96 protein-coding genes and 1 pseudogene (2 of these 97 cut by a window edge) are annotated in these 112965 nt (G+C 68.0%); 51 read left to right on the plus strand and 46 right to left on the minus strand.

Going from position 1 to position 112965, the window contains the following annotated elements; translation table 11 throughout:
- Window positions 1-680: the final stretch of a glycosyl hydrolase family 57 gene (locus tag H8F25_RS13360; RefSeq protein ID WP_197213868.1), read on the plus strand. It extends 811 nt beyond the left edge of the window; 680 of the gene's 1491 nt are visible here — the last part of the coding sequence; its start codon lies off the left edge, out of view; the stop codon is at window positions 678-680.
- Window positions 681-766: 86 nt separating this feature from the next.
- On the opposite strand, the gene H8F25_RS13365 is transcribed toward H8F25_RS13360, so the two are convergent.
- On the minus strand, window positions 767-943 hold the full coding sequence (locus H8F25_RS13365; protein ID WP_197210829.1) for a hypothetical protein: 177 nt from the start codon (window positions 941-943) through the stop codon (window positions 767-769).
- A gap of 238 nt (window positions 944-1181) precedes the next feature.
- On the opposite strand from H8F25_RS13365, the gene H8F25_RS13370 reads away from it, so the two are divergent.
- The gene (locus H8F25_RS13370; RefSeq protein WP_197210830.1) at window positions 1182-1514 is read left to right on the plus strand and encodes a hypothetical protein; all 333 of its coding nucleotides are present in this window, start codon (window positions 1182-1184) and stop codon (window positions 1512-1514) included.
- Window positions 1515-1625: 111 nt separating this feature from the next.
- On the plus strand, window positions 1626-2093 hold the full coding sequence (locus tag H8F25_RS13375) for a hypothetical protein (RefSeq protein ID WP_197210831.1): 468 nt from the start codon (window positions 1626-1628) through the stop codon (window positions 2091-2093).
- A 249-nt stretch (window positions 2094-2342) separates the two neighbouring features.
- On the opposite strand, the gene H8F25_RS13380 is transcribed toward H8F25_RS13375, so the two are convergent.
- Window positions 2343-4916, minus strand: coding sequence for a glycogen/starch/alpha-glucan phosphorylase (locus H8F25_RS13380; RefSeq protein WP_197210832.1), 2574 nt, complete (start codon window positions 4914-4916; stop codon window positions 2343-2345).
- 140 nt (window positions 4917-5056) lie between these two features.
- On the opposite strand from H8F25_RS13380, the gene H8F25_RS13385 reads away from it, so the two are divergent.
- Window positions 5057-6409, plus strand: coding sequence for a cation:proton antiporter (locus H8F25_RS13385; protein ID WP_197210833.1), 1353 nt, complete (start codon window positions 5057-5059; stop codon window positions 6407-6409).
- A gap of 97 nt (window positions 6410-6506) precedes the next feature.
- Here H8F25_RS13385 and H8F25_RS13390 read toward each other — a convergent pair whose 3' ends face one another.
- The gene (locus H8F25_RS13390) at window positions 6507-6827 is read right to left on the minus strand and encodes a hypothetical protein (RefSeq protein WP_197210834.1); all 321 of its coding nucleotides are present in this window, start codon (window positions 6825-6827) and stop codon (window positions 6507-6509) included.
- Between the two features lie 78 nt (window positions 6828-6905).
- Here H8F25_RS13390 and H8F25_RS13395 point away from each other — a divergent pair, with 78 nt between their 5' ends.
- Window positions 6906-7847, plus strand: a complete 942-nt coding sequence (locus tag H8F25_RS13395) for an alpha/beta fold hydrolase (protein WP_197210835.1) — start codon at window positions 6906-6908, stop codon at window positions 7845-7847.
- 25 nt (window positions 7848-7872) lie between these two features.
- Window positions 7873-10077 (plus strand): acyltransferase family protein, encoded by a 2205-nt coding sequence (locus H8F25_RS13400; protein ID WP_231596845.1) that lies wholly within the window; start codon window positions 7873-7875, stop codon window positions 10075-10077.
- Between the two features lie 72 nt (window positions 10078-10149).
- On the opposite strand, the gene H8F25_RS13405 is transcribed toward H8F25_RS13400, so the two are convergent.
- Window positions 10150-11346 (minus strand): FAD-binding oxidoreductase, encoded by a 1197-nt coding sequence (locus H8F25_RS13405; RefSeq protein WP_197210837.1) that lies wholly within the window; start codon window positions 11344-11346, stop codon window positions 10150-10152.
- 17 nt (window positions 11347-11363) lie between these two features.
- On the opposite strand from H8F25_RS13405, the gene H8F25_RS13410 reads away from it, so the two are divergent.
- Window positions 11364-12869: a four-carbon acid sugar kinase family protein gene (locus H8F25_RS13410; RefSeq protein ID WP_197210838.1), complete on the plus strand. Its 1506-nt coding sequence runs from the start codon at window positions 11364-11366 to the stop codon at window positions 12867-12869.
- Window positions 12870-12894: 25 nt separating this feature from the next.
- Window positions 12895-13209, plus strand: a complete 315-nt coding sequence (locus tag H8F25_RS13415) for a multidrug efflux SMR transporter (RefSeq protein ID WP_370525893.1) — start codon at window positions 12895-12897, stop codon at window positions 13207-13209.
- A gap of 28 nt (window positions 13210-13237) precedes the next feature.
- On the opposite strand, the gene H8F25_RS13420 is transcribed toward H8F25_RS13415, so the two are convergent.
- From H8F25_RS13420 to H8F25_RS13435, 4 genes are all read right to left on the minus strand, one after another.
- Window positions 13238-14650: a (Fe-S)-binding protein gene (locus H8F25_RS13420; protein ID WP_197210840.1), complete on the minus strand. Its 1413-nt coding sequence runs from the start codon at window positions 14648-14650 to the stop codon at window positions 13238-13240.
- Between the two features lie 19 nt (window positions 14651-14669).
- Complete coding sequence (locus tag H8F25_RS13425; protein WP_197210841.1) at window positions 14670-15869, minus strand: hypothetical protein; 1200 nt, start codon at window positions 15867-15869, stop codon at window positions 14670-14672.
- Between the two features lie 3 nt (window positions 15870-15872).
- A complete protein-coding gene (locus H8F25_RS13430) occupies window positions 15873-16631 on the minus strand; it encodes an ATP-grasp fold amidoligase family protein (protein WP_231596847.1) in 759 nt (252 codons plus the stop codon).
- A 140-nt stretch (window positions 16632-16771) separates the two neighbouring features.
- On the minus strand, window positions 16772-18202 hold the full coding sequence (locus H8F25_RS13435) for an NADP-dependent isocitrate dehydrogenase (RefSeq protein ID WP_197210843.1): 1431 nt from the start codon (window positions 18200-18202) through the stop codon (window positions 16772-16774).
- A gap of 272 nt (window positions 18203-18474) precedes the next feature.
- On the opposite strand from H8F25_RS13435, the gene H8F25_RS13440 reads away from it, so the two are divergent.
- From H8F25_RS13440 to H8F25_RS13470, 7 genes are all read left to right on the plus strand, one after another.
- Window positions 18475-18939: a hypothetical protein gene (locus H8F25_RS13440; RefSeq protein WP_197210844.1), complete on the plus strand. Its 465-nt coding sequence runs from the start codon at window positions 18475-18477 to the stop codon at window positions 18937-18939.
- A gap of 233 nt (window positions 18940-19172) precedes the next feature.
- Window positions 19173-20768 (plus strand): hypothetical protein, encoded by a 1596-nt coding sequence (locus tag H8F25_RS13445; RefSeq protein ID WP_197210845.1) that lies wholly within the window; start codon window positions 19173-19175, stop codon window positions 20766-20768.
- A 99-nt stretch (window positions 20769-20867) separates the two neighbouring features.
- Complete coding sequence (locus H8F25_RS13450) at window positions 20868-21581, plus strand: heme oxygenase (biliverdin-producing) (RefSeq protein ID WP_197210846.1); 714 nt, start codon at window positions 20868-20870, stop codon at window positions 21579-21581.
- An 85-nt stretch (window positions 21582-21666) separates the two neighbouring features.
- Window positions 21667-22779 carry a glycosyltransferase gene (locus tag H8F25_RS13455; RefSeq protein WP_197210847.1) on the plus strand — a complete coding sequence of 371 codons (1113 nt, stop codon included), beginning with the start codon at window positions 21667-21669 and terminating at the stop codon, window positions 22777-22779.
- Between the two features lie 80 nt (window positions 22780-22859).
- Window positions 22860-23957, plus strand: coding sequence for a hypothetical protein (locus tag H8F25_RS13460; protein ID WP_197210848.1), 1098 nt, complete (start codon window positions 22860-22862; stop codon window positions 23955-23957).
- On the plus strand, window positions 23958-25004 hold the full coding sequence (locus H8F25_RS13465; RefSeq protein ID WP_197210849.1) for a glycosyltransferase family 2 protein: 1047 nt from the start codon (window positions 23958-23960) through the stop codon (window positions 25002-25004).
- 166 nt (window positions 25005-25170) lie between these two features.
- On the plus strand, window positions 25171-26952 hold the full coding sequence (locus H8F25_RS13470) for an ABC transporter ATP-binding protein (protein ID WP_231596848.1): 1782 nt from the start codon (window positions 25171-25173) through the stop codon (window positions 26950-26952).
- Here the strand turns inward: H8F25_RS13470 and H8F25_RS13475 are convergent.
- From H8F25_RS13475 to H8F25_RS13490, 4 genes are all read right to left on the minus strand, one after another.
- Window positions 26894-28135, minus strand: coding sequence for a hypothetical protein (locus H8F25_RS13475; RefSeq protein WP_231596849.1), 1242 nt, complete (start codon window positions 28133-28135; stop codon window positions 26894-26896). The two genes, H8F25_RS13470 and H8F25_RS13475, sit on opposite strands and share 59 nt — an antisense overlap.
- Window positions 28136-28212: 77 nt before the next feature.
- Entirely contained in the window at window positions 28213-29400 is a 1188-nt protein-coding gene (locus H8F25_RS13480; protein ID WP_197210852.1) for a hypothetical protein, read from the minus strand.
- A 13-nt stretch (window positions 29401-29413) separates the two neighbouring features.
- A complete protein-coding gene (locus tag H8F25_RS13485; protein ID WP_197210853.1) occupies window positions 29414-30892 on the minus strand; it encodes a glycosyltransferase family 2 protein in 1479 nt (492 codons plus the stop codon).
- The gene (locus H8F25_RS13490; protein WP_197210854.1) at window positions 30889-32805 is read right to left on the minus strand and encodes a hypothetical protein; all 1917 of its coding nucleotides are present in this window, start codon (window positions 32803-32805) and stop codon (window positions 30889-30891) included. Before H8F25_RS13490 ends, H8F25_RS13485 begins: the two co-directional genes overlap by 4 nt.
- Before the next feature lie 394 nt (window positions 32806-33199).
- Here H8F25_RS13490 and H8F25_RS13495 point away from each other — a divergent pair, with 394 nt between their 5' ends.
- Together H8F25_RS13495 and H8F25_RS13500 are read left to right on the plus strand one after the other, a co-directional pair.
- Window positions 33200-35368 carry an acyltransferase family protein gene (locus H8F25_RS13495; protein WP_197210855.1) on the plus strand — a complete coding sequence of 723 codons (2169 nt, stop codon included), beginning with the start codon at window positions 33200-33202 and terminating at the stop codon, window positions 35366-35368.
- A 75-nt stretch (window positions 35369-35443) separates the two neighbouring features.
- Entirely contained in the window at window positions 35444-36013 is a 570-nt protein-coding gene (locus tag H8F25_RS13500) for an HAD family hydrolase (protein WP_197210856.1), read from the plus strand.
- A 220-nt stretch (window positions 36014-36233) separates the two neighbouring features.
- On the opposite strand, the gene H8F25_RS13505 is transcribed toward H8F25_RS13500, so the two are convergent.
- Complete coding sequence (locus tag H8F25_RS13505; protein WP_197210857.1) at window positions 36234-36944, minus strand: glycosyltransferase; 711 nt, start codon at window positions 36942-36944, stop codon at window positions 36234-36236.
- Between the two features lie 47 nt (window positions 36945-36991).
- Between H8F25_RS13505 and kdsA the strand changes: the two genes are divergently transcribed.
- Both kdsA and H8F25_RS13515 read left to right on the plus strand, forming a co-directional pair.
- The gene (kdsA, locus tag H8F25_RS13510; RefSeq protein WP_370525750.1) at window positions 36992-37822 is read left to right on the plus strand and encodes a 3-deoxy-8-phosphooctulonate synthase; all 831 of its coding nucleotides are present in this window, start codon (window positions 36992-36994) and stop codon (window positions 37820-37822) included.
- Window positions 37823-37844: 22 nt separating this feature from the next.
- The gene (locus tag H8F25_RS13515) at window positions 37845-38357 is read left to right on the plus strand and encodes a hypothetical protein (RefSeq protein WP_197210859.1); all 513 of its coding nucleotides are present in this window, start codon (window positions 37845-37847) and stop codon (window positions 38355-38357) included.
- Here the strand turns inward: H8F25_RS13515 and H8F25_RS13520 are convergent.
- The 4 genes from H8F25_RS13520 to H8F25_RS13535 all read right to left on the minus strand — a co-directional run bounded on the left by H8F25_RS13520 (window position 38344) and on the right by H8F25_RS13535 (window position 44446).
- Window positions 38344-39654 (minus strand): O-antigen ligase, encoded by a 1311-nt coding sequence (locus H8F25_RS13520; RefSeq protein WP_197210860.1) that lies wholly within the window; start codon window positions 39652-39654, stop codon window positions 38344-38346. The two genes, H8F25_RS13515 and H8F25_RS13520, sit on opposite strands and share 14 nt — an antisense overlap.
- 20 nt (window positions 39655-39674) lie before the next feature.
- A complete protein-coding gene (locus tag H8F25_RS13525; RefSeq protein ID WP_197210861.1) occupies window positions 39675-42083 on the minus strand; it encodes a UvrD-helicase domain-containing protein in 2409 nt (802 codons plus the stop codon).
- A gap of 189 nt (window positions 42084-42272) precedes the next feature.
- Window positions 42273-43352 (minus strand): glycosyltransferase family 1 protein, encoded by a 1080-nt coding sequence (locus H8F25_RS13530; protein WP_231596850.1) that lies wholly within the window; start codon window positions 43350-43352, stop codon window positions 42273-42275.
- 26 nt (window positions 43353-43378) lie between these two features.
- Window positions 43379-44446, minus strand: coding sequence for a glycosyltransferase family 2 protein (locus tag H8F25_RS13535; protein ID WP_231596851.1), 1068 nt, complete (start codon window positions 44444-44446; stop codon window positions 43379-43381).
- A gap of 3 nt (window positions 44447-44449) precedes the next feature.
- On the opposite strand from H8F25_RS13535, the gene H8F25_RS13540 reads away from it, so the two are divergent.
- The 3 genes from H8F25_RS13540 (at window position 44450) to H8F25_RS13550 (ending at window position 46722) form a co-directional block, all read left to right on the plus strand.
- Window positions 44450-44917 carry an HIT family protein gene (locus H8F25_RS13540; protein WP_197210863.1) on the plus strand — a complete coding sequence of 156 codons (468 nt, stop codon included), beginning with the start codon at window positions 44450-44452 and terminating at the stop codon, window positions 44915-44917.
- A gap of 51 nt (window positions 44918-44968) precedes the next feature.
- Entirely contained in the window at window positions 44969-45787 is an 819-nt protein-coding gene (kdsB, locus tag H8F25_RS13545; RefSeq protein ID WP_197210864.1) for a 3-deoxy-manno-octulosonate cytidylyltransferase, read from the plus strand.
- Between the two features lie 227 nt (window positions 45788-46014).
- Window positions 46015-46722 carry a glycosyltransferase gene (locus tag H8F25_RS13550; protein ID WP_197210865.1) on the plus strand — a complete coding sequence of 236 codons (708 nt, stop codon included), beginning with the start codon at window positions 46015-46017 and terminating at the stop codon, window positions 46720-46722.
- Here H8F25_RS13550 and H8F25_RS13555 read toward each other — a convergent pair.
- Window positions 46719-47711 carry an SIS domain-containing protein gene (locus tag H8F25_RS13555; RefSeq protein WP_197210866.1) on the minus strand — a complete coding sequence of 331 codons (993 nt, stop codon included), beginning with the start codon at window positions 47709-47711 and terminating at the stop codon, window positions 46719-46721. The genes H8F25_RS13550 and H8F25_RS13555 overlap by 4 nt on opposite strands.
- Window positions 47712-47775: 64 nt before the next feature.
- Between H8F25_RS13555 and H8F25_RS13565 the strand changes: the two genes are divergently transcribed.
- The 5 genes from H8F25_RS13565 to hisS all read left to right on the plus strand — a co-directional run bounded on the left by H8F25_RS13565 (window position 47776) and on the right by hisS (window position 53480).
- Complete coding sequence (locus H8F25_RS13565; protein ID WP_370525894.1) at window positions 47776-49203, plus strand: CCA tRNA nucleotidyltransferase; 1428 nt, start codon at window positions 47776-47778, stop codon at window positions 49201-49203.
- 65 nt (window positions 49204-49268) lie between these two features.
- Window positions 49269-49586 carry a thioredoxin family protein gene (locus tag H8F25_RS13570; RefSeq protein ID WP_197213874.1) on the plus strand — a complete coding sequence of 106 codons (318 nt, stop codon included), beginning with the start codon at window positions 49269-49271 and terminating at the stop codon, window positions 49584-49586.
- Window positions 49587-49858: 272 nt separating this feature from the next.
- Window positions 49859-51199 (plus strand): nucleotide sugar dehydrogenase, encoded by a 1341-nt coding sequence (locus tag H8F25_RS13575; RefSeq protein ID WP_197213881.1) that lies wholly within the window; start codon window positions 49859-49861, stop codon window positions 51197-51199.
- Entirely contained in the window at window positions 51199-52140 is a 942-nt protein-coding gene (locus tag H8F25_RS13580; RefSeq protein WP_197210867.1) for a UDP-glucuronic acid decarboxylase family protein, read from the plus strand. Before H8F25_RS13575 ends, H8F25_RS13580 begins: the two co-directional genes overlap by 1 nt.
- A 74-nt stretch (window positions 52141-52214) precedes the next feature.
- On the plus strand, window positions 52215-53480 hold the full coding sequence (hisS, locus tag H8F25_RS13585) for a histidine--tRNA ligase (RefSeq protein ID WP_197210868.1): 1266 nt from the start codon (window positions 52215-52217) through the stop codon (window positions 53478-53480).
- Between the two features lie 772 nt (window positions 53481-54252).
- Here the strand turns inward: hisS and H8F25_RS13590 are convergent.
- From H8F25_RS13590 to H8F25_RS13615, 6 genes are all read right to left on the minus strand, one after another.
- Window positions 54253-54453: a photosystem II reaction center protein J gene (locus tag H8F25_RS13590; RefSeq protein WP_197210869.1), complete on the minus strand. Its 201-nt coding sequence runs from the start codon at window positions 54451-54453 to the stop codon at window positions 54253-54255.
- A gap of 15 nt (window positions 54454-54468) precedes the next feature.
- The gene (locus tag H8F25_RS13595; protein WP_197213883.1) at window positions 54469-54588 is read right to left on the minus strand and encodes a photosystem II reaction center protein L; all 120 of its coding nucleotides are present in this window, start codon (window positions 54586-54588) and stop codon (window positions 54469-54471) included.
- Between the two features lie 22 nt (window positions 54589-54610).
- A complete protein-coding gene (gene psbF / locus H8F25_RS13600) occupies window positions 54611-54748 on the minus strand; it encodes a cytochrome b559 subunit beta (protein ID WP_197210870.1) in 138 nt (45 codons plus the stop codon).
- Between the two features lie 4 nt (window positions 54749-54752).
- Window positions 54753-55001 (minus strand): cytochrome b559 subunit alpha, encoded by a 249-nt coding sequence (gene psbE / locus H8F25_RS13605; protein WP_197210871.1) that lies wholly within the window; start codon window positions 54999-55001, stop codon window positions 54753-54755.
- 92 nt (window positions 55002-55093) lie between these two features.
- On the minus strand, window positions 55094-56089 hold the full coding sequence (locus H8F25_RS13610; RefSeq protein ID WP_197210872.1) for a photosynthesis system II assembly factor Ycf48: 996 nt from the start codon (window positions 56087-56089) through the stop codon (window positions 55094-55096).
- Window positions 56090-56096: 7 nt separating this feature from the next.
- Window positions 56097-56561 (minus strand): rubredoxin, encoded by a 465-nt coding sequence (locus H8F25_RS13615; RefSeq protein WP_197210873.1) that lies wholly within the window; start codon window positions 56559-56561, stop codon window positions 56097-56099.
- 171 nt (window positions 56562-56732) lie between these two features.
- Between H8F25_RS13615 and ndhC the strand changes: the two genes are divergently transcribed.
- From ndhC to H8F25_RS13630, 3 genes are read left to right on the plus strand one after another with little or no spacing between them, the layout of a single operon-like run.
- Complete coding sequence (gene ndhC / locus H8F25_RS13620; protein ID WP_197210874.1) at window positions 56733-57095, plus strand: photosynthetic/respiratory NAD(P)H-quinone oxidoreductase subunit C; 363 nt, start codon at window positions 56733-56735, stop codon at window positions 57093-57095.
- Window positions 57096-57123: 28 nt separating this feature from the next.
- Complete coding sequence (nuoB, locus tag H8F25_RS13625) at window positions 57124-57900, plus strand: NADH-quinone oxidoreductase subunit NuoB (RefSeq protein WP_197210875.1); 777 nt, start codon at window positions 57124-57126, stop codon at window positions 57898-57900.
- Window positions 57893-58456 (plus strand): NAD(P)H-quinone oxidoreductase subunit J, encoded by a 564-nt coding sequence (locus tag H8F25_RS13630; protein WP_197210876.1) that lies wholly within the window; start codon window positions 57893-57895, stop codon window positions 58454-58456. Before nuoB ends, H8F25_RS13630 begins: the two co-directional genes overlap by 8 nt.
- A gap of 117 nt (window positions 58457-58573) precedes the next feature.
- On the opposite strand, the gene yvcK is transcribed toward H8F25_RS13630, so the two are convergent.
- The gene (gene yvcK / locus H8F25_RS13635) at window positions 58574-59992 is read right to left on the minus strand and encodes a uridine diphosphate-N-acetylglucosamine-binding protein YvcK (protein ID WP_370525751.1); all 1419 of its coding nucleotides are present in this window, start codon (window positions 59990-59992) and stop codon (window positions 58574-58576) included.
- Window positions 59993-60183: 191 nt separating this feature from the next.
- Between yvcK and H8F25_RS13640 the strand changes: the two genes are divergently transcribed.
- The gene (locus H8F25_RS13640) at window positions 60184-60945 is read left to right on the plus strand and encodes an ABC transporter ATP-binding protein (RefSeq protein WP_197213885.1); all 762 of its coding nucleotides are present in this window, start codon (window positions 60184-60186) and stop codon (window positions 60943-60945) included.
- A 6-nt stretch (window positions 60946-60951) separates the two neighbouring features.
- The gene (locus H8F25_RS13645; protein ID WP_197210878.1) at window positions 60952-61971 is read left to right on the plus strand and encodes an MlaD family protein; all 1020 of its coding nucleotides are present in this window, start codon (window positions 60952-60954) and stop codon (window positions 61969-61971) included.
- Window positions 61972-62100: 129 nt separating this feature from the next.
- Here the strand turns inward: H8F25_RS13645 and H8F25_RS13650 are convergent, their stop codons facing one another.
- Entirely contained in the window at window positions 62101-62619 is a 519-nt protein-coding gene (locus H8F25_RS13650) for a hypothetical protein (protein ID WP_197210879.1), read from the minus strand.
- 145 nt (window positions 62620-62764) lie between these two features.
- Window positions 62765-64888 (minus strand): magnesium chelatase ATPase subunit D, encoded by a 2124-nt coding sequence (gene bchD, locus H8F25_RS13655; RefSeq protein WP_197210880.1) that lies wholly within the window; start codon window positions 64886-64888, stop codon window positions 62765-62767.
- 306 nt (window positions 64889-65194) lie between these two features.
- Between bchD and H8F25_RS13660 the strand changes: the two genes are divergently transcribed.
- Window positions 65195-66031 carry a fumarylacetoacetate hydrolase family protein gene (locus H8F25_RS13660; RefSeq protein ID WP_197210881.1) on the plus strand — a complete coding sequence of 279 codons (837 nt, stop codon included), beginning with the start codon at window positions 65195-65197 and terminating at the stop codon, window positions 66029-66031.
- 58 nt (window positions 66032-66089) lie between these two features.
- On the opposite strand, the gene H8F25_RS13665 is transcribed toward H8F25_RS13660, so the two are convergent.
- Window positions 66090-66476, minus strand: coding sequence for a hypothetical protein (locus H8F25_RS13665; RefSeq protein ID WP_231596852.1), 387 nt, complete (start codon window positions 66474-66476; stop codon window positions 66090-66092).
- Window positions 66477-66809: 333 nt separating this feature from the next.
- On the opposite strand from H8F25_RS13665, the gene folK reads away from it, so the two are divergent.
- Genes folK through H8F25_RS13680 form a run of 3 tightly spaced genes read left to right on the plus strand, consistent with a single transcriptional unit; the run spans window position 66810 to window position 69524 of the window.
- Window positions 66810-67406, plus strand: a complete 597-nt coding sequence (folK, locus tag H8F25_RS13670; RefSeq protein ID WP_197210883.1) for a 2-amino-4-hydroxy-6-hydroxymethyldihydropteridine diphosphokinase — start codon at window positions 66810-66812, stop codon at window positions 67404-67406.
- Window positions 67407-67461: 55 nt separating this feature from the next.
- Window positions 67462-68022 carry an NUDIX hydrolase gene (locus tag H8F25_RS13675; protein ID WP_197210884.1) on the plus strand — a complete coding sequence of 187 codons (561 nt, stop codon included), beginning with the start codon at window positions 67462-67464 and terminating at the stop codon, window positions 68020-68022.
- Window positions 68019-69524: an FAD-binding domain-containing protein gene (locus H8F25_RS13680; protein WP_197210885.1), complete on the plus strand. Its 1506-nt coding sequence runs from the start codon at window positions 68019-68021 to the stop codon at window positions 69522-69524. Before H8F25_RS13675 ends, H8F25_RS13680 begins: the two co-directional genes overlap by 4 nt.
- 25 nt (window positions 69525-69549) lie before the next feature.
- Here the strand turns inward: H8F25_RS13680 and H8F25_RS13685 are convergent, their stop codons facing one another.
- Both H8F25_RS13685 and H8F25_RS13690 read right to left on the minus strand, forming a co-directional pair.
- Window positions 69550-70785: a DegT/DnrJ/EryC1/StrS aminotransferase family protein gene (locus H8F25_RS13685; RefSeq protein ID WP_197210886.1), complete on the minus strand. Its 1236-nt coding sequence runs from the start codon at window positions 70783-70785 to the stop codon at window positions 69550-69552.
- Window positions 70786-70863: 78 nt separating this feature from the next.
- Entirely contained in the window at window positions 70864-71448 is a 585-nt protein-coding gene (locus H8F25_RS13690; RefSeq protein ID WP_197210887.1) for a thioredoxin family protein, read from the minus strand.
- A gap of 271 nt (window positions 71449-71719) precedes the next feature.
- Here H8F25_RS13690 and H8F25_RS13695 point away from each other — a divergent pair, with 271 nt between their 5' ends.
- Window positions 71720-72307 (plus strand): hypothetical protein, encoded by a 588-nt coding sequence (locus H8F25_RS13695; protein WP_231596853.1) that lies wholly within the window; start codon window positions 71720-71722, stop codon window positions 72305-72307.
- Between the two features lie 17 nt (window positions 72308-72324).
- Here the strand turns inward: H8F25_RS13695 and H8F25_RS13700 are convergent, their stop codons facing one another.
- The 3 genes and pseudogenes from H8F25_RS13700 to H8F25_RS17805 form a co-directional block, all read right to left on the minus strand.
- On the minus strand, window positions 72325-74124 hold the full coding sequence (locus H8F25_RS13700) for a methyltransferase domain-containing protein (protein WP_197210888.1): 1800 nt from the start codon (window positions 74122-74124) through the stop codon (window positions 72325-72327).
- Window positions 74125-74324: 200 nt separating this feature from the next.
- Window positions 74325-75596, minus strand: a complete 1272-nt coding sequence (locus tag H8F25_RS13705) for a glycosyltransferase (protein WP_197210889.1) — start codon at window positions 75594-75596, stop codon at window positions 74325-74327.
- 723 nt (window positions 75597-76319) lie between these two features.
- Window positions 76320-77249 (minus strand): annotated as a pseudogene (locus H8F25_RS17805) (FAD-binding domain-containing protein); the annotation flags it as partial.
- A 41-nt stretch (window positions 77250-77290) separates the two neighbouring features.
- On the opposite strand from H8F25_RS17805, the gene H8F25_RS13715 reads away from it, so the two are divergent.
- From H8F25_RS13715 to fabI, 3 genes are all read left to right on the plus strand, one after another.
- Window positions 77291-77680, plus strand: a complete 390-nt coding sequence (locus H8F25_RS13715) for a nucleotidyltransferase family protein (RefSeq protein WP_197210891.1) — start codon at window positions 77291-77293, stop codon at window positions 77678-77680.
- 30 nt (window positions 77681-77710) lie between these two features.
- Window positions 77711-78190, plus strand: a complete 480-nt coding sequence (locus tag H8F25_RS13720) for a hypothetical protein (RefSeq protein ID WP_197210892.1) — start codon at window positions 77711-77713, stop codon at window positions 78188-78190.
- A gap of 85 nt (window positions 78191-78275) precedes the next feature.
- Complete coding sequence (gene fabI, locus H8F25_RS13725) at window positions 78276-79058, plus strand: enoyl-ACP reductase FabI (protein WP_197210893.1); 783 nt, start codon at window positions 78276-78278, stop codon at window positions 79056-79058.
- Here the strand turns inward: fabI and H8F25_RS13730 are convergent.
- Complete coding sequence (locus H8F25_RS13730) at window positions 79037-86491, minus strand: amino acid adenylation domain-containing protein (protein ID WP_370525752.1); 7455 nt, start codon at window positions 86489-86491, stop codon at window positions 79037-79039. The genes fabI and H8F25_RS13730 overlap by 22 nt on opposite strands.
- A gap of 608 nt (window positions 86492-87099) precedes the next feature.
- Between H8F25_RS13730 and H8F25_RS13735 the strand changes: the two genes are divergently transcribed.
- Entirely contained in the window at window positions 87100-87942 is an 843-nt protein-coding gene (locus H8F25_RS13735; protein ID WP_231596854.1) for a class I SAM-dependent methyltransferase, read from the plus strand.
- A 14-nt stretch (window positions 87943-87956) separates the two neighbouring features.
- Here H8F25_RS13735 and H8F25_RS13740 read toward each other — a convergent pair whose 3' ends face one another.
- The 4 genes from H8F25_RS13740 to H8F25_RS13755 form a co-directional block, all read right to left on the minus strand.
- Window positions 87957-89468, minus strand: a complete 1512-nt coding sequence (locus tag H8F25_RS13740) for an NAD(P)/FAD-dependent oxidoreductase (protein ID WP_231596855.1) — start codon at window positions 89466-89468, stop codon at window positions 87957-87959.
- 112 nt (window positions 89469-89580) lie between these two features.
- Entirely contained in the window at window positions 89581-96231 is a 6651-nt protein-coding gene (locus H8F25_RS13745; protein ID WP_197210897.1) for a non-ribosomal peptide synthetase, read from the minus strand.
- Window positions 96228-97091 carry an oxaloacetate decarboxylase gene (locus tag H8F25_RS13750; RefSeq protein WP_197210898.1) on the minus strand — a complete coding sequence of 288 codons (864 nt, stop codon included), beginning with the start codon at window positions 97089-97091 and terminating at the stop codon, window positions 96228-96230. Before H8F25_RS13750 ends, H8F25_RS13745 begins: the two co-directional genes overlap by 4 nt.
- Entirely contained in the window at window positions 97088-98770 is a 1683-nt protein-coding gene (locus tag H8F25_RS13755) for an AMP-binding protein (RefSeq protein ID WP_231597381.1), read from the minus strand. Before H8F25_RS13755 ends, H8F25_RS13750 begins: the two co-directional genes overlap by 4 nt.
- Here H8F25_RS13755 and H8F25_RS17810 point away from each other — a divergent pair.
- Window positions 98753-98905 carry a hypothetical protein gene (locus H8F25_RS17810; RefSeq protein WP_231597411.1) on the plus strand — a complete coding sequence of 51 codons (153 nt, stop codon included), beginning with the start codon at window positions 98753-98755 and terminating at the stop codon, window positions 98903-98905. The genes H8F25_RS13755 and H8F25_RS17810 overlap by 18 nt on opposite strands.
- Before the next feature lie 90 nt (window positions 98906-98995).
- Here H8F25_RS17810 and H8F25_RS13760 read toward each other — a convergent pair whose 3' ends face one another.
- From H8F25_RS13760 to H8F25_RS13770, 3 genes are all read right to left on the minus strand, one after another.
- On the minus strand, window positions 98996-99244 hold the full coding sequence (locus H8F25_RS13760) for a phosphopantetheine-binding protein (protein WP_231596856.1): 249 nt from the start codon (window positions 99242-99244) through the stop codon (window positions 98996-98998).
- A 196-nt stretch (window positions 99245-99440) separates the two neighbouring features.
- Window positions 99441-99869, minus strand: coding sequence for a type II toxin-antitoxin system VapC family toxin (locus H8F25_RS13765; protein ID WP_197210901.1), 429 nt, complete (start codon window positions 99867-99869; stop codon window positions 99441-99443).
- Window positions 99866-100132 carry a hypothetical protein gene (locus H8F25_RS13770; RefSeq protein ID WP_197210902.1) on the minus strand — a complete coding sequence of 89 codons (267 nt, stop codon included), beginning with the start codon at window positions 100130-100132 and terminating at the stop codon, window positions 99866-99868. The genes H8F25_RS13765 and H8F25_RS13770 overlap by 4 nt, the downstream gene beginning before the upstream one ends.
- 212 nt (window positions 100133-100344) lie before the next feature.
- Here H8F25_RS13770 and hisB point away from each other — a divergent pair, with 212 nt between their 5' ends.
- The gene (gene hisB / locus H8F25_RS13775; RefSeq protein WP_370525753.1) at window positions 100345-101010 is read left to right on the plus strand and encodes an imidazoleglycerol-phosphate dehydratase HisB; all 666 of its coding nucleotides are present in this window, start codon (window positions 100345-100347) and stop codon (window positions 101008-101010) included.
- A gap of 22 nt (window positions 101011-101032) precedes the next feature.
- On the opposite strand, the gene H8F25_RS13780 is transcribed toward hisB, so the two are convergent.
- Window positions 101033-101197 (minus strand): Nif11-like leader peptide family natural product precursor, encoded by a 165-nt coding sequence (locus tag H8F25_RS13780; protein ID WP_197210903.1) that lies wholly within the window; start codon window positions 101195-101197, stop codon window positions 101033-101035.
- Between the two features lie 123 nt (window positions 101198-101320).
- Between H8F25_RS13780 and H8F25_RS13785 the strand changes: the two genes are divergently transcribed.
- Together H8F25_RS13785 and H8F25_RS13790 are read left to right on the plus strand one after the other, a co-directional pair.
- Entirely contained in the window at window positions 101321-102778 is a 1458-nt protein-coding gene (locus H8F25_RS13785; RefSeq protein WP_197210904.1) for a peptidoglycan-binding protein, read from the plus strand.
- Between the two features lie 244 nt (window positions 102779-103022).
- The gene (locus H8F25_RS13790; RefSeq protein ID WP_197210905.1) at window positions 103023-104555 is read left to right on the plus strand and encodes a carotenoid oxygenase family protein; all 1533 of its coding nucleotides are present in this window, start codon (window positions 103023-103025) and stop codon (window positions 104553-104555) included.
- 42 nt (window positions 104556-104597) lie between these two features.
- Here H8F25_RS13790 and H8F25_RS13795 read toward each other — a convergent pair whose 3' ends face one another.
- Together H8F25_RS13795 and H8F25_RS13800 are read right to left on the minus strand one after the other, a co-directional pair.
- Window positions 104598-105026, minus strand: coding sequence for a type II toxin-antitoxin system VapC family toxin (locus tag H8F25_RS13795; protein WP_231596857.1), 429 nt, complete (start codon window positions 105024-105026; stop codon window positions 104598-104600).
- Window positions 105026-105319 (minus strand): type II toxin-antitoxin system Phd/YefM family antitoxin, encoded by a 294-nt coding sequence (locus H8F25_RS13800; RefSeq protein ID WP_197210907.1) that lies wholly within the window; start codon window positions 105317-105319, stop codon window positions 105026-105028. The genes H8F25_RS13795 and H8F25_RS13800 overlap by 1 nt, the downstream gene beginning before the upstream one ends.
- A gap of 145 nt (window positions 105320-105464) precedes the next feature.
- Between H8F25_RS13800 and H8F25_RS13805 the strand changes: the two genes are divergently transcribed.
- From H8F25_RS13805 to H8F25_RS13815, 3 genes are all read left to right on the plus strand, one after another.
- Window positions 105465-105761, plus strand: a complete 297-nt coding sequence (locus H8F25_RS13805; protein WP_197210908.1) for a YciI family protein — start codon at window positions 105465-105467, stop codon at window positions 105759-105761.
- Between the two features lie 112 nt (window positions 105762-105873).
- Window positions 105874-106113 (plus strand): type II toxin-antitoxin system prevent-host-death family antitoxin, encoded by a 240-nt coding sequence (locus H8F25_RS13810; protein ID WP_197210909.1) that lies wholly within the window; start codon window positions 105874-105876, stop codon window positions 106111-106113.
- Window positions 106114-106536, plus strand: coding sequence for a type II toxin-antitoxin system VapC family toxin (locus H8F25_RS13815; protein ID WP_197210910.1), 423 nt, complete (start codon window positions 106114-106116; stop codon window positions 106534-106536).
- Window positions 106537-106824: 288 nt separating this feature from the next.
- Here the strand turns inward: H8F25_RS13815 and H8F25_RS17815 are convergent, their stop codons facing one another.
- Both H8F25_RS17815 and H8F25_RS13825 read right to left on the minus strand, forming a co-directional pair.
- A complete protein-coding gene (locus H8F25_RS17815) occupies window positions 106825-108585 on the minus strand; it encodes a sodium:solute symporter (protein ID WP_370525754.1) in 1761 nt (586 codons plus the stop codon).
- Window positions 108586-108851: 266 nt separating this feature from the next.
- Complete coding sequence (locus H8F25_RS13825) at window positions 108852-111194, minus strand: prolyl oligopeptidase family serine peptidase (protein WP_231596858.1); 2343 nt, start codon at window positions 111192-111194, stop codon at window positions 108852-108854.
- Window positions 111195-111236: 42 nt separating this feature from the next.
- On the opposite strand from H8F25_RS13825, the gene def reads away from it, so the two are divergent.
- The 3 genes from def to H8F25_RS13840 all read left to right on the plus strand — a co-directional run.
- Window positions 111237-111842: a peptide deformylase gene (gene def / locus H8F25_RS13830; RefSeq protein ID WP_197210911.1), complete on the plus strand. Its 606-nt coding sequence runs from the start codon at window positions 111237-111239 to the stop codon at window positions 111840-111842.
- A 25-nt stretch (window positions 111843-111867) separates the two neighbouring features.
- Window positions 111868-112065: a hypothetical protein gene (locus H8F25_RS13835; protein ID WP_197210912.1), complete on the plus strand. Its 198-nt coding sequence runs from the start codon at window positions 111868-111870 to the stop codon at window positions 112063-112065.
- Between the two features lie 637 nt (window positions 112066-112702).
- On the plus strand, window positions 112703-112965 hold the 5' portion of the coding sequence (locus tag H8F25_RS13840; protein ID WP_231596859.1) for a DUF3747 domain-containing protein. 568 nt of this gene lie beyond the right edge of the window; the window shows 263 of its 831 coding nt (coding positions 1-263); its start codon is at window positions 112703-112705; its stop codon lies beyond the right edge, outside the window.

Consider the following 112965-nt stretch of genomic DNA (forward strand, 5'->3'; position numbering starts at 1 on the left):
ACACCAAGCTGGTGGGGCAGATGCAGCCCTGTTACGAGGCCCTGGGGCTCGGCCCGGTGCCGCTCGGCGACACCACCATCCCGCCCCTGGTGAGCCAGATCGCCGACGGTGAGAACGGTGGCGTGATGATGAATGAGTTCCCGGCTGCCTTCCTGCAGGCCCACCAGCGCCTTGCTGCCCGTGCGGCTGCCTCCGGCGCGACGGCCGCCGGGACCGTGGCGCTCAACGGCACGGAATACCTCGAGCTGCTGCGGGCCGCCGGTGTCTCCAGCGAGGCGTTTCCGCCGATTCAGGCCGTCGGGCAGCACCGCCTCTGGCGGCAGGTGGGGGGGACACCCACGCTGGAAGCCACGGAGGCGGCCCTCGCCGAGCTGCAGGCCACCGATCCGGGTTTCTCGATGGATGGTGCTTCCTGGACCAACAACCTCAGCTGGGTGGAGGGCTACGAGAATGTGCTCGAGCCGATGCAGCGGCTCAGCGCCCGCTTCCACCGCGTCTTCGATCCGCAGGTGGAGCGCGATCCGGCTCTCACCCGCTCGCCCGCCTATCAGGAGGCTCTGCTCCACCTGCTGCTGCTGCAGACCAGCTGCTTCCGGTACTGGGGGCAGGGTGCCTGGACCGACCACGCCCGTGAGATCCACCGCCGCGGCGAGGCACTGCTGGCCCAGGCGGAAGCCTGAGGGCGGATCCCCATCCCGCTGAGGGGGGCCAGGCTGTCCGGTCGTGCTTCAGCCCGCCGCCGCCTGCCATCGGCGCAGTCTCTGCCTCAGTCCGTCCCGCTGTCCGCCTCCGGCTCGATCCGGTAGTACGCGCGATCATCCGAGCAGCACAGGTCGGCGTAGTAGCGCTCCAGCACCACGTGGGCGTCGTCGTAGCGCTCGAAGCGGCGACCGGCGATGGCGTCCTCGAGGCCGTCATCCCGGCGGATCACATAGCCACTCATGGTCGCGACGCTGTCTGGATACGGGCCAGGATCGGCCGGAGCTGCGCGTGCGACACGGGCCGATCTCAGGGGCCCAGACCCTAGGTCCGCCGGGGAAGGCCGGCGTTCGATCCCGGCAGCCGATCGCAGGGACACTGCGGATGGTGTTCGGCGTCACTGGCCACACCATCGCTGGTACCGCTCCCCTGGAGCGCCCCTTGTCACCCCGGTTAGCCTGGGCTCAGCCGTCAGCATCCGGATGACCCAGCTCCACGACCTGCGGCTGCGGCTCCTGGTGCAGCAGGAGAGCGAGCGGATCGCCGATGCCACGCCTGACGACCTGGATCTCTCGGTGATCCAGGCCCGCTGCCTGTGCTGGCTGGCCCTGCTGGCCGAGGCCCATGAGGATCAGGCCAGCGATGCCGAGCGGCGCGGCGATGTGGAGCAGGCCATGGGCTGGTTCGCCGATTCGATGCGCCTGCGGGATGTCATCCAGGTGGTCAGTTCGATCGAGATCCCCCTGCCCCCTGCGGCCGACGGCGACGAGGACGGAGGCCTCGACGACGCCAGTGGCCACGGCCTTGACGCCTGACGCCTGACGCCGCAGCCCCTGCGTCAGGCCCGCCGGCCGCACTCCTCGGGGCTTCCGGCGTCTGCTTGACGCTGAATGGCATGATGGTGCTTGACAAGCACAAGGGATACGGTGCCGGAAGAGCCCTGCCAATGCCCTGATTGCCAGCGCTTCTATCGGGAACACGACCGATTGATCCGCGAGAATCCCAGCCTGCGTCAGCAGCAGGAGCTGAACTGGGCCGCTCTGCAATCGTTTCGCACCCTCGCCGGCCGTGTGCTGGAGGAACTGCAGAAGACCCACGGCGACGCTGACGCCCCCGTCGCGCCGGTCCCCGCCGAGGCCGGCGGCGCCCCCTCGGGTGAGGGAGAGACCGACGCGATCCAGCAGGCGATGGCCGATCTGGAGAACATCAACGCCCATCTCTTCTCGATCGAGGTGCTGATGGAGCGCATCTTCGACGTGCGCGTGCCCGAGCAGGTGGAGCAGACCTTCCGAGAGGTGGCCGGCGAGCTGGCCCCCGATCCGCTCAACGCCGACCGGCTGCGGCTCAACCGCCTGCTGCACCAGACCCCCGATCTGCCCGATCACCGGCCCTGAACCGCCGCACGGCGACTGCCGCTGCGTCGCTGCCCCGCCTGAACCGCTCTCGGCGCTCCGTAGGTCGTCAGCTCCGTCACTGACGGGCCTGCGCCCTGGGCACTGAGGCGCCTCTTCCTCTCGCTGTTGTGGTGGTCCATGTGGGGACTGCCCCATGGCAGCGATGCCGGGGGCAGTCCTGAGGACATGGCGCTCCGGAGGGAGGAGCGCCGCGACCGGGTCGCTCTCGCCTCCTGAAGCGGGCGGGGCTCAGCGGACCTGCTGTTCCTCGGCCGACGGACTCCGGCGCCGCAGCTGCGTGCCGCGGTCGAGATCACAGGTGATCGTCACCGGGAACTCCTGCGCGTCCCAGATGGTCTGCGCGTATTCGCGGATCGAGCGATCGGAGGAGAACAGACCGCTGCGGGCCGTGTTCAGCAGCGACATCCGGTTCCAGTGACGGCGGTCGGCCCAGGCCTGATCGACCCTGTCCTGCGCCTCCAGGTAGGCCTGGAAATCGGCCAGCACGAAGAAGGGATCGCGCCCCGTGAGGTTCTCCAGCAGCGGCCGGAACAGATCGCCGTCGCCGTTGCTGAAGTGCCCCTGCTCCACCAGGCGCAGCACCTCGGGAAGCTCCGGCACGGCGCCGATCATCTCCCAGGGGCGGTAGCCGTTGCGCAGCTCGGCGATCTGCTCGGTGGTCTTGCCGAACAGGAAGAAGTTCTCCTCGCCCACCTGCTGGCGGATCTCGACGTTGGCGCCATCGAGGGTGCCGATCGTCAGGGCCCCGTTCATGCAGAACTTCATGTTGCCGGTGCCGGAGGCCTCCAGGCCGGCGGTGGAGATCTGCTCGGAGAGATCGGCGGCCGGATACACCCGCTCGCCCAGCTTGACGTTGTAGTCGGGCAGGAAGATCACCCGCAGGCGTCCTTCCATGTCGGGATCGGCGTTCACCGTCTCGGCGATGCCGTTGATGAAGCGGATGATCAGCTTCGCCATGTAGTAGCCGGGCGCGGCCTTGCCACCGAACACCACGGTGCGCGGCGCCAGGTGGTCGCCCTGGCCGTTCTTGATGCGCAGGTAGCGGGCGATCACCCCGAGGGCGTTGAGGTGCTGGCGCTTGTATTCATGGATGCGCTTCACCTGCACGTCGAACATCGAGGCCGGATCGACCAGCACGCCCGTGTGGCGGTGGATGTACTGGGTCAGGTGATGCTTCACCGCCAGCTTGGTGGCACCCCAGCGCTCCAGGAAGGCGTCGTCATCGACGTGGCGCTCCAGGCCGCGCAGCTGATCGAGATCGCGCACCCAGCCCTCACCAACCGCCTCATCCAGCAGGGCCGACAGCTGCGGATTGGCCAGCGCCACCCAGCGCCGCGGTGTGACGCCGTTGGTGACATTGATGAACTTGTCGGGCCAGAGCCTGGCGAACTCCGGGAAGAGATCGCTGCGCACCAGTTCGCTGTGCAGCGCCGCGACGCCGTTGACGTGATGGGCCGCCACCGTGGCCAGGTTGGCCATGCGCACACATTTGTTGCCCTCCTCGTCGATGATCGAGACGCGGCGCAGGATCTGATCGTTGCCGGGATACTTCAGCCGCACCTGCTGCAGGAAGCGGCGGTTGATCTCATAGATCAGCTCCAGGTGGCGCGGCAGCAGCGAGCCGAACAGATCGAGCCCCCACTTCTCGAGCGCCTCCGGCAGCAGTGTGTGGTTGGTGTAGGAGAGCGAGCGGCTGGTGATCTCCCAGGCCTCCTGCCACTCGAGATGCTTGTCGTCGAGCAGCAACCGCATCAGCTCGGCCACCGCGATCGCCGGATGGGTGTCGTTGAGCTGCACCGCCCAGTGATCCGGGAACTCCTGGATCGGGATGCCGCGCATGTCCAGGTTGCGGATCATGTCCTGCAGCGAGCAGCTCACGAAGAAGTGCTGCTGCTTCAGCCGCAGACGACGCCCCTCGTCGGTGCCGTCGTTCGGATACAGCACCTTGGAGAGGGTCTCGCTGCCCACCTTCTCCTCGACGGCGCCGTAATAGTCGCCGCTGTTGAACGCATAGAAGTCGAACGACTCGGTGGCGTCCGCCCGCCACAGCCGCAGCCGGTCGCAGGTGTTGACGCGGTAGCCCAGCACCGGCACGTCGTGGGGGACGCCGATCGCATGCTCGGCCGGAATCCAGCGCACCCGGTAGTTGCCGTGTTCGTCGCGATAGCTCTCGGTGCGGCCGCCGAAGCCCACGAAGCAGGCCTGGTCGGGGTGGGGGATCTCCCAAGGCCAGCCGGCCTTGAGCCACTTGTCGGTGATCTCCACCTGCCAGCCGTCGCGGATCAGCTGGTCGAAGATGCCGAACTCATAGCGGATGCCATAGCCGGTGGCCGGGATCTGCAGCGAGGCCATCGATTCGAGGAAGCAGGCCGCCAGGCGTCCCAGGCCACCGTTGCCGAGGCCCGGCTCCTCCTCCACATCGAGGATCTCCTCGATGTCATTGATGCCGAAGCGGCGCAACGCCTCGGCGGCCTCCTCCTGGATGCCCAGCATCAGCAGGTTGTTGCCCAGCTGCGGGCCGATCAGGAACTCCGCCGACAGGTAGGCGACCACCCGGGCGGGAGAGGCGCTGATCGCCTCGATGCCGGCCAGATAGCGCGTCATCAGACGGTCGCGCACCGCATAGCTCAACGCCATGTACAGGTCGTGGCGGCTGGCGGTGGGCGCGAGTTTGCCGAGCGTGTAGAAGAGGTGCTCGGTCATGCCGTCGAACACATCCTCCGACAGCAGGCCGCTGCGATCGGGATCGGCGTAGCAGCCGGGAGTGGGCAGGTGCAGGTCCATCGGTCGGTGCTCGCTCATGGCCTTGCCTCGCTGCCTGCGGATCTCGTCGGCCAAACCGTAGCGGTGGATGCCCTTTGACACCTCCGATCGTGCGCGTCAGCCCATGAGAGGAAACAGCCGGTGGCACGGTCTAGGTTCGGGGCCCCGCGAGCAGGCCCATGCTTCTGCCCACGCTGTTGCTTGAGATCGGCAACCATCAGTTTGAGGTGGCCGAGACCCTGATTCAGGTGGGTCGCTTCCTGGTGATCTTCCTCGCCGCGCGCACCCTCGCTGAGGTGATGGTGCGGCTTTCGCTGCCGACGATCCTCGGAGAGCTGCTGGCCGGTGTGCTGATCGGCGTCTCGGGGCTGCATTTCCTGCTGCCCCCCGATACCGGAGTGGCGATCAACGATCTGCTGCTCAACCTGGTCTCCTCCCTCTCCGGTGTCACACCAGAGCAGGTGCAGGAGCTCTACACCGAGAGCTTCCCGGGGCTGCAGCAGGTCTCACTGCTCGGCCTCTATGCCCTGTTGTTCCTCACGGGCCTCGAGAGCGAGCTGGATGAACTGATGGCGGTGGGCCTGCAGGCCACCACCGTCGCCGTCACCGGCGTGGTGCTGCCCTTCGCCCTCGGCACCGCCGGCCTGATCTGGCTCTTCCACGTGCCCACGATCCTGGCGGTCTTCGCCGGTGCCGCGATGACGGCCACCAGCATCGGCATCACCGCCAGCGTCTTCGGAGAACTGGGCTGGCTGAAACGGCGTGAGGGGCAGATCGTGATCGGCGCCGCCGTGCTCGACGACATCCTCGGCATCGTCATCCTGGCGGTGGTGGTGTCCCTGGCCGGCGGTGAGGCCCTGGCGATCGGTCCGATCCTGAAGCTGGTGGTGGCGGCGCTGGTGTTCGTGGCAGCAGCCCTCTGGCTCAGCGGCACGGCGGCCCCCGCCTTCGACTGGTTGCTCGATCGCCTCAAGGCCCCCGGTGAGGTGGTGGTGGCCGGTTTCGTGGTGCTCAGCCTCTGCTGCTTCGCCGCCCAGGCGATCGGCCTGGAGGCGGCCCTGGGGGCCTTCGCCGGCGGTCTGATCCTCAGCCGCTCGCGCCACACCGAGGCGATCCAGGAAACGGTGAAGCCGCTGGTGGCCCTGTTCGCCACCGTCTTCTTCGTGCTGATCGGCACCGGCATGGATCTGTCGGTGCTCAACCCGCTCGAACCCGCCAACCGCCCCGGCCTGGTGGTGGCCCTGTTCCTGTTGCTGGTGGCGATCGCCGGCAAGGTGGCCGCCGGCTGGAGCTACCTCAGCAAGGAGCCCAGCAACCGCCTGGTGGTGGGTCTGGGCATGCTGCCCCGCGGTGAAGTGGGTCTGATCTTCCTGGGGCTCGGCACCCAGGCCCATCTGCTCACCCCCGCCCTGGAGGCGGCGATTCTGCTGATGGTGATCGGCACCACCTTCCTGGCCCCGCTGCTGCTGCGCCTGGTGCTGGGTGGTGAGGGGCCCGCACCCCGTGATCCGCTGGAGGAGATCCCCACCTGAACGCGGCGCCGGCCTGACTGGGCTGTTGTGCCGGCCCGACCGACCCGGGCGCAGCAGGCCGGTGATGGCCGGGGCCTCAGCCGCCGGTGGCCGGCCCTCAGTCCTTCTCCTTCCGGAAGCGGTCGGCGAGGCTCCAGCTCAGGCCCGCCAGCACGGCCATCAGCCCAAGGCTGGAGGACCAGCCCGGCCCTAGGGCCCAGCACAGCACCAGCTCCACCACCACACCCACCGCCAGGGCGAGGGCGAGGCTGCTGAGCACCAGCACCAGCTCGCGGCTGGCCGCGTCAAGCGGGCCGGCCTGCAGCGTCTCCTCGAAGGTGCCGATCGGCAGGCTCAGGGGCAGGTAGAGGGCCAGGGCCCACAGGGCGATCCCCGGCAGCAGCGGGATCCAGTCGGACAGGGCGGGCACCGCGGACATCGGCGGGGACTCGGCAGTGCGGGCGGTGGGGCCCGTCGGGCTCCCTAGCATCGCCGCCCCTGCGCCCCTCCCGACGCCATGGCTGCCGAAACGACCGGTTCCCCGAGCGGCTGGTCCTACCTGGGGCACCGGGTGCACTGCCTCAGCGCCGGTCCTGAGGAGCCGCGCGGGCCGGCCGTGCTCCTGGTCCATGGCTTCGGCGCCTCCACCGACCACTGGCGCTTCAACATTCCGGTGCTCTCGCAGCAGTACGAAGTGCATGCCCTCGATCTGCTCGGTTTCGGCCGCAGCGCCAAGCCCGCTGGCCTCTCCTACGGCGGCGAGCTCTGGGCCGATCAGCTGAGTGCCTACGTGCGCGAGCGCATCGGCAGGCCGACGGTGCTGGTGGGCAACTCGCTGGGGGGATATGCCGCCCTTGCCGCCGGCGCTTCCCTCGGCTCCGAGGCCGCGGGGGTGGTGCTGGTCAACGCCGCCGGCCCCTTCTCCGAGGAGCAGGCCGCCCCGACCGGCTGGGGGGCGATCGCCCGCCGCACGATCGGCGGGGCGCTGCTGCGCAGCCCGGTGCTGCAGCGGCTGATCTTCGAGAACCTGCGCCGTCCCGCCACCGTGCGCCGCACCCTGCGGCAGGTGTACATCGACCAGACCAATGTCGATGAGGCGCTGGTGCAGTCGATCCTGGTGCCCTCCCGCGATCCCGGCGCCTTCGGGGTGTTCCGCACCGTGTTCGACTTCCCCCGGGGCGAGCCGCTCGATGCCCTGTTCGCGCGGCTCCAGGCGCCGCTGCTGCTGCTCTGGGGCATCCGCGATCCGTGGATCAACGCCGCCGGCCGCCGCGCCCAGTTCCAGCGCCATGCGCCGGCGGCCACCAGCGAGGTGGTGCTGCAGGCGGGCCACTGCCCCCACGACGAGGTGCCCGAGCAGGTGAATGCCGCCCTGCTGGAGTGGTTGGAGGGCGTGTCGGCGGCTGAGACAACTGCTGCAACAGCGGCGATCTCGCAGCCTTCTGTTCTGGTTAAATGACGCACAACGTTACGAAGGAAGGCTGGTGACGGCATCGGTCGCGGTCTCTGGCCCCTCTGAAGGCATCGCAGGCGAACGCTCAGGCTCGAGACAGCCGCCGCCTGAGCCCAAGGCCTTCCGATACCGGCCGGACATCGACGCGCTGCGGGGCGTGGCGGTGATCGCCGTGTTCATCTTTCACCTCAACGAGCATTGGCTGCCCGGTGGCTTCGTCGGTGTCGACGTCTTTTTCGTGATCTCGGGCTACGTGGTCACCGGCTCGCTGCTGAGCCACGGCGGCGAATCCATCGGCCAGAGGCTGCGCGGGTTCTACATGCGTCGGATCCGACGCCTGCTGCCCAATCTGCTGCTGACCCTCGCCGTCACCGCCGTCGGGGTGGCGCTGCTGATTCCCCCCACCGAGACGCGCTCTCTGTACCTGACGGCGGTCAAGGCGATCTACGGCTGGTCGAACAACCACCTGCTGCAGTCCTCAGCCGACTACTTCGGCCTCGACTCCAGCCTCAACCCCTTCGTCCACACCTGGTCGCTGGGTGTGGAGGAGCAGTTCTATCTGGTCTTCCCCTTGCTGCTGATCCTGATCGGGAGCGGGGCACGCCGCACCCTGCCGATGCTGCTGGTGCTGATCGGAGTGTCGCTGGCCGCCAGTGCCTGGTGGACGACGCATGCGCCGATGTCGGCCTTCTTCCTGATGCCGAGTCGTTTCTGGGAGCTCTCGATCGGTGCCGCGCTGCTGCTGCTGCAGCGCCGCTCCTTCTCTCTCGAGGGGCGGCTGCGGCCTGGGATCTCCTGGGCGCCCGTGGGTTGGCTGCGCGGACGGCATCTGCGCTGGCTGGGGTGGCTGGTGGTGATCGCGTCCCTGGTCTTCACCCCCGAGCGCCAGGGCTTTCCCACGCCGGGTGCTCTGCCCGCCGTGCTGGGAACCCTGCTGCTGCTGCATGCCGGCTCCGAAGCCGATGGCCGCTTTCTGCCCATCCGATCCCTCGAGCGGCTGCTGATCGCCCTCGGTCTTCTCTCCTACTCCCTCTATCTCTGGCACTGGCCGGTGGTCACCTTCCTGCGCTGGACCACCGGCCTCGAACGCCCCTGGCAATACCTGCTGGCCACCGTCCTCTCGCTCGGGCTGGCGTGGTTCGCCTACCGCTTCGTGGAACAGCCCCTTCGGCGCAGCCCGCTGCCAGCGATCCCGCATCTGGGCGTGACCTTCGCCTCGGTGATCCTTGCCTGGGTCGGCATCGATGCTCTCGCCCATCCCTATCGCGGCCGGCTGTTCCTGGGCAGCAACAGCGATCCGGTACCCAAGGCCGAGAGGATCTCGGAGCTGAGGCCGGTGATCCCCGGTACGGGCATCAGCGATGGCGAATGCGGTGTCCCCACATGGGAGGACTACGGCCCGGACTCACGGACCGACTTCGGCCCCTGCAGCAAACCGGGGCGTCCCGGTGCCGGAGAGATCTTCCTCCTGGGTGACTCCCACGCGCACCATCTCCTGCCGATGCTCGATGGGGTGACGGATCGAACCGGCCAGGCGATCTCCTTCAGCTTCAAGAGCAGCTGCCTGATCAGCCCCTCGCTCACGGTGAGCTTCGACAAAAAGCGCTACGAGCCCTGCCGAACTTTCGCCGCCGGTGAGCTGGATCGCGCCCTGGACCGCCTGCGTCCAGGCGATGTCGTGGTCATTGCCACCTGGTTCAACCGCCAGCTCGGGGACATCACCCCCGATGGCCGTGACAACGACTTCCCCGTCTACCTGGGAAGCCGCCGCCTCAGCCCCAGCGAGGTGCGCAGCCGGTTCGTCGCCGACATCCGCAGCCAGGCGCGGCGACTGGCGAGCCGCGGGATCCAGCTTGTGCTGGTGGTGGATGTGCCGATGCTCGCCCGTGACCCGGTGGTGTGCGATGCCTGGCCCCGGCTGGCTCTGCAGGGCACGCGCGCGGCCCTCTGCTCCGGCACCCCGGCGCTCACAGCCCGCATGCAGCGGACCGTGGCGGTCACGCTGGCCGCAGCAGCGCGGGGCCTGCCCAACGTCCACGTGTTTGACCCCACCCCGCTCCTGCTGGAGCAGGGCCTGGTGCGTCATCGGCTGACCGATGGCACGGTGGTCTACGCCGACTCTCACCATCTCAGCGTCAGCGGCAGCAGGATGCTGGCGGAGCCGTTCCACCGCTTCATGAGCGCGCGGGGGTTGCTCCCGTCCGCTCAGGCCATCAGCGCGCCGGGGCCAGGCTGAGCCGCCTAGATCCTCCATGGCGCAGCATCGGCGCCTGTTCCGCACGGTCGCAAACCGCTGATGGCGTTCCGATCAGGCGGCCACACCCGGCAGGCGGCCCGGTGCCAGCTGCTCGAGAGGGTCAAACTGCCGTTTCACGGCCTCGATCAGCGGCCTCGAGGGCGCATCCAGCCAGGCGTGCAGATGCGATTCGGGGGGTTGGCGCAACACCGTGAGCCAGCCCCCCAGCTCCTGGCAGCGCTGTCGCAGCGACGCCACCCGGCTCGGATCCGTCGCTGCGGAAGGCATGGCGGTGCTCCATGCGTGGCCGATGCCACTCCCGGCCGCCAGCTCCACCGCCATCCCGCGCAGTTCCGGGCGTGCCAGCAGCGTCGCCACCCGATCACTCGGCACGGCCAGGCGCAGCAGCCACGCCGGGCTCGCCACTCCGATCGCGCCGGGGTCCGGCTGGCCGCGGCCATGGGCCAGCAGCTCCTCCAGCGCGCCCGCCTCCACCTCGCGGCAGGCCAGGGCGGTGCGGCCGGCGATGGTCTGCACCTGCTCCCGCAGGCTGGTGGCGCTGACGCTGGCCAGGCCGATCAGCAGCTGAGGCTCCTCCCCCAGGCCGGCGGCGAGCGCCAGCGGCGCGTTCCACCAGTCGATCCGCTCCGGCGTCAGGCTTGAGCCCACCAGCCAGCCCACCAGGCTCCCCAGATCCTCCAGGCTGCCTCCCACCAGCAGGCCTCGTCGGGCCGGTGGGATCGGCTGGGTGCGCAGGGTCACGCTGCTGATCAGGCCCAGGGAGCCCCAGCTGCCGCAGAACAGCCGCATCAGGTCGTAGCCGGCCACGTTCTTCACCACCCGGCCGCCGGCCTTCGCTTCGACGCCATCGCTGCGCAGCAGCGACAGTCCGATCAGCTGGTCGCGCACCCCCAGATGGCGATGGCGGTAGCCGCCGGAGAGGCCGCGGGCCACCAGGCCGCCGATGCTGCCGGAGTCCGAGCCGCCCGGGCCGCTGCCCCAGGGGGGATCGACGGCCAGCCACTGGCGGTGCTCCGCCAGAGCCTGCTGCACCTCCTGCAGTGCGGTGCCGGCCCGCACCGTGAGCGTGAAATCTCCTGGGTTGTGCTCGAGGATGCCGCTCAGGGCCCGCAGGCTCACCGGCGTGCAGGGCTGGCGCAGCGGTGCCCCCCAGTCGAGCCGGCTGCCCAGGCCGCTGGGCAGCCAGGGGGTTCCCTGCTGGTGCAGCTCGCGCACCAGCTCCCGCAGATCCTTGGCGTCGGGCTGCATCACGGCACGATGGTGCCATGCAGCAGGTTGGCTCGCCGCCGTTCAAGATCGTCGTCCTCGATGACGACCCCACCGGCTCCCAGACGGTGCACAGCTGCCCGCTGCTGCTGCGCTGGGATCACGCCACCCTGCTGGAGGGTCTGCGTCACTCCTCGCCGCTGCTGTTCCTGCTGGCCAACACCCGCGCCCTCGATCCGGACGCGGCCCGCGAGCGGGTGAGCGAGATCTGCCGGGCCCTGGAGCCGGCCCTGCGCGAGGCCGGGCAATGCGGCTGGATCCGGGGCTGGCAGCTGGTGAGCCGCGGCGATTCCACCCTGCGCGGCCATTACCCGCTCGAGGTGGAGGTGCTCGCCGCCCAGCTGGGGCCCTTCGATGCCACGCTGCTGGCGCCTGCCTTCCTGGAGGGTGGCCGCTCCACCCGGGACGCGGTGCACCGCCTGGATGGCCATCCGGTGCATGAGACCCCCTTCGCCCGCGACGCTCTGTTCGGCTACTGCCACAGCGACCTGCGCGCCTGGGTGGAGGAGAAGAGCGGTGGACGGATCGAGGCCGCCTCGGTGGGCCATCTGAGCCTCCGCGATCTGGAGGAACCGCCCGAGGCCCTGCGGGCGCGGCTGGCCGGTTTCGGTGGCAACACCACCGTGGTGGTGGATGCGGAGCGACCGGAGCACCTCACCGCCCTGGCGGCGGCCATCCGGGAGTTGTCCTTCGCGCCGTTGCCCGATCGTCCTCAGGCCGCCGAGGGGTGTGCGTCGCCCTCCGGGACCACTTCTTGCCCGACGGCGCCCGCGCTGGCCCCCCTGGCGCTGCCGGCGGATGCAGTTTCGACGCGGCCTGTCGTGACGATGCCGCAGCGGCGCTTCCTGATCCAGAGCGCCGCCGGGCTGGTGGGGGCGCTGGCCGCCTTGCCGCCCCAGCCGCTGGAGGCCGCCGGGCTGGCTCACCTGCGCCGCCGGGATGGGCACGGCAGGGTTCGGCCCGGCCTGGTGATCGTCGGGTCGCATGTGCCGCTTGCCGACGCGCAGCTGGAGCGACTGCTGGCGGATCCCCGCTGCCGGGGCCTCGAGCTGCCGGTGGACCGGCTGCAGCGGGTGCTTGAGGGGCCCCTGCCCGACCGGTTGCTGGCTTCGCTGGAGGCGGACTGGCGCGGTCGGCTGGAGGCGGTGCTCGCCGCTGGTCTCACGCCGGTGCTGTACACCAGCCGGGGCGAGCGGCAATGCCGTCATGCCGCCGAGCGTCGCGCCCTCGGTCTCGCCCTGGCCGGCCTGATGGCACGGCTTGCCGCCGCCCTGGCACCGCAGCTGGGCTATCTGATCAGCAAGGGAGGCATCACCACCCACACGTTGCTGGCCGATGGTCTCGGCCTCGCCTCGGTGCTGCTGCAGGGTCAGCTGCTGCCGGGGCTGTCGCTGGTGCTCGCGGGGCCTGACGCCCTGCCCGTGCTCACCTTCCCCGGCAACCTCGGGGATGCCGGCACCCTTCATGAGGCCTGGCGCTGGATGGAGGATGGGAGTTCCGCCTGAAGCCCCTGCCGTGACGTTCGCTCAGGTGAGCCTGCTGGTGGCGATCCTGGCGGAGGTGGTGGCCACCACCGCCCTCAAGGCCTCGGAGGGGTTCACCCGGCCGTGGCCTGCGCTGCTGGTTGTGGTCGGCTATGGCGTCTCCTTCTACAGCCTGTCGCTGACCATGCGCAGCATCCCTCTGGGATTGGTGTATGCGATCTGGTCGGGCCTGGGGCTGCTGCTGATCACCCTGGCGGGTTGGCTGCTCTGGGGCCAGCGGCTCGATCCGCCCGCGCTGGTGGGCATGGGCCTGATCGTTGCCGGGGTGATCGTGATCAATCTCAGCGGCCAGGCGCACTGAGGCGGCCCGAGCCGGGGCGCACCCCGCCCTAGCCCCCCCGGGCACTGCGCACCAGCAGCTGCACCGGATGCATCACCGGCAGGGGCGTGGCGCTCTCCTCCAGGTGCCGGCGGATCTGCAGGCTGCAGCCGATGTTGGCGCTGACGGCGATGGCGGCGCCGGTGTTCGTCAGGTCGGCGGCCTTGAGGCGCCCCAGCTCCGCCGCCTCCTCGGGCTGCACCAGGTTGTAGATGCCGGCGCTGCCGCAGCACACCCCCGCCTCCATCGCCTCCACCAGGCGCACGTGCGGGATCCGCCGCAGCAGCTCGCGTGGCTGGCGGCTGATGCCCTGGCCGTGCAGCATGTGGCAGGCGTCGTGATAAGCGAGCACCAGCGGGCGCTCGGCCGTGGCCGGCTCGCCATCGGCGTGGCGCAGCGGTTGCAGCGAGGCCCGGAACGCCTCCGACAGGCCCACGCGCGCCAGGTACTCCTGGATGTCGGCGACACTGGCGGCGAAGCGGTCTGCGGTTGCGGCGATCGCTCCTTGCGCTTCCATGGCGCTGCCCTGGTCGGCTGATGCGGAACGCGCCGTGATCCTCTGCTCCAGCAGGTGCCCATAGGCCTTGAGGGTGTGGCCGCAGCCGGAGGCCGCCACCAGCACCGCCTCAAGCGGTTCGGCGCCCGCCGCTTTGCCGGGGCCCACCACCGCCTCGAAGCTCGCCATCAGGTCGGCCGCCAGCTGCCGCGTCTGCTCCAGCTCGCCCTGGTGATGGGTGACGGCCCCGCAGCAGCCCTGGCTCGGAGGGATCACCACCTCGATGCCGTTGGCGCTGAGCAGCTCGATCGCGGCGGCATTCACGGCCGGATCGAACAGGCGCTGCACGCAGCCCAGCACCAGGCCCACCCGATGCCGCCGCTCCCCCTGGGCCGGCACCACCACCGGCCAGGGATCGGCGAAGGCCTCCGGCGCCAGCGGCGGCAGCAGCCGCTCCATCGCCTCGATCTGGGGGCCGAACAGGCGGGTGAGACCGCTGCGGCGTGCCAGCTCCTGCAGGGGGCCGCCGGCGTAGGCGCGTAACGGCGTCAGCAGTGCTCTCAGGCGCTGCGGATAGGGCAGCAGGGCGAAGAGCAGGCGGCGGAAGGCCCGCTGGGCGGGCGATCGCAGCTCCGGAGCGTTGAGCTTCGGGCGGGTGGCCTCGATCAGCTCGTCGTAGCGCACGCCGGAGGGGCAGGCGGTGACGCAGGCGAAGCAGCCCAGGCAGCTGTCGAAATGGCTGGCGATGGTGGCATCGAGCTGCAGTTCGCCTGCCTCGATCGCCTTGAGCGTGTGGATGCGGCCGCGCGGCGAATCCATCTCCGTGGCGAGCACCCGGTAGCTGGCGCAGGTCGGCAGGCAGAAGCCGCAGTGCACGCAGGGATCCGCGGCCTGCAGGGGGATGGCGGCGGTGGAAGGAGCGCTCATGGGGGGCAGTCTGCCGCTTTCAGGCCGGAGGGTGCCGCCTCAGACGACCCCGCAGGCGTGCCCGCAGACGGCGCCCCGCACCAATGGCCCGCCTGAGGATCGGCTCGGGGGAGGTCGCGCCGGCGACAGGGGCCATGGGGTTGCTGAGCGCCCCGTGGCCGCTCGCCGCCACCGCGGTCCCGGACTCGACCGGGGGGTGTTGCTGCTGTTGTTCCAGGGCCGCCAGCCGGGCCCGCAGCTGCTCCAGTTCGCTTTCGGTCGCCGCCAGCTGGGCCTGGCGCTCCTGCCCCTGCAGCAGAACGCCGATCACCATCAATTCCAGCAGCCGCGACCAGCGCAGCAGGGCAGCCTCCAGGGGGGCCTGCAGGGCCTGGCCATAGGTCTCTGGGTTGAAGCGATCCTCCAGCGTGCGGGCATAGGCCAGGCGTTCGAAGCTGGCCTCGGTGGAGTGTTCGCCGATGCGGCCGATGTAGCGGCCGAGCCGTTGCGGCACGGTCACGGCCAGACGTTGAAGTTGCAGCAGGGCAACGTGTTTGGCGTAGTCCTGGCTGCTGCCGAGCACGAACCCCAGGCCCTGGGCGGCATGGAGGGCCAGGATGGCGGAGTGATCGCGCTGGCTGTAACGCACCCCGCGCATTGTGGCCAGGTAGGGCTGCAGCACTGCGGCCCGCTCCTGCAGGTGAGTGCGCTTGATCGCGAAGGCCCAGAGGCTGTGGGCGAACAGGGGGCGCAGAGGCAGCTCCTGTTCCAGATCCGGCAGCAGCACGGCGGTGTGCTCGGCCACGATCCCGTGAGCCGTGACGATCGCCACCTCGGGCTGCTGCAGCCCCCAGGCCATCAGCAGCTCCAGGGCCCGCAGGTAGTCGGGGCCGGGCACATAGTCGTCTTCGAAGAACAGGGTGTAGGCGGTGCGGCTCTGGCGCAGGCTCAGCTGCTCGGCCCGGGCGAACATGCGGGCGATGCCGATGTTCGTCGCCAGACGGTGCATCCGGGCCTGCGGTAAGTACCGCCGCACCAGCCAGGCCACGGTCTCCCGTCGGTCGGGAACGCCCTGGCGTTCATCCCGGGAGCCGGCAAAGCCATCGATCCAGACGTGCACAGCCGGGCTCCCTGCACCGGTGGGCAGCAGCGAGGCAAGGGCCCGCAGCACCGCTGCGGCGTACTGGGGCCGGTTGAAGGCCAGCACATGCACCTGGTCGTAGAGCGGATCCGGCCCCATCCCTCAATCCCAGAAGCTGCCCAGCCAGGCATCCCAGCAGGGGTCCAGGTCAAAGCCGAGCCCGGCATAGGGATAGGGCGTGATCTCGCCCAGCCGCAGGCCGTCAGCGCAGAGGTAGCCATCGATGCGCAGGAATTCCTGCTGCCCCGTCAGGGTGCGGGCCAGTTCCAGGAAGCGGGGCAACGCATCCCAGCAGCGGGCCTGGAGTGATGGGTCGTGGTGGCGGCGGGGGCGTTCGATCGGCAGCAGGCGTGCCTGGCCGTCCAGGAAGCATTCAAGGGGCCAACTGGCCGGGTCGGCCGTCGGCGTGATGGAGCGTGCGAGGTGCAGGCGAATCAGCGGCGTCCGGCCCGCGAAGCAGAAAACGCTGATCTCAGGGGCGGTCGCGCCGTTGTCAAGGAGCCACTCCTCGGCGATCAGGCGCCGTTGCAGGTCCCCATAGGCCCATTCCCGATTCACCTCGGTGTAGTCCCGCTGCAGCCAGTCATTGGCCTGGGCGATCAGCTCAGCCTGCAGGGGCTGGTCGTCAGGTCCGATCCGACGGGTCCAGCCCGAGCCATGGCTGGCCTTGAGGATCCAGCGGGAGGGCAGGTCCAGCCCCCTCAGCGCCTCGGCGTCCTCGACAACCGCCAAGGTGAGCGGCTGGAAGCCCGGACCGAGCTGACTGTCGATCCAGGCCTTGCATTGCAGCTTGTCGCAATAGACCCGCAGCTGGGGATCGCGGTCGCGGATGATCCGCGCCACCACCCGTTCCGAGAACAACCGGGGCTGCTGGAGGTCAGGCTGCCGGCCCCCATGGAAGCTGGCATAGCGCTCCCGGTACCAGCGTTCCAGCTCGGCTGCGGCCGGATCAGGTCCGTCCCCTGACGATGGGAACGGCCGCGGACCTTCGACTAGCAACCTCAGCCCCCGAAGTGCCGCACCACCGCCTCGGCGAAGCCGCTGCAGCTCACCGGCTCGACGCGGGGTTCCATCAGGCGGGCCAGGTCATAGGTGACCTCCTTGTTGGCGATCGCGGCGCTGAGGCCGGCGGTGATCAGGTCGGCCGCCTCCTGCCAGCCCATGTATTCGAGCATCATCACGCCCGAGAGGATCACCGAGCCGGGGTTGATGCGATCGAGGCCGGCGTGCTTGGGGGCGGTGCCGTGGGTCGCCTCGAAGATCGCCGCGTTGTCGCCGATGTTGGCGCCGGGGGCCATGCCCAGGCCGCCCACCACGGCGGCCGCGGCATCGGAGATGTAGTCGCCGTTGAGGTTGAGGGTGGCGAGGATCGAATAGTCGGCCGGGCGCGTCTGGATCTGCTGGAAGATGCTGTCGGCGATGCGGTCATCGACCATCACCATCTGCTTCCACTGGTCGTTGCCGTGGCTGCTGCCGATGGCGTCGAGCACCCCCTGCACTTCGCCGCAGATCCCCGCCTTCTTCTCGGGGGTGAGGCTGTCGTAGCCGGGCTCGATCAGGCGGGCATTGGCCTCGATGCTCAGGCCTGGGTTCTGATCGAGGTTGTCGAGAATCCAGCTCTCGCGCTCGGTGACGCAGACGTCGCGGAATTCCGTGGTGGCCAGCTCGTAGCCCCAGTCGCGGAAGGCGCCCTCGGTGAACTTCATGATGTTGCCCTTGTGCACCAGCGTCACGTGGCGCTTGTCGCCCTCGAGGCGCAGGGCGTGCTGGATCGCCTTGCGGATGTGGCGCTGGCTGCCGTGCTTGCTCACCGGTTTGATGCCGATGCCTGCGCCGGCCGGGATCCGGCGCTTGCCCAGCTTGCCGTTGGCGGGGATCACCACCTCGTTGAGGTGCTGGATCAGTTCGAGGCACACCGGATCGCTGGCCTCCCACTCGATCCCCATGTAGATGTCCTCGGTGTTCTCGCGGTAGACGATCACGTCGAGGTCCTGGGGCCGCTTGTGGGGGCTGGGGGTGCCCTCGTAATAGCGGCAGGGACGCACGCAGCAGTACAGATCGAAGATCTGGCGCAGCGCCACGTTCAGGGAACGGATGCCGCCGCCGATCGGCGTGGTGAGGGGGCCCTTGATGGCGACGCCGTACTCCTTGATCGCGGTGAGGGTGTCCTCCGGCAGGTACTGATAGGTGCCGTACAGGTCGCAGGCCTCATCGCCCGCGTAGACCTTGAACCATTCGATGCGCCGTTCGCCGCCGTAGGCCTTGGCCACCGCCGCGTCCAGGACGCGCTGGGTGGCCGGCCAGATGTCGACGCCGGTGCCATCACCGCGGATGAACGGGATGATCGGGTCGTTCGGCACAACCGGCTGGCCGTTCTCGAAGCGGATCGCCGTGCCTGCGTTCGGGGGCGTGAGCTTCTCGTAGGTGGCCATCGGGACGGTGTCGCTGGCGGAGAGCCTATGTCTGCCCCCGGCGGCGGAAGGTTTGTGGTGATCGGCGGCCCGGCCGCGTGCCGTGCTGTGATCGCGAACAGCGTTTCGCATGAGTGTGCGATGGACGCACCCGCCAGCCCGGCGGGTCCGCGGAGGGGCGTTCCCGGCCGGGTTCACCCGGCAGGCCCCGTCCAGCCAATCCGCGCCTCAGGCCTGTCCGCGGCTGCCGATCGGGGCTGCAGATCGCGGCCGCTGCCCCCAGGATGGGTCCCATGAACGCCGCTGATCAGGCCCGGACTCTCGAACTGGCTCAGGCCATCGCCTCGGTGGTCACCCTGTTTCGCGGCCATTTCCCCGCCGCGCGGGCCAATCTCACCCCCTGGCGTGACGACCCTGAGACCCGTGCCTTCCAGGAGACGGAATCGCTGGATCTGTCCTTTCATTTCCCGGGTTGGAGCCCGCGGCTTCAGTGCCGGTCTCTGCTGGTGCAGCTGCGCCTCGACCGGCCGGCGGCCCCGGGGGATCGCCGGCCCCGGCTGCTTGGAGTGCTGATCCGCGGCCTCACCTATGAATCCGAGCGCTGGCGCCTGGCCACGGTGGGCGACTGGATGCCCTCCGGCAGCCACCTGCCCCAGGCGGAGGTGACGGAACGCCTGCGCCGGTTCTGCCGCGAGCTGTTCGCCCTGTTCGACGCCGGGGCGGAGAGCCTCCAGGAGCCCGGCGAGGAGGCGGCCTGAGCGTCGATCGCGGGTCTGTTCCCCTGCCGCTGCCGCTCCTGACCGGCGGTGGCCACCGAGCCCTCCGTGACGTCGCCGACCGGGGTGAGCGGGATCGCTGAGCGCTGCGCCCTCCATCAGGGGTTGCCGTGCTGTGTGCGTGGCGCCTCCCCGGAGGACCAGCGTTGGCGTGCGGCAGCTGCAGGGAGCTGCGCCGCGCCCTAGGACGGGGCTGTCGTCTTCGCCGTTCTCCGGTGACCAGCTTCCGCCTCGCCGCCGATGGGCCCCAGGACGACCGTCCCACCCTGGCGGCGGAGATGAGCCGGCGCGGCTGGCCCCTGTCGCTGCCGCTCACCCTGGCGGCGCTGCTGCTTGTCGGGATCGTCAGCCGCTGGCTCACCCGCGCGGAGCTGGTGCAGGCCTGGGATGCGGGCAATTTCGTGCTGGCGCTCGACGGTTTCGATCCACGCCGGCACCAGCCCCATCTGCCGGCGGTGTTCTGGTGGTTGATCAGCCTGGGGCGCTGGACCCGGCCGCTCCTGGGCGGCAACGGCGTGGCGGCCCTGGAGATGGTCAACGCCGTCGTCTCGGCGGTGGCGCTGCCCTGTGGACTGCTGCTCGGGTATCGCCTCGGCGGCTGGCGCACCGCCTGGTGGCTGGTGGCGCTGCTGTTCAGTGCCCCGGTGCTCTGGTTCTATGCCAGCCAGCCGCTCAGCTACGGCGCCGAACTCGGCTGGGTGGTGGCCCTGGGGCTGTGTGCCTGGTGCGTGTCCCTGGGCGAGGCCTGGGCGCTGGCGCCCCTGGCGTTGCTGATGGCCACCGCCGGCGGGATCCGTCCCAACACGCCGATCTTCCTGCTGCCGCTGGTGCTGCTCTGCTGCCTGCGCGGCTGCAGGCGGGGGATCGCGGCGGGTCGCCTCGCCGCGGCGGTGGCGCTGGGGGCCGGTGTGCTGGTGCTGTGGGGCCATGCCTTCCTCCAGGAGGCAGGTGGTTTCGAGCGCTTCTGGCCGCTGCTGCGCAGCTGGCAGAACGCCCACAACGAGCAGGCTGCCGGTGGCAGCCTCGCCAATGGCTGGCTGCTGCTGCGCACCGTGGCGCTGACGGCCCCGGCCGCTCTGGCCCTGGCCCTGTTCGGGATGCGCAGGCGGGTGGCAGAACCGCTCTGGGCCCGTTCCGCCGGGCCTTCGCTGGTGCGCTGGCGCGGCTGGTTCCTGCTGCTGTGGATCGCTCCGGCCGCCGCCTATTTCCTGCTGGTGCACTTCACCCGCATGGGCCACGCCACCACGCTGCTGCCGCCGGTGCTGCTGCTGCTGGCTCTGCGCCTGGCGGCGGCGGACGGTGGCGGCGCCTTGCGCTGGCCCCGCGACCTGCTGCTGGTGCTGCTGCTGCAGAGCCTGCTGTTCCTGCTGGTGCCGGGCGATCGCTTCGCCGCGTCCCTGCGCGACTACGACCGGGAGTGGGGCGCGGCCATCAGCGCCGCCCGCCGCTACGACCCGGCCACGACGCTGGTGGTGACCACCGGCCGCTCCAACCGGCGTGCCTATCGCCTGCCTTCGGTGCATCTGAACGCCTACGACCATGGCGAAGCCGATCTGGTGCTCGATCAGGAGCGCGAGACGATCGAGGTCAGGCCGCCGCTGCGCCGTGTCGTGCTGCTCGATCGTGGCCTGGCACTGGCGCCCCCGGCCCTGCCCGGCGTGCGGGTGGAGCCGCTGATCCCGGGTCGGCTGCAGCTGATCGAGGTGCCGGTGCCGCCCGGGGGGCTGGAGGTGGGGCGGCGGCGGGTGGAGCGCCTCGAGGCTGACGGGACGCCGGAGTCGGCGTCGGAACAGCCCGCGGCCGACCGCTGAAGCGGGCCATGCCGCCGGCGTAATCGTTCGCAACCTTGAGCGCTGTTGCCGCAACGGCACCCCTACGGTGGCTCCCTTGCCCGTGTCGTCCGAGGACCGATGCCTGTCGCCCTGGCTTCCCAGCTGCGTGAGGGAACCAAGAAAGCCCACACCATGGCCGAGAACACCGGCTTCGTGAGCTGCTTCCTCAAGGGGGTGGTCGACAAGGCCAGCTATCGCACCCTGGTGGCGGATCTGTGGTTCGTCTACAGCGCCATGGAGGAGGAGATCGGACGCCTGGCGGATCACCCGGTGGTCGGGCCGATCGGCTTCCCTGAACTCAACCGACGCGAGAGCCTGGAGCAGGATCTCGCCTTCTATTTCGGATCCGGCTGGCGCCAGCAGATCCAGGCCACCCCGGGAGCCCAGGAGTATGTGGCTCGCATCCGCCGGGTGGCCCAGGAATCACCCGAGCTGCTGGTGGGCCACCACTACACCCGCTACATCGGAGATCTCTCGGGCGGTCAGATCCTCAAGAACATCGCCCAGAAGGCGATGCATCTCGGCGAGCACGACGGCCTGCGCTTCTACGAATTCGACAGCATCCCCGACGAGAAGGGTTTCAAGACCAACTACCGCGCCGTCCTCGACAATCTGCCGATCGATCAGGCGATGGCCGATCGCATTGTCGAAGAAGCCAATCAGGCCTTCCACTGCAACATGAAGATGTTCCAGGAGCTGGAGGGCAACCTGATCGCGGCCATCGGCAAGGTGCTGTTCGGCTTCCTCACCCGCCGCCAGCGGACCGGCAGCACCGAGACCGTCGCCGCCTGATCGCCGGCATCGCCAGGGTCGCAAGCCCCCGGCCAGAAGTCGGCCCCCTCAGGCAGAGTCGCCGCAGCCTGCGGTCGCCGCTGAGATGAGTGCCCCGTCGTCCCGTCTGGTGCGGTTTCTGGTGCCAGGCACCACGGCGAAGTTTCGCTGCGGGGGCCTGCTGGTTGAGCTGCAGACGGCCCGACTGGTGAGCCGACTGGCTCCCGTTGAGGTGGTCACCTACCGGCAGCGCCAGAGCGACCATCCCTTCCTGGCGGATCTGCTTAAGGCGGAGCCGCCGGCGGCGCCCGGTTCGGCGGCAGCAGCCGGGCAGCCGCTCTGGATCGTCAGCTGGGGCTTCGATGTGCCCGCCCTGCTGCGGCAGCTGCGCGGCCGCCCGGTGGCCTATCACGCCCACAGCAGCGGCTACGGCTTCTCTCTGCCGCCGGGGGTGCCGGTGCTGGCGGTGAGCCGCAACACGCTCGGCTACTGGGGTGATCGGGCTCCCCGCAACCCCCTCGCCCTGGTGCCGAATGCGCTGGATCCGATCTGGATCGAGCGGGGTGCCCGGGATCTGCCGCCCCCGCCGCAGGGTGAGCGGCGGCCGATCGACGTGCTCGTGCAGCGGCGCAAGAGCAGCCGTTATGTGCTGGAGCAGCTGGTGCCGGCCCTGCGTCGGCGGGGTCTGCGGGTGGAGGTGCAGAGCGGCTGGGTGGAGGACCTGGTCGGGCTGTTCAACAGCGCCACGGTGGTGCTCTACGACTCGGCCGACTACTGGCGCTCCCAGGGCGTGAGCGAGGGATTCGGCCTGCCGCCCCTGGAGGCCCTCGCCTGTGGCTGCGTGCTGTTCAGCAGCTTCAACCATGCCCTGGCCGACACCCTCGACCCGGGCCTGCTGGGCCATCAGATCGGCTGCGGCAGCCTGGCGGCCGACCTCGAGCGGATCAGTGCAGCCGTGGCCGATCCGGGGCGCTGGCGGCCGGCGCCGGAACGTCTGCAGCGGCAGCTGGAAGGCTGCAGTGAAGCGGCCCTGCTGGAGCGCTGGCGCCTGGCTCTGGCGCTGGTCGAGGCCCACTGGCAGCGCCTGCTCACGTCCGGGGCGGTGCCCCTGCGCAGTTCCTCGACGCTGCGGCTGCGGCTGGAGCGCCTGTTGGGGCGGATGCGCGAGCGGCTCGGCACGACGCTTGAGGCACGCCTGACGGGCCGCCCGAGGCTCTGAACCCCTGAAGCCCGTGCGGCCCGCCGTCGGTCGGGTGGTGACTTTCCCGTGAGAGTCTTGACGGCTGCGATCCTGTCGGCATGGCTGCTCCCCTTGCGCTGAAGGCCCGCGTCGGTCATGTGCTTCGCGCTTCGCTGATTCCGGTGGGCCGCTGGCTGTCGAGGGAGCAGCGCCGTGAACTCACAGCCCTGGCCGCCTATGGCGGCCTCGTGCATCAGGCATTCCATGCCAGGCCCTTCCGGCCGTTCGTGTGTACCGATGTGGTGCTGGAGGAGGAATGGGTCCCGATGGGGCGGTTGCAGCCCACGGAATCACCCGCGCGCCGTGAACGGGATAACGCCGTGCATCACTACGGTCACGATGTCGTGCTGAAGCGCGCTGCCGGACTGCCTCTGGTGGGCCGTTCCTTGCCCTTCATGCTGGAGCACGGTGTCAATTTCAGCGATGTCTCCGCCTATGAGGATCCGCTCCCCTGGGTGCGCTCCTACCTCTGCATGGGGCCACACCGGGCCGAGCGCCTGAGAACCCGTTTTGAGGTGGGTGGTGTCGCTGTCGGTCCGTATATCCAGTACGCCCGTTCGCTGTTGCTGGAGCAACGTCAGCAGCAGCTCCGCCGTGAACTGGGCCGCACCCTGCTGGTGATTCCTGCCCATACGGTGGTGCATGTCGATCGTCGCTGGGAGGCCCAGGATCTGATCGCGAGGATTGAAGCCCACCGGCGTGATGATGCCTATGACAGCGTCATCTGGCAGTGCTTCTGGAAGGATGAACCTCCGTCCGGGCTACCGGCGGACTGGATCCTGGCCTGCAATGGTCATTATTCCAATCCCTGGTTCCTCGACTGTCAGCGCACGTTGCTGGAGCTCAGTGATGCTGTCGTGGCCTGTTCGCTGGGCACCCATGTGGGTTATGCACTGGCGGTCAACCGCCCCGTTCTGTTTGCCCCGCTGGAGATCGAGCAGGACGTTTCAGCGGCCTCCGCTCTCTGGCAGCACCGCTATCAGAGCGAATGGGAGGAGCGTGCACGTCTGATGGCGGCGATGGGACTGCAGCGTCACGGCCCCCCACTCCAGTCGCTGGACCCTGTTCAGGCCCGGGCGGTGCTGGAACCCTATTTCGGTTTCGACATCCACTGTTCAGCCCCGCGACTGGCCGGGATTCTGCAGGGGGAGGCCTGAATGGGGGCTTCCGACCCTGCCCGTGAGGGGCTCAGCATCGTCACCGTCGTGATGAATCGTCTGGCTCACCTGCTCGACACCGCGCCCAGGCTCAGTGAATGGTCGGTGCACCGGGAACATCTGATTCTCGACTGGAGCAGCGATCCCCCGATTTCGCGACAGTCGCTGCCGGACGACTCCCGCATCCGCCTGGTGCGCGTCGAGGGGGAGCGCCTCTGGCATCTCACCAGGGCCTACAACCTGGCGTTCCGCCTGGCCCGGGAACCGCTGATTCTCAAGCTGGATGCCGATTGCTGGATCGACGATCCCTCCTCCTCGTGGTGGCCCCGGTTGGAGGCGGGCAGCTACCAGCGCTCCGCCACGGGGGGAGGTCTGAACGGCATCGTGTTGATCCGACGTCAGGACTTTCTGGCCGTCGGGGGCTTTCACGAGGGCCTGCAGGGTTATGGGCACGATGACAAGGATCTCTATGGACGCCTCGATCGCGACCTCAACGGTGCCGCTCTGCCCGTGGAGCGCCTGCAGACCCTGGAGCATGGCGATGCGGAGCGGGTGGCCGCCCAGCGAGGTCTCAGGCGTCTCAGGCTGGGAGCGACCGGTGGGCGGACCCCTGCCGCTCGTCCCGATCACCTGGCGGCCCTGGAGGCGATCGCACGCATGGAGGAGAGCAAGGCGATCAACCGCCTGCTGGCGGAGCGTTGGCCCTGGTCCTGTGAGCAGGCCCACACCCGTTACGAGTCGGTCGGGCCGGAGCGCTGGCGGGCTCTGCCCGGCTCGGAGCCACAGGCGGAGCCAGCCCTGATGCAGCAGGCTGGGGCCCTGGGGCACCGGGTCTACCTCTCCATCCTGCTGGGTCTGCCGGAGCGCTTTCTGGATCAGCAGATCCCGCAACACGATCTTGAACGGATCCGCAGCTGGGAGCGCGTCCTGCAGCTTCAGGCGCGTCTGCGCCTGCTCCTGCTCCTTCCTCTTCTGCGCCTGGGCCTGCGGCTGCAGCGCGCACTGGAGAGGCTGAAGCGCTCGGCGGGGCGTCGGGGGCGATCGTGATGCTGGACCACCGAGGCACAAGCAGCCTTCGCGACGCAATAGCTTGTCGGAATCTTCCCAGGATGTCCCTCTGGACAACGCCCACCCAGGGACACCCTGACAGCCTATGGCGATGTTGAGATTTTTCCGGAAAAGAAGCCAAACCCTGGATCACCTGGTACGGCTGATGAGCTTTCTGCCGTCTCGCCGATACCGGGCGTTACTTGTATTGACTCCGCTTTCCGTTCTGCCGGGGGTCATCGATCTTGTCACCATTGCTGTTGTCGCCAGGCTCACGGGGGCTCTGATCGGCGTGGAGCTTCTGGATGTGTTGCCGGGGGTTCGTATTTTTGGCGGCAATCTGGTTGATCAGAGCTTCTGGTTGATCTCGATTTTCATCCTGCTTTCCTGGACGGCTTCGGGGTTGCGACTGGCTCTTCAGTATTCACAGCAAAGACTGACCGCGCTAATCTGGCGTGACCTGTCCGACCAGATTCATCATAACGTTCTCTATCAGCGCTATTCCTATCATCTGCTCCGCAGCACCGCTGGGCTCACATCTCTGATCATCGGAAACGTCAAAGCTGTATCCAACGGTGTGATCAATCCCATCCTGCGGATGACCAGCAGCATCGTTTCCGTGCTGTTGCTGTCGATCGGCATTGTTTTTGTGGGCCGCTGGCTTTCGGTGGTTCTGATTCTCATGTTGGTCGTCTCCTATCTCGGCCTCTCCATGTTCCTGACCCCCTATCTGCGGCATGCGTCCAAGCAGATGGTGCGAGAGGACGAGCGCTCGACCCACTCTTTGATGGAGTCGCTGGCATCGATCAGAGATATCCAGCTGTCCAATTCGGAGCCCTATTTCCAAAGCCACTTTGTCAAGACGGGCGAGCGTGCCCAGCGTTATTATTGGATATCGGCCATGATTCCAATCATCCCCAGGCAGCTGATCGAGCCCTTGGGAATCACGCTGATCTTTGTGTTTGGTGCCATCCCCTATCTCAATAGTGGCGATGAGGGTGCCATCCGCCGGATCATCCCGATGCTGGCGGGCCTCGCCATTGCGGCCCAGAAGCTGACGCCACCGTTGCAGGAGCTGTTCTCCTCGATCACCTTGCTGCGTGGCAGCCTGCCGAAGATCGCCAAGACCGTTGAGCTCCTTGAGCTCCCGGAGCCAAGGCTGACCCTGAATTCACCAGGAGTCCTGCGCACCGAATCTGTCTATCCGCGCCATGCCATCAGTCTCAAAGATGCGTGGTATCGCTATCCACGCTCTGAAGAATGGGTGCTGAAAGGCGTCAATCTCAACATTCCGGTCGGTGCCCGGGTTGCCCTTGTCGGAGCCACGGGCAGCGGCAAGAGCACGGTCGCCCATCTGCTGCTTGGGTTGCTGGATCCTCAGCGTGGCGCTCTGGAGCTCGATGGAATTGGGCTCGATGCGTATTCGAGGCCATCCTGGCAGGCCTGCTGTGCCCAGGTGCCCCAGCACATCCAGCTCCTGGATGACAGCATCCGGGCCAACGTTGCTTTCGGCGTCGAAGATGAGGACATCGATGATGACCGACTCTGGGATGCGCTGCAATCGGCTCAGTTGGCTGATCTTGTGGCTGAAATGCCCTATGGGCTGCTCACTCCGATCGGCGAGAACGGCATGAAGCTTTCCGGAGGTCAGCGTCAGCGTCTCGCTCTGGCGAGGGCTTTCTACAGAGAGGCGAAGTTTCTGTTGCTCGATGAGGCCACCAGCGCCTTGGATAACCGTACCGAATCATTCGTGATTGATGCGATTGAAACTGTCGGCCGCCGCTGTACCACCGTCATCATTGCCCATCGGTTGAGCACCATTGTGCGTTGTGACCGCATCTATGAATTTGGCAATGGATGCGTGAAGGCCTCGGGAACCTACGAGGAACTCAAGAATCGATCCACATCGTTTCGCGATCTGGCGTTGCTTGAATCGGCAACCCAATAGCTTTTCCGGGAGATTTGATCATCGTCAGCGAGCCGATGGCCAGGCCCATCAGTGCCTGAATCCAGCTGACCTTGCCCCAGCCGCCTTCGATCAGCAATGAAGTCAGAATGAAAAGATTCAGGCTGGCTGCGCAGAGCGTCACTTCCTGCTTGTTGCGACTGGCCATCAAGAAGCTGCGTTTCATGGCCCAGGCGGCCACCGCAAGGATGGCCAGCATGGCGAACAGTCCATTGTCCGCGGCGACCTGGGCGAAAATGTTGTGGGCGTGGCTTGACCCCTTGATCAGCCCGATGTTCTGGCAGAGGGTCTGACTGGCCCGCGTGAAGCCCATGCCATGGACCAGGCGATTATGGCCGCTGAATGGGATGGAAAAATAACAACGAAGCAGATGCAGCCTGTGCATATCGCTCACTTGATTCTGCGGATTGGCATAGATTCGCAATGCCAGCGCTGCCGCTCCGCCGGCGAGCAGGCCCAGGCCGGTCAGTTTCAGGATGAGGCGGCTCCATGGCGCTGCAAGGCTCCGCCCCAGTGGAGAGGCAATCGGCTTCAGTGCGGCCTGCAGCCATCGCCCTCCACCCGCCAGCCGATCTCGATCGGCCACAGCCAGGATGATGGCGGGACACAGCAGGCCCAGGCCAACGCCGAAACGTGACCCGGTGCTGATCACCAAGGCCAGTGGCACCAGGCTGGCCAGGGCCCAGAAGGCGCTGAGCGCGAGTCGGAGCCGGATCGGCCGCCGGCTGGTCGCCGCCTTCCACAGACAACAGAGGCTCAGGCTCAGGCAGGCGCCCATGAGGAAGGCCGTCTGGTTGATCGATAGCGTGCCTGCGTTGAAAGGATCCAGGGCGGCGGCGCCGCTGCGGAGCTGATGCGAGATCAGGCCGCCCAGGGGCAGGGCGATGGCGGCAGCAGGGAACAGCAGCTTCCAGAAGGCAACAGGGAGACGATGGGATGCGGCGAAGGCGAGGATGATCAGGATGTAGTCAAACAGGCTGATTTCCGACCATAGATAGCGTTCATCCCCCTGCAGATAGATGCGTGTCGACAGCAATAGCAGGGTGAGATACAGATAGCGCATCGGCTCCTGTCCGGCGTGATTGAGCAGCAGCAGGGCCAGGCCGATCAGCAGAGGAGTCATCTCATACTGGTGCGGCAGCACCGAGTCGAGCAGACACAGCACACCGCTGCAGACGATCAGCACAGCTGCGCTGACATCGATCCAGCCGCGCGGTGCCTCTGAGCCGGGTGGACGGACTGTCATCGATCCTCGAGCCGGAGGCTGATGAAGCCCAGCTGCAGGCCCAGCAGCACCTGCAGCAGGCTGGATTGGGCCCAGCCGCCATGGATCTGAACGTCCAGCAGGCTGAACAGGGCGCCGCTCAGGCCCGCGCTGATCACGGGACTGGGCAGACGACAGATCAACCGGCCGCCGTGAAGCACAGCCGCCACGATCAGGGCACCGATCCCGGCAAGGGCGAGCATGCCGTTGTCCGCTGCGATCTGGGCCAGGAGATTGTTGGCCTGGATCTGCTGGGCTCCGGGCACGATCTCCTGACAGAGCCAGCCGCTGGAATTGGTGAAGCCGACCCCCAGGGCGAAGCGCTCCCAGAGACTGAAGGGTGCCGCCAGAAAGCAGCGCAGCAGCGACACCCGCTCGGCCATGCCTGCCGTGGCCTGCGGGCTCAGCACCGAGGGGCTGGCCAGCAGCGTCCCCGCTGTTGCGGCCCCGAGCGTCAGAACCGCCAGGAGGGCGGCGCGCAGGCGCCGCACACTGACTGCGCCCGCGGCCTGGCACCAGGGGATCAGCTGCACCGTCAGGACGGCGACCACCGCGAGCGTCAGCACCCAGGGCCCGCCGCTGGCCAGGCACAGGGCGGCACTGATCAGACTGAGCAGGCCCCAGCCCAGACCCTGCAGGCCGGGATGGTCCCTGCGGCAGATCGCGATCACCCGGGGCAGTGCCAGCGACAGGCTGAGGCCGAAGAGCATCGCGCTCTGCGCGGCCGTGAGGCTGCCGGCTGCCAGCGGACCGCTGTTGCCGTTCAGCGCGTTCAGCACCCAGGCGATCACGCCCGTCAGCGGGATCAGGGTGGCGAACAAGGTCTGAAACCGATCCCAGAAGCGCACTCCGGCCCGGAAGCCGGCGGCAGCCGCGACCAGCACCAACAAGGCATCGCTCAGGGTGATCTCCTGCGGCAGGTAGCGATCCCCCTCCCCCAGGGTCATCCGCAGGGTGAGCAGCAGCAGCACCAGCCATCCCGTCACCAGCGGCTGCTCGCCCAGCCTGCTGATCAGCAGCAGCAGCACCCCTCCGATCAGGGGAGCCATGCCCAGGCTTTCAGCGGCCACCATCCCCAGCAGCACGGTGATGGCGTTGAGCAGGATCAGACCGATCGCCAGCCTTGCACTGAGCTCGCGCCAGCCGTTCCGCATGGAAGCGTTCATCGGCTCTCTCCCCTCAGCGCTCCGGAGCCGCTGCGGCCAGAAGTCGGCGCCACGGTGAGCAGTAGGTGTCGACGCAGTACGGGCCTCCCAGCCGCTCTCCCCAGACATCGGCGAAATCAGCCAGTTCGGGGGGCGTTTCCACCCGGCGACTGGCGGATTCATGGTGGATCCAGCGGCTGCCGGGCACGAGCACCGTGTGCTCGCCAAGCTCAGCGGCTCGAAGGCAGAAATCCACATCGCCGTAGTTGATCGGAAAACGCTCCGACAGGCCCCCCAGACGCTCCCACAGGGAGCGACGGCACAGGCAGACGGCGGCGGTCACGGCGTGAAACCGGCGCAGTCCCTGCAGGGTGCCCCAGGGGAGCTGCTCCGGTCTGCAGCCGGCCCAGGCATGCCTCGGCGCCAGGTTGTCGATCGCCGTGCCCGCATGCTGCACCCGTCCGTCGGGGTAGAGCAGCAGGGCACCGGCGATCCCCACTGAGGGCTCCTGCAGGGCACGGAGCAGAGCCGACACCCCATCGCCGTCGAGCAGTTCGGTGTCGTCGTTGAGCTGCAGCAGGAAGTCGCCGCTGGCCGCTGCCGCCGCCCGATTGATCCGATCGGTGTAGCTGTAGGCACTCCTCTGTCGCAGCAGGCGCCAGCGTCCAGGGCCGAAACCTCTCACCACCAGTCCCTCCAGCGACGCGATCGCCTCGTCCTCGAGTTCGCCGCCGTCGATCATCACCACCTCGAGATTGCGGTGGCGGCTGTGTTCCACCAGGCTGCGGAGGCAGTTGAGCACCAGCATCTCCGTCCCGGCTCCGGAGCGGTGCCGGAAGCCTGCGGTTGGAATCAGCAGGCTCACCAGCGGCGCCGCCGCTGTCATCGGCTCCGGTGGAGCAAGGGCAAGCGGCTCCGTCGCCGGGGCCTGCACCAGTGGCAGGGGCACGTGCGCGTGGCCGCCGCAGGTTTCAGCCAGCCGATGCAAAGAGCTGCGCCACGCCGCCGGGCTGGTGTGGTCTGCGCGGCGGGGCAGCTGGCGGGCCAGCACCCCGCTCACCAGCACCGGCCCGTCGGCGATCCCGACCTGCCGGTCGAAGAGCGCATCCCACAGTGGCTTCTGCCGCCAGCTCCAACGGCCGTCCCGTCGGATCCAGTCGTCACAGGTCACCATCGCGGCGCCGCTGCGTCGCATCCGTGCCGCCAGCCGCTGCTGGAGGCGTTGTCGTTCGCCGGGCCGGGGATCCCAGCCGGGTGGCAGCAACAGCCGGCTGTCCCGAAGCACCGCGGCACGTTCTGCGGGGGAGGCCCACATCCCCGGTTGCCAGCGCAGCAGGCCCATGCGCAGATGGTCGGCCCAGAGGCGGTCGCGCCACCGTTCCAGTTTCGGGATCAGGCGTTCGGCCGCCACCCGCAGCAGGCCGGACGGATCGCCCTGCAGCAACTGGCCGGCGATCAACAGGGCCTTGTGCGATTTGCGCCGGAAGCGACCCGTTGTCGTGGCGAGGCTCATGGCTGGCCTCCCCGCCGCAGAGCCCGCAGCAGCCTCCCCGGCGGGCTGGCCCGCAGGCCGTCCAGGCGACGGGCGAGCCGGCCGACCCGCTCGGCCCGCTCCAGCAGGGGCCGCTGGCTTGGCAGGCTGCTGCCGAGGAAGGCCTGGGGGCGGGATTCCAGGTCGATTCCCAGCCGTTGCAGCCAGCCGGCCAGCGACTCGGTGCAGGGCAGCTGGCGTCGCAACCATTCCATCTGATCCGCCGCGAGCAGCCTGAGGCTGGCGTCATCCTGCTGGGTCCACCAGGTCAGGACGCTGTCTTGCGTCAGTCGGGGAAGTGGCAGATCCGGAGCGTCGAGCAGCGGTGAGGGACGCCTCAGCCGTTGCGGGCTGACGAGGATGACGGCGCGACCGCGGGCCATCGCTTCGAGGTGGGCCGTGCCCAGATGCCCCGGGGCGATCAGCACTCGGCAGCGGTTCAGGAGGGTGGCGAAGGGAAGGCAGGGCAGATCCTGCTCGAGCCCCTGAGCCCGGGCGTCGCTCAGGCCGGCCGGTTCGAGCGGCGGCTTGCGGGCCAGCAGCAGCGGAATCCCCAGGTCGGTCAGCTCCCGGTGCAGGCTGCCGACGGCCTGCCAGTACTCCTGTGGATCGGCCAGCGGAATCAGGGCCTGTTGCTGCAGCGGGTAGTGGACCCAGCCCACCGCCATCGCCTGGGGCCAGGGCAGCGGCGCCTGCAGGTCGAGGGCATCGAGGAGGTGGGCGCGCACCGGATCGAGACACAGCACGGCGCCCGTGCTCGGATCGGCAGGATCGCCGTCCGCCCGGCGCTGGCCCCGCAGCGGCACCAGGCGCGCGTCCTGCGGCCGCAGATGGCGCTGCCAGCGGAGTGGCAGGCCGCCCGGCTGCACTTCGGCGCTGTGGTGCAACACCGCGCAGGCCTGCCGGTTGTGGCGCATCCGCTGCGTGAAGCGCTCCAGCGCCAGGTCGTTCTCATCGGGCACCAGTGCCAGGACGGGGCGGCTGCGTTCCAGCTGGCGGGCCAGCCGCTGATCGAGCCTCTGGCGCTCTCTGCCGACGGCCTCGGCATCCAGCTCGAGCAGCGGCCAGCGACCCAGCGCCTCGAGCCAGGCCGAGGCCGAGGCCCGCTCCGCCTCCGCCGGACAGGCCGGCGGCACCGGAGCCGCCGGCAGAGAGGCCGGCAACCGGGCATGCGCGCGCCAGCGGCAACTGTCATGGAACAGGTCCGGCAGGGCGGGCGCCGGCCCGGGTTCGAACAGCAGGACCGGCAATCCCGCGGCCTCGAGCTGCACGAGCGGCCACTCGGGATGGCGCAGCTTGCCGATCGCCAGGCACACCGCTCCGTCCGGCGAGGCGCCACTGTTCTCCTCCGGCGCGGGGTCGGCCGGACCGGTGTGGCGAGGCAGAGCGGCCACCAGGCTCACATCCTGACCGCGTCCGCCCAGCACGGCCGCCAGCACCAGGGCCGGCAGGTCCCCCAGCCTCGAGAAGCGCGGGGGGCGAAACCGTTCTCCCACCGGCAGCAGGATGCGCTGGAAGGGCTGCAGCTCCTCGGCCCACACGGGCAGAAGCGCCAGGCTGAGCAGGGCCGGGGTGATCAGATCGCCGCTCAGCAGTTCCCGGATCGGCTCCTGGAGCGGCGTGTCGACGGCAATGGGAGTGAGGGCATCGAGCTGCTGTTTCCAGTCCGCGAGCCGCGCATCGGTGGCTGACCAGGCCTTGGAGCCCCGTCCTCCCAGCCAGTGCACCCCCTCGCTCGCGCCAGCCTGTTCAAGACGGGCCCAGGCTTTGAGCGAGCCGCAGAACAGCGTCTCCTGTGCCGACATGCCGGGTTGGCGCAGCCCGACGGCCTCCCGCTCGGCGATCCACCAGTCGGCCGCCTCCGGGTCGAAGAGCACGAGGGCATCGCGGCTCATCAGATGGGAGGACGCGGGGAGCGGACGGGAACCGGAGCGGCCATCGGGGCGAGGAACGTCGTGGCAGAGGGGCCGGTGCTGGCGCAAGCCAGGCGGATGGCCACCGGGTGGCGATCCGCCATGACGGCCTGCGGCCCCCATTCATAACTCTCCCCTGCCCAGGGCCCCCTGGGACGCCAGGGCAGGGTGCGGTGGCGTCAGTCCCAGAACGCGACCCTTAGGATTTGCGGCTCGATGGGTCACTGCCTGTCCGCTCGCAGCGCATCGCACAGGGAACCGGATTGATCATGGCCAGCAGCAATCGACAGCACTGCCGCATGGCTCCGTGAGGTTCGGTCGGGATCGCGCTCCCTGGCTCCTGGCCATTGGTGGGGCCGCCGTGCCCGGCAGGGACATGGAGCTTCCAGAGCCGGATGGGCCGCCCGCCGGCGGAGTGGCTGCTCCGACGCCGGCCACCCCGCCGGGGCATGCGTCGCGGGCGGCGGTCTACCGGCCGGAGATTGATGGTCTCCGGGCCCTGGCCGTGCTGGCGGTCATCGCGAATCACATGGACCGCGAGGCCCTCCCCAGCGGATACCTGGGCGTCGACATCTTCTTCGTCATCTCCGGTTTCGTGATCAGCGGTTCGCTGGCCTCCCAGCCCCCGCAGGTGAGTCTGGGCCGCTTCCTGCTCGGGTTCTACAGCCGTCGCATCCGCCGCATCCTGCCGGCCCTGCTGGCCTGCGTCGTGGTGACCAGCGTGCTGGTCTGCCTGTTCGACACCCGACCGACGGCGTCGCTGCAGACGGGGCTTTCAGCCCTGTTCGGCTTCTCGAATCTGTTTCTGCTGCAGGAATCGGTGGATTACTTCGCCCGCAGCAGCGACCTGAATGCCTTTCTGCACACCTGGTCGCTGGGCGTGGAGGAGCAGTTCTATTTCGTGTTCCCGCTGTTGTTCTGGTTTGGTGCTGTTGCGCGTGGCAGCGCCGCGGGCCGCAGGCGCCTTCTGGGGGTGCTGAGTGTCGCCTCAGCCCTCTCCCTGGCCGCTTTCGTGCTCCTGGCCCGCCACCATCTGGCGCAGGCCTATTTCCTGATGCCCAGTCGTTTCTGGGAGCTGGGTGCCGGCAGCCTGCTGTTTCTGCTGCATCGGTCCGGCCGCCTGCGGGGAGCCTGGCAGCGACTGCCGTCGCTCCTGCCGCTGGGTCTGCTCCTGGCGGCGCTGTTCCTGCCGCTCCGCCTGGAGGTTCCAGCCACCCTTGCCGTTGTCGGCCTCACCGTCGCGGTGATGGCGATGGGACTGGCGGGTGCGGACCGGCGGCTGGTGGGGCTGCTCTCCCATCCCTGGGCCGTCGGCCTTGGCCTGCTCTCCTATTCGCTCTACCTCTGGCACTGGCCCGTGCTGGTGCTGAGCCGCTGGACGATCGGCATCACAGTCGCAACCCTGCCGCTGCAGGTGCTGCTGATGGGAGCCCTGGCGATGGGCTCGTTCCACTGGCTGGAGCAGCCGCTGCGGCGCCGGGCCTGGGGCCGCAGCGAGGGGGGCACGATCGTGATCGGTCTGGTGGCCGCCGGGCTCGCGGCGCTGGCGATCTGGGGGCTGAAGGTGCCCTTCCGCCACCGGCTCTACCTGGGGCGTTTTCACGGCACCGATCGCAGTGAGGAGTGGTCGAATCTGGCGGTGCCCGGCACCACGATCGATCCCGATGTCTGCAACACGCAGACCACCGACGCCACGGTTCTGGTGGATCAGGTCTCCTTCGCGCGTCTGGTGGCCCGCTGCTCGGCCGAACCGGCCGCTTCACCCCGGGACGCCTTGTCCCGGGCCCCACATCTCTATGTCGTGGGCGACAGCCACGCCATGGCCTTCTCACCCGTAGCGGCGGGGCTGCTGGCGGATGGGCGCTACGGCATCTCCATCCTCAGCCGCCCCGGCTGTCCCTTTCCGGATTCACTTCACGGACATCTGGACACCAACTGTTCGCGGTTCCTGCAGGCCACTGAAGCCAGCGTCCTGTCCCGCGCACGCCCCGGCGACACGGTGCTGATCGTCAACTATCTGCTCAGTCACCTCGGTGATGCCCATAGCCTCCGGGACACCCGCAACCGGTTCCGCGGTGCTGATGGCCTGCCGATCAGCGATTCCGCCGCCAAATGGACCACCTGGCGCGGCGGGCTGGCTCGCTTCGCCTCCCTGGCCCGGGCCCGTGGCCTGAGGGTGGTGGTGCTGGGAGCGACGCCCAGGAATCCCGACTACTTCACGTGCCGGCAGGAGTGGTTCAACCTGCAGGCGGCCGGCCGTTGTGACGGGCTGGTGGCCGAGGAACAGACCTGGGCCCGGCAGCTCAACCAGCGCCTGGCCGGGGATCTGCCGGCGGGGGTCCGGATGTTCGACCCCTTGACGGCGCTCTGCCCGAAGGGATGCCGCAACTACCAGGTCACCCGTCTGCTGCGCGACACCGATCACCTCTCCCGTGCAGGGGCCCGCAGCCTCGTTCCTGCCTTCCGGAGGTTCCTGGCATCCATGCCATCCGCGCAGGGCGAGGTGGGCGTGCCACAGGCTTCGCTTCGCCAGGCCCCACCATGACAACCTGACCCCAGACGCTCCTGATCGCATGGTTGAACGGCTGGTTGAACGGCGGACACTCACGCGGCCCTGCTGATGCTGTCCTCTGCGCTGGCCCATCACTGGCGCTGGTGGCGCCATCGCCGGACGCTCGCAGGGGTGCGACTGATCGTCCTCGATGTCGATGGCGTGCTCACCGACGGGGGCCTCTGGTACGGACCGGAGGGGGAGCTGATCAAACGTTTCGATGTCCGGGATGGCCTCGGCATCCGGCTGCTGCAGCAGGCCGGCATCGAGGTGGCATTCCTCAGCGGCGGGCGGGGTGGCGCCACGGAGGTGCGGGCGTCCCATCTCGGCATCCGCCACTGCCTGGTGGGTGCGCGCGACAAGCCCGTGGCGCTGGCGGGTCTGCAGACGCAGCTTGGTGTCGCGGTGGAGCAGACCGCCTTCGTGGGGGATGACTACAACGATCTGGCGGTTCGGTCGCTGGTGGGTCTGCTGGTGGCCACCGCAGACGCGGCCCGCCCGCTGCGCCGTCAGGCGGATGTGGTGCTGCGGAGGCCAGGCGGCCGCGGCGCCGTGCGCGAGCTGGCCGAGCGACTGGTGGGTCCCACAGCCTTCGGCCGGGACCTCAGGGCCCGCGGCTGGCGTGATCGCAACGATTGAGACGGCCCCGTGTGGCGGAGTGGAACACCCTTGCGTGGTGCAGGCTGGCCAGCGTGTCAACGGATCGGTGCCTGTCGTTGCGCGTCAGGCGGCACGGCCCAGGGGGTGCGCAGCAGGATGGCCATCGCGGACCTGTCGCCGGCGTCCATGCCATGGCCTGCGAGTGATGCCTGTTCCGGATCGGGCTGACCATCCTCTGGGCTGCTCGCGGTGCTCCTGATCAGTCGTGGAGCGCCATGGAGTCGCAACGCGCTCCGAACCACTCGGCGGCAAGGGCTCCGCCCATGGTGCGCTGCTCCCGGAACCAGGGGCCGCCCAGGGTCCAGTGCAGCAGCGTCGGACCGCCGTCCTCAGCCGAGGCTGTCGGAGGGGGCTGCACATCGACGAGATGGTTCCAGTCGGCCGGCAGAGCGCCGATCTCGTGGTCTCCCGCCAGCCAGTGAAAGCGATGCAGCTCCAGCCCGCTGGCCTGATTGACGTAGTCGACGCTCAGGGCGGTGCAGCGGGCCGTGTTCATCAACATCAGCGAGCTCCAGTTCTTCTTGGGGTAAGGGCTCTGCACCTCGCCGAGAAATTTGGTGGTTTCGTTGGGAATATGCTCGTGCTGAACGCACATCACCGCATAGCGCTCATCGCGCAGTTCCCAGAGTCTGGCGATATCGCCGCGGCAGAGCATGTCGCAATCCATGAAGATGGCCCAGCCGCGATAGCCCATCAGATGGGGCACGAGAAAGCGGGTGAAGGAGAAGGCCGTGCTCTGCCTGGGATCCCGCTCGCGCCGGTACAGGCCCTGGGCTTCGAGCTGGGGCGTGACGATCGGCGTGATCGCCAGAGGCCTCGAGCTGTGCTGGTAGAGGCTGTCGATCAGCACATTGGTGGCCGCCCGTTCGCGTGGGTCGTAGCCGATGAAGACGGGGATGGGATGAGTCATGGGGCCATTATCCTTGCCCGCGTTGGTCGCTCCGGCATGCTGGATCCATGCCGTCTTCAGACCCGATGAGCTTCACCCTGATTGCCGGCCCCTGCGTGATCGAGAGCCGCGACCTGGCCACGACGGTGGCGCGGGAGCTGAAGGCGATCTGTGAGCCGCTGGGTATCCGCTATGTGTTCAAGGCCAGCTTCGACAAGGCCAACCGCAGTTCGGGCGGCTCCTTCCGTGGCCCGGGAATGCAGGAGGGCCTGGCGGTGCTGGCGGAGATCCGGCAGGAGCTTGACGTGCCGGTGCTGACGGACATTCATGAAAGCCACCAGGCGGCGACGGTGGCCGAGGTGGTGGACATCCTCCAGATCCCGGCCTTCCTCTGCCGCCAGACGGACCTGCTGATGGCCGCAGCGGAGGCCGTACGGGGCACCGACAAGGTGATCAATGTCAAGAAGGGCCAGTTCCTGGCACCCTGGGACATGCAACAGGTCGTGACGAAGCTGCAGCAGGCCGGTGCTGAGCGGATCTGGCTCACCGAGCGGGGCAGCAGCTTCGGTTACAACACGCTGGTGGTCGACTACCGCAGCCTGCCTCAGCTGCGCGAGCTGGGCTGTCCGGTCATCTTCGACGCCACCCATTCGGTGCAGCAGCCGGGCGGCCGGGGCACCAGCAGCGGCGGGCAGCGGCAGTTCGTCGCCCCTCTGGCGCGGGCCGCCGTCGCGGTGGGCGTCGATGGCCTGTTCATGGAGGTCCATCCGGATCCCGATCAGGCGCTCAGCGATGGGCCGAACATGGTGCCGCTGCACCGGGTGCAGCCGTTGCTCGAGCAGCTGATCGGACTGCGCCGCTGTTTGGAACAGCAGCCGGAAGCCGTCAGCGTCTATTGACTGTCACCGCCGGTTGTCATTCATGATCCTGAGTCCGTTGTCGCTGTTGCCGCGCAGGATTCCGCCGAAGGGGCTGCCGCTGCTGCTGCTCGGCCTGCTCGGATGCAGTGGCGGGCCCCCTGGGCCGCGCCGGCTGGATCTCCAGCTCACGGTCGCGGCGAAGGATCCGCTGACGCGCCAGCAGATGCAGAGGGGCGATGGGCGCTACACCTCGATCCGTTTCGCTGAACGGGGACAGAATTGCCGTGGCGGCGCTGGCTTCGCCGCCTTCCAGGCGGCGACTCCGGTCGAGGTGCAGGATCAGAGCGGGCGTGTGCTGGGTGATGGCACCCTCGGGGACGGCACCTTTGAGATCAAGGGCCGCGATCCGGAAGGAGAGACCCTGTACACAGCCTGTCGCTTCAGGGTGGCGATCCCGCTTGCCGCTGAGGCACGGATCTACATCGTGCGCATCGGCGGTGAGGCGCTGGTCAGGCGCCTGCATGTCTCGGAAATGCACCGTCTGAAGGGGACGGTCAGGCTCACGATCGACTGACCTGTTCCACCCCGGCAGGATCGGCGAGCGTGTCGTGCCCCAGCCTGATCGGCTCGAGCGAAAAGGGGGTGGCCAGGAAGAGCCCGAAGCAGAGCATGAACAGAGGCACCTTGACCATGCCCAGTTCGAAGAGATTGAATCCCACCAGGTAGGTGACGAGGGCTGCACTCGAGAAGATCAGCAAGCGTGGGTTGGCCAGCGCCTGCTCGCGGCAGTTGTGCAGGACGCGACGGAGCGTCCAGCCGATCCAGGCGCTCATGAAGACAAAGCCGGCAACACCGTTTTCTCCCAGAACCTGCAGGAAGAGATTGTGGGCATGGCTGAGTGGACGCCCCACCTGACGGGCGGTGCACAGGACACGCCAGGCCCGCTCATAGCCGACGCCCCAGATGAACCGGTTGTTTCCGGTGAAGGGAAGGCCGAGGTAGCAGCTCCAGAGTTTCAGTCGGGCCGCGTCATTTTCGAGGTTCTCCTCGCCGTAGATCCCGGCGAGTCCGATGCCATCCTCCGGGACCTCGGCGGTCTGCTGATGGATCAGCCACAGCACCGTCAGCAGTGTCGCCATCAGGATCGCCAAGATCAGCAGAGGGCGTCGCAAGCGACCGAACCGCTGTCGCCAGCGGTGGATCAGGGCTGGGCCCCAGGACAGGAGTGACCCGAACAGGACGGCCAGACCCGCCATGCCCATGCCCGCCCGGGAATCAGCGGCTCGCAGCAGCAGCAGCGTTGCGACAAGGGCCAGGCCATGGAGCAACCGTGACCAGGGAGGGCGATGGGCCAGGGCAGCGATCAGGCTGCACAGACTGGCCAGACCAGCCAGCAGCGCCGTCTGATTCTTGGTCAGGGCGGCGGTGTGATATTCGACGCCGAGGCGTGCGAAATCCACCACGACGTCCAGCTGCAGCAGGACGCCGATCAGGGTTGCCAGGGCCAGAACCGACGCCTGCCGCAACCACCAGGCCGACGGTCGCGCGAAGCCGCAGGCAAAGGCCGTGAGCATCAGCAGGTGGTCGATCGGCGAGACCGGCAAGGGCCCCTCGTCGAGCACGATCCAGCGGAGGTTGAGCACCACCAGCCCCAGCAACGCGAACGACCAGGGCCGCGCGGCGGCCTGCCTCAGCAGGCCGAGCACCAGCCAGACGGCCACGAGCCCATTGCTGGCCTGGAGATCGCCGCTGGCGAACAGGGCAACGACGGCCACGCCGAGGGCCAGGGATTGCATCCCTTCCAGCAGCGCCGCTCCATCGATCCGTCCTGGCCGCGGTCTGCGGTTGGCCGGGTCGCTCCCGGCTGTCATCGATGCGTCCTCAGCCGTGTTCATGCCTCGCCAGCGGGCATCGGCTCGATCGGAGCGAGGCGCGGATCGAGGATCTTCGGCCCCATCCCTTCGAACTTCACCGCGATCGAGATCTTCTCGCCGCTGCCGAACAGGTGGGTGATGAAGCCCTCGCCGAAGGAGGCATGGCGCAGGCGGTCGCCCACCGCCCAGCTGCGCGCCGGGGCGCGGCGGCGCACCGCATTGGCCGGGGCGCCGCCCTCACCACCGCCCCGCACCTGCCTGCTCTCAGCCCGATCGACGCGGGTGAGGCGCTCCAGGCGCTGCTCCCGTCGGATCGCGGCGCCGCCACTGCGGGGCACATCGCCCTGCAGCAGCTCCGGCGGCAGCTCCGAGAGGAACACCGACGGCACGGCCGGCTCGCGCATGCCCCCCCACAGACGCCGTTCGCTGGCGTGGGAGAGGAACAGGCGTTCCTTGGCGCGGGTGACGCCCACGTAGCAGAGGCGCCGCTCCTCCTCGAGGCTGGCGGGATCATCCAGCGAGCGGTAGCTGGGGAAGAGCCCCTGCTCCATCCCCACCAGGAACACCACCGGGAACTCCAGGCCCTTGCTGGCGTGCAGGGTCATCAGTGTCACCCGGTCCTGCTCGGTGTCCTTGTTATCGGCGTCGCTGGCCAGGGCGGCGCCGGAGAGGAAGTCGTCGAGGGAGCCCTCCTCGTTCTCCTCCTGGTACTGCAGGGCGGCATTGACCAGTTCGTTCAGGTTGCGGCGGCGGTCTTCGGCCTCGTCGCTGCCGTCGGCGATCAGTTCGGCGACGTAGCCGCTCTGCTCCATCACCCGCTGCACCAGCTCCGAGGGCGGCGCATCGGCGACGCGCCGCTGCAGATCGGTGATCAGCTCCTGGAACTGCAGCAGGCCCCGGGCCGACCGCCCCCCCAGGGAGCGCACCGCCTCGGGGTCGCTGACCACCTCCCACAGCGGAATCCCCAGCTGATTGGAGGCGTCGGTGAGCCGCTCGATCGTGGTCTTGCCGATGCCGCGCTTCGGCACGTTCAGCACCCGCAGCAGGCTGACGGTGTCGGCCGGATTCACCAGCAGGCGCAGATAGGCGAGCATGTCCTTGATCTCGCGCCGGTCGTAGAAGCGCAGGCCTCCGACGACGATGTAGGGAATGCCCCAGCGCACCAGTGATTCCTCCATGGCGCGGCTCTGGGCGTTCGTGCGATACAGCACGGCCATGTCGCCCCAGCGCAGATCGGGGTGGGCGGCGTCGAGCATGCGCATGCGATGCACCACCGCTTCGGCCTCGGCGATCTCGTCGTCGCAGCGGGTGAGGCTGATCGGTTCGCCCTCGCCGCGGGTGGGCCGCAGCACCTTGTCGATGCGCTCGGAGTTGTGGGCGATCAGGGCATTGGCCGCCTGCAGGATCGTGGCGGTGGAGCGGTAGTTCTCCTCCAGCTTCACCATCGTGCCGGTCACGTCATCGGCCTTCCTGTCACCGAAGTCGTCCTGGAAGCCCATCAGGATCTTGAAGTCGGCGGCGCGGAAGCTGTAGATGCTCTGGTCCGCATCCCCCACCACGAACACCGAACGGTCGTCCCAGGCGCTGAACTCCGCAGGGTCACGGCCATCGGCCACGATCAGCTTGATCAGGTCGTACTGGGTGCGGTTGGTGTCCTGATATTCATCCACCAGCACATGGCGGAAGCGGCGATGCCAGTAGCCGCGCACCTGGTCGTTCTGGCGCAGCAGCTGCACCGGCAGCAGCAGCAGATCGTCGAAATCGAGGGCGTTGTTGGCGGCGAGGGCCTGGCGGTAGCGCCCGTAGGCCTCGGCGATCTTGCGCTCGCGCAGGCCCTGGGCTCGGGCCTCCACCTGCTCGGGCATCAGGCCGTGGTTCTTGGCGGTGCTGATCTCCCAGCGCACCTTCTTCGGCTCGAAGCGTTTGGGGTCGAGACCCATCTCCTGGGTGACGATCTCCTTGAGCAGGTTCTGCACATCGCTCTCGTCGTAGATCGAGAACTGCCTGGTCCAGCTCAGGCCCTGCGGGTCCTTGTATTTATCGATGTCGAAGCGCAGCAGCCGCGCGAACAGGGCGTGGAAGGTGCCGATCCAGAGGTCCTTGATCACCTCCCGGTAGATGCGGCTGCGCAGCTGCTTCTGATCGATCGCCTTGAGCGTGCTCCAGGGCTGGCCGAACTGGCTCTGGGCCAGCCGCTGGGCCAGCAGCAGCTCCAGCCGCTCCTTCATCTCGCGGGCGGCCTTGTTGGTGAAGGTCACCGCCAGCACATCGGCCGGATCGACGCCGTGGTGCCCGACCAGGTGGGCGATGCGGTGGGTGAGCGCCCGCGTCTTGCCGCTCCCGGCACCGGCCACCACCAGCAGCGGGCCCTGATGGTGATCCACCGCCCGGCGCTGGGCGTCGTTCAGGCCGGCGAGGAAGCTCATGAATCCTCATCTTAACCTTGGATTCCACGGCGATCCCGGGCACGCACGCCTGGGCGGAACCGCGCCGCACCCCGTGGTGGCTGCTCCGTGCTGCCCACGCCAGCCACCGGGTTGAGCTGATCGAGGGGTCAGCGTCGGCAGGCGGAATCGGCAATCGGCAGACCGCCACAGGGAGGCTGGCTGGCGCCTTCAGGCGCACTCCAGCAGCAGCGTCCTGACGGCCTCGGCGGTCCGCTGCCAGCGGAACTGGGCCGCACGCTGCGGTCCCGCCTCGGCCAGCCGCCCCGCCAGCCCTCCATCGCGATCGAGGGCCTGCAGCGCTGCAGCGATCTCGCTCGGCTTGCGCGGATCCACCAGCAGGCCGGCATCACCCACCACCTCAGGCAGGGCGCCGGCGCGCGCGGCGATCACCGGTGTGCCGCAGGCCAGACCCTCCAGGGCCGGCAGCCCGAAGCCCTCCCACAGGCTCACCAGCACCAGGGCACGGCAGCGGTTGAGCAGCTCCAGCCGCTCCTGGTCGCTCACCCAGGCGATCCAGTCGCAGCGCTCGGCGATGCCCAGCTCCGCCGCCAGGGCCTGAAGTCGCGGGGTGTAGCGCGGGTCCTGCGGACCGACGAGCTTCAGGCGCAGCTGCCGCTCCGGATCGGGGAGGCTGGCGAAGGCCCGCAGCAGCCGCGACAGGTTCTTGTGGGGATCGTGGCGCCCCAGCACCAGGAAGAAGGGATCGCGCTCCAGGCCCAGGGGCCGCAGCAGGCCCGGGTCGAAGCCGAGGCGGATCGGCACCAGCCGACGGGCCGGCACTCCCAGCCGGCCATGCACCTCGCGGGCGGTGGCCTCGGAGTTGCACAGCACCCGCACCGCCCGATGCAGCACCAGCGGCACATAGGCCAGGTGATAGGCCAGCAGCGGCGTCAGCTGCGGGTAACGCAGCGGCAGCAGGTCGTGGGCGAGCACCACCGAGCGCACGCCCCGCAGCAGCGGCGCCTCCGGCAGGGGGGAGAGCAGCAGCGGGGCGCCGCTGGCGCGCAGCAACCGTGGCAGCTGGTTCTGGGTCCACAGCAGGCGCCGCAGGTGACCGGCGCGGCCGTGTTCAGGTCCGAGCGTCGCCGGGATCGGGATGCCGCCGGCCCTCCCGCTGCCGAGGGGATCGAGCAGGGGCACCTCAGCCGGATCGAGGGCCGCCACCAGATCGCGGGCCACCACGCCGATGCCGGTGGGCCTGCGGCCCAGGAAGCTGCCGTTGAACAGGGCCAGGGGGGAGGTGGACATCAAGGCGGACGCTTCAGGGAGTCAGATCAGGGATGGCCGTCGCTGGGACGCCCCAGCAGCACCTGGCCCGCCGCCATCAGCACCGCGGCGCTGCGGCGCGGCTTCAGGGGCAGGCGCAGCAGGTTGAGCAGCAGCAGGCGCAGGCTGCGCAGCGCGAACACCCAGGCCGGGCAGTGGCGGCGCAGGAAGCGCAGGTAGCTGACGGTGGAGAGCTGCAGACGGCGGGCGCCGGCCGTCTCGCTGCCGCTGCCCCGGCGATGCAGCAGCCGTGGTGCAGGCAGCCACAGCACCGGGGCCCCCTGGCCGGCCAGCCGCAGGCAGAGATCCATGTCTTCGTAATAGAGGGGGAAGCGGGGATCGAAGCGCGGTGGCGTCGCCTGGGCGGCGGGGCGCAGCAGCAGGCTGCAGCCGCTCAGCCAGTCGACGGCCACAGGTCGCTTGCCGCGGGCGTGCGTCTCGCCCAGCTGGCGGGCGCGGAAGGCCAGGCCGCGATCGATCCAGCCACCGCTGGCCTCGAGGGCTCCGTCGGCATCGACCACCGCCGTGCCCAGCAGTGCCGTCTGCGGCAGCGTCGGCAGCAGGGCGCTCACCTGTTCGATCTCCCGGCCGCCGGGCAGGCCGGTGTCGGGATTGAGCAGCCACACCCAGCCGTCCCATCCCTCCGCTGCCAGGGTGTCGAAGGCCCGGTTGCAGCCGGCCCCGAAGCCATCGCCCTCGCTGCCGCGCAGCAGGCGCAGGGGCAGCGGCATTGCGGGGCGGCGACCTGCGGCGGCGGCCTCCAGGGGCCGCAGGTCGAGCGGGGCCGAGGCGGGAGCGTTGTCCACCAGCAGCCAGAGCGCCGGCGGCAGCGACTGGCCGGCCAGATCCGCCGCCAGCGTGGGCAGGACCCCGCCGCTGCGGTACGCCACCGTGACCACCACCGGCGCCTGGGCCTGGGGGCGCGGGGTGCGTGAGCCGGCGTCGTTCTCGGGATCGGGGAGCGTGGCGATGGCGATCGCGGCCGGTCGGCCCAGCTTCGCAGTTCCAGCACGGCGCCTCCCCGGTCGGGGTCCCGTCGCCTTGTCGGCCGGCCGGCTTCCCCCGGGCAGACTCACGGCATGGTTGAACCCACCCCCTGCGGCATCTGCCGTCTGCATGACGCCATTGCCGCAGGCGGGGCGGAGGCGGATCTGCTGATCTGGCGCCAGGGGCCCTGGCTGCTGCGCCACCATCCGCTGCCGGCGCCGCTGCCCGGCTGGCTGCTGCTCGACAGCGCACGCCACCTGGGCGGCCCGGCCGACTTCCAGGCCGGCGAGGCGGCGGCCTTCGGGCCGATGCTGCAGCGCGCCAGTGCGCTGGTGCGGCAGCTGAGCGGCTGCGAGCGGGTCTACGCGATCGCCTTCGGAGAAGGGGCGCGCCATCTGCATGTGCATCTGATCCCCCGGCACGGCGCTGATCCGGACAGCGAGAGCTGGAAGGTGGCCGATCTCTACCGGGCGATGACGGAGGGTCGTCGCCCGCCGGCCGACCCGCTGGCGGTGGGGGAGCTGGTGGCACGGGCCCGTCGCGTCAGCGGGGGGTGGTGAGGGCCCGGGCAGGCCTTGCCTAGGCTCCCTGGCCGATGGAATACCGAGGCGATGGTGGAGTCGGCGTCAGGTCGTGAGCCCGCGGGGGCCGACGATCTGCGGTTCGTGGTGGCGGTGCCCGCTCGGCTCGAATCCTCGCGCCTGCCCGGCAAGGTGATGGCCGACATCGGCGGCCGGCCGATGCTGCAGCGTGTGCTCGAGCGCTGCGGCCGCGCCCGCAGCCCCCGGGCCGTGGTGCTCTGCACCGACAGCCCCGAACTGATCGAGGCGGCCGCCGGCTGGGGCTTCCCCGCCCTGCTCACCAGCGCCGCCTGTGCCTCCGGCAGTGAGCGCATCGCCTCGGTGGTGGAGGACATGGTGGATCTGGCCGGGGCGCCGCATGAGCGCACCGTGATCCTCAACGTGCAGGGGGATCAGCCCTTCATCGATCCGGCCGTGATCGATGCGATGGCGGGCGAGTTCCTGCGCCGCGGCGAGGGGGCCGAGGTGCTCACCCCCGTCTACCGGATGGGGGCCGACAAGGTGCACAACCCCAACGTGGTCAAGACCCTGGTGTCGGCCGACGGGAGGGCCCTGTACTTCTCCCGTTCCGCCATCCCGCATGTCCGCGGCATCGAGCCGGAGGACTGGCATGCCCATGTGCCGTTCTGGGGCCATGTGGGCATCTACGGCTACCGGGCCAGCGTGCTGGCGCGCTGGGGCCAGCTGCCCCATTCACCGCTGGAGGAGATCGAGAAGCTCGAGCAGCTGCGCCTGCTGGAAGCCGGCATCGGCATCGGCACCTTCACCGTCGAGGGTGAATCGCTGTCGGTGGATACCGCCGAACAGCTGGAGCAGGCCCGCGCCATCGCCGCCGCCGGAGACGACTGAGACCGGCTGGTGGTGACAGGCCACGCCACGCCGGTGACCCCGCCGTGGCCGAGGTGGCAGGTTGCGTTGTCGGCAGAGGCCTGTCGCTGCCGCCTGCGCCTCGATGGGACTCCGCTGGGAACGGGGCCGGCCGCTGCTCCCGCCGGCCCAGGCCGGAGGCTGCTGCCATTGCATCACGTTACTGTGATTCCGTTGTCAAGGCGGCCTGTGCGGTCGCGGCCGGCGCCATGGCTGTCCCGATTCCGATCTTCATCGGCTACGACCCCCACGAGCGGGCCGCCGTCAATGTGCTCGCCGACAGCCTCGTGCAGCACAGCAGCAGGCCGCTGGCGATCACGCCGATCGTGGCCCGTCAGCTGACGGATGTGTTCAACCGCGAGCGCAACCCACGTCAGAGCACCGAGTTCTCCTTCAGTCGCTTTCTGGTGCCCTGGCTGCAGCAGTACCAGGGTTGGGCCGTCTTCATGGACTGCGACATGCTCTGCCGCGGCGACATCGCCGAACTGTGGGAGCTGCGCGATGAGCGCCATGCCCTGATGTGCGTCCAGCACGAGCATGTGCCGCGCGAGAGCGTGAAGTTCCTGGGGGCTGAGCAGACCACCTACGCCCGCAAGAACTGGAGCTCGCTGATGCTGTTCAACTGCAGTCGCTGCACGGCGCTCACCCCCGACTACGTGAACAGCGCCAGTGGCCTGCAGCTGCATCGCCTCGAATGGCTGTCGCCCGAGGAGAGCATCGGGGCGCTGCCCCTCGGCCGCTGGAACCACCTGATCGATGTGGAGGCACCCCGCGAGGCCCCTGCCGCCGACGGCGGGCCGGCACTCGTCCACTGGACCCTGGGAGGCCCCTGGTTCCGGGAGTACAGGCTGGCGGGTGGGGTGCTGGCCGCGGAATGGCTGGCGGCCCGCGACGAGGCGATGCGCCTGTGGAGCTAGCCGCTGGCCAGACCCGCCTGCACCAGGTCGTGCAGCCGCAGCAGGCCCAGCATGCGGGTGTCCTCCGAGACCACCGGCAGCACCGCGATCGCCTTGCGGCGATTGCGCTCCATCTGCTTCAGCGCCTCGATCGCCAGCGTGTCGCCCGTGATCGTGATCGGATCCGCCGTCATCAGCTCGGCGGCGATCAGCCGGTCCCACTCCCGGGGACCGTGGTGCAGCAGCGCCCGGCGCAGGTCGCCGTCGGTGATCAGGCCCTGAATCCGCTCCGGGTCCCCGTCGCGGGCCACCCAGCAGGCGCCGACGCCGTCGACGGTGAGATGGCTGATCACCTCCGCCAGAGGGGTGAGCGGTGAGAGCGGGGCCAGCCGCGCCACGGGCACCATCAGATCGGCGGCCGTGAGGGTGAGCTGCTTGCCCAGGGAGCCGGCCGGGTGATTGAGGGCGAAGTCCTGCGGGGAGATCCCCCGCCGCTCCATCCACACCGCCGCCAGGGCGTCGCCGATGGCCATCGCCACCGCCGTGCTGGCCGTGGGGGCGAGGTTGAGCGGACAGACCTCCCGGTCCACCGAGCCGTCGAGCACCACCTCGCAGCCGCGCGCCAGGCTCGACTCCACCCGGCCCACCAGGGCGATGCGGCGCGTGCCGCGGCGGCGCAGGTGGGGCAGGATCTCCAGCAGCTCCTGGGTTTCGCCGCTGTTCGAGAGCAGCAGCGTCACATCGTCGGGGGCCACCACGCCCAGGTCGCCATGCAGGGCGTCGAGGGGATTGAGATAGATCGCCATCAGGCCGATCGAGGAAAAGGTGGCGGCGATCTTGCGGGCGACGATGCCGCTCTTGCCCACCCCGGTGATCACCAGCTTGGCGCGTCGTTCGACGCACTGATCCAGCAGGCCCAGAGCGGCTTCCACCTGATCGCTGTCCAGGCGCTGGGCGGTGGCGGCGATCGCAGCGGCCTCCTCGATCAGGCAGCGGGTGAGGGCGGACAACGGTGTCTCCGGGATGATGCAGGCATTCTCCCTGGCTCACCCGTTGTCCCAGCCGCCCGAGACCGTGCTGCCGGGCCTGTCGGCCCCGCTGGTGGCGCTGCTGGCCCAGGCGGCCGCTCCGGATCGAGTGGCCCTGGTGGGGGGTGCCGTGCGGGACCTGCTGCGCCACCGTCTGCACAACGACCCCTGGACGGGATTGCCGGATCTGGACCTGGTGGTGGAGGGAGGTCATTACGTTGTCGAGCCCCCACCGGCCGCTGATGCCGGCTCGCCGGTGGGAGCAGGGGCACCCTCAGCGTCGGCAGAGCCGGACCGCGACGCAACCCCCTCCGGTTGTGCCGCGCAAGGGGACGGCGAGGCACCGGCCGCAGCGGGGCTTCCCGCCGCCCATCGGCTGGCCCGTCGCCTGCGCCGTTCGCTGGAGCCCGGAGCTGTTCCCTTCTATCAGGAGCATGCCGCCTACGGCACCGTGGAGCTGGAGGTGCTCCTCCCGGATGGGCCGCTGCTGCTGGATGTGGCGACCGCCCGCCGCGAGACCTACCCCGAGCCCGCCCGCAACCCGTGTGTCTGTTTCGCCCGGCTGGAGGATGACCTGGCCCGCCGCGACTTCACGATCAATGCGATGGCGCTGGTGCTGGGTGGTGCGGGCGCGGAGCACCGCGCGACCGGCGTTCCCGCCGGGCTGCTCGATCCCTACGGGGGTCGCGACGACCTGGGACACCGTCTGCTGCGCTTCCTGCATGCGCGCAGCGTGCGGGATGACCCCACCCGCGTGCTGCGGGGTGCCCGCTACGCCGCACGCATGGGCTTCGATCTGGCCCCTGACAGCCAGGCGCAGCTGACAGACACCCTGGCGGCGTGGCCCTGGCCGTGGCAGCCGGGCGACCCCCCCGGCGCGGCTCCTCCGGCCCTGGGCACGCGGCTGCGGATGGAGCTGGAACTGCTGCTGGAGCGTGAGGCCTGGCCGCGGGGACTCGCCGCTCTGCAGCGCTGGGGCGCCCTGGTGCTGCTGGATGGGTCCCTGCAGGCGGACCGGCACTGGCATCGCCGGCTGCGCTGGGCGTCGCGGGCCGGGCTGCCGCTGCTCCCAGCCCTGCTGACGGCGGCGGCCGATCCCGTGGCCCTGGCCGAGCGGCTGCAGCTCCCCCACCGGCAGCACCGGCTGCTGGTGGGCTTCGTGGCACTCCGCCGTCGCCTGCTGGAGCTGGCGGGGCAGGGCGATGGACAGGGGCCCCTCTGGCCGGACTGGCGGGCGGATCAGTGGTCGGCCCTGCTCGAGGAGCCCGGCCATGGCCCCGAAGCGGTGGCCCTGGCCCTGGCCGCGGCCGTCGGCCCGCGCCGGCCGCTGCTGCGCTGGTGGCTGCGCTGGCGCCATCTGCACGGGACGCTCACGGCGGCGGCGTTGCTGGCCGAGGGGCTGCGGCCCGGTCCGGAGCTGGGGGCGCGGTTACGGCGCTCCCGTTGTGAGCGGCTGGCGCTTGAACGGTGCTGAGGGAGGGGTGAACGCCGGCTGGTTTGCGTACGATCCCGCCATCCGCCCGTGTGATCGTGGACACCCTGTCGCTGCTCAAGTTCAGCTCCGAGGACTGCGGCACCTGCCATCGCATGAGCCACTACGACGCCAAGGTGGCCGAGGAGCTCGGGCTCGCGTTCGTCAGCGTCATGCTGCAGGACACCGAGACCTACCGGCGCTACCGCAAGGTGCTGCTCACCCAGTACCCCAACAAGGAGGGAATGGGCTGGCCCACGTATCTGATCGTCCGCGATGTCGAGGCCAGCTTCGTGATCCACGGCGAGGTCAAGGGCGGCATGCCCAAGGGAGATTTTCGCCAGCGCCTGCAGGAGCTGCTGGAAGCCCTCGACAGCGAGGCCTGATCGGGGAGCGGTGGTGATCGCCGACCAGCCTCCCGTTCAGATCGCCCCCCAGCGACCGTCTCCGCTCTTCAGGCAGCCTGGGCCCGAGCCATCTGCCTCCGTCTGCGACCGGATCGGATCCGTCGTCGCCGCGGCGACGGCAGGCTTTGTTCCGCAGAGCCGGGGTAGCCTTTCCGGCGCGACGATCTGCGCGTGATTTGAACCAACCAGCGCCCTGTTCGCCGATCCGCTCCATCTGCTGCATCGGCGCCGGCTATGTGGGCGGACCGACGATGGCGGTGATCGCTGACCGCTGCCCCGACGTGCAGGTGACGGTGGTGGATCTCAACGCCGAGCGCGTCGCCGCCTGGAACGACACCGATCTCACCCGCTTGCCGGTGTACGAGCCGGGGCTCGACCTGGTGGTGGGCCGCGCCCGGGGACGCAACCTGCACTTCAGCACCGCGGTGGAGGCGGCGATCGCCGCGGCCGACATGGTGTTCCTGTCGGTGAACACCCCCACCAAGCAGCGGGGCGTGGGGGCTGGCCAGGCCAGCGATCTGCGCTGGATCGAGGCCTCCGCCCGCCAGGTCGCGGCCGCGGCCACGGGGCACACGATCGTGGTGGAGAAGAGCACCCTGCCGGTGCGCACCGCCGAGGCGGTGAAGGCGATCCTCGATGCTGCCCAGGGCGATGCCGGCTCCGGCAAGACCTTCTCGGTGCTCTCCAACCCCGAATTCCTGGCCGAGGGCACGGCGATCGCGGACCTGGAGCGGCCTGACCGGGTGCTGATCGGGGGTGAAGACGGTGACGCCATCGAGGCCCTGGCTTCCATCTATGGCCAGTGGGTGCCACCGGAGCGCATCCTGCGCACCAATCTCTGGAGCAGTGAGCTCTCCAAGCTCACCGCCAATGCGTTTCTGGCGCAGCGCATCTCCTCGATCAACAGCATCGCCGCCCTCTGTGAGGTGACGGGGGCCGATGTGCGCGAAGTGGCCCGGGCGATCGGCAGCGACAGCCGCATCGGCTCCAGGTTCCTGCAGGCGGGACCCGGATTCGGTGGCAGCTGTTTCCAGAAGGACATCCTCAATCTGGTGTACCTGTGCCGCCATTTCGGCCTCGAGGACGTCGCCGCCTACTGGCAGCAGGTGGTGGATCTGAACATCTGGCAGCAGCGGCGCCTGTCCCGCAAGGTGGTGCAGAGTCTGTTCGGCACCGTCACCGGCAAGCGTTTGGCGGTGCTGGGCTTCGCCTTCAAGGCCGATACCAACGACACGCGTGAGTCGCCCGCCATCCGCATCTGCCGCGATCTGCTGGAGGAGGGGGCCTGTCTGGCGATCGTCGATCCCAAGGTGGAATCGCGTCAGATCTCGGAGGATCTGGGCTGCCCGCCCCTCGCGGCGGAGTCCCCTGGCGAGGGCGGCTGGCTGCCGGCTGACGATCCCGTCGCGGCTGCGCGCGGGGCGGATGCGGTGCTCATCCTCACGGAATGGTCGGCCTACCGCCAGCTCGACTGGCCGGGGATCGCGGCGGTGATGCGTCGCCCGGCCTGGCTGTTCGATGCCCGCGCCGTGGCTGATGCCGCGGCGGCCCGTGCGGCCGGCCTGCGGGTCTGGCGGGTGGGGGAAGGCTGATGGTGCGGCGCAATCTGATCACCGGCGGTGCCGGTTTCCTCGGCTCCCATCTCTGCGACCGCCTGATGCAGGCCGGTGAGGAGGTGATCTGCCTCGACAACTATTTCACCGGCCGCAAGGACAACATCCGTCAGTGGATCGGCCACCCGCGTTTCGAGCTGATCCGCCATGACGTCACCGAACCGATCCGGCTGGAGGTGGACCGCATCTGGCATCTGGCCTGCCCCGCCTCGCCGGTGCACTACCAGTTCAATCCGATCAAGACCGCCAAGACCAGCTTTCTGGGTACCTACAACATGCTCGGCCTGGCCCGGCGGGTGAAAGCGCGGCTGCTGCTGGCCAGCACCAGCGAGGTCTATGGCGATCCGGAGGTGCATCCCCAGCCGGAGAGCTATCGCGGCTGTGTGAACACGATCGGCATTCGTAGCTGCTACGACGAGGGCAAGCGCATCGCTGAAACGCTGTGTTTCGACTACCAGCGCATGCACGGCACCGAGATCCGGGTGATGCGCATCTTCAACACCTATGGGCCGCGCATGCTCCCCGATGACGGCCGGGTGGTGAGCAATTTCATCGTGCAGGCCCTGCGTGGGGAGCCGCTCACCCTCTACGGCGACGGCAGCCAGACGCGTTCGTTCTGTTATGTCGATGATCTGATCGAGGGCATGATCAGGCTGATGAACGGCTCGCATGCCGGCCCGATCAACATCGGCAATCCCGGTGAATTCACCATCCGCCAGCTGGCCGAACGTGTGCGCGATCGCATCGATCCCTCCCTGGAGCTGATCCACCATCCCCTGCCCCAAGATGACCCGCTCCAGCGCCAGCCCCTGATCGATCTGGCCCGGCGGGAGCTGGGCTGGGAGCCGACGGTGACCCTGGAGCAGGGCCTGGAGCCCACCATCGCCTGGTTCCGCGAGCGGCTGGCGGAGGACGGCTGAACGGCGGGCCGCCCCGCCGCCGCCGTGGCCTCAGACCCCTGCAGGGCACACTGGATGGCCCCTGCTCCCCTGTTGTGGAACCGCTCCAGAGTCTGCGCGGCATGGTCGATCTGCTCCCTGAGCGCATCGGCCTGTGGCAGCACGTGGAGGCCACGGCCCGCGAGCACTTCCGCATGGCAGGCGTCAACGAGATCCGCACGCCGCTGCTGGAGGTCACCGAGCTGTTCGCCCGCGGCATCGGCGAAGCCACTGACGTGGTCGGGAAGGAGATGTACACCTTCCTGGATCGCGGTGAGCGCAGCTGCACCCTCAGGCCGGAGGGCACCGCCTCGGTGGTGCGTGCGGCGATCCAGCACGGCCTGCTGGGCCAGGGGCCGCAGCGACTCTGGTATGGCGGGCCGATGTTCCGCTACGAGCGCCCCCAGGCGGGCCGTCAGCGCCAGTTCCACCAGATCGGCGTGGAGCTGCTCGGCTTCGCCGATCCCCGCAGCGATGTGGAGGCGATCGCCCTGGCCTGGGATCTGCTGGCGGACCTGGGCGTGCAGGCGCTGGCCCTGGAACTCAACTCCCTGGGCACCCCGGAGGATCGGCTGCGCTACCGCGGTGAACTGGTGGCCTGGCTGGAGGCCCATCGCGACTGGCTGGATGTCGATTCGCAGCAACGCATCCACACCAACCCCCTGCGGGTGCTGGACAGCAAGCACCCCGACACCCAGGCGCTGCTGGCCGGCGCGCCGAATCTGCACGATGCCCTCAGTCCCGGGAGCCATGAGCGCTTCCAGCGCGTGCGCCAGGGCCTGGAGGATCTTGGTATCCCCTTCAGCCTCAATCCACGCCTGGTGCGCGGCCTCGATTACTACAGCCATACCGCCTTCGAGATCACCAGCACGCAGCTGGGTGCTCAGGCGACCGTCTGCGGTGGCGGCCGTTATGACGGGCTGGTGGGCCAGCTGGGGGGCCCGGCCACGGCGGCGGTGGGCTGGGCACTGGGCATGGAGCGGCTGGTGCTGCTGCTGGAGCAGTCCGGCTCGGCCCCGGCGGCGGTCGGCCCGGATCTGTACGTGGTGAGCCGCGGCGAGGCGGCCGAACGCCGGGCCCTGGCCCTCACCCGACAGCTGCGGCAGGCGGGACTGGCGGTGGAGCTGGATCTCAGCGGCGCCGCCTTCGGCAAGCAGTTCAAGCGGGCTGACCGCTCCGGCGCCCGCTGGGCGGCGGTGATCGGCGACAGCGAGGCGGCCGAAGCGGCGGTGGTGCTCAAGGATCTGCGCGGCGAGACGGCGGAGCGGCGCCTGGCGGAAGCGGAGCTGGTGGAGGCCCTGAGCCGGATGGGAGCAGCCTGAGGGGCTGAGGACCCGTTGCGTGCGGAGCCGCCGGAGGACGTGGCAACCGGCCGGTCGGGTCGCGGCATGGTCAGGCTCGTGCAGGTGTCATCCTGCCTGGCCTCCGATCTCCATGGCCCATCCGGGGGACGCTGCTGGGCATCAGGGTGCGCTCACCATGGCCGGAGGGGTGACGGGCAGGCTCAGGCCTCGATCCGCAGCAGCGCCACGGTCGTGCCTGGTTCGTGAACCAGAGTGGCGGCCAGGAGGGCGGTGTCGAAATAGGGAGACCTCAAAACCTGGCGCCCTCACGAAGCTCTCGCATCAGCGCTGCCGCATCCTCACCGGCATGCAGCGGCTGATCCGTCGTGGCGGCCAGAAAAGTCGAGAGATCGAAGCCGGCACTCGGCTCCTGAGGCGCCCGCACCAGCCGTGCGACCGCCCCGCCCCGCCGCGTGATCTCCACAGCTTCCCTCCGTTCGACCGCATCGAGCAGCGCGGAGAGCTGGGCCTACTGCAAGCAGAAGCCTGCGGCTAGGGCCTGGGCGACGCTGATGCTGTGCATGGCGCTGATCCCAGGTGGTCATCGGACCATCCGATGGAGGCGGCGGGAGGGTGGCTCCCCGCAGCGATCCGATCACGCGATCTGCCGCGGTTCGCAGCTGCAGGCCTGCTCGCTGTTGACGATTTGAGCTTCAGGCCTGCAGAGCCGCCAGGTGCCAGCCACCAAAAAAGCGGGCCCCTGGGGAGCCCGCTGCGGCGGTGTGAGGTGTGGACTGGCGAAGGCCCGGGTTCAGGCTGAACCGACGCCGACGTAGGCGCCATAGAAGAACAGGCCGACCACGAAGATCACCGCCATGCCACCGGCGGTGGCCACCAGCCAGAGGGGCAGGACCCCTTCGGTCCAGCGGCTCTTCCAGGGCACGGCAGGGCGGCCGTCAGGAAGGCGATCGGGAATTCTGCCGTCAGGCAGATTGGACTTCTTGCCACTCATGCGCAGACCTCCGGATCAGTTGAAGAAGTAACTGGAGAACAGGATGCCGGTGACAAACACGAACAGCAGACCCAGATAGAGGCTGGTGCGGTTCAGCTCAACCGGCAGGTTGTTGGGGTTGTCGTTGCGTTGCAGACCCATGGTGGTGTGGCGCGTCTCAGCGGCGGATGAACTGCATGGCGGCCAGGGCGCCCAGGAAGAACACCGTGGGGATGCCGAGGGCGTGAACCGAAAGCCAGCGCACCGTGAAGATCGGATAGTTGCGCGGCGTCGTCGAGGAGGTGGATTGAGTCATGGCTTCACTTCACGCGCTGGTCGAGCTGGCTCTTGCCCTCGTAGCGCTGGCTCACCACCGGCGCCTTGGTCTCCTGAGCCTGGAAGTAGGCATCCGGCCGAGGCGTGCCGAAGGCGTCGTAGGCCAGGCCCGTGGAGACGAACAGGAAGCCGGCCAGGAAGATGGCGGGCAGGGTCACCGCATGGATGACCCAGTAGCGGATGCTCGTGATGATTTCGAAGAACGGGCGTTCCCCGGTGGAGCCGGCAGCCATGGCGTCAAGCGTTCAGCCAGGCGATCCTAGGGGTCTGCCCGCAGCCGACGGGAGCGCTCCGCGGGGTTGGTTACAGAGGGACGCAGTTGCCCTCAGCCCACCCAGCGCAGCAGCGAGCCCCGTTCGCCCAGCACGAAGCCCTTGCCGTCCTCGCTGAAGGCGATGCGGCTGAAGTTGGTGGGCTGCTGGGCCCCCACCGGATCCTTCTGCCAGCTGGCACCGCCGTCGCGGCTGACCAGCAGCGTGCCGCTGCCGCCGCCGGTCCAGATGGCGCCGGAGGGATCCCAGGCCATGTCGAGGTAGCCGTAGCCGTTGGTGATCGGGATGATCGCCTTGCCCCAGGCTTCGACGTCGCCGGAGTCGTCGTTGAAGCGCAGCTGGGCGCCTCGGGCCAGCATCCAGAGGTTGCCGTCGGGCTGGAAGCCCATCGACTGCAGCCGCTGGCTGCTCACCCGCCCATGGGGCTGCCAGGTCTCCTGGCCGGGCTCCCAGGTGGCGAAGAAGTTGCCCAGGCTGCTGACGCTCACGTAGCGGCCATCGGGTCCACGGCGCAGGTCGCGCACGGCACCTGCCGCATCGCTCACCAGAGACTGCCAGCTGCTGCCGGCGTCGCTCGTCTGATAGATCGCACCGACATTGGTGGCCAGCTCGGCGCGCTTCGGGCCCAGGGCGGTGATCATGTAAGGCTCGCCGGGCAGTTTGGTGTCGAGCAGCAGGCGGCTCCAGCTGCGGCCGCCGTCGCCGCTGTGCAGCAGCAGGCCTGGCTGGCCGACGATCCAGCCCTCATCACCGTGGAAATCGATGCTGATCAGGCGGAAGTTCTCGTCTTCCGGCAGGTCGAGGCTGCGGGTTTCCCAGCTCGCGCCGCCGTCCTCGGTCTCAAGGATCAGTCGATTGCTGCCCACCAAGAAGCCGTGGCGATCGTCGCGGAACGCCACCGCCAACGGGTTGGAGGTGGTGTCCAGGGGAACCGCCTGCCAGGGGCTGGTGCTGGCGACGGGCAGGCCGGTGGTGACGCAGCCGCCGAGGCCCAGGCCGAGGCCGAGCGCCAGCAGCAGGCCGAGCAGCGGGGAGAGCAGGCGTTTCACGGGGGCGTCAGCGCAGGGAATAGAGCGAGAGGAAGAAGGCGATCGCCAGGGCGAAGCCCCCGAAGATCAGCACGTTCTTCTGGCCGGGAGTGAGGCGGTTGACCCCCAGGCCGAAATCGAGGTTCTCCTCGAAGCCGCTGGGCTTGGAGCGGGGACCGATGTCGCGGAAGGCGCCGACGCGGCTGCGGCAGACCGGGCAGCGGAAGCTGATGGCATCGAGTTCCAGGAAGGAGGTGCCGGGCTCGATTCCGAGCTTGCGGACCCCTTCACCCGGGTCGTACACGTAGCCGCAGCTGCGGCATTCGAAGCGGTGCGTGGCCGGGTCATCGGTCGGGGCCGTTTCGGTGGCGGCCGGAGCTTCGGCGGCGGTGTCGTCGACCGCCGCTTCCGGTTCCGACGTGATCGGGGTGTCGTCGGGGCCTTCCGGAGCCCCCGGATCGCCCTGGGCGTCTGTCGGGGCGTCAGTGCTCATCCCGGGCGGTCACAGGCGAGCGAACTCTATCGGCCGGGACCGGCGGCCCGTTCCAGGCGACGGCTGGCGGCCTGAACGGTATCGGCGACAACCTCCCGGTCCCTGCAGTCGTCCTGGACCGTCGTCCCAGGTCCATGGGTGCCAGACTGCCGGCCACGTTGGAACGGCCCGATGTTCGTGCTTTCCGGCTACGACGCCTTCCTGGGCTTCCTGCTGATCTCGGCGGCTGTCCCTGTCCTGGCGCTGGTGGCCAACAAGCTCCTCTCGCCCAGCAGCCGCGCCGGTGAGCGGGAACTCACCTATGAGTCCGGCATGGAGCCGATCGGCGGCGCCTGGATTCAGTTCAACATCCGCTACTACATGTTCGCCCTGGTCTTCGTCATCTTCGACGTCGAGACCGTGTTCCTGTATCCCTGGGCCGTCGCGTTCCACCGCCTCGGTCTTCTGGCCTTCATTGAGGCCCTCGTCTTCATCACCATCCTCGTGGTCGCCCTCGCCTATGCCTGGCGCAAGGGTGCCCTCGAGTGGAGCTGACCGCCCTCCTGGCTGATCCCCGGCTGCCATGACCTCAACCCCCTCCACCTCCAGCGCCGGGCCCCTCGCGGCCGGCGACGCCACCCTGCCCTCGGTGGCTGCCCTGCGCGACCTGCGGGCGGCCAGCTGCGGGCCGGTGGGCGCTCCGACCGTCACCTCCGATCTCTCGGAGAACGTCATCCTCACCAGCCTGGATGATCTCTACAACTGGGCCCGGCTCAGCAGCCTCTGGCCGCTGCTCTACGGCACCGCCTGCTGCTTCATCGAGTTCGCCGCGCTGATCGGCTCCCGCTTCGACTTCGACCGCTTCGGGCTGGTGCCTCGCTCCAGTCCGCGCCAGGCCGATCTCCTGATCGTGGCCGGCACCGTCACCATGAAGATGGCACCGGCCCTCGTCCGCCTGTACGAGCAGATGCCGGAGCCCAAATATGTGATCGCCATGGGTGCCTGCACGATCACCGGCGGCATGTTCTCAGCCGACTCCACCACCGCTGTGCGCGGCGTCGACAAGCTCATCCCGGTGGATCTGTATCTGCCTGGCTGCCCGCCGCGGCCCGAGGCGATCTTCGACGCCGTGATCAAGCTGCGCAAGAAGGTGGGTAATGAGGCTCTGGCGGAGCGCGGCTCCCTGCGGCCCACCCACCGTTACTGCACGATCCCCCACCAGTTGAGGGCGGTGGCGCCGATCGTCGACGGTCGCTACCTGAGCGCCGAAACCCAGGTGGCCGCCCTGGCCGCCGCCCAGGCTCTGCCCGTGGCCACCACCCCCCAGCTCGAATCCGTTCCCGCCTCCACCGATGCCTGAGGACACCACCAGCGCCACCGGCGCCCTGGAGACCACCGCCCCCGCCCCGGGCCCGGTCAGCAGCTGGCTCAGCAGCCAGGGGTTCGAGCACACGCCGCTTCCCGCCGACCATCTCGGTGTCGAGGTGCTGGCTGTCGAGCCTGCGGTGCTGCCGCTGCTGGCCACCGCCCTGCGGGCCTTCGGTTTCGATTATCTGCAGTGCCAGGGCGGTTACGACGAAGGCCCGGGCGGCCAGCTGGTGAGCTTCTATCACCTGGTGAAAATGGCACCCCTGGCGGCGAAGCTGGAGGGCGGCAGCCTGTCCGCCTCCGACCGGCCCGAGGAGGTTCGGCTCAAGGTGTTCCTGCCGCGCGACGGGGCCCTGACGGTGCCGACCCTCTACGGTCTGTTCCGCGGCGCCGACTGGCAGGAGCGGGAGACCTACGACATGTTCGGCATCGTCTATGAGGGCCATCCCCATCCCAAGCGCCTGCTGATGCCCGAGGACTGGAAGGGCTGGCCGCTGCGCAAGGACTATGTGCAGCCTGACTTCTACGAGATGCAGGACGCCTACTGAGCGGAACTTCCGTTCCCCTTCCACCGTCACGCTGAAACGCCGGCCCTTCCCTGTGGTGCCGGCGTTTTTTATGGGCACATCGGCTCATTCGATCGTCGTCCCACACCCCGCGGGCGTTCAGGAGTCGCGCCGGTGGCGCTTGTAGAAGCGCATCACCGCCAGAGCCAGGCTGCGCGGGTCATGGCGGAGGGTGGCGGTGGGCCGTGTGCCCTGCAGCGGTGCCACCATCACGTCATAGCCCTGGCGCTGCAGGGCGGCGCTGTCGCAGCGCACGGGTTCTGAGCCGCGGCGGCGGTAGTGCTCGAGCAACGCCGGATCCACCGGCTCCGCCTGGGCCAGCACGCCATCGAACAGGCGGCGCTCGACGCCGATCGTGGCCAGCTGGGCCTCGATCGCCCGCAGGTGCCCGGCCACATCGAGACCGTCGGTCTCCCCTGGTTGGGTCATCAGGTTGCAGATGTAGAGGCGCGGCGCCCGGCTGCGGCTGATCGCCGTCACCAGCTCCGGCACCAGCAGGTTGGGCAGCAGTGAGGTGTAGAGGCTGCCCGGCCCGAGCACGATCAGATCGGCGTTGGCGATCGCCTCGATCGCCCGCGGCAGGGCCGGTGGCCGCTCGGGGATGCAGCCGAGCCGCACGATCGGGCTGTGGGCCTTGCCGATGCGCGATTCGCCCTCGATCCGCTCACCGTTCTCCAGTTCCGCCCACAGGCGCACGTCGGCGTTGGTGGCCGGCACCACCTGGCCCTGCACCGCCAGCACGCGGCTGCTGGCGGTGATCGCCGATTCGAGGCTGCCGGTGATCGCGGTCAGCGCGGTGAGGAAGAGGTTCCCGAAGCTGTGCCCCTCGAGGCCGCTGCCGGAGCGGAAGCGGTACTGGAACAGGCGCGTCAGCAGCGGCTCCTCGGTGGAGAGGGCCGCCAGGCAGTTGCGGATGTCGCCCGGAGGTTGCATTCCGAATTCCCGCCGCAGCACGCCGCTGCTGCCGCCGTCATCGGCGACGGTGACGATGGCGGTGAGATTGCTGCTGTAGCGCTTCAGGCCGCTGAGGAGGGTCGACAGGCCGGTGCCGCCGCCGATCGCCACGATCGACGGACCGCGGCTGAGGCGGCGCTGGGCCAGCAGCGCATCGACCAGGACCGTGTCCTTCTCGGGAGCCAGGGCCTGCTGGATCGACCCGAAGCTGCGGCTCTGCCCCAGCCAGATCAGCACGGCCCCGATCACCAGCACCAGGGGGCCGGTGATGCTGCGCGGCAGCACCCGCGTGAGCTGGGAAAGCGTCCACTTGATCGCCTCCAGGCTCCAGTAGATCGGCTGCAGGTCGGCCCAGACCGCCGCCCCCAGCAGCAGGATCAGCAGGCCCAGCCCGGAGGTGAGCATCCAGCGCTTGACCACCAGGCCCGGCTGCAGCCAGCGGGCGGCACGGCGCGAGCGGGTGACCAGGTCATGGGCGCGTGGATCGCTGCGACCCGACCAACCAGGCCGCGACTGCGCCGGACGGGCGCGCCTGGATTTCGGGCCGGGGCCACGGACGGGCAAGGGAAGAGCGCGGAGCTGCGGCGAACGGCCCATGAACTGTACGGATGAAAATCCGCTGACGAAACCGTCCACCCCGGTGCGAGGGCCCAGGATGGGGGCTGCCCGCCTCCCGCATCCGGCGCCCCGTGGCCGTTTCCCCCTCCCCAGCCTCGGCTGCCGCTCCCGCTGACCGCACCGAACCGGTGGCGGAGATGCGCGAGGTGACGGTGCGCTGGGGGAGCAAGCCGCCTGTGCTCGATCAGGTGTCACTCGACCTCCAGGCCGGCGAGCGCCTGGTGGTGGTGGGACCCTCCGGCGCCGGCAAGTCGACGATCCTTCGCGTGTTCTCCGGGCTGCTGCTGCCGAGTGCCGGCAGCCTGCGCATCCATGGGGAGGAGCAGCGCTATCTACGCCTTGATCAGCGCCATCCCCCGGATGTGCGCCTGGTGTTCCAGAACCCGGCTCTGCTGGCCTCGCTCACCGTGCGCGAGAACGTCGGTTTCCTGCTGTATCGCCACAGCCGTCTCAGCGAGCGCGAGATCCGCGAGCGGGTGGGCCGCGCCCTCGAGGCGGTGGGACTGGCCGGAATCGAGGAACTGCTGCCCGGCGAGCTCAGCGGCGGCATGCAGAAGCGGGTCAGTTTCGCCCGCGCCCTGATCGACGATCCGGCCACCGCCGGTGGTCGCGTGCCGTTGCTGTTGTTCGACGAGCCCACCGCTGGGCTCGATCCGGTCGCCTGCACGCGGGTGGAGGATCTGATCGTGCGCACCACCGAGCTCACCCAGGCCTCGTCGGTCGTGGTCAGCCATGTGATCAGCACGATCGAGCGCTGTGCCGAGCGGGTGATCCTCCTGTATGGCGGCCGGTTTCGCTGGGTCGGCACGCTCGCGGAGTTCCGCCGCAGCGACAATCCCTATGTCGTGCAGTTCCGGAGCGGTAGCCTGCGCGGGCCGATGCAGCCTGCGGAGCTCTGAACGCCCATGCGCCGCAGTGTCCGCGAAGCTCTCGTCGGTTTTTCCCTCCTGGCGGCGATCAGCGGTGGTTTCGGCCTCTGGTTGTGGCTGCGGGGCGTGTCGATCGGCCGCAGCACCTGGACCGTGACCGCCAGCTTCGCCGATGCTTCCGGCCTGGCCGAACGCTCGCCGGTCTCCTATCGGGGCGTGCTGGTGGGCAGCGTCCGCTCGGTGAAGATCACCAATCGCGCCGTTCTGGCGGAGCTGGAGATCACCGATCCGAGCCTGCGGCTGTCCAGGCCCGTCGTGGCCCAGGTGGGCACCTCCTCCCTGCTCGGAGGTGATGCCCAGGTGGCGCTGCTCAGCAGCGGGCCGCCGCTGCCGGAGAGTTCTCCCGGTCCGCGGGACCGCGGCTGTGACAGCCGCCGCATGCTCTGTCAGAACGGTCAGGTGCCCGGTGTGGCCACCGCCTCGCTCCAGACGGTCACCGACACGGTGCAGAAGCTGCTCGATCAGGCCGATCGCGACAAGCTGGTGGAGAAGATGGTGGCGGCGACCGCCAGTTTCGAAGCGACTGCTCGTGAGGCCGAGAAGCTGAGCAAGGAGGGCCAGGTGTTCGTGGCCGAAGCCAACCGGCTGGTGGGCACGCTGAACCGCTCGGCCGGCAAGATCGATCCGATCCTCTCCAACGCCAACAGGGCCAGCGTTGACGTCGCCCAGGCGAGCCGCCACATCCGCAATCTTTCGGCGGCCCTCGACAACCCGCGCACCGTGGCGGACCTGCAGGCCACCCTCACCAACGCCAAGCAGCTGACCGACCGCTGGAGCGCCGTCGGCGGCGACGTTCGCAAGCTCACCGACGATCCCAGGTTCATGGATGGGATTCGCAGCGTGTCGGTGGGGCTGGGGCGCTTCTTCGAGGAGCTCTACCCCGCCCAGACCGCTGCCGCCAGGGAGCGCGACGAGCGCAGGCGAGCCGAACGCCAGAGGGCGGTCGACAGTGCAGGCAGCGGCCCGGCTGCAGGGGCGGCGTCAGCCTCTCCCTGACCCCACGTTCGGCTTGTCACGGAGGTCACGGAGCCGGCAGAGCATCGTCCCCTGGCTCCTTGTGCGACAGGGTGGGCGCCTCCCGGTTGCGTGGGTCCAGCGGTCGCAGAGGGGGCACGACACCCCTGCTCAGTCCGAGCCGCCCCAGCTCCACACCGGTTGTCCCTGGCTGACGCCCGCGTTCAGGATCACCGGCGTGTAGCCGTTGGGGTCGCGCATGCCGGTCATGTCGAGGATCAGCTGCGCCCGGCCGCCGCTGAAGCGCATCCGCAGGTAGGAGTGATCCCGATAGGGCGTGGTGTCGGCGCGCAGGATCCCGGCGGCGGCGGTGCAGCGCTGATAGGGGGCGCCCAGCTGACCCACCCAGGTGGCGCTGAAGCCATCCCGACCGACCAGCCGCCAGCCCGTGGCGACGCTGGACAGGGCTGCGCGGCCATTCACGCCGTAGCTGCCCTCGTGATAGGGCTGCAGGGTTTCGATCAGGGTGATCGTCGTCGGACAGGGGCCGCTGGGGGTGCGGCTGATCAGCGGGGCCACCTTCAGCTCCAGGGTCCCGGCACGGCCGGTCTGGGGAACGCCTGCTGCCAGCAGCACGCCGCTGCAGGCAGCCAGAGCCGCAGAGAGGGCACCGGATCCGGGGCGGGTCATGCGGGCGTCCAGCCTGGATGCTGGCAGCGTATCCAGGGGGCGCTCCGCAGACAGCAATGGCCGGCTGGGTCGGAGCCGTGTGTCCCTGACGGGCACCGGCGCCGTTCGGTGCGGGGGAGCACGATCGCTCCGATCAGCAGGCGCCTCAGATCCCGGCGATCGCCTCGAGGGCGACCGCGGCGATCGCCTGGTCGCTGGCCTTGGGCAGCTGCACGTACTTGCCGCCGGCCGCTTCGGCGAGCTCCTTGCCCATGCCGCTGCCGATGAACTTGCGCTCGGTGTCGATCACCAGCAGCTTGATGCCCAGGGCCCGGTAGCGGGCGGCGACGCCCTTGACCTCCTCGCGCAGGTCCACCGGTTCCTCGCCCTCCAGCGGCGGTTGCCCCAGTGAGCGGCTCAGCGGCACATTGCCACGTCCGTCCGTGATCGCCACCACCACCACCTGGCCGAGATCGCCGCTGGCCAGAGCGTTGGCACCCACCCGCGCCGCCTGGGTGAGCCCGTGGGCCAGCGGCGAACCGCCGCCGCAGGGCATGGCTTCGAGCCGGCGGCGGGCCGCGGTGATCGAGCGTGTCGGCGGCAGCAGGACCTCGGCCGCTTCGCCCCGGAACGGGATCAGCGCCACCTCGTCGCGGTTCTCGTAGGCCTCGCTGAGCAGCCGGATCACGGCGCCCTTGGCGCTCTGCATGCGGTTCAGCGCCATCGAGCCGCTGGCATCCACCAGGAAGATCACCAGGGCACCGGCCTTGCGCTGCAGCTGCTTGGCGCGCAGGTCGCCCTCCTCGACGATGACGCTCCGCTCCGGCTGGCGCGCACGGCGGGCTTTCTGATACGGGGCGGCGGCCCGCAGCGTGGCGTCGACGGCGATGCGTTTGACGGGGCCGCGGGGCAGCATCGGTTTGACGTAGCGGCCGCGGCTGTCGCTGAGCACCACCGAGCGGCTGCCGCTGCGGCCGGCCTTCGCACGGGCGGCGGAGAACAGCAGCAGGTCGGGGTCGATGGCGGTGGCCTCCGGATCCAGCAGGAACTCCTCGGGGACCTGTGGGGGCGCCTCGTCCTCGGGGGTGTCCTCTTCGGGCTCGTCCGGGTCTTCCTCGGGCTCGTCGGGCTCCTGTTCGTTCTCCGGCGGTTCAGGTTCCTCGGGGGGCTGCTCGCCCTGGGGCGGCGGCGGCGGTTCCAGCGGCTGGTCCGGATCGGGGGGCGGCAGCTGCAGCGCCCTTGGCGCGATCACCAGCCGCACGGCCACCTGCAGGTCCTCGGCCTCCACCCGGTCGCGGCCGCTGAGGGCGGCGTGGGCGCGGGCGACGCGCACCGCGTAGAGCTCGCTGCGGTGCCCTTCGACGCCGCCGCGGATCGCCTCGTTGACCAGATAGGCGATCTGCTCGGAGCTGATGCGCACATCCGGCAGCCACTGGCGTGCCAGCAGCAGCTGGGTGGCGAGGGCGTCGTTCTCCTCCTGCCAGCGCTCCTGGAAGGCGGTGGTGCTCTCGGCGTGATCGAGCACGCTGCGGGTGATGGCGACGCGTTGGTCGAGCTCCAGCACCTGGTTGGCGCTCAGACAGATGGCGAAGCGATCGAGCAGGTGATCGCGCACCGCTCCCTCCTCGGGGTTGAAGGTGGCGATCAGCAGGCAGCGGCAGGGGTGCGAGAGGCTCAGCCCCTCACGCTCGATCCGGTTCTCGCCGCTGCCGACCGCCGCCAGCACGAGGTTGGTGATGTTGTCGTCAAGCAGGTTGATCTCATCGATGTAGAGGACACCGCGGTGCGCCTCGGCCAGCAGGCCCGGCTGGAACACCGGGGCGCCGGCGGCCAGGGAGGCGGCCACATCGACCGAACCCACAAGCCGGTCCTCGGTGACGCCCAGCGGCACCTGCACGAAGGGGGCCGGGATCACCCTGGTGGGCAGCAGAGCGGAGGTGTCCGCACCGGTGGGATCGGCTCCGAGGGCGGAGAGCCTGACGCGGGTGGGTTCGTCCCACTCGTCGGGACGCTGGGGGTCGAGGTTGAGGCCGGCCGGGGCCGGCTGTCCTGGCGGCAGGGTGCCGAGATCAAGCACGTCGATCGGCGGCAGCAGGGCGTGCAGGCCGCGGGCCAGCACCGATTTCCCGGTGCCGCGGCCGCCGGCGATCACGACACCGCCGAGGCCCGGATCGACGGCCGCCAGCAGCAACGCCAGCTTGAGCGTGCCGTGGCCGGTGATCGCTGCCAGGGGAAAGGCCCGCGCCGCGGCGTCGCTGCTGCTGGGACTGCCGGACGCGGTGGCGACCATGGGAACGGGGGAGCCCTGATGAGCGAGCAGTCTCGCCGATGGGGGATGGCACGCTGCTTCCCACGGGGGGCTGGGCCTCCACAAGGGGGTGGTGGGCCGAGAGGACCCAGATGGCGCGAGGGCGGGCTGAACGGCCTGGCGCTGTGCCTGCCGTGCTGGCCTGCAGATGGCGACTGCGCTTCGCTCGATCACGCCCGGGGCGTTGGCATGCGCCCTGATGCGAGCAGCATGGCCATGCGGCGACCGAAGGGCCGCAGCAGGCTTGCCCTGACGAGATCCCCTGCCGTACGCGACGGCTCTCCCCCCATGCATCTCTTCCGCTACAGCGATCCGAATGGCGCCGTTCACCTCGGCCAATGGCATGCCGACGGCGGCCGTGAGCGGCTGGAGGGCGACCTGTGGGGCGAGCTCAGGCCCAGCGGCCAGGCCGCCGAGGTGGCGACCCTGCTGGCGCCGCTGGAGCCACGGGCGATCCTCTGCATCGGCGTCAACTACCGCCGCCATGCCCTGGAATTCGGCTCACCGATCCCGCAGCGGCCGGTGCTGTTCCTGAAGTCCCCCGGCACCGTGCAGCATCCCGGGGCACCGATCGAGCTGCCCACCGCCCTCCCCAGCGCTCAGGTGGACTACGAGGGGGAGCTGGCGGTGGTCATCGGCCGCGCCTGCAGGAACGTCAGCCGCGGGGAGGCCCTGGCCTGCGTGCTGGGCTACACCTGCGCCAACGACGTCAGCGCCCGCGACTGGCAGAAGCGCCCCGAGCTGGGCGGCGGCCAGTGGTGCCGCGGCAAGAGCTTCGACACCTTTGCGCCCCTGGGCCCGGTGCTGGCCACAGCGGCCTCCATCCCCGATCCCAATGCCCTGAGCCTGCGCACCTGGCTGAACGGTGAGCTGGTGCAGGACGCCAACACCGACGACATGATTTTCGATGTGCCGGATCTGATCAGTTTTCTGAGCGGCAGCACGACGCTGCTGCCGGGCACCGTGATCCTCACCGGTACCCCCAGCGGTGTCGGCATGGCGGCCGATCCGCCGCGCTGGCTGCGGCCCGGCGATGCGGTGGCGATCGAGATCGAGGGCATCGGCCGCCTGGAGAACCCGGTGGTGGCCGAGGAGGCTGCGGCTGTCAGTCCCTGGTCGCCCTGAGTGGGGGATTGGGTTCAGAGGGGCTCGTCCACTGGGGGGCGCATGCTCTCGATCAGGGTCAGGAAGTCCTGGAGACGCTCCCGGTTGGCGGCTGAGGGATCGAGCTGGACACGGGCGGAAAGCAGCGCTGCCTGATCAAGGCGTTCAAGGCTCTCGCTCTGGCGTTCGAGGCTTTCAGCCTGACGTTCTCTTGCCTCAGCTGCTCGGTGTCTTTCTCGATCTGCAAGATCTCGTTCTCGATCCGCCCGATTTCTTTCTCGACCTGCACAATATCGTTCTCGATCCGCTCTCTGTCGATCCGCAAGGCGTTCATGCGCCGCTCGTAATCGGGATCGCGTCGCCAATTGAGCATCGATAAAAATTGTCGCCACCGAGGCAAGGATGAAAACGATGCCCCATTGCTGCTGGAGGGGGATCCGGTGGCCGCCGAGTGAGATGTGGTCATAGGAGGTGAACAGGGCGATCAGGCCGAGAACAAGGCCACTCAGGGCCTGAGTGAGGCCGGGCCGGTCGAGGCGAAGGGGGCCATGGGCATCAAGGCCAGGCGAGGGACGCACAGATGGGTTCGATTCTGGCGGTGCTGAGGGCGGCTCGCTGTCGCTGTCTGCTCCTGCAGAGGCGCTGGTGGGTGGCGGCATCGGTGGATCTCAGGGAGGGGATGCGCAGAGCCCCCATGACTCAGTTCCACCGTCGGTACTGGGTTGTCCCAGTTGCCTGCCGCCGTCTGCCCCCCAGTAGCTCCCGATGCTGGGATAGGGCCAGCGGATCTGAGTTCGGGATGACTGTGCCGCCGCCGATGGCACCCGGAACCGACATGCTGGCGGTGGCCCTGGGAGCCAACCTGGGTGATCCCGCCGCCATGCTGGTGGCCGTGCGGCCGCTGCTGGCGGAGCTCCTGACGCCGCTGGCGGTCTCATCTGTGGTGGCGCCTTCCTCGCGTCTGCGCTGGTCGCCGCTGTTCCGCACGGCGCCCGTGGGTGGTCCTCCCGATCAGCCCGACTACCTCAATGCGGTGGCGCTGCTGGAGGGGGTGCGGCCCGACCCGGATCCGCTGGCGCTGCTGCTGGAGCTGCAGGAGCTGGAGCGCCGCTTCGGGCGGGAACGGCGCGAGCGCTGGGGGCCGCGGCTGCTTGATCTCGATCTGCTCTGGTGCGGCGAGCACGTCTGTCGGCAGGGGGAGCTGGAGCTGCCCCATCCGCGCCTGGCCGAGCGGGCCTTCGTGCTGGCGCCGCTGGCAGCGATCGATCCGGCGCTGGTGCCGCCTTTACCGGATCAGCTGCCCCGCTGTTGCGGTGATCGCCTGGCGGACCTGCTGACCGCCGGGGGTGAGCCTCCGCCCGAGCGGCTGGCGCCGCGGCCTGGCTGGCCGGAGTGAGCCCGGCGGGGGCGGCCCTGCGCCAAGCTGGCCGGCAGTGCTGCATCCTTCCCCGATGGCGCCGCTGCCCGCCCCTGAGCCCTCGCGCCACCTGGAGACCACCGCCAGCCTCGAGGCCCGCAAGCTGCGCTTCGAGGTGAACCGCATCGAGCTGCCGATGGGGGTGCAGGGCACCTTCGGGATCATCCGCCACCCCGGCGCGTCCCTGGCGGTTCCGGTGCTCGAGGACGGCCGGGTGGTGCTGCTGCGCCAGTACCGCTTCGCCGTGCAGGCGCGATTGCTGGAGTTCCCGGCCGGCACCCTCGATCCGGGCGAGACGCCGCTGAGCACGATGCAGCGCGAGCTGCAGGAGGAGGCGGGCTACAGCGCCGCGCGCTGGGATCCGCTGGGGGCGATGCTTCCCTGCCCCGGCTACTCCGACGAGGTGATCCACCTGTTCCTGGCACGGGAGCTCACCCCCTTGCAGGAGCAGCCCGCCGGCGACGACGACGAGGATCTGGAGGTGCTGCACATGGAGCCCGCCGATCTGGATGCGGCGCTGGCCAGCGGCGATGAATACCTCGACGGCAAGAGCATCACCGCCTGGCTGCGGGCCAAGCAGCTGCTGGGGCTGTGAGCTCATCCCGCTGGTTGTTCTGGCATCGCCGCGATCTGCGCCTGGCCGACAACCTGGGCCTGGCCGATCTGGCGGCCGTCACCCCGGCTGTGACCGGTGTGTTCGTGCTGGATCCGGCGATTCTCAGTGATCCGGATATGGCGCCGGCGCGGCTGTGGTTCCTGCGCGAGAGCCTGTTGGAGCTGAGCGAGCGCTGGCGGCAGGCGGGCAGCCGGCTGCTGCTGCTGCAGGGCGATCCGGCGGACCTGCTGCCGAGGCTGGCCACAGCCCTTGGGGCCGAAGGGGTGGCCTGGAACCGCGATGTGGAGCCCTACGGCCGCGATCGCGACCGGCGCGTGCAGGCGGCCCTCAAGGCCAGTGGCCTCAGGCTGCAGGCGGACTGGGACCAGCTGCTGGTGCCGCCCGAGCTCCTCAGGACCGGCGGCGGCGACCCCTATCGCGTCTATGGGCCCTATCTGCGCAGCTGGCGCAAACACCTCGCGGGCCGGCCCGCCGCCGAGCTGACGCCCCGGCCCGCCCCCAGCGCTCTGCTGGACATCGATCCCGAAAGCCTGTCGGCTGAGCGCGCAGACCTCTGGCAGAACCTGCCGCGGCTGGAGCGGCTGCCCGCCGCCGAGGACTTCGGCCCGCGCTTCGCGGGCGCCTCGCTGTGCCCCTGTCGGCCCGGTGAGGCGGCGGCGCTGGAGCAGCTGCAGGCCTTCTGCGACGGGGAGAGCGGCGGCGGCCGCGGCATCCCGTTGTTCGGCTATGAGCCGGGCCGAAACTTTCCTGCCAAAGCGTTCACCTCCGGTCTGAGCGCGGCGCTCAAGTTCGGCACGCTCAGCCCCCGCCAGGCCTGGCAGGCCGCCCAGCAGGCTCGCGCTGTGGCAGCTGATCTCGGCGGCGCCGAAGAGGCTCTGGCCTCGATCGAGGTGTGGGAGCAGGAACTGGTGTGGCGCGAGTTCTACCAGCAGGCGTTGTTCCATTTCCCCGAACTGGCGGACGGGCCCTATCGCCCCCAGTGGCGCCATTTCCCCTGGGAGAACGACGAGAAGCGCTACCAGGCCTGGTGCGAGGGGCTCACCGGCATGCCGATCATCGACGCGGCGATGCGCCAGCTGAATGAATGCGGCTGGATGCACAACCGCTGCCGCATGATCGTCGCTTCGTATCTGGTGAAGGATCTGATCTGCGACTGGCGCCTGGGCGAGCGGGCGTTCATGCAGCGGCTGGTGGATGGCGATCTGGCGGCCAACAACGGCGGCTGGCAGTGGAGCGCCAGCAGCGGCATGGATCCCAAGCCGTTGCGCATCTTCAATCCCGCCACCCAGGCCTCGAAGTTCGATCCCGAGGCGCATTACATCCGCACCTGGCTGCCGGAGATGGAGCATGTGAACACGGCCGATCTGATCTCCGGCGAGATCGCCCCGCTGGAACGGCGCGGCTACCCGGCGCCGATCGTCAGCCACAAGCGACAGCAGGCGCACTTCAAGGCGCTGTATGCGCAGTTGCCGCGGGGTTGAGGGGGGCGGGCCAGGACAACGGGCCTCAGCCCACCGCCACCACCTCGGGGCTCTCACTGGCGGCAGGCGTGAGCACCTCGCGCAGCACCTCGATCACCCGCTGCTGCTGATCCTCGGCCAGCTCCGGGAAGATCGGCAGGCTCAGCACCTCGGCGCACAGTCGCTCGGTCACCGGCAGGGAGCCCGGGCCGTAGCCCAGCTCGGCGTAGGCCGGCTGGCGGTGGATCGGGATCGGGTAATAGATGATCGTGTTCACACCGGCCTGTCGCAGGCGCTCCTGCAGCCAGTCGCGGCAGGAGGCCTCGGGCAGGCCGAAGCTGGCGCTGTCGGCCGAGGGGCTGCAGGGCTGGTCGCAGCCGCTGCTGCAGGCCCTGGCCTCGGCGAGGCAGGCGGGCACCCGCAGCACGAACTGATTCCAGGTGTGGCCTTCGCAGCCGGAGGCCGGCAGCTGGATGCCTTCCAGCGCCGCCAGCTCCCGCTGGTAGCGCTCCGCGATGCGGCCACGGGCCTCCACCCAGCGGGGCAGGTGGGGCAGCTTCACGTTGAGCACCGCCGCCTGCAGGGCATCGAGGCGGCTGTTGTAGCCGAGAGAGGTGTGCAGATAGCGGCGCGGCATGCCGTGCACCGCCAGCTCGCGGATCCGCTGGGCCAGCTCCGGATCGCGGCAGGTCACGGCGCCACCGTCGCCGGCACCGCCGAGGTTCTTGGTGGGGAAGAAGCTGAAGCAGCCGGCGTCGCCCCAGCTGCCCACCGGCCGGCCGTTCCAGCTGGCACCGGTGGCCTGGGCGCAGTCCTCCACCACCTTTAGGCCATGGGCCCGGGCCAGGGCGGTGATGGCGTCCATGTCCACCGGCCGGCCGAACAGGTGCACCGGCAGCAGGGCGCGGCTGGCGGGGGTGATCGCCGCCTCGATCTGATCGAGGTTGATCAGATAGGTCTCGGGATCCACATCCACGAACACCGGCGTGGCGCCCACGGCGCTGATCGCCTCGGCGGTGGCGAAGAAGCTGAAGGAGCAGGTGATCACCTCGTCGCCGGGCCCGATCCCCAGGCCTCGCAGGGCGAGGATCAGGGCGTCGGTGCCGCTGTTGCAGCCGATCGCGTGGGGCGTGTCGGTGGCGGCGGCGAAGGCGCTCTCGAACGAGGCGATCGTCGGACCGCCGATGTACTGGCCGCTGCGCAGCACCTCGAGCACGGCGGTATCGAGCGCCTCTCCGAGCTGCCGCAGTTGCTCGCCGAGGCTGAAGGGGGGCACTTGCATGGCGGCCACCTTACCGCTGAGGTGAGGATTCCCGAACGTCCCCACTGAACCGTTCGGCGGGCTGGTCACAGGCCCGGCTCAGCGGGCCCAGGCCGGTTCGTGGCCGGGATGCCACTTGATGTTGCAGCCGATCGAGGGGAACTGCTCCGCGGCCGGTGCCTCGCCGGCCAGCACGGCGTCGAGGGCGGCACGCAGGTCGCGGCCGTCGCAGGGGATGCCGTTGCCGGGGCGGCTGCCATCGAGCTGGCCCCTGTAGGCCAGGCGGTGCGTGGCGTCGAACAGAAAGGGATCGGGGGTGCAGGCCGCCTGCAGGGCTTTGGCCACCGCCTGGTCCCTGTCCTGCAGGTAGGGGAAGCTCCAGCCTTGCTCCCTGGCCTGCCGGCGCATCCCCTCCGGCCCGTCCTGGGGATGGGTGCGCGTGCTGTTGCTGTTGATCGCCAGGATCGCCACCCGGTCGCCATAGTCCCGCGCCAGCCGCACCAGCTCCGCCTGGATGTGGTGCACGAAGGGGCAGTGCGGGCAGATCACCAGCAGCAGCACGGGCTTTGCAGCGAGCTGCGATGGCTCGAGCGGCCCGCCGCAGACGGGTGTCAGCCGCTCCTGCAGCAGCTTCAGCGGCAGGGCCGAGCCCAGGGGCAGCATCGTCGAGGGGGTGAGGGCCATTGCGGGCACCGCCCCGCCGCGGGGCACGGTGGCAGGGAACGGCCCCGATCATGGCGGCAGCCGAAGGCCCTCCGAGGTGCGCGCCCCCGCTGTCGTCTCCGTGTTGCTGAGGCTGCGTCCGGATGGGGGGCGGCACGACGGCTCGCAGGCTCGCCGCAGCCGGACAGCCCCGCAGCCGGGGCCCCGGGCCTGCTGGTCGGTTGCGCCAACGGGGCCCGCAGCCAGGCCCTCGCAATGGCCGTTGGTGGGATGGAATGGCGCGGCCGGGATCGTGGCGGCTGGCTACCCCCGAGTGCGGCGGGCGCTGCCGGCGGCGTCGCTGCTGGCGGCGCTGGCCCTGACGGGCTGCCAGCCGGCGGAGCGGCGCAGCAGCGGCCGGGTGTTCGCGCTGCCTCGCCAGCATCCCGATGACGCCCTGGCGGTGGTGACGCGGCCCGGCGGCGAGGGTCTGCAGATCTGGATCGATCCCGACACCACCTCGCCCGGTGTCTGCAGGCCCCGCTGGAATCCCGATGCGGCCCGCCTCACCGGTGGCGATGGACCCCGTCCCAGGGCCACGGGCCGGGCACCTCGCGCGGAGTTCTACGCGGCCATGGCGCGGGGAGAGGTGCGCTGGCAGCTGCGGCGTCTGGCCGCCTCCGTCTGCCGCCGCGTCGCCCCCGAACGGGCCTTCCGCTGGAGCGAGCCGCCCCGCTCCGCCGCCGAGTTCCGGCCGCCGGCGCCGCTGAAGCTGGAGGATCGGCACCTGCTCAGCCATCCCAACGCCATCCGCCGCGCCGAGAAGCGCCTGCTCGGCGAGCCGCTCACCCCTGAGGACCTGATTGATCGGGAGCTGCCGCCGGAGCCGCCGGGGCCGTGAGGGGTGGCGCTGGCCCCTCAGGACGCCTGCAGCGGGGCGAGGGCAACGGCGGCCTGGTAGCCCGATGGCACCGCCACATCCCAGAGCAGTTCCCAAGGCGCCGCGGTGCCGCCGATGCGGCGGTCGGGATCGCCCGGGAGAGCCGCCGCCTCCGCGCCGTTTCGCGCCGCGCCGCACGTCATGTCGTCCTGGCTGCGCAGCCGCTCCAGCCCGGCCAGGCCGTCGCCGCGGGCCTTGAGCCGTGCCTCCAGGCGGCACCAGGCGGCCAGGAAGCCCTCGGGGCGCTCGGGCTCAGGCAGGGCCTCCAGCGCCTGCCGTTCCCGCTCCGGCAGCATCCGGCCGCCGATCGCCTGCCAGTCCAGCTCGGGCCGCAGGCGCTCCACATCCACCCCCACAGGCCGGCTCGCGTGGACGGCCAGCAGGATCAGCTCACCGGAATGGCTGAGGTTGAACGCCGGGCCGCCGGGGCAGTGGGGCTTCCCGTGGGCTCCGCTCTCCAGCGGTACCGCCTCGGGCGCCAGGTCCAGCCAGCGCCCCAGCAGCTGCCGCAGGCCGCCGCGGCCGAGCAGAAAGCGGTCGCGGTCGTCGGCGAGGCGGTACGCCTGCAGGCGCTGGCGTTCGGCGGCCGACAGGCTGGCGGCCAGGTCTGCCCGCACATCCGCGCCGATGGGCTGGCGGCGGTCGAGCAGCAGCAGCCAAGGCGGTTCGCTGCCGTTCGCCTCCGTGGACAGGGCATCGGCGCCGACGGGCAGGGCCTCCGCAGCGGCTGACCCCTCCTCCAGCCGCCAGTTGCGGGGTGTCAGCCAGCCAGCGGTGGCGGGGCCAGGCTGCGGGCGCGGCAGGGGCGGATCCGGGGCGCTCATACGGGTTCTTGATGACCCAATGTCGCTCCGCAGCTCAGTCATGGGCGACCAACCCTGGCTCCCAGATGCGAGCGTCTGCCTACCCGTACAGGCAAGGGCGGCACCACCAGAGTGTTGTGGGTCATCGAGTGCGGGTTTGTGCCCGACCGCGAGCAGGGCCGGAATCGGCAGGTGGATGCGTGCGCCCTGGCGGCATGCCAGTGCCCCCGCCACGATCGCCTCCTCAATGCGGCGGCGGTCGGCCTCGCTCTGCTGGGCCAGCAGCAGCGACACCCGCGGTGAGGTGGCAGCCAGCTCCAGCACGGTCTCGGGCCTGTCGAGCTCGAAGGCGAGCGGCAGCTCATGCACCCGTGGGTTCTCGAAGCCGGCCGCCAGCAGCAGCTCGGAACAGCTTTGCGGCTCCCCGAAGCGCAGCCGTGGCGCCGGCGTCATCACTGGACTGGGCAGGTCGCTGCGGCCATGGGCGGCGATGGCCTCCTGCACCAGCGTGTGGAACGTCGAGGGGCCCGGCGGGCACCACATGCTGAAGGTGAAGCGGCCACCCGGCCGCAGGAGGCGCAGCACCTGCGCCACGGCGCGCTCCTGATCGGGCAGGTGGTTGAGCCCGAACAGACAGCAGGCGGCATCGAACTGTCCCGCCTGGAATCCCAGCTCGTCGGCATCGAGCGCCTCGGCATCTCCCACTTGAAAGCTCCCAGCTGGGCAGTGCTGGCGGGCCAGGGCCACCATCGCTGGCGCCAGATCGAGGCCACAGGCCTCGACGCCCCGCTGCAGGGCCGCCGCCACGGTGTGGCCGGTGCCGCAGCAGAGGTCGAGCAGCCGCGATCCGGGCTGCAGCTCCAGGGCCTCGAGGGCCGGGGCGATGGCGGCGCGGGTGACGGCGCCGAACAGCCGGTCATAGGCGGTGGCACCGCGCTGCCAGGTGTCGAATTCCAGGTTCTTGAACGAGGGCATCGGCGCCATGCCTGGGGCTGCAGCAGGAGTGTGGCGCGTCGCCAGCCGCCTGAAGGAGGGCCGGGTGGCTTCCTGCCGGCGCGTCTTGGAGAGCACGGCGCCAGCCCATGCCGGCTGAAGCCCTGGTCATCGCTGCGGCCTGAGCCATGAGGCTTGCGGCGCCGCGGCAACACGGCGCCTGGCCCAGGCACGCTGCCGGCTCAGCGCAGCACCGGTCGGCCCGTGGCGATCGCCTGCTCGACCAGGTCGGCCGCCTGCTGCACCCCTCCCGAGCCCTGGATCGCCCGCTGCAGCCGCAGGGCGTTGTGGCGATAGCTCCCGTCCGCCAGCACCCTGTCGATCGCCTGCCGCAGCCGCGGCTCCGACAGGCGCTTCAGAGGCACCACGGCGCCGCTGCCACTCCAGGCGACGCGGGCGGCGACGCCGGGCTGGTCGTTGGCGATCGGGATCGCCACCATCGGCACCCCCTGCGCCAGTGACTCGAGCACGGTGTTCAGCCCCGCGTGGGTGATCGTCAGCGCGGCCCGCTGCAGCAGCTCCAGCTGGGGCGCATAGCCCACCACGAGTGGTGATCCCGGCAGCGGCGGCAAGGCCTCAGGCCTGCAGCCCCCGCCCAGGGCGATCACCAGCTGGGCATCGAGCTGCTGGCAGGCGGCGGCGATCGTCTGGAACATCCCCAGCTGGCGGTTCTGGATCGTGCCCATCGAGGCATAGATCAGGGGCTGGCCCGTCAGTCGCTCCCAGGGAAAGGGCGCCGGTTCGCGGCTGGCCGGATCGGTGAGCGGGCCGGTGAAGTGCAGGCAGGTCGGCAGCTGCCGCCGCGGGTATTCGAGCGCCGCCGGTTGCTGGCAGAGCTGCAGGAGCTGGGAATAGGCCTGGGAGGGATCGCTCAGGGGCGGCAGACCCTGCTGGCGGCGATAGTCCACCACGATCTCGGTGATCGGGCGGGCCAGCCGGCCCAGGAGCTCGTAGCCCAGCCGGTTGCGCAGCCGTGCCCACCACACCTGGCGGTAGCGCCAGCCGGTGTTCACCGGAGGGACATCCGGATCCTGGTTGAGCAGCAGAGCGCAGCTGACGCTGACGAACGGCAGCTCCAGGGCCTGGGCGATGCTGGCGCCGCCGAAGGAGGTCTGGTCGACCAGCAGGGCGTCCACCCCCAGCTGACGCAGGGCCGGCGGCGCATCGCGCAGCACCACCCGCGTGGCCTGCTGGAAATGGGCCACGGTGGCCCGGAAGGCGGCCGCGCCGCTCAGCTCCCCCAGGCGTGCAAACAGCGCCCTGGTGCTGCCCTCGGGATACTCGGAGGCTCCGATCGGGGCGAACTCCAGTCCGGCCGCCAGGGCCTTGGCCTGGCCATCGGCGATGGTCAGCAGCGTCACCCGGTGACCGCGCTGACGCAGCGCGTGGCCCAGAGTGGTCATCGGGTTGAGATGGCCGCTGGCGGCGGGGCAGAGCAGGCCGAAGTGGCTCATTGGCCCCTCCGGGCGCCTGGCATCCCCTGCAACCTATCGACACTTGCCGGCAGCGTTCGGCCGTGGCCGCCGCCCACGCTTCAAGGAGCCCTGAGCCGTCTCGCCCCACACTCGCGGCTCCGCCTTGCGCCAGTAGCGGCTGAAGCGCCCCAGATCCGGGGAGCCCGGCCCCTGCAGGGGCAGGTCCACGAAGGGCTCCGGCTCGAGGATGCGCAGCGGCAGAGCCGCCGCCAGGCGCTCGGCGATCACGCCGAAGCGCGGATCCACCGCACGGCTGGTGACCAGACCATCGCAGCCGTGGGCCGCAGTGGCCGCCAGCAGTTCGGCGGCCACATCGCCTTCGCGCACCTCCACGGGCAGCTCCGCGACGCACTCCCGCAGGAAGCGCAGCCGCCCGGGGGCCAGGGGTGCCGGCTCCACCTCCCGGTCGCCTGCCCTGGTCCGGCCGCCGGTGGTGGCGGTGTGTCCTGCGATCAGCTCGCGGTCAAACACGAACAGCGCCGGGGCCTCGGGATGGGCGCGCAGGGCCGGATTGGCGGGGCCAAGCGCTTCGCCATGCACCCACACCAGGGGGCGCAGCAGGGCGGGAGTGCCCGGTGGCGCCCCGGCCGCCCCACCGGCGTTGCCGGAACCGGCCATCCGCTGGCCACCGCCCGACCAGGCACCGCGCTCAGCCTCAGCGCTTTGCGAGCGGATGCCCTCGCGGTCAGCCGGCAGGGTCCCGCTGTCCGGCGCCGCGCCCTGGGGCCGGAACAGCCGCGCCTGCAGGGCCTCATAGCTCGCCTCGAACGGGCAGCCCCCGGCGCGGGAGGCGCCGCCACCCCGGGCCTTCGGGCAGCCGTCGCAGTAACGCCCGGAGCTGAAGCGCTCGAGGTTGGCGCGATTGAAGAGGTAGGGCTTGTGGCTGAAGGCGCTGGCCACCCACTGCCAGCTGAGGTTGTTGCTGGCCGGATCGCCGTCGAGCAGGTGCATCAGGAACCAGCGGGCGCCGGCCTGCCAGCGCACCCGCCGCCAGTGCACCACGTAGGCCGCCAGCCACATGCGGGCGTGGTTGTGCAGCCAGCCCGTCTCCATCAGCTCGCGGGCGAAGCCATCGATGCAGGCCAGACCGGTGGCGGCGGCGGCCAGATCGGAGGGTAGCTCCGCGGCATAGCTGGCGGCCGCATGGCCGGTCTTCAGGGGTTCGCGCTCCTCCCAGATGCCGTCGCCCAGCTGGAGCCAGAGCCGCTGCCAGTAGTCGCGCCAGCCCAGCTCGTTGATCAGCTTCTCGCCGGCGCGGCGCTGGGCAGGACTCCAGCGGCGGCCTGGCTCCGCGTCGGAAAACAGCTCCCCCTGCAGCGGTCCTTCGCGCTCCCCCATCGCCTCCAGCCGCGCGAACACCGCGTCGCGCACCTCGGCAAGGGTCAGCACGCCGTGGCGGATGTACGGCGACAGCCGCGTCACGGCGCCGTCGAGATGGTTGCGCGTGGCGGCGTAGCGGGCCGGGTCGATGGCCGCCAGGCGGGCCTCGGCGGCGCGGCGGCCGCCGGGCAACACCGGATCAGGGGTTGTTGTGGCCACGGTCTCCGGTGCCCGGGTCCCCGGGGCTCGCTTGAAATGCTGGCAACCAGCCTGTCGCAGGCCCAGGGGGATTCCCAGCTGAGCCGGAATCATCCGCGGTCGTCCGGCCCAGTGGATCGCTTTACGCTGCCAGGATGGCCCCGCTCGACCCCCATCACGCCGTGCTGCGGCGACAGTGGGCTGCCGAAGTGCGGCAACTCGAGCAGCGTCGGCTGCAGCTGCTCAGCGCCGCCGCCGAAGCGGCAGGGTGCCTGAGACGCCGATGGCCTTGCCTCAAGGAGGTCTGGTTGTTCGGCTCTGTCCTGGAGAGCAAGCGTTTCCGCCGCCACTCCGACATCGATCTGGCGGTGGAGGGTCTGGCCCCCGCGGATCAGAGCGAAGCGATGGGGCTGGTGGAGCAGGTGCTCGATCGCAACCTGGAGACTGCCGGAGAACCGGGTTGTTCCATCGATCTGGTGCGCCTGGAGGACCTCGATCCGCACTGGCGTCAGCGCATCCGTCAGCGTGCACTGCAGCTCGCCTGATCTCTGCCCGTCCCAGTCATCCCTGCAGCCATGGTGGCCCCCTCTCCAGACCAGCTGAATGATCTGTCCCTCGATCTGCGGGTCGAGCTGAACAAGCTGGAGCGGTTGGTGGAGGGCATTGACAGCCTCGGCTCGGTGGCCTCTGACCCATTGCGGGTGGATGCCGCAGCGCTGCGTCTGCAGAGCCTCTACACCGGCATCGAACGCTGCCTGGTGCAGATCACCCGGGTTCTCAATGGAGGGACCTCGGATGGCGCCGAGTGGCACCGCCGCCTGCTGGAGCGGATGGGTCAGAGCACCGATCAGCGCCCCGCCGTTCTCAGCGCCGCCTGCATCGCTGAGCTGCAGGAGCTGCTGCGCTTTCGGCATCTGGTTCGGCACCTCTATGCCTATGAACTGCGACCCGAGCCGGTGGAGCGGCTGCGGCAAATGGCCGTGCTCCTGTGGCCGTCGGTCCGGGCGGAGCTGGAGAGGTTCCGGGACTGGTTGTCAGCGGCGGCTGGCGACTGAGTTGCTCTCTGGCGCGCCGAGGGCAGGTGGCCAGCCCACCGCTGCGGGAGAATCTCCCGAGTGAACCGTCGGTGGCCCTCCTCCCATGCTCCTCGATCTGCAAGGCAAGAAGGCCCTCGTCACCGGCATCGCCAACAACAAGTCGATCGCCTGGGGCATCGCCCAGCAGCTGCATGCGGCCGGCGCCGAGCTGGGCGTCACCTACCTGCCCGATGAGAAGGGGCGCTTCGAGAGCAAGGTGCGCGAGCTCACCGCGCCGCTCGCCCCCACCCTGTTCGAGCCCCTGAACGTGCAGGAGCCGGCCCAGATCGAGGCGGTGTTCAGCACGGTGAAGGAGCAGTGGGGCTCGATCGACGTGCTGGTGCACTGCCTGGCCTTCGCCGGCAAGGACGAGCTGATTGGCGACTACAGCGCCATCAGCCCTGAGGGCTTCGCCCGGGCGCTGGAGGTGAGCGCCTATTCGCTGGCGCCCCTGTGCCGCTGGGCCAAGCCCCTGTTCAATGCCGGCGGCAGCGTAATCACCCTCAGCTACCTGGGCGCTGAGCGGGCCATCCCCAACTACAACGTGATGGGCGTGGCCAAGGCGGCCCTGGAGGCGTCGGTGCGCTACCTGGCCGCCGAGCTGGGCCCCGAGAAGCAGGTGCGCGTGAACGCGATCAGCGCCGGCCCGATCCGCACACTCGCAAGCAGCGCCATCGGCGGCATCCTCGACATGATCCACAACGTGGAGGCCAAGGCCCCCCTGCAGCGCACCGTGACCCAGGAGGAGGTGGGCAGCACCGCCGCCTTCCTGGCCAGCCCGCTGGCCTCCGGCATCACCGGCCAGGTGATCTACGTGGATGCCGGCTACTGCATCACGGGGATGTGAACTGGCGAGGGCTCCGAGGGGCTCTGCTCCATGCACTGGAGGGTGGCTTCAAGGGCCTGAGCCAGTTGTGTTGCCAGCTCAGGTCTGTAAAAGTCGTGATGATTCTCGAAAAGCGGCGTGGAGTGCACGCCAGCGATCGCGTAAAACTGCCAGAGCCGTCTGAGCGCTGGCAGGTGCATCTTTGGGGCGAACAGGTGAACCATCAGGGGTAGCCGAGGCGGCCGGTACCCCTGCGCCAGAAGTTGGATGAAGGGCTCTTGGGCAGGAGGATCTATCCCCTGCAGATGTCGCTTGATGACCTGGGGTCCTGGCACGCGGACGTGCAGGTACTGCGCAGCACGCGCATTGGCAGTCCGTAGCCGGTTCAGCACGTAGAGCCAGCGGCTCTGCCCCACCGGTGGGCTCAGAATGCCATGCAAAGTCGGCAGGAAGCGCGCTCTCAGCATCTGGCTGAAGAGAGTCATTCCGAGGCGCCGATGAACGCGTGCAGTGGCATGGGTATCCAGGATGGCCAACAGGCCAAGCGGGGCCTTGCGCTCCAGTAATGCCGCAGCTACTGCATAGGCATACCAGCCTCCTGCGGAATAACCCAACAGATGGATCGGCCCGCCCTTGTGGGAGGCCAGGATCTCTGCGGCATAAGCATCAGCCAGTTGGGTCACGCTCGCTCCCTGCGGCGGTGATCCGTCGGCGCTGGCCTGCAGGCCCAAGACGGGGCGATGTGGAGCCAGGGCACGGGCCAGATGTGTGAATCCACCAACCCGGCCGCCCCATCCGTGCACCACATGGAGTGGTGGTCGGGGACCCATCGGCTGCAGGGTCACCAGATGACCTGGTGATTGGGATGACGATGGCAAAGAGGGCTGCAGCAGCCAGTTTGCCTGCTCACTGATGGTGGGGAAGCGGAAGATGGCCTCCACGGGGATGGATCTGCCGAGCTGCTCTCCGATCCGTGCGACAAGCCCAGCAGCTGCCAATGAATGACCGCCAACGACCCAGAAGTTGTCGGTGATGCCGAAATCGGCCTGACCGAGCACGTCAGCCCAGATGGCATGGAGCTGACGCTCGAGATCGGTGCAGGGAGCAACGCGCTGCTTGAGATCGCCGGCAAAGGAGGGAGCCGGAAGAGCCTTGCGATCGAGCTTGCCGTTGGTGGTGAGGGGGAGAGCCTCCAGGGCAACAAAGGCACTTGGCACCATGAGGTTGGGAAGACGCTGGGCGAGGAACGAGCGAAGCTGTTCGGCGCTTGGACGATCAGCCGTGGTTGGCTGCGCAACCCAGTAGGCGATCAGCTGTGGATTGGCGGGATCGTCGCGTCGAAGAATCACAGCGGCCTGAGCAACGCCAGGGTGAGCGAGGAGATTGGCCTCGATTTCACCGGGTTCAATGCGAAAGCCGCGCAGTTTGATCTGCTGATCGATACGGCCATGGAAGGCAAGGGTGCCGTCGGGATTCCAGGAGCAGAGATCTCCCGATTTGTAGAGACGCGCCGCAGGATCGTCTGAGAAGGGATCGGGAATGAATGCCTCAGCGGTGAGCTCAGGATTGTTGAGATAGCCGCGGGCCAGGCCGGCACCACCGATGTGGAGCTCGCCTGGGATACCGATGGGGCAGGGATGGCCGGCGGGGTCGAGAACCCGCACCGTTGTGTTGGCGATCGGTGTGCCGATCGGCACCTCGGCCATCGTCAGTGGCGTGTCAGATCCAAGTTGCTGGCAACAGGTGAAGGTGGTGTTCTCGGTGGGTCCGTAGCCATTGATCAGGGTGTGTCCCGGAGGGGAAGCCGCCAGCAGGCGCCGTACGGAAGCGGGATGGAGCACATCGCCACCGGCCAGCACCTGGGGCACACCGGCCAGAGACTCCAGCTCGGCGTCCACCATCGCGTGGAACAGACCGGCGGTGAGCCAGAGGGTGGTGATGCGGTGGTGGTGAAGGCAGGCAGCCAGGTCTGCCAGGGATGGGGTGCCTGCAGGAGCCAGCACGAGGGTGCCGCCATGGAGCAGGGGGCCCCAGATTTCGAAGGTGGCAGCATCAAAGGCCACCGGCGCGAGCTGCAACACCGCTGCACCGTCGCCGAGGTGGAAGCCATTGATCGGATCCACCAGGCGCAGGATGGCCTGGTGCTCGATGGCTACACCTTTGGGAGTGCCGGTGGAGCCGGAGGTGTAGCTGATGTAGGCCAGGGGCCGCAACGTTGGCGTTGACAGAGCGGCGGCAGGCTTGCTCAGGAGCTGCACACCATCTGCCGTGATTAGACCAGCGCAGCCAGATGCATGGAGCAGCAGCGTGTGGCGCTCCTGAGGCCAGTCGGGATCGAGCGGCAGATAGGCCCCCCCAGCTTTGAGGATGGCGAGTAGGGAGACGATGAGCTCAATGGATCGCTCAAGGCAGACCGCGACGATGACGTCTGGGCCTACGCCGAGATCAATCAGGTGGTGGGCAAGCTGATTGGCCCGGGAGTTGAGTTCTTGATAGGAGAGCTGCTGATCCTCAAAGATCAGAGCGATGGCATTAGGAGTGCGCTCCACCTGCTGCTCAAAGAGCTGATGCACGCAGAGATCAGGAACGTCGATGGTGGGCCCGTGCTGCCAGGATTCGATCAGCTGTCGCTCGCTTTCAGGAAGGAGCGTGAGCAAGTCTGCTGGTGCATCAGGGGATTGGAGTGCTGCGGCCAGCAGGGTGAGCAGATGCTCTGAGAGGCGTTGGATGCGATCGCCGCAGAAGAGATCGGTGGCATAAACCAAAGTTGTCTTGATGCCGCCACTTTGATCCCGCCGCAAAAAGAATTCCAGATCGAACCTTGAGGCATTCAAACTCGATCGCAGTGTTTCAACCTCAAGGCCATCGAGGTTGCTGAGCGAGGCTGGCGGCAGCTCGATCAGCTGCAGCATCACCTGCACCAGTGGATTGCGACTGGTGTCGCGCTCGAGGTTGAGGGCCTCCACCATCTGCTCAAAGGGCAGCTCCTGGTGGTCGTAGGCGTTGATGGAGGTGGTTTTGACCTGGGCGAGGAGCTCGCGGAAGGAAAGATCCTTTGAGAAATGGGTGCGGATCGGCAGGGTGTTGACGATAAAGCCGATCAGCGACTCAAAATCCGGGTGGTTGCGCCCCCAGATGGGGATGCCGATGGCGAGGTCGTCCTGCCGGCTGTAGCGATGCAGAAGCAGGGCCAGCAGTGCGAGCAGGCCCATCTGGAGAGTGGCGCCTTCTGATCGGCAGAGCTCCTCCAAGGGAGCCAGCAGTGCGGGCTCGATCCAGAAGGAGAGGCTCTCGCCCTGGTGGGAAGGCGTGGCTGGCCTGGGGTGATCGGTTGGCAGCTGTAGGGGTTCGAGGCCCGTGAGCTGGGGGATCCAGTAGTCGTGGAGGTTCTGGAGGTGAGGACCGCTGAGGCGCTGTCGCTGCCAGACGGCGTAGTCCTGGTAGAGGACGTTCAGGGGCTGGAGCTGAGCAGGTTGGCCGTTGCGGTGGGCGTTGTAGAGCGCGGTGAGATCGCGGCTGAGGATGGAGCGCGACCAACCATCGGAGGCGATGTGGTGGTAGTTGATCAGCAGCACATGCTCATCTGCCGCAACCTGAAGCAGGCGTGCGCGCAGGAGTAGGCCGGAGGTGAGATCAAAGGGTGTGGAGGCTTCCTGCTGCTGCCAGTTCTGGATCACCGTGTTCAGGTCACGATCACCCAGGGGTTCGACTTCCAGCTGAAGAGGAGCCGGTGGATGGAGGAGTTGGAGTACCTCGCTGCCATGGAGCTGGAAGGAGGTGCGCAAGGTGGGATGGCGCTCGATCAGAGCCGAAAGGGCTTGTGAAAGGGCGTTGAGGTTGAGCTCACCCTTGAGCTGCCAGAAGGCAGGGAGGTGATAGGCGGTGAGATCGGGCTGGAGCTGATGGAGGAACCAGAGGCGGGATTGGGCATAGGAGGCAGGGAACACCTGGCAGCCCTCGGGCCAATCGCCAGCCAGAGGCTGGGCTGTGGGGATTGCTGCTGGAGCTGATCGATCGTGATCAGCTGCAGCAGACTCTGAAAGCAGGGGTGAGAGCCCTGCAATGGAAGGGTTTTGGAAGAGAGCGGCTAGTGGAGGGGAGAAGCCGAGGGCCTGATCGATGCGTGAAACCAGGCGTGAGGCGGCAAGGGAATGGCCGCCGATGGCAAAGAAGTTGTCGGTGATGCCGAAGTCGCTGTGGCCGAGGACCTCAGCCCAGATGGCATGCAGCTGCCGCTCCAGATCAGTGGAAGGCTCAACGCGTTGATCGAGAGCACCGGCAAAGGAGGGAGCTGGCAGGGCCTTGCGATCGAGCTTGCCGTTAGTGGTGAGGGGCAGGGCCTCCAGCGCCACAAAAGCACTGGGCACCATGTAGTCGGGAAGACGCTGGGCGAGGAAGGAGCGGAGCTGATCAGAGCTTTGGCGATCACTCGCCAATGCGTGCGCATCCGGGTTCTGTGCAACCCAGTAGGCGATCAGACGCGGGTTGGCGGGAGCATCGCGGCGCAGCAGCACAACGGCCTGAGCAACGCCAGGGTGCGCGAGGAGATTGGCCTCGATTTCACCGGGTTCAATGCGGAAGCCGCGCAGTTTGATCTGCTGATCAATGCGTCCATGGAAGGCGAGGGTGCCATCTGGATTCCAGGAGGCGAGATCACCGGATTTGTAGAGGCGAGCGCTGGGATCGGTTGAGAAGGGATCAGGGATGAACTTCTCAGCGGTGAGCTCCGGGTTGTTGAGATAGCCGCGGGCCAGGCCGGCACCACCGATGTGGAGCTCGCCGGGGACGCCGATGGGGCAGGGATGGCCTATAGGGTCAAGAACATGTAGCGATGTATTGGGAATAGGCTTGCCCAAGGGAATCCCTTTCTCGGCTTGGCTCTCCGCTCTATTTCCTGCCTTGATTTCTACATCGAAGAATGCACAGGCTAGGCAGGTTTCAGTTGCGCCAAAAGAGTGTATCAAGCGTCGTGCTGAGGCCTCCTTGATCTGCTCGGCCAGCCAGGGAGATAGTTGCTCACCTCCTGCGGTTACCGTTGCCAGCCCCAAGAGATCTCTATCCAAAAGTGTGCTTAACCGACTTGGGGTTGCGGCCAAATGAGAACAATTCTTTTTGCGCGCTAAAGCGATAAGTAAAACTGGGTCTTTCTGTTGCTGATCACTGACTAGTACCACACACGCCCCGCAGGACAGGGGGAGCAGCCATTCCCGAATCGAATTATCAACCCAAAACTCACTTTGTGCTAGCACGCGGCTTTGGTTGTCGATATCCCAGACTTGTGGGTAGGAAATACACCGGTTGACGATGGCTTTATGATCCACTTCTACACATTTTGGCGTCCCGGTTGTACCTGATGTGCTTAGTACATAGGCCAAGTTGGCGGGATCACAAATGAGTCCTGGATTGCTATCTTTTGACTTTGCATTGAGCAGGTCAGGGGTCAACACTAGGGAACTCTCTGCCGCAATAGCACCTGTAAGCGATTCGGCCTGCCGGTCGGAGAGCAGAATTAGATTGCTGCCTGATCTGTCAAGAAAGGTTTGTACGCGGGGGCTTGGGTCATTGATGGGCAAGGGTTGATAAGCGCCCCCTGCTTTGAGGATGGCGAGTAGGGAGACGATGAGCTCAATGGATCGCTCAAGGCAGACAGCAACGATGACGTCTGGGCCTACGCCGAGATCAATCAGGTGATGGGCAAGCTGATTGGCCCGGGAGTTGAGTTCTTGATAGGAGAGCTGCTGATCCTCAAAGATCAGAGCGATGGCATCGGGCGTGCGCTCCACCTGCTGCTCAAAGAGCTGATGCACGCAGAGATCGGGAACGTCGATGGTGGGCCCGTGCTGCCAGGATTCGATCAGCTGTCGCTCGGTTTGTGGAAGGAGCGTGAGCGAGTCTGCTGGTGCATCGGGGGATTGGAGTGCTGCGGCGAGCAGGGTGAGGAGATGCTCTGAGAGGCGTTGGATGCGCTCAGCTGAAAAGAGGTCTGTGGCGTAGGTGATGGATCCATTGAGGCCTTGATCGGCGGAGCGGCGCAGATAGAAGGACAGATCCAGCTTGGAGGATGTGCCGCTGGTGGAGACCTGCTCAACCTCAAGGCCATCGAGGTTGCTGAGCGAGGCGGGCGGCAGCTCGATCAGCTGCAGCATCACCTGCACCAGTGGATTGCGGCTGGTGTCGCGCTCGAGGTTGAGGGCCTCCACCATCTGCTCGAACGGCAACTCCTGGTGGTCATACGCCCCGATCGATCGCTCCCTCACCTGTGCCAGCAGCTCCCGGAAGCTCTGGCCGGCCTGAAAACGGGTACGCACCGGCAGGGTGTTGATGAAAAACCCGATCAGCGGCTCGAGATCGGGATGGTTGCGGCCCCAGATGGGCACCCCGATCGCAACGTCGTCCTGGCGGCTGTAGCGGTGCAGCAGCAGCGCCACCACCGCCAGCAGCCCCATCTGCAGCGTCGCCCCCTCGCTGCGGCAGAGCTCCTCGAAGGGCGCCAGCAGCTCCGCATCGATCTGGAACGACACCCTGCCGCCCAGATGGGAGGGCAGGGCCGGACGGGGGCGATCCGCCGGCAGCTCCAGCGGCTCCAGGCCCTCGAGCTCCTCAAGCCAGTACTCGCTCAGCTCCTCGAGACACTCCCCACTCAGCCGCTGCCGCTGCCAGGCCGCATAGTCCTGGTAGTGCACAAGCAGCTGCGGCAGCCCGGGGGTTCGGCCCGCGCGATGGGCGTTGTAGAGCTCCGTCAGATCACGGGCAAGAACAGAATGCGACCACCCGTCGGAGGCGATGTGGTGGTGGTTCACCAGCAGGACATGCTCCTGGGGAGACACCTGGAGCAGTCGCGCACGCAGCAGCAGTCCGGAAGTCAGATCGAAGGGCGTGCAGCGCTCGTGCTCCAGCCACTCCTCGATCACCCGCTCGCAATAGCGATCACCAAGGGGTTCGGCTGACAGGCAGAAGGTAGCCGGGGGATGAAGGATCTGCAGCACCTCGCTCCCCTCCAGCCGGAAGGAGGTGCGCAGGGTGGGATGGCGCTCGATCAGGGAGGAGAGGGCGCGGGCCAGGGCGGGAATGTCCAGCTCCCCCCGCAGCCGCCACAGAGCGGGCATGTGGTAGGCCGTGAGGTCGGGCTCCAGCTGATGCAGGAACCAGAGGCGAGCCTGGGCGTGGGAAGCGGGAAAGACCTGGCGGCCTTCCTGAACATCAACGCAGAGAGGCTGTGCCCGGGGGATCCTGCCGCCGCCTGCTCGCGCAGCCGGAATCGTGGTTGGCTGATCCTCTCTGCTGCCCAGCAGGCTCAATAGCTCGGTTTTGCGGAGCTTGATGCATTCACGCAGATCCGGGCTCAACTTTTCGAGCGGACCTTTGATGACAAGATCATGACCCTTGGCTTGCATGGAAAGCCCCAGTTGCTCAACATGCGCCAGGAGTTCCGTGGCGGAGTCAGGGGTGTCCATGCCGGCTGCCTGAAGGCTCCCTTGGTGACCCAATGCCGGCTTGAGAAGGCTTTTACGGTGATCACTTTACCGTAAGCACGAGCAAACTCCTGGATGAATCCCGCACCGCCGATGCGGGTACTCCACCCACGCAAAGGTTGTCGGGGCAGGCCGACATGGCCGCCAATGGCGGGGAGAAAGAAAGAGAGCTCGACTCTCCGTTGATTGCACTGGAATCAACGGTGCCTGAGCCATTGCGTTGTCTTCACTGGATCGCCTGACTGGAATGCATACCCAAGGCAGCAGCCCCAGAACCATCCTCGCTGCCATGGGCGCCGAAGAACCCTTCAGAGGGAGGCATGTCATCCCTCAGCCCTGCTCAGCAGGGGACTCCTGCCACTTACTTTCTCGCAGGGAAGGAACATCCGCCCGGATAAATGATGGTCTGAGCTCGATGAGCAAGATCCATTCCCCTACGAATGCAGGCTTACAAGAAAAGTGATTGCCTGAATCGCTCAGAGATCTCGTCGCCTGAGGGATCATCCAAAAGCATGGCGGGGCTCTCGAATCGAGATCAGTGGCTCCGAAAGTGGTATGTTTGGAAATAGGGAGCTTGTTCAATCTTTTTCATGGAGGCAGTGCAAAATCCGGAGATACCAGGCCAGTGGCCCAAAATGGCGGCACGTTGGCAACTGCTTGGTCCCCCGCTGCGCCCTTCGTGTCAGGACCTTGAAATCATCAGCAAGGCGATCAGCCGATGGGCTCCGCCGCCGCCCACAGCCCTGAGAATTCTGATCCTCGGCGTCACGCCTGAGTATCCGGCTCTTGATCTGGATAGGCAGGTTGATTTCCAGGCGCTTGATCGAACACGTTCAATGATTGAAGCCGTATGGCCCGGGCCCCGGGAGTCGGCCGCTTGTGGCGACTGGTGTTCCATGCCATGGTGCCAGCCACTCTTCGATGTTGCTCTTTGTGACGGAGGGCTGCAATTGCTGGTCAATCCTTCAGGCGTAGCAGCCGTTGCGAAGGAGCTGCAAAGGGTCATGAAGGCTGGGGGGCTCTTCATCGTGCGGTTATTCTGTCCTCCAATGCCAGGAGAAACGCCGGAACAGGTAGTGAGCCAGCTTCTCGCCGGTGGGATCACCAATCTGAATGAACTGAAGCTGCGACTCAATCCTGCGCTGCAACTCGATCCGGAACGTGGCGTCCCTCTGGCCAGCGTATGGCAATATCTGCATGAGCGCCTGGGTCCATGGAGCGAGCTGGCTGCACGCCTCGGGTGGAGCCTGGAACATCTTCAGGTGATCGATGCCTACCGCGAGAACAATGCCAGGATGCATTTCTTCGACGTCTCAGAGGCGATCAGGCTTATCACAGCTGCCTCTGATCTGGAGCATCTTGAGACCGTCACGGCAAACTACCGAATGGCTCTCAGTTGTCCAACCCTGATCTTTCGCCGCCCATCGCCTTGAATCGAGGAATCGGGTCATCTCCAAAGCAGATAGCGCAGACGGCCTCTCAATCCGGCTTTGACAACATGATTGAACCTGCACACGGGAATTTTGTTTAAGATCGCACGAGCTTCCTGAGGCTTGCTACCAGGTCCACGCAGTCGGAACTGGGTGGCCTGGGTTGGTCCGTAGACCATCCGCAGCCATAGCCTTGGCTCAAGGAAAAATGAGCGGAGCAGGGGAGGTTCGCATCCGATCAGATTTGCCATGCTGTCCATGTAATTGTGGTAGTCGACAAGATTCCTCATCCGTTCGGCGTTGTGGCCAAATTGCGAAAGGTAACTGGCTGCATCCGCATCGATTGTGGTGCGTATCACATCCTGTTCCGGAAGCCGAAGCTTGCCACTCGTGAGCAGCGCGAAATAGCGGGCCTGCATCTCCATGATTGGGAACTGGCTGCCGAAGCCAGGCCGGGCAGCACCGATCCAGGCCAGCGAAGAGCCCTCGTCTGGATCCAGCATGTGCTTGAACAGTCTGCGCGGGTCGGCGTCCTGTAATGGCGCAGGCAGAAATGGTGTATGACCTCTGTATCCTGTGCAGAACAGTACAAGGTCGATATCGTCCAGCCACAGTCCATCGCTGTGGCAAAGACGACGCCCACCATGGTCCACATCTGTGATTTCCCCGATCACCTGACAACCGTGGTGGACGATGGCTTCCGGCAGGGAAAAATTCTTCGTGCCAAAGGTGCTCCAGATTCCGTAGGGACCGGAGATCCGTCGATTGAGAACAGCCGCCGCTGTGTTCACAGGATCGTTCTCAAGTTGCTCATGCGCAAGAATCAGCTCTGACAGTGTCGATCCAAAATCGCGGGGTAATCCGTAGAGCCCACGATGGGTGGCGATGTCAGCAGCCATGCTGCCGCGGTGGCGTGGCAGGATCCACCCCGGGGCTCGCCGCAGGCTCACCCAGGTGCGCTGGGCGACCCGGGCGATTTCCAGGGTGATGTCAGCGGCCGATTCGCCGCCACCCACCACCAGCACCCTGCGTCCAGCGAGGGAGCGGGGGTTTCGATAATCCTTCGAATGCATCCATTCCACTTCCGTCAGTCGCGAAGCCCAGTCGGGCAGATTCGCAAAACGGTTGTTGCCTGTCGCCACCACAAGGCGCTGGCAGTGAATGGTCTCTCCCCCAGCCAGATCCAGACGCCAGCCGTGTCCGTCCCTATGGGCACGCATCACGTCCACGTCAAAGCGCAGGTGATCAAGCACCCCGAACCGTGTCGCGTACTCCCGCCAGTAGGCCACAACCTCATCCTTCGACCAGAAATGGTGCTCCTTCCCGTCTCCGATCCAGTGATCGGAGAACATGCTGAAGACGCTGGAGGATGTCAGGGTAAGACTGTCGTAGGAGCCGGCGAAAATACCACCAAGGGAATGACTCCTCTCAAAACAGACAACATCGGAAAGACCATGCTCAATCAATTCCTTTGTGGCCACGATTCCTCCAGGGCCAGCTCCAACAACCACGCAGGAATAACTGCTCATAACCAGGATCTAAAATCGGCCTTACTCATACCAGAAAAGACGGCCATACACAATAGCTGACAGGGCCTCGCCTCTTCCTGGAGATGGCTTTAAAACAACAGGAAAGGGACATTCAGATCACCAGCACTCCATGTTCAGGAGCACGTGCCAGGTAGTCAGCAAGCGACTGAATGGTCGAGGACGAGAAAAGATCCGAGACTCGACATTGGCATTCTGCCATTTGGTTGATGCGGTTGGCGAGGCGGGCGGCGGCCAGCGAATGGCCACCGATGTCAAAGAAGTCGTCTGTGATCCCGAAGTCACCATGGCCAAGGACCTCAGACCAGATCGCATGGAGCTGCCGCTGCAGATCAGTGGTGGGGGCAATCCATTCCTGGGACACACTGCCGACCGATGCAGCGGGCAGTGCCCTGCGATTGAGCTTGCCATTGGCAGTCAGTGGCAGGTCCTCCAGTTCCATGAAGGCCGCCGGTACCATATAGCCTGGCAGCATATCCATCAGGAAGGAACGGAGATCGGCAGGGGTGGCAGAGTTTTCGCCGCCGTTGGAGGAATCGGGAACCCAGTAAGCGATCAGGCGCGGATTGGCCGGGTCCCTCTCCTCCAGAATCACGACGGCCTGACCGACTGCAGGATGCTGCAGAAGGATGGACTCGATTTCACCGGGTTCGATGCGGTGACCGCGAAGCTTGATTTGCTGATCGATGCGGCCAAGAAACTGGATCTTGCCCTTGTTCGTCCAGATGCCGACATCGCCGGTACGGAGCAGGCGGGCCCCCTCGCCATCACCGAACGGATCAGGAAGAAACCTTCCCTCTTCTTCCTTGGGAAGCTGCACATAGCCGCTGGCGACTCCCGCTCCTCCAATGTGGATCTCTCCTGGAACGCCAGGAGGCAGCAGGTTCAGCTCCTCGTCGAGGATGTAGACCGCCGCCCCTGGGATCGGAGCGCCGATGCAGCTGCGGCGTGAGGCGAAGGTGGCGATCTCCTCTCGCTTCAACAGAAGTGCCGTGGAAAATCCCGCTGCTTCAGTGAGGCCATAGACGACGAACAGGTGGCTCAGTTCGGGAAACTCCTGGAGTCTGCTGCAGAGATCGGCTGGAATCGGCTCGGCGCCCATTCCGATCACCTTGATATTCCGCGGCACCAATCCCTCAATAATCATTTCCCGGATTGATGTCGTTGTACCGGAAACCGCCGTGATCATGCCGGCATAGGGTGAGCTGGCAAGCTCTGAGATCGTGTCGAGCATGAGCAGGCATCCACCCGCGGCAAGCACAGTGAAAATCTGCGCGACGCTGGCATCAAAAGCGATGGATCCGTAGAAGGGAATCAGGCGGCAGGTCCAGGGCGGCGTGAGTTGATCGAGGCGGCAATGCAGCATCTGCAGTGCAGAGCGGTGGCTCACTTCCACTCCCTTTGGCCTGCCGGTGGAACCGGAAGTGTGAATAAAGTAGGCAGGTTGATCATCACTGATCGAGGGGAGCGTGATTTCGGCAAGTTTCCCTTCCAGAGGATCAACGTAGCCTGGTGTGGGGTCGTTGGAATCGTTCAGGGAAAAGAGAAGCACCCTGCTCGGCCTGAGGCGTTCCGCCATGGGCGGGGAGGTGATCACCAGCTCCACGACTGCATTATCGAAAAGCATCGCGATCCGTTCATCCGGATAGGCAGGATCCATGGGCACATAGCAACCTCCTGCCGCGAGCACAGCCAGCATAGCGACGGGAAGCTCCGGTCGTCTCCCCAGCAGAATCCCCACCCGCTGGCCGGGTCTTACTCCCTGCTCCACAAGCCTTCGCGCCAGCCTGTCGACATGGCGCGCCAGATCTCCATGACTCAGCACGGAATCCTGGTGCCTCACCGCGGGAGCCGCCGGTGCCTGGTGTGAACCCTGCGCAGCGAACTGGTGCACCAGAACGCCCGCCGCTGGACGGTCCGACGGATGGCTCCAGGTCAACAGCTGCTCCATCTCTTCCTTCGGCAGAAGGTTGAGTCGGCTCGCCGGCAGATCCGGTTCGGTGCCCATCCCCTCAACCAGCGAGCCGAGCAGGGTGACCAGGTGCCTGCTGAGCCGCTGGATGCGATCGGAGTCGAACAGATCGGTGGCGAAGGTGATGGTTCCGCTGATGCCCTGGTGAGAATTTCTCTGGAGCTGGAAACCGAGATCGAGCTTGGAGGATTCGTTGCTGATGCCAATCTGCTGCACCTGGAGGCCCGTAAGGCCCGTCAGCGCGGCCTCCGGCAGTTCAATGAGCTGAAACATCACCTGCACCAGGGGATTGCGGCTGGTGTCCCGCTCGACGTTGAGGGCCTCCACCATCCGCTCGAAGGGCAGCTCCTGGTGCTCGTACGCACCGATCGACCTGTCCCTCACCTGCGCCAGCAGCTCCCGGAAGCTCTGGCCGGCCTGAAAACGGGTACGCACCGGCAGGGTGTTGATGAAAAACCCGATCAGCGGCTCGAGATCGGGATGGTTGCGGCCCCAGATGGGCACCCCGATCGCAACGTCGTCCTGGCGGCTGTAGCGATGCAGCAGCAGCGTCACCACGGCCAGCAGGCCCATCTGCAGCGTCGCCCCCTCGCTGCGGCAGAGCTCCTCGAACGGAGCCAGGAGGTCCGCACCGACCTGGAACGACACCCTCCCGCCGCGGTGCGAGGGCAGCGCCGGACGGGAGTGGTCGCTGGGCAGCTCCAGGGGCGCCAGGCCCTCCAGCTGCCCAAGCCAGTACTCCCTGAGCTTCTGCAGGCGCTCACCGCTCAGACGCTGCCGCTGCCAGGCCGCGTAGTCCTGGTACTGCACCCGCAGCGGCGGCAGCCCGGGGGTTCGGCCCGCGCGATGGGCGTTGTACAGCTCCACCAGATCGCGACCCAGAACCGAACGCGACCAGCCGTCCGAGGCGATGTGGTGGTGGTTCACCAGCAGCACATGCTCCTGCTCTCCGACCACCAGCAGCCGTGCACGCACCAGAACCCCTGAGGTCAGATCAAAAGGCGTGCAGCCCTCCTCCTCCAGCCAACCCACGATCACCTCCTCTTCTTCCCGCTCCCCCAGGAACTCGACCGCCAGAGCGAAGGCCTCCGGCGGATGGATGAGCTGCACCACCTCGTTCCCTTCCAGGCAGAACGACGTGCGCAGCGTCGGGTGACGCTCGATCAGATCCGCCAGCGCCCGCTCCAGCGCAGCACTGTTGAGATCTCCCCGCAACCGCCACAGTGCGGGTAGGTGGTAGGCCGTTAGCTCCGGCTCCAGCTGCTGAAGAAACCACAGCCGCGCCTGGGCGTGGGAGGCGGGATAAGCCTCGGCACCCCTTGGCCGTTCACCGGGCAGCGATTCGGCGACAGGAAAGGCTGTCTGAAGTGCGGACGTCACGCCATCCGCATCTGGGGCAACGACCAGAGGGGCCAGCCCCGCAATGGTGGGGTTCTGGAACAGCGCCGCCAGTGGAGGGGCACTGCCAAGCGCCTGCTCGATCCGGGAAACCAGCCTCACTGCCGCCAGCGAATGCCCCCCGATGGCAAAGAAGTCATCGGTGATCCCGAAGTCGGAATGACCGAGCACCTCAGCCCAGAGGGCATGGATCTGCCGCTCCAGCTCTGTGCCGGGTTCCACCCGCCGCTCCAGGTCGCCGGCGAACGACGGCTCCGGCAGCGCCCTGCGGTCCAGCTTGCCGTTGCTCGTCAGCGGCAGGTCCTTCAGTTCCACCAGGGCCGCCGGAACCATGAAGTCGGGCAGTCGTTCGGCCAGGAAGCCCCGCAGCTCCTCCGCTGAGACCGTGACTCCAGTCACGCCGACCCAGTAGCCGACCAGGCAAGGATTGGACGGGTCGTCGCTGCGCAGCACCACCACCGCCTGCGCCACAGCCGGGTGGTCCAGCAGGTTCGCCTCGATCTCGCCGGGCTCGATGCGGAAGCCGCGCAGCTTGATCTGCTGATCGATGCGGCCATGGAAGGCCAGCGTCCCGTCCGGATTCCAGCTCGCCAGATCACCGGATTTGTAGAGGCGGGCGGTGGGATCGGCGGAGAAGGGATCGGGGATGAACCTGTCGGCGGTGAGCCCGGGGTTGTTGAGGTACCCGTGCGCCAGAGTCGGGCCGCCGATGTGCAGCTCACCGGGGATCCCGATCGGGCACGGAAGACCATTGGGTTCAAGGATCCATGCTCGAGCATGAGGAATCGGTCTCCCCAAAGGAACCCTACTCTGGAATCGCCAAGAATCACTCAGGTCTTGACAGGCAACTTCAACAGTGGTTTCTGTTGGGCCGTAGGTATTCAAGAGGCGTGTATGATTTGCCTGTAAAGGCTCCCAGAGTCGTAAATGATGCAAATGCATCGCCTCTCCACCAACGATCAAGAGCCTTAGGTCGTGGGGAATAATGAAATTGCTCTGGGCACATTCGCGAACTAGCCCTGCCCAGAAAGCTGTCGGAAGGCTCGCGATTGTAATCTTATATTCTTCTAGGAAATTGAGAAATCTTTTCGTGCTGCCAGTTGCTTCTTCGTTGCAGCAGACGATTGCCGCACCAGCTGAAAGTGCAGGAAAGATCTCCTCGATGCAGGCGTCAAAAGTTAGCGAAGAAAATTGCAGAACCCGATCGACGCTGGTGATGTTGAATTCGTGAGTCGCCCAGTTCGAGAACGTGTCGAGTGCGGTTCGATCAATGAGCACGCCTTTGGGCTTGCCTGTAGAGCCTGATGTGAAAATAATGTACGCAATGCTGTTGTCTACAAGGCTGTTGTCTGCAAGGCTGTTGTCTACAAGGCTGTTTGTCTGGCCATAGGCTTCACCCAGTGTCTCCGTTTCAATCCGCAGCTCTGAGTCTTCTGAGAGTGATAAATAGAGTGTTGTCCTCTCGGTCAGATCCTTACGGACCGTTGAGGAGTGCAATGCCTTTGTCGATATAATTGGGGCATGGCCGATTTCACTGAGAATATTTCTGATTCGATTGACGGGTAGCCTTGAGTCGATAACCACAAACGCCTTGCAGGCAAATAAGCATGAGACCATGCAGAGTATCGCCTCCAGCCTTGGATCCGCCAGCAGGATGACGACATGATCAGATGGGGTGCAAAGAGTTGCAATGTGCCTCGATAGGGTGTCAGTAAGCTCCAGTAACTTCTTGTAGCTCAATCGCCTGACTCCATCCGATAGGGCGGTGTTGTCGGGGTATAGGTGGGCTAAGTCTTCAATTTTTTTGGTAACCGCACTCTGCTGTGTAGATGATGTCTTGCCAGCGCGGAGATCATGATCGTCGATCGACTGATTGCTATTTCTTTCGCCTCCATCTGGTGCTGAGACGGCAGCACTCCAGTTTACGATCTGCTCCTCTTCAGAGTCAGTAAGCAAAGAGTGAGATGCAATTCTCGCATCAGGCGACTTGACGATGGATTTGAGCAAAACCAACAGGTGTGCGGCGAGTCGGTCGATGCGATCAACGCTGAATAGATCGGACGCATAGATGATGAAACCGCGTAGTCCTTGTCTTGCAATACGGTGAAATGAGAAGGCAAGATCAAATAGCGAGGAAGTGCTTGCAGTGATTAATTCTGCTTTAAGTCCGTCAAGATTCTCGAGAGAAGGATAAGATATTTCCGTCAGCTGGAGCATCACCTGATAGAAGGGGTTGCGACTTGTATCGCGTTCCATCATGAGGGCCTGGACGATCTGTTCAAATGGGAGCTCCTGGCGGTCGTAAGCGGCAAGAGACGTGTCTTTGATCTGAGCCAAGAGCTGCCGAAAAGACTGCTCCGCCTCAAACTGCGTGCGGATCGGTAATGTGTTGATGAAGAATCCGATCAGCGATTCAAGGGCGGGATTATTGCGGCTCCAGATCGGTACTCCGATCGCAAAATCATTCTGACGGCTGTAACGATGCAGCAACAGCGCCACTGCCGCCAGCAGCCCCATCTGCAATGTCGCTCCCCCCTTCCGGCACAGCTCCTCGAAGGGCTCCAGAATCTCGGCCTCGATCTGGAAGGTGACCCTGCCGCCCCTGTGGGAGGGTACGGCCGGTCTGGGTTGATCGCTGGGCAGCACGAGGGGATCGAGCTCTCTGAGCTGCGAGATCCAGTACTCCTTCAGTTCCTGCAGGCGTGGGCCGCCGAGCCGTTGCTGCTGCCAGGCGGCGAAGTCCTGGTAGTGAACAGTGAGCGGTGGGAGCTGAGGAGGGCGTCTGGAATGGAGGGCGTTGTACAGCTCCACCAGATCGCGAGCCAGAACCGAACGCGACCAGCCATCGGAGGCGATGTGGTGGTGGTTGATCAGCAGCAGATGCTTCTCGGGAGCAACCCGGAGCAGACGGGACCGCAGCAGCACTCCTGAGGCCAGATCGAAGGGCGTACTGCGTTCCTGCTCCAGCCACCCCTCAATCACCTGGTCGGTATCGCGATCACCGAGGGGTTCAACCAGCAGAGTCACGTCACCTGGAGGGTGGATGATCTGCAGAACTTCGTTCCCCTGCAGTTGGAAGGCGGTGCGCAGGGTGGGATGCCGCTCGATCAGCGCAGCCAGCGCCTGCTCAAGAGCCCGCACATCCAGCTCCCCCTGCAGCCGCCACAGCAGCGGCAGGTGGTAAGCGGTGAGGCCTGGCTCCAGTTGCTGCAGAAACCACAGTCGCGCCTGTGCGTAGGAGGCGGCAAACGCCTGGCAGCCCCGTGGCCACTCACCGGGCAGGGGCCTGGCAGTTGGGATACTGTAAGTTGTGCTTTCGGAGCGGAGAGTCCTGAGCCTGGCGACGCGGCTGGCCAGCGAGTTCGCTGTGTTCATGATCCGCCCGCCCTCCTCAGATTGGCTTCCAGCACCGCGTTGCAATGGGAGAGCTCCCGCGGCGCTGCCAGAGCAACGGAGAGTTCCGCTTCCTCATGCTTCAGACCTTCCAGGGCCTGCTCAATGGCCCCATGGGCAGCGAACAGACAAGGGGTGCTGTAGATCAGTCCCTGCACGCCGTGATCGGCAAGATCCCGGCGGCTGCAGGCCGGCACTTTGCCACCACCGATCACGTTGCAGAACAACGGACAGGATATCGCTGCCCGCAGCCTCGGAAAGAGAGCCAGATCCTTGATGCCATCGGCCAGCACCGCATCACAGCCGGCCTGCTCGAACGCCTGGATGCGCTCAAGGATCTCGTCTGGATCACTGGCATCCGTGCGGGCCACCACCAGCAGGGAAGTGCATTCCCGCAGCACGGCTCCGAGCTTGTTCAGGTAGTCCTGCAGGGGGAGCAGCCGTTTGCCGTCGAGGTGGCCGCAGCGGCGCGGCCTGGCCTGATCCTCGAGAACCACACCGGAGGCTCCACAGCGCTCCAGGGTGCGGGCGACATGGCTGGCCACGGCGGGGTCCCCGAAGCCATCGTCGATGTCCACCAGCAGGTGGTGATGGGGCAGAAGAGCCCGCAGGCGACTGGTGCTGGTGGTGAGATCACCCCAGCCGACGAAGCCGATGTCGGGAAGCCCGTACATGCTGGCGGCAAGCCCGAAGCCACTGAGGAACATAGCTTCGAAGTGTTCGGCCGCCAGGGAGGCGCTGAACAGGTCGTAGATCCCCACGAACGGCAGCACTCGCTGCTCGGCTTGAGCTGTCTGAAGGGCTAGGCGCAGCTGGGCGCCAGGGGGGAGTGCCTCGATCATGGCAATTCCTCTAGCTGCGCGAGGGTTTCATCCAGGAGCTGATCAAGCTTCTCCGCAAGGGTCCGCACGGTTGGGACGGTGAACAGCAGCGTAGGCTGAAGATCAAGACTGAGTTGCTCGGCCAAGCGGGTGATGACCCGTGTGCCGGCAAGGGAATCACCGCCAATCTGGAAGAAGTTGGCTTCCCGGCTCGGTAGCTCTTTTAGCTCAAGCACTTCGCTGATCACCGAAGCCACAAGCTCCTCCAGCTCGCCGACCGCCGGCTCCTCTGCGGGACGGAGCGCATCGGCCAAGCGCTCCGCCAGGCCAATGCGCTGGAGTTTGCCGGTGACGCCGCGGGGGAGCTCCTCAAGAATCAAGATGCGGGAGGGCACCTCATGGGGGGCCAGAACTGAGAAGGCGTGCTGTCGCAGCTGCTGTTCCTCAAGGTTCAAGCCGGCCCGAAGCACAACGGCGGCGGCGAGGTCCTCTCCCAACGTGGGATGGGGCACGGCAAAAGCCAGGGCCTGATCCACACCCGGATGGAGAAGCAGTGCTTCATCCACACGGCGAGGGATCACTTTTTCGCCGCCGCGGTTGATCATTTCCTTGAGACGCCCCGTTAGGAACAGGCGCCCCTCCTGATCCAGATAACCTTCATCACCGGTGAGGAACCACGACTCCCCATTGAATGCGGTGACCCAACCGCTCAGATCAGCGGCTTCATAGCCGGCAGTCACGTTGGGACCACGGATGGCGACTTCGCCGCTCTCGCCGGCTGGCAGTGGACGGTGCTCGGGCCCGAGCACCATCACCTCGGGCCCGACGGCGGGGCCGACACTGCCCGGCAATGGCGTGGGTCCTTCGCCGGGCAACCGGTTGCTGCAGATCTGGTGGGCGGCTTCCGTCATGCCGTAGGCCTCGAGCACCGGCACCCCGAAATGGTGCTCCAGCCGCTGCTGCAACACCGGAGACAAGGGCGATGAGGAGGAGCGTAGGAACCGTAGGTGATTGAATCCTGGTGGTTCACCCTGCTGGTTGGAGTTGTTGAGCAGGGCCTGCAGAAGGGTTGGTACGGCTGATAGGTATGTCGCCTGAAGGTGATGGATTGCAGCCAGCAATTGTTCCGGATCGCTGCTGCGGCAGCAGATCACGCTGCCACCGGCAAGCAGTGGCGCGAGCAGGGAAGCCACGATGCCGTGAATGTGAAACAGCGGCATGGCGGCTATGGAGCGATCGGTTGGCGAGAGCTTCAGGGTGGTGGCGATGTTGCCGGCGGAGGTGAGAAGGTTGGCGTGGCTGAGGGGTACCACCTTGGGGCGAGAGGTGGTGCCTGATGTCTGCAACAACAGGGCTAGATCACCTGATTCAGGCGTAACGGCAATGCCGCTCAATTCGTCTGGCACCATCAGAGATGGCAGGCTCAGAACAGGAAGGCCCAGTTGGCCGGCGGCTTCAAGAAAAGTGGCGGGCGGATTCTCGTCCACCAGCACATGGGTCGCGCCAAGCCGTCTGAGGTCGTCGAGAATGATTGGAAGGGGGCTGGATGGCATCAATGGGGCCACGGCTGCCACCGCCATCGCGGCGAGGAGAGTGGCAGCCATGGCAGTGCCCGGTGTCATGACGAGAGCAAGGCGATCATTGCGTTGCACCCCCTGGGAGCTCAGGGCGTTGGCAAGTGCATGAATCTGTGCCTGCAACTGTTCGCGCGTGGTGATCCGGCCGTCGGCATCCAGGAGGGCTGGCTGATGGCCAGCGGTCTCAATCCTGCTGGGCCACCACCAGGCATCGAGCAGGAATTCGACAGGGTGAACGACTGGATCGAGGCTCATTGATTCCAAAACTCTCATGCTGTTTTGTCGGCGAAGACAGGTCTTTGCATATGTTGACAAGTGGACTCCCGATGGAGCGCAGGTTCCAGCGACTCATCTCCCCACCTCGAATTGCGCCAGAGCTTGATCGATCAGGGTCTCAAGCTGCTCGGACAGCGTGCGCACCGTTGGGGCGATGAACAGAAGCGTCGGCGGAAGATCAAGGCCGAGTTGAGCGCTCAGGCGTGTCATCACCTTTGTACCGAAGAGGGAATCGCCACCGAGCTGGAAGAAGTTGGCGTCCCGGGTGGGTGGTCTCTGGTTCAGCACCTCGCTGATCACAGAAGCCACGAGTTCCTCCACCTCCCCGACAGCGGGCTCTTCTGCAGCCGGTCCGAGAGCATCCTTCAGTCGCTCCGCCAGGTTGAATCGTTGCAGCTTGCCGGCGGCACCGCGGGGCAGCTTCTCGACAACAAGGATTCTCGTTGGAACTTCATGGGGCGCGAGAGCCGAGAAGGCATGGGACCGCAGTTCCTGCTCGCTGAGCCTGGCACCGGCCTCAGACGAGCGGGTTGATCAACCGCAGGCCCGGGAAGCGGCGAAAGTCGGCGTCACAGCTATGGACCGAGCCGCCGTGCTCGAGGGCCAGGGCGGCCAGGTGGGCATCCATGGTCAGATTGCCGGCGGTTCCGGCCTGGTCCAGAACCTCGGAGAGGATCTCCCAGTGCCGCGGTCCGGGCTCCAGCAGCAGCACGGTGGGGTGATCGAGCCAGGCCTGCGCTACCTCGATCGCCTGATGTGCGGTCAGCGCGTTGGGGAACAGCCGGGCATTGGTGCAGATCCGCATCACGGCAAGGATCACCACCCAACACAGAGCCAGGGGTTCCTCGCCAGACAGGCACTGCTCAAGCCATGACCTTGCCGCTGCGTGCTTGGGCATGTCGGCGTGCAGCGCATAGACCAGCAGGTTGGCGTCGACGACGATCATTGGCCCTGCATCAACTGGGTCACGATCTCCTGGTCCTCCAGTTCGGCCGCCAAGGTGAGCGCTTTATCGAGATCGACAGGCCACTGGGGCTGGCCCATGGAGAAGGTGGGGCACACATAGCGGTGCCGCGCGGCCTCCACAGGTTGCTGCAGTCCGGCCCGTAGGGTCTCGTTCACCACCTGCTTGAACGTCTTGCCGCTGTCGAGGGCTTTCTGGCGCAGCTGGCGCAGCAGGCCGTCGTCGATGGTCAGGGTGGTGCGCATGGCATCAAGATGCGTCCGCACTTGGCATCATGGCATCAATCTTCCATTCGTCGCCGCAGCTTTCCTGCTGTGGGGTGGTCTCATGGGCGGCGCCACGGAGGCTTTTCAGAGGCGGCTCCGGCCGGGCGGCCGAGGATGACGCGGCTCCGCCTGCCCCGTTGGCTCCCTTGATGCCCGTTGGCGATGATCGGAACATCCGTGATCCGGCGCTAATGGCCGGCCTTTCCATGCAGAACGGCACCGCCGCCGCCCCGTCCACCGGGCAGCCCCTGCGCACCGGCACCATCCACCGCGTCACCAGCGAAACCGACGTGCGCGTGAGCCTCAATCTCGACGGCACGGGCCGCTGCCAGGCGAGCACGGGTGTGCCCTTTCTCGATCACATGCTCCATCAGATCAGCAGCCACGGCCTGCTCGACCTGGAGATTGACGCCACGGGCGACACCCACATCGACGACCACCACACCAACGAGGACGTGGGCATCGCCTTCGGGCAGGCCCTGGCCCAGGCGTTGGGCGACCGGCGCGGCATCCACCGCTTCGGCCACTTCCTGGCGCCGCTGGATGAGGCGCTGGTGCAGGTGGCGCTCGACTGCAGCGGCCGTCCGCATCTGAGCTACGGCCTGGTGATCCCGGCCCAGAAGATCGGCACGTATGACACGGAGCTGGTGAAGGAGTTCTTCGTGGCGGTGGCCAACAACGCCGGCCTGACGCTGCACATCCGCATGTTGGATGGCGTGAACTCGCACCACATCGTCGAGGCCGGCTTCAAGGCCTTTGCCCGTGCCCTGCGCATGGCCACCGAATTGGATCCGCGCCGCAGTGGGTCGATCCCCAGCAGCAAGGGGGTGCTGGAGCGGGCCGGGGCCGCCGGCTGAGCAGTGGCCCCGCTGGAGCGCTTCAGCCGCGCAGGTGCCTGGAGAGGCTGGCGGGCGAGAACAGGAACCCTTCGGCCTTCGCCAGGTCTGCCACGGCGCTGGCATCGACGGCGGCATCCACCTTCTGCTTGAGGGCGGGATCCGCCTCCGCCTTGGCGAGGAAGGCGATCAGTTGAGCTTTTGACACGGGCATTTCCGATAAGTTCGATTTAACCCTAGGCCCGCCTGGTGGATCGGTCTGCCGTTGGGCCGGGGCGAGCGCTGGCGCGGCTGCTACACCGAGGGCAGCCACGCGTCCTTCTGCACTGCGATGCCTGTGTTGGACCTTGGAGCTCAGGGTGCGGAGGTGCTGGCGCTGCAGCAGCAGCTGATCCGCCTCGGTTTTCTGTGGGGTGATGCGGACGGAGTCTTCGGTCCGGCCACGGCCCTGGCGCTGCGGGATCTGCAGCGGCACCTGCTGCTGCGCCCGGATGGCATCGCCGGTCCGCGCACCCAGGCCGCGCTCGCCGGCCCCCCGCCCCTGCCCAGCAGCGCCTACGGACCCCTGATGCGGGAGGCGGATGCGCTCGCATCCCAGGACCTGGCGGATGACGACCACCTGCCGCTGCTGGATCGGGGACTGGACGCCTCGCCATTCCGGGAGGAACCGCCGCGCTTCGCCGCCCGCCTGGCCGCAGCCCCCCCGGCGGCTGCCGAGCTGACCCCCTACCCCGCCCCGGCAGGTTTTGCCGCCTACCCGCCCCTCGGCGTGGTGCCACCGATCGTTTCGGGCCGGGAGGACAGGGGTGGCCTGGCCTTCCTCGGCGAGGCGGTGGCCCAGGCCTGCGTCTGCCTCGGCAGTTTCGCTGCCGATCAGCCCCTGAAGGTGCGCTGGTACGGCCGCCGCGCCCTGGAGGACAACGTGCAGTTCTGGAGCGCCACCAAGTTCATCGCGCCGCTGCAGTTGGTCTGTCAGCTCAACCGCCGCCATCCCGGTATCCCGATCGCCGCCACCTCGGTGCGAAGCCTGGAGGGAGGCCACACGGAAGGCTTCGCGGAGCTGTTCCGCGACCTGGTGAGCTACGCCCCCAGGGCCGGTGAGCGTGACGGGGGTGGCTCCAATCGCATCGCCTACCTGTTCAAGCGCCTGCGACACGGCGACGAGCCTGATCTGCAGAGCTGGCTGCGGCAGGTCAGCGGCAACCCCCGCGCCCTCCTGCTCGGCTGGCATGGCCAGTGGGAGCCGCCACGGGACCGGCCGGATCCCAGCTTCCACAACCCCTTCCGACAGGGCGCCGAGCTGATCGGCCCAGGCGGCGTGCTGCTGCCCCATCGGTCGGAACCCCGCACCCGCAACCTCGTCTCGGCCTACGACCTGGTGCGGATGCTGACGCTGCTCGGCTGGCACCAGCAGCTCCAGCCGGACATCCGCCTGCCGGGAGCCCAGTGGAGCAGCCTGGCGACGCTGGTGGAGGGCCTGGGGCACGACACGGCCCGCTATCTCGATGCCGCCCTCGAGCAGCTGGGCCTGCTGGGGGCGGTGGATGAGCCCGTGATCCTCTCCAAGATGGGCTACGGCGCCGAGACGGGCGATCCCGACATCGACGCCCTCTGCTACGCCGCCTTCGCCAGTTTCCGCGACACCCGCACCACCCCGCACCGGCAGCGCAGCTTCGCCCTGGCCCTGCGGGTGCCCACCAGGCCCGGCTTCGGCCTCGAGGCCGACGCCCGCATGGGTGCCGAGGTGACGGAGCTGGTGCGGCGGATCTTTGCCGAGGAGCTGGCCTGAGCCGGGGCCACGCGCTGCACGGATCGCGGCGGCGGCAAGCCTGGGGCCGCGCTGGCCTCCTCGTGGTCGCCGGCCGATCGGCGTGTCCTGTGGATCCGTCCGCGCCGGGGCCCTGGGGCATGCGCAGGGGCTGCCCTGGATGAAGCCCCCCAGGCCCTGGCGTGTCCTCGCTGCTTCACAGTCCGTTACGTGATGATGGATGGCACAGCGCCGATCGGCGCGCCCCCCTGCCGTGCCTCCCTCCATGTCCGTCGCCACCACCGCCGCCGGCTCCGCTGCGGACGCCACCGCCGCTGACCCCACGGCCCAGCCCGGCGCCTACGACCGTGCCGACTGGGCCAGCGCTTTCCGCAACGTGGGCCTGGAGCTCGACGACGTGCCCCTTACCGCCGCCCGCGGCACCATCCCGGCGGAGCTGCAGGGCACCCTCTACCGCAACGGCCCCGGTCGGCTGGAGCGGGGCGGCCAGTGGGTGCATCACCCGTTCGACGGCGACGGCATGATCACCGCCCTGCGCTTCGAGGGCGGCCAGGCGACCCTGCGCAACCGATTCGTGCGCACGGAGGGCTGGCAGGCCGAGGAGCAGGCCGGCAGGTTCGTCTATCGCGGCGTTTTCGGTACCCAGAAGCCGGGCGGCCCGCTGGCCAACGCCTTCGACCTGCGGCTCAAGAACATCGCCAACACGCACGTGGTGCGCCTCGGCGATCAGCTGCTGGCCCTGTGGGAAGCCGCTGAGCCCCATGCCCTCGACCCCGACACCCTCGAGACCCGTGGCCTCTCTCGTCTCGATGGGCTGCTCAAGCCGGGTGAGGCGTTCAGCGCCCATCCCCGCTTCGATCCGGGACACCATGGCGCCAGGCGGATGGTGACCTTCGGCGTCAAGGCGGGCCCGCGCAGCACGATCCGGCTGATGGAGTTCGCCGCAGGCGACGGCCCCGATGGGGTGAAGGCCGGCGATCTGTTGTGCGAGCGACGCGACAGCTTCAAGGGCTTCGCCTTCCTGCATGACTTCGCGATCACCCCCAACTGGGCGGTGTTCCTGCAGAACGCGATCGATTTCAATCCGCTCCCCTATGTGCTCGGCCAGCAGGGGGCGGCCCAGTGCCTGAAATCCAGGCCGGGCGGCATGGGCCAGTTCTGGCTGATCCCGCGCGAGAGCGGCGCCTTCGCCGGCCAGGAGCCGCAGATCCTGCCGGCGCCGGAGGGCTTCGTGTTCCACCACCTCAACGCCTTCGAGCAGGCCGATGGCACGGTGGTGCTCGAGAGCATCGTCTACAGCGACTTCCCCTCGATCGGCCCCGGCACCGATTTCCGCGAGGTGGATTTCGAGCGCATCCCCGAGGGCCTCCTGGAGCGCTTCACCCTCGATCCGGTGGCCGGCAGCGTCAGCCGCGAGCGGCTGAGCGAGCGCACCTGCGAATTCGCGATGGTGAACCCGCACAGGGTGGGGTTGGAAGCCCGTCACGCCTGGATGGCGGTGGCCGAGCGCGCCACCGGCAACGATCCGCTGCAGGCTCTGATCAGGCGCGATCTGCAGACTGGCGAGGTGCGTGAGTGGAGCGCCGCGCCCCGCGGCTTCGTCAGCGAGCCGGTGATGGTGCCCCGCCCCGGCGGCACCAGCGAGCACGACGGCTGGCTGCTGTGCGTGGTGTGGAACGGCGCCCGTTGCAGCAGCGATCTGGTGATCCTCGATGCCGCCTCGATGGAGCAGGTGGCCGTGGTGGAGCTGCCCCTGGCGATCCCGCATGGTCTGCACGGCAGCTTTGTGGAGGGCTGAGCGAAGCCTGCGGTGGGTGGCAACAGTGACGCCGCACTGAAATCAGGCGGCCTCCAGAACGCCCACCCCTGCGGCCCAGGCCGCTTCCGCCAGGGCGCCATCGCGTGTGGCGATCGGCAGCTGCCGTCGCAGCGCCAGCTCCAGGTAGGCCGCGTCGTAGCTCGTCAGGTCGTAGCGCAACGCCAGGCTCAGCAGGGCTGCTGGTGAGGGAGGCGTGGTGTCGATGCGGATCGGCAGCAGGGCCAGCTGATCCACGATCGTGTGGGCGTCCGCGATCCGAAGCGTCCCCCGCTTGCAGGCGGTGCGCAGCACATTGGTGAACTCGAGCTGCAGCAGCGCGGGGGCATGGGCATCGCTGCGCTGGAGACGGTCGGCCACCGCATCGCCGTAGGTCGTGGCCTGGTCGGCCAGGAACCAGCCACACAGCACGGAGTTGTCGAGCACGAACCCTGGCTCAGCCGCTCCAGCCATCAGTCCAGCCCTTCCCTCGCGATGGCGCGCAGATCACCGTCGAGGGTCAGGTCTGCGCGCAGGGTCCGCAGACGCCCGATGGCCTGGGTGACCATCCGGGCCCGTTCCTCGCGGTCGTCCTGCCGCTGCGGATCAGGCACCAACCTGGCCACCGGCAGGCCCCGGCGGGTGATGGCGATCTCCTCGCCCTGTTCCACACGGGCGATCAGAGCCGAGAGCTGGTTCTTGGCTTCGGCCAGCGGTACCGCGGCGGTCGTGAGGCTCGCAGGGGCTCGGGTGCTCGGAGGGTGCATGGATCTATCCAGGCTGTACTCCAAGCTAGCTAGCTCAATGGCTCAAGATGCGAGCGGTTCGTCTCAGCGCCCAGGTGTCGAGGGCTCCCGCTCGGGCCCCCTTCCGGCGATGGCCTCCAGAGTGGTTCTCAGCTGAGCGGCCGCCATGCCCTGGTTCATCAAGCAGGAGACCTTTCGGCGTCCCTACGCCGAACTGCGCCCGCACCTCGCCGCCCACCGGTCATGGGTGGAGGAGTTGCGCGCCCAGGACGTGCGGATCAGCAGCGGCTATCTGGTCGATGGCGACGGCAAACCGGGAGGCGGTGGCTTGCTGGTGCTTGAGGCCGCCGATCACGCCAGCGCTGAGGCGCTGATTCTTCAGGACCCGGTCGTTGCCAGTGGCCTTGTGGACTGGAACCTGTGCCAGTGGATCGGTGCCGTGGGCGATCTGGGAGTGGGGTGACGGGGGCGATCGGGGCCTTTCTCCGAAGGTGCCCCTGCCGGCGCAGCCGTGCCGCTTGTAGCAACGTTGCTAGCTTCGATGGAGCCCTGGGTTGATCCGCGTGGCCAAGACGATGTCCAGCAGAGCCTTCAACCAGGACGCCGCCGGTGCCAAGCGGGCCGCGAATCAGGAGCCTGTGTTCATCACGGACCGTGGTGAGGCCTCGCATGTGTTGCTTTCGATCGCCGAGTACCGCCGTCTGGTTGGAGCGGAGCGTTCAATCGCCGACCTTTTCGCTTTCCCTGGGGTGGAGGACATCGATCTACCCCTGACCAGAGATGCTGCGTCTGCACGGGTGGCGGATCTGTCCTGAATGTTTCTCCTCGATACGAACACTGTCTCGGAGCTGCGCAAGCTGCGTGCCGGCAAAGCCGATCCGGGAGTGGCCGCCTGGGCTGGCCAGGTTCAGCCCAGCAGATTGTTCGTCTCCGTGGTCACGATGCATGAACTGGAGCTGGGTGTGCTGCTGAAGGAGCGTCGTGATCCTGCCCAGGGTGCTCTGCTGCGGCATTGGCTGGAGCAGGCCGTTCTGCCGGCCTTTGCGGGGCGAATCCTGCCCTTTGACCTGGCGCTGGCACGCCGCAGTGCTGCCTTCCACAATCCGGATCCCCAGTCCTTCGCTGATGGCCTGATCGCCGCCACCGCCCTGGTGCATGGGTTGGTTGTCGTGACCCGCAATCTGGCTGACTTCAAGGCCAGTGGCGTGCCCTTGCTCAATCCATGGCTGGGAGGCTGAACGGCGTCTGGGTGTTTCTGTCGTTCCTGCACGTCGATGGCTCAGGGAGGCGGATCCCGCAGCTCCCGCAGCAGCTCCACCGCTGACCCTGGCGGTCCCGGCTGATCAGCATGAAGGGCGCGCAGGTGGCTGATCCAGTCTGTGTGGTCGCAGGGCAGTATTGCTTCCCCGGCGGCTCTCTGGATGGGCTGGTTGCGCTGTCGTGCTGCTGATGCATTGCGGCAGCGTTCTGGATGGCCTTCATGTCATCAAGTCTCCTCTGCTGCATTCGCCTTCACCCCGCCCCCGTCATCCCACTGCTGCCCGCGCCGACCGCGCCAGCCACAGCCCCAGGCCGATCCAGAGCAGCACCAGAGCGAAACAGAAGCCACTCCAGACGGGCAGGCCCCAGCCGGTCACCGCCAGCGGCGCCACCACCGTGATCACGCCGCCGGCAAGAAAGGGCTGCAGGATCAGCTGCTTGATCGAGAACGGGGTGAGGCTGCCGTTGCGGTCCTCGGGATCGACCATGTTGAGCAGCAGCAGGCCGCTGGCGGCCACACCGGTGGCCTGGCCGAACTCGACGAGGCCACGCTCGAACCAGCTCGCGGGAAGGATCCGCGGCGCCAGCAGCAGGATCACCGCCAGATTCCACACCAGCCCCACGCCCGCCAGCACGGTCAGCGGCAGCCAGTCGTGGGCCAGCAGCGACAGGTCCAGGCAGGCGGTGGCGGCGCTGATCAGCAGATCGGCGCTGAGGGTGCCGATACGCGCCTGCAGCTTCGGCCGCACCAGGGCGCTTCGCCCCGTGCGTTCCAGCAGGAGCCGCATCAGCAGCGAGCCCAGCAGGGCCAGTGGGAATACCGGCAGGGCATCCACCACCATCGCCAGCAGGCCTCCCTGCCAGGCGGCCAGCCGTCGCAGGCCTTCCAGCATCAGCACCCCGATCAGCACGGCTGATCCGGTGAGGGCGAGGTTGATCGCCAAGCTTCTCGGGGTGAGCGGTGGGGGGGCAGCGGCCGGCGCCGCGACGGCGCTGGAGCTCGAGGCGCCTGGTTCCAGGCCCGAGGCCGCTGTCTGCATCGGCAGGGCGCTGACGGAAACGGCCTGACAGGCCGTCGCATCAGGCTCCGGAGCCTGGCCCGAAGCCGATCCGCGGTCCTCGCCTGGGCTGGCCGTTGCCACGGGGGCAGGCACCGCAGAGCCCGCCTGCAGGGCATGCGCTGACTGGATTGCCGCTGCAGGCTGCATGGCCGCGGCAGCCGGGTCGGGAACGTCGCAGCCATCCGCCGTGGGCACGTCGGTGGGCTCAGCTGCCGGCGCAACCGCCAACGCCCCTCCCCGCACCCAGGCGAAGCGGCGGCCGAGCAGCACCAGCAGGCCGCCCACCATCGTCGAGGCCAGCAGGCCCACGGTGGCCAGGGCCAGGCCAAGGGCCTCGCCGCTCTCCAGCCCGAGGCGGGCGTAGGTGGGGCCCATCGCCGCCGCCGAGCCGTGGCCGCCTTCGTAGGCCACCTCGATCAGACAGGCCATCACCGACGGCGCCCCCATCAGCGGCTGCAGCAGCAGCAGCACCGCCAGCGCCGCCACCAGGTACTGGCCGAAGGCCAGGGTCAGAGCCAGCAGCATCTGGGCCGAGAGGGGCCGCCACAGGCCTCCGATCGCCGGCAGGGGCTTGCCGAGCAGCAGGCTGGCGAACACCAGCGTCAGCAGGATCAGCGGCAGCTGGTCCCACAACTGGATCACCTCCGGAGGGATCAGTGGCCAGACCCCGGCGGGGGCGATCAGCAGGCCGAGGCCACCGGCCAGCAGGGCCTCCGGAATCCCCCACTGGTGCGTGCCCAGAAGCCGCCCCAGGCCGGTGCCCAGCAGCAGCAGCAGCGCCAGCAGCGCCATGGACAGAGCCAGGGTGGGCACGCTGGAGCTCAGGGAGGACAGGACCGCGCTGATCCAGGCCATCGATGAGGCTCTGAGCTGCTCGAGTCCCGGCTGGAGCGCAGTGGGGAGGGCCAGCCCCGCTGAGGCAGGGTTCAGGAGAAGGGGCAGCAGGCTGGTGGTCAGGGCCGTCACCGGTCAGGGGTTCAAGGGAGGTGTGCAGACCTGGACCATCCCCGCCACTGTTGAAGCGCCGGGGCGGGGACTGGAGCGGCACCTCCCCTGTCGCCGGGGTCGCCAGGGCCGTTGCCGGTAAGGCTGCCATGGGGGCTGCGCGGCGGAGGGTTCAGCCTGAGGCCGCCCGACTCTGGAATCGTTCCAGGCCTTCCGAGATGGATGCGGGTGTCATCCGGAGGGCAGGCGGAGATGCAGCAGCTCTGTCCTGGCCTGAAGGTCCGCCTTCAGCCTCCTGCGCCCAACCCGAACCGCTCCCGGAAGAAGGCCTCGCTGCGCTCCAGCACCTGCCGCTGCACGGCCCCATCGCGGAAGCCGTGGCCCTCGCCTTCGAACAACTGCAGCTCCACAGGCACGCCGCGGGCTTTCAGCCGCTCCACCATGGCGATGCTCTGCTGCGCCGGCACCACCGTGTCGTCGAGGCCGTGGAAGAACAGCAGTGGTGCGTGGATCCGATCCGCCTGCTGCAGCGGTGAGCGCTGCTCATAGATCGCCCGCGCCGACGGCCAGGGCCCTACCAGCGCATCGAAGTAGCGGGCCTCGAAGCGGTGATCGCATTCCGCCAGGGCCGTCAGATCGGTGACCGGGTAGCGGATGGCACCGGCGCGCAGGGTGTCGCCGCGGGCCATCGCCGCCAGCACCGTGAAGCCCGAAGCGCTGCTGCCCTCCATGGCGATGCGGTCCGGATCGGCGTGGCCGGCCTCCACCACGGCCCGGGCGGCGCCGAGGCAGTCGTCCACGTCCACCACACCCCAGAGCCCGTCGAGGCGTTCGCGATAGGCGCGCCCGAAGCCGGTGGAGCCGCCGTAGTTCACATCCACCACGCCCCAGCCGCGACTGGTCCAGAACTGAATCGCCAGGCTCAGGCCGGTGCGGGCCATGCCCGTGGGGCCGCTGTGGCCGCGCACCAGCAGCGGCGAGGCGGGACCGGCTCCATCCCGGGGCGGGTAGTACCAGGCATGGGTGGGGCGGCCGCCATGGCCGGTGAACCGGAGGGGCTCCGGGCGGCTGATCTGATCCGGAGCCAGCAGGGCGGGCACGGCGGGTCGGTGTGTCCAGGCCACAGGGAGGTCCTCCAGCCAGGCCTCAGCAGGCTGCTGCAGGGCTTCTTCCGGAGAGTCCGCCAGCGTCTCCGCCCTCCGCTTCTGCCGGCACGGACGCTGGAGGGTCAGCTCCAGCAGGCCGGGACCGTCCACAGGGCCGCTGGCAATCGCCACCACCCTGCCGTCTTGGGCGTCGAGGGCGGCCAGATCGTCGAAGGGCAGCGGGATCGGCTGCCAGCGCAGCGCTCCCCTCAGCGCGCCGCTGGAGCTCGCTGGGGCGGGAGGGTCGCTGGGGCTCGCTGCTTCGCTGGCCCCGTCGCGCTGGCCAGGGTTCGTGGTCTCTGCCAAGGCCGCTGGGGTGTCGGCGCCTGGCGTGTCGGCAGCAGTGGCGGCACCATCGCCTGTGGGCACCAGCGCCCCCAGCTCCCAGCGGCCATCACGGCAGCACGCCGCCACCAGCCTCTGGCCATCCCAGGCGGTGGTGCGCATGCCGTACACCCACTGGGGCATCGCGAACTCCGCCTGCATCGGCAGCAGCGGTCGCCACTCGGGCGCCGCCTCCGGTGACAGCGACACTGCGTTCTCAAGCATCTCCAGGTTCCACCAGCCGCTGCGGTCGCCCGCCACCATCAGATCCGGCCCGGCCCACAGGGGCTGGAACACCGAGATGGCCTGCCCCGGGCCTGGGGTGCTGCCGGCGATCGGCCGAACGTCCGTCAGCGCGCCGCCGGCATCGAAGCGCCCCAGCCACAGCACGCTGCGGTCCCAGGGCATGCAGGGCTGCTGCCAGCTCACCCAGGCCAGATGGCAGCCCGAGGGGCTGAGCACGGCGTAGCCGCAGAAATCAGGGCTCTCCCAGAGCACCTGCGGCGTCCCGCCGGCGAGCGGCACCGACACCAGCCGGTCGCGGTCGTTGTGCTCACACACGCCGATCCAGCGCTGCCGGGCCGGGTCGATCAGGCCATCGCCGAACAGGGCGGGCTCCCCGTCGTGCTGAGCATCCGAGGCCGGAGTGAGGCGCACGGGTGCAGGCAGGGGCACATTGCCTGGATCATCGGGCAGATCCAGGCGCCATAGCGAACGCCCCCCCTCGGCCACCACCACCACCGTTGGGCCCTCAGTCCAGCTGCCCAGCGGCGCATGGCCTGGATGCTCTCCTTCCGCAGGACGCTCGTCCGCCCGGAGGTCTGCCATGGACCGGCTGTCGTTCCCGCGTTCGTCAGCACCAGTGCCACCTCCTGCCGACTTTCTCGCGACGCAGTACACGCCCCCGCCATAGCCGTGGATGCGGCTGCGCAGATCCAGCTCCGGGGTGAGCTCCAGCTCCGCGCCCGTGCGGGTGCGCAGCCGCAGGGTGGTGCGACCGCGCTGCGCCGGCAGTTGCTCCAGCCAGAACAGCCGTCCGTCCAGCAGGCGGGGTTCCTTGAGCACCGGCGTCGCTCCCAGCACCAGCTCCGCCGGCAGGGGGCCGGTTCCGCCGGCCTGATCGGTTCGGTTCCGCCCGACTGCGTCCACCCCTGCCTCCATGGCGTGCCTTCTAGGATGAACCCCTGTGATTCCGGTGATTCCTTGGCGCGCAGCTTCGCCCAGTTGGCTCGCGCAGCCGAGCAGGGCAACCGCACCGTTCAGGTGCCGAAGGAGCCCCTCGAAACGCCGCCGCTGCCGATCCACACACTCGGCTCCAGGGAGCTGCGCACCAGCGCCAGGCGGATCAGCAAGGTCGACGAGGGCATCCGTGACCTCGCACGCGACATGCTGCGCAGCATGTACAGCGCCCAGGGCATCGGACTGGCGGCCCCACAGGTGGGCGTCCACAAGCAGCTGTTGGTGATCGATCTCGACATCGAGGAGGCATCCACCCCACCGCTGGTGCTGATCAACCCCGAGATCACCGCTTTCGGCTCCTCGCTGAACACCTATGAGGAGGGCTGCCTCAGCATTCCCAAGGTCTATCTGAACGTGGTGCGTCCCTCGATCGTGGAGGTGAGCTACCGCGACGAGCTGGGCCGGCCGAAGCGCCTCAAGGCGGATGGGTTGCTGGCCCGCTGCATCCAGCACGAGATGGATCATCTCAACGGCGTGCTGTTCGTCGATCGCGTCACCGATGAGTTGAGCCTCAACGAAGGCCTCAAGCAGCAGGGGTTCGACCGCCGCGACGTCCAGTCGATCCGCTGAGCCCCCCCTATTCGCTGAAACAGCCATGGAGATGAAACCTCTGGCCGGGCTGTTCCTGGCCGTCGCCTGCGTGCTCGGCATCGCCGCCACCGGCTCGGTGTTCGAGCTGGCCTACGGCGATCCCGATCTCGGCGTGCAGACCACCCGCTGGATCCTGGGAGCGAGCCTGCCTGGCACCGTGATCGCGCTGCTGGTGGCGATTCGCATCAACAAGCCCGCCTGAAGATCCGGGACGTCCGCAGGAGCATCCGAGTCCGGATCCCACGGTGCATCGGCGGAGGTCACCACGGTGATCGGCGCCATGGCCTGCGGCCCGGCGACCGCGAAGACGTGCCTGCAGGACGAGGCGCATCTTGCAAGCAACCCCTCCGGGGGCTCGGGGACGGCGCACGCGATGCGGATTCGCGATGGCTCATCCGCACTCCCTGAAGGCCGCTCCTGCCTCCGCGAGGCAGGACAGCTGCCCCTCGGAGCAGGCCGAGGGGAGCTCCTTCCAGAGCTCTGCTGAACCCAAGGGCTCATCCGGGTGGACTTGATTCATGCCGCTTTTTTGATGGCCTTAACCGCACCTGGGTGCCGCCCGTGCTGGTGGAAGTAGGCAGACGTTCCCCTCTGGGAAGGCAGGTCGGGACTCCGTGCCTGAGCTGCGGAGCGACATGGGTCAAACCTGCCGAGCTGAGAGCTTCCGGCATCAGCAGCGGCATTGCCCTGGGCTTGTCGTCATGCCTTCGACCCCGCCCGTCGCGGGCCGCGTTCCGGGGCGGTGCCGGTCCGCAGGCCGGCCTCCCGCTCTCCGGCCGCGAGTGAGACCAGGCTCCGGTTTGCATACGATTCACCCTGCTCCTCACCCCGGCAGCGTCGTGACCCTCTCCCTGAGATCCGGGCGGCTGCGCCGCTCGCCCCTCGCCGCCCTCGCCCTGCTGCTGGGGCTGACCGCGGCGCTCCCCAGCCAGCGCGCCAGTGCCCAGCAGGCCCTCTTCGGGGCCCTCGAGGTGGAGCAGCAGCGGTTCGTGCTCGTGGCCGCGCCGATCGGCAGCAGCGGCAGCCGCTACCAGCTCAATATCTACGAGCAGATCAACGACCGCCGGCCCTGTTTCGCCACCGGCAGCGCCCTGCCTGCGCC

The sequence above is a fragment of the Synechococcus sp. CBW1004 genome, assembly GCF_015840715.1.
Classification (GTDB): domain Bacteria; phylum Cyanobacteriota; class Cyanobacteriia; order PCC-6307; family Cyanobiaceae; genus Cyanobium.

What these genes read in the sequence shown, in the direction of transcription:
- H8F25_RS13465 (WP_197210849.1), top strand. Translation starts at nt 23,958, where the DNA reads ATGGGGGCTTCCGACCCTGCCCGTGAGGGGCTCAGCATCGTCACCGTC.
- H8F25_RS13615 (WP_197210873.1), bottom strand. Translation starts at nt 56,561, where the DNA reads ATGAGCACTGACGCCCCGACAGACGCCCAGGGCGATCCGGGGGCTCCG.
- H8F25_RS13630 (WP_197210876.1), top strand. Translation starts at nt 57,893, where the DNA reads ATGCCTGAGGACACCACCAGCGCCACCGGCGCCCTGGAGACCACCGCC.
- H8F25_RS13370 (WP_197210830.1), top strand. Translation starts at nt 1,182, where the DNA reads ATGACCCAGCTCCACGACCTGCGGCTGCGGCTCCTGGTGCAGCAGGAG.
- H8F25_RS13835 (WP_197210912.1), top strand. Translation starts at nt 111,868, where the DNA reads ATGGAGATGAAACCTCTGGCCGGGCTGTTCCTGGCCGTCGCCTGCGTG.
- H8F25_RS13785 (WP_197210904.1), top strand. Translation starts at nt 101,321, where the DNA reads ATGCCTGTGTTGGACCTTGGAGCTCAGGGTGCGGAGGTGCTGGCGCTG.
- H8F25_RS13385 (WP_197210833.1), top strand. Translation starts at nt 5,057, where the DNA reads ATGCTTCTGCCCACGCTGTTGCTTGAGATCGGCAACCATCAGTTTGAG.
- H8F25_RS13640 (WP_197213885.1), top strand. Translation starts at nt 60,184, where the DNA reads ATGCGCGAGGTGACGGTGCGCTGGGGGAGCAAGCCGCCTGTGCTCGAT.
- H8F25_RS13540 (WP_197210863.1), top strand. Translation starts at nt 44,450, where the DNA reads ATGGTTGAACCCACCCCCTGCGGCATCTGCCGTCTGCATGACGCCATT.
- H8F25_RS13380 (WP_197210832.1), bottom strand. Translation starts at nt 4,916, where the DNA reads ATGAGCGAGCACCGACCGATGGACCTGCACCTGCCCACTCCCGGCTGC.
- H8F25_RS13425 (WP_197210841.1), bottom strand. Translation starts at nt 15,869, where the DNA reads ATGGGGCCGGATCCGCTCTACGACCAGGTGCATGTGCTGGCCTTCAAC.
- H8F25_RS13740 (WP_231596855.1), bottom strand. Translation starts at nt 89,468, where the DNA reads ATGAGCAGTTATTCCTGCGTGGTTGTTGGAGCTGGCCCTGGAGGAATC.
- H8F25_RS13575 (WP_197213881.1), top strand. Translation starts at nt 49,859, where the DNA reads ATGGCGGTGATCGCTGACCGCTGCCCCGACGTGCAGGTGACGGTGGTG.
- H8F25_RS13815 (WP_197210910.1), top strand. Translation starts at nt 106,114, where the DNA reads ATGTTTCTCCTCGATACGAACACTGTCTCGGAGCTGCGCAAGCTGCGT.
- H8F25_RS13410 (WP_197210838.1), top strand. Translation starts at nt 11,364, where the DNA reads ATGCAGCAGGTTGGCTCGCCGCCGTTCAAGATCGTCGTCCTCGATGAC.
- H8F25_RS13800 (WP_197210907.1), bottom strand. Translation starts at nt 105,319, where the DNA reads ATGCACCCTCCGAGCACCCGAGCCCCTGCGAGCCTCACGACCGCCGCG.
- psbF (WP_197210870.1), bottom strand. Translation starts at nt 54,748, where the DNA reads ATGACTCAATCCACCTCCTCGACGACGCCGCGCAACTATCCGATCTTC.
- H8F25_RS13580 (WP_197210867.1), top strand. Translation starts at nt 51,199, where the DNA reads ATGGTGCGGCGCAATCTGATCACCGGCGGTGCCGGTTTCCTCGGCTCC.
- H8F25_RS13690 (WP_197210887.1), bottom strand. Translation starts at nt 71,448, where the DNA reads ATGGCCCTCACCCCCTCGACGATGCTGCCCCTGGGCTCGGCCCTGCCG.
- H8F25_RS13455 (WP_197210847.1), top strand. Translation starts at nt 21,667, where the DNA reads ATGAGTGCCCCGTCGTCCCGTCTGGTGCGGTTTCTGGTGCCAGGCACC.
- H8F25_RS13520 (WP_197210860.1), bottom strand. Translation starts at nt 39,654, where the DNA reads ATGACAGCCGGGAGCGACCCGGCCAACCGCAGACCGCGGCCAGGACGG.
- H8F25_RS13485 (WP_197210853.1), bottom strand. Translation starts at nt 30,892, where the DNA reads ATGAGCCTCGCCACGACAACGGGTCGCTTCCGGCGCAAATCGCACAAG.
- H8F25_RS13665 (WP_231596852.1), bottom strand. Translation starts at nt 66,476, where the DNA reads ATGACCACATCTCACTCGGCGGCCACCGGATCCCCCTCCAGCAGCAAT.
- H8F25_RS13530 (WP_231596850.1), bottom strand. Translation starts at nt 43,352, where the DNA reads ATGTCCACCTCCCCCCTGGCCCTGTTCAACGGCAGCTTCCTGGGCCGC.
- H8F25_RS13645 (WP_197210878.1), top strand. Translation starts at nt 60,952, where the DNA reads ATGCGCCGCAGTGTCCGCGAAGCTCTCGTCGGTTTTTCCCTCCTGGCG.
- H8F25_RS13460 (WP_197210848.1), top strand. Translation starts at nt 22,860, where the DNA reads ATGGCTGCTCCCCTTGCGCTGAAGGCCCGCGTCGGTCATGTGCTTCGC.
- H8F25_RS13440 (WP_197210844.1), top strand. Translation starts at nt 18,475, where the DNA reads ATGAACGCCGCTGATCAGGCCCGGACTCTCGAACTGGCTCAGGCCATC.
- hisB (WP_370525753.1), top strand. Translation starts at nt 100,345, where the DNA reads ATGGCCGGCCTTTCCATGCAGAACGGCACCGCCGCCGCCCCGTCCACC.
- H8F25_RS13505 (WP_197210857.1), bottom strand. Translation starts at nt 36,944, where the DNA reads ATGACTCATCCCATCCCCGTCTTCATCGGCTACGACCCACGCGAACGG.
- H8F25_RS17810 (WP_231597411.1), top strand. Translation starts at nt 98,753, where the DNA reads ATGAATCTGTGCCTGCAACTGTTCGCGCGTGGTGATCCGGCCGTCGGC.
- H8F25_RS13750 (WP_197210898.1), bottom strand. Translation starts at nt 97,091, where the DNA reads ATGATCGAGGCACTCCCCCCTGGCGCCCAGCTGCGCCTAGCCCTTCAG.
- H8F25_RS13450 (WP_197210846.1), top strand. Translation starts at nt 20,868, where the DNA reads ATGCCTGTCGCCCTGGCTTCCCAGCTGCGTGAGGGAACCAAGAAAGCC.
- psbE (WP_197210871.1), bottom strand. Translation starts at nt 55,001, where the DNA reads ATGGCTGCCGGCTCCACCGGGGAACGCCCGTTCTTCGAAATCATCACG.
- fabI (WP_197210893.1), top strand. Translation starts at nt 78,276, where the DNA reads ATGCTCCTCGATCTGCAAGGCAAGAAGGCCCTCGTCACCGGCATCGCC.
- H8F25_RS13730 (WP_370525752.1), bottom strand. Translation starts at nt 86,491, where the DNA reads ATGGACACCCCTGACTCCGCCACGGAACTCCTGGCGCATGTTGAGCAA.
- H8F25_RS13770 (WP_197210902.1), bottom strand. Translation starts at nt 100,132, where the DNA reads ATGCGCACCACCCTGACCATCGACGACGGCCTGCTGCGCCAGCTGCGC.
- H8F25_RS13790 (WP_197210905.1), top strand. Translation starts at nt 103,023, where the DNA reads ATGTCCGTCGCCACCACCGCCGCCGGCTCCGCTGCGGACGCCACCGCC.
- H8F25_RS13765 (WP_197210901.1), bottom strand. Translation starts at nt 99,869, where the DNA reads ATGATCGTCGTCGACGCCAACCTGCTGGTCTATGCGCTGCACGCCGAC.
- H8F25_RS13720 (WP_197210892.1), top strand. Translation starts at nt 77,711, where the DNA reads ATGGTGGCCCCCTCTCCAGACCAGCTGAATGATCTGTCCCTCGATCTG.
- H8F25_RS13825 (WP_231596858.1), bottom strand. Translation starts at nt 111,194, where the DNA reads ATGGAGGCAGGGGTGGACGCAGTCGGGCGGAACCGAACCGATCAGGCC.
- H8F25_RS13490 (WP_197210854.1), bottom strand. Translation starts at nt 32,805, where the DNA reads ATGAGCCGCGATGCCCTCGTGCTCTTCGACCCGGAGGCGGCCGACTGG.
- H8F25_RS13420 (WP_197210840.1), bottom strand. Translation starts at nt 14,650, where the DNA reads ATGAGCGCTCCTTCCACCGCCGCCATCCCCCTGCAGGCCGCGGATCCC.
- H8F25_RS13480 (WP_197210852.1), bottom strand. Translation starts at nt 29,400, where the DNA reads ATGAACGCTTCCATGCGGAACGGCTGGCGCGAGCTCAGTGCAAGGCTG.
- ndhC (WP_197210874.1), top strand. Translation starts at nt 56,733, where the DNA reads ATGTTCGTGCTTTCCGGCTACGACGCCTTCCTGGGCTTCCTGCTGATC.
- H8F25_RS13795 (WP_231596857.1), bottom strand. Translation starts at nt 105,026, where the DNA reads ATGGCTGGAGCGGCTGAGCCAGGGTTCGTGCTCGACAACTCCGTGCTG.
- H8F25_RS13735 (WP_231596854.1), top strand. Translation starts at nt 87,100, where the DNA reads ATGGAGGCAGTGCAAAATCCGGAGATACCAGGCCAGTGGCCCAAAATG.
- H8F25_RS13590 (WP_197210869.1), bottom strand. Translation starts at nt 54,453, where the DNA reads ATGAGTGGCAAGAAGTCCAATCTGCCTGACGGCAGAATTCCCGATCGC.
- H8F25_RS13715 (WP_197210891.1), top strand. Translation starts at nt 77,291, where the DNA reads ATGGCCCCGCTCGACCCCCATCACGCCGTGCTGCGGCGACAGTGGGCT.
- H8F25_RS13495 (WP_197210855.1), top strand. Translation starts at nt 33,200, where the DNA reads ATGGAGCTTCCAGAGCCGGATGGGCCGCCCGCCGGCGGAGTGGCTGCT.
- H8F25_RS13650 (WP_197210879.1), bottom strand. Translation starts at nt 62,619, where the DNA reads ATGACCCGCCCCGGATCCGGTGCCCTCTCTGCGGCTCTGGCTGCCTGC.
- H8F25_RS13515 (WP_197210859.1), top strand. Translation starts at nt 37,845, where the DNA reads ATGATCCTGAGTCCGTTGTCGCTGTTGCCGCGCAGGATTCCGCCGAAG.
- H8F25_RS13470 (WP_231596848.1), top strand. Translation starts at nt 25,171, where the DNA reads ATGAGCTTTCTGCCGTCTCGCCGATACCGGGCGTTACTTGTATTGACT.
- H8F25_RS13705 (WP_197210889.1), bottom strand. Translation starts at nt 75,596, where the DNA reads ATGAGCCACTTCGGCCTGCTCTGCCCCGCCGCCAGCGGCCATCTCAAC.
- kdsB (WP_197210864.1), top strand. Translation starts at nt 44,969, where the DNA reads ATGGTGGAGTCGGCGTCAGGTCGTGAGCCCGCGGGGGCCGACGATCTG.
- H8F25_RS13395 (WP_197210835.1), top strand. Translation starts at nt 6,906, where the DNA reads ATGGCTGCCGAAACGACCGGTTCCCCGAGCGGCTGGTCCTACCTGGGG.
- nuoB (WP_197210875.1), top strand. Translation starts at nt 57,124, where the DNA reads ATGACCTCAACCCCCTCCACCTCCAGCGCCGGGCCCCTCGCGGCCGGC.
- H8F25_RS13390 (WP_197210834.1), bottom strand. Translation starts at nt 6,827, where the DNA reads ATGTCCGCGGTGCCCGCCCTGTCCGACTGGATCCCGCTGCTGCCGGGG.
- H8F25_RS13405 (WP_197210837.1), bottom strand. Translation starts at nt 11,346, where the DNA reads ATGCAGCCCGACGCCAAGGATCTGCGGGAGCTGGTGCGCGAGCTGCAC.
- H8F25_RS13700 (WP_197210888.1), bottom strand. Translation starts at nt 74,124, where the DNA reads ATGCCCTCGTTCAAGAACCTGGAATTCGACACCTGGCAGCGCGGTGCC.
- H8F25_RS13435 (WP_197210843.1), bottom strand. Translation starts at nt 18,202, where the DNA reads ATGGCCACCTACGAGAAGCTCACGCCCCCGAACGCAGGCACGGCGATC.
- H8F25_RS13660 (WP_197210881.1), top strand. Translation starts at nt 65,195, where the DNA reads ATGCATCTCTTCCGCTACAGCGATCCGAATGGCGCCGTTCACCTCGGC.
- H8F25_RS13685 (WP_197210886.1), bottom strand. Translation starts at nt 70,785, where the DNA reads ATGCAAGTGCCCCCCTTCAGCCTCGGCGAGCAACTGCGGCAGCTCGGA.
- H8F25_RS13365 (WP_197210829.1), bottom strand. Translation starts at nt 943, where the DNA reads ATGAGTGGCTATGTGATCCGCCGGGATGACGGCCTCGAGGACGCCATC.
- H8F25_RS13745 (WP_197210897.1), bottom strand. Translation starts at nt 96,231, where the DNA reads ATGAACACAGCGAACTCGCTGGCCAGCCGCGTCGCCAGGCTCAGGACT.
- H8F25_RS13675 (WP_197210884.1), top strand. Translation starts at nt 67,462, where the DNA reads ATGGCGCCGCTGCCCGCCCCTGAGCCCTCGCGCCACCTGGAGACCACC.
- bchD (WP_197210880.1), bottom strand. Translation starts at nt 64,888, where the DNA reads ATGGTCGCCACCGCGTCCGGCAGTCCCAGCAGCAGCGACGCCGCGGCG.
- H8F25_RS13500 (WP_197210856.1), top strand. Translation starts at nt 35,444, where the DNA reads ATGCTGTCCTCTGCGCTGGCCCATCACTGGCGCTGGTGGCGCCATCGC.
- H8F25_RS13810 (WP_197210909.1), top strand. Translation starts at nt 105,874, where the DNA reads ATGTCCAGCAGAGCCTTCAACCAGGACGCCGCCGGTGCCAAGCGGGCC.
- H8F25_RS13805 (WP_197210908.1), top strand. Translation starts at nt 105,465, where the DNA reads ATGCCCTGGTTCATCAAGCAGGAGACCTTTCGGCGTCCCTACGCCGAA.
- H8F25_RS13550 (WP_197210865.1), top strand. Translation starts at nt 46,015, where the DNA reads ATGGCTGTCCCGATTCCGATCTTCATCGGCTACGACCCCCACGAGCGG.
- kdsA (WP_370525750.1), top strand. Translation starts at nt 36,992, where the DNA reads ATGCCGTCTTCAGACCCGATGAGCTTCACCCTGATTGCCGGCCCCTGC.
- folK (WP_197210883.1), top strand. Translation starts at nt 66,810, where the DNA reads ATGACTGTGCCGCCGCCGATGGCACCCGGAACCGACATGCTGGCGGTG.
- H8F25_RS13525 (WP_197210861.1), bottom strand. Translation starts at nt 42,083, where the DNA reads ATGAGCTTCCTCGCCGGCCTGAACGACGCCCAGCGCCGGGCGGTGGAT.